Annotated in this window: 102 protein-coding genes, 1 tRNA gene and 1 pseudogene (2 of these 104 only partly in view); 55 read left to right on the top strand and 49 right to left on the bottom strand. The window is 63.0% G+C overall.

Annotation, left to right across the window (positions count from 1 at the left end; translation table 11 throughout):
- The 3 genes in view from HU752_RS02560 to HU752_RS02550 are tightly spaced (each overlapping or abutting the next) and all read right to left on the bottom strand, a layout consistent with a single transcriptional unit that may run on beyond the window.
- A protein-coding gene (locus HU752_RS02560; protein ID WP_186683796.1) for an FMN-dependent NADH-azoreductase crosses the window boundary here: on the bottom strand, window positions 1–268 show its beginning. 335 nt of this gene lie to the left of the window's left edge; only the first 268 of its 603 coding nucleotides appear in the window; its start codon is at window positions 266–268; its stop codon lies off the left edge, out of view.
- Window positions 265–711: a GNAT family N-acetyltransferase gene (locus tag HU752_RS02555; RefSeq protein ID WP_186683797.1), complete on the bottom strand. Its 447-nt coding sequence runs from the start codon at window positions 709–711 to the stop codon at window positions 265–267. The genes HU752_RS02560 and HU752_RS02555 overlap by 4 nt, the downstream gene beginning before the upstream one ends.
- Window positions 701–1,177: a carboxymuconolactone decarboxylase family protein gene (locus tag HU752_RS02550; RefSeq protein ID WP_186683798.1), complete on the bottom strand. Its 477-nt coding sequence runs from the start codon at window positions 1,175–1,177 to the stop codon at window positions 701–703. Before HU752_RS02550 ends, HU752_RS02555 begins: the two co-directional genes overlap by 11 nt.
- Window positions 1,178–1,333: 156 nt before the next feature.
- On the opposite strand from HU752_RS02550, the gene pdxR reads away from it, so the two are divergent.
- The 6 genes from pdxR (at window position 1,334) to HU752_RS02520 (ending at window position 8,946) form a co-directional block, all read left to right on the top strand.
- A complete protein-coding gene (gene pdxR, locus HU752_RS02545) occupies window positions 1,334–2,740 on the top strand; it encodes a MocR-like pyridoxine biosynthesis transcription factor PdxR (RefSeq protein ID WP_186683799.1) in 1,407 nt (468 codons plus the stop codon).
- Window positions 2,741–2,831: 91 nt separating this feature from the next.
- Window positions 2,832–2,907, top strand: a tRNA-Thr gene (locus tag HU752_RS02540).
- Window positions 2,908–3,070: 163 nt separating this feature from the next.
- Entirely contained in the window at window positions 3,071–4,390 is a 1,320-nt protein-coding gene (locus HU752_RS02535; protein WP_186683800.1) for a tyrosine-type recombinase/integrase, read from the top strand.
- A 1,339-nt stretch (window positions 4,391–5,729) separates the two neighbouring features.
- Window positions 5,730–7,055 carry a class I SAM-dependent methyltransferase gene (locus HU752_RS02530; RefSeq protein ID WP_186683801.1) on the top strand — a complete coding sequence of 442 codons (1,326 nt, stop codon included), beginning with the start codon at window positions 5,730–5,732 and terminating at the stop codon, window positions 7,053–7,055.
- Window positions 7,056–7,119: 64 nt separating this feature from the next.
- Entirely contained in the window at window positions 7,120–8,262 is a 1,143-nt protein-coding gene (locus HU752_RS02525) for a DUF262 domain-containing protein (protein WP_186683802.1), read from the top strand.
- 3 nt (window positions 8,263–8,265) lie between these two features.
- Complete coding sequence (locus HU752_RS02520; RefSeq protein WP_186683803.1) at window positions 8,266–8,946, top strand: MAE_28990/MAE_18760 family HEPN-like nuclease; 681 nt, start codon at window positions 8,266–8,268, stop codon at window positions 8,944–8,946.
- A 149-nt stretch (window positions 8,947–9,095) separates the two neighbouring features.
- On the opposite strand, the pseudogene HU752_RS02515 reads toward HU752_RS02520, so the two are convergent.
- Window positions 9,096–9,329: pseudogene (locus HU752_RS02515) on the bottom strand (type II toxin-antitoxin system RelE family toxin).
- Window positions 9,330–9,575, bottom strand: coding sequence for a type II toxin-antitoxin system RelB/DinJ family antitoxin (locus HU752_RS02510; protein WP_186683804.1), 246 nt, complete (start codon window positions 9,573–9,575; stop codon window positions 9,330–9,332).
- Between the two features lie 454 nt (window positions 9,576–10,029).
- Between HU752_RS02510 and HU752_RS02505 the strand changes: the two genes are divergently transcribed.
- Together HU752_RS02505 and HU752_RS02500 are read left to right on the top strand one after the other, a co-directional pair.
- Window positions 10,030–10,302, top strand: a complete 273-nt coding sequence (locus tag HU752_RS02505; protein WP_186683805.1) for a hypothetical protein — start codon at window positions 10,030–10,032, stop codon at window positions 10,300–10,302.
- A gap of 149 nt (window positions 10,303–10,451) precedes the next feature.
- The gene (locus HU752_RS02500; protein ID WP_186683806.1) at window positions 10,452–11,960 is read left to right on the top strand and encodes a beta propeller repeat protein; all 1,509 of its coding nucleotides are present in this window, start codon (window positions 10,452–10,454) and stop codon (window positions 11,958–11,960) included.
- Window positions 11,961–12,032: 72 nt separating this feature from the next.
- On the opposite strand, the gene HU752_RS02495 is transcribed toward HU752_RS02500, so the two are convergent.
- The 4 genes from HU752_RS02495 to HU752_RS02480 form a co-directional block, all read right to left on the bottom strand.
- On the bottom strand, window positions 12,033–13,151 hold the full coding sequence (locus HU752_RS02495) for an ATP-binding protein (RefSeq protein WP_186683807.1): 1,119 nt from the start codon (window positions 13,149–13,151) through the stop codon (window positions 12,033–12,035).
- Between the two features lie 118 nt (window positions 13,152–13,269).
- Window positions 13,270–14,202, bottom strand: a complete 933-nt coding sequence (locus tag HU752_RS02490; protein ID WP_186683808.1) for an alpha/beta hydrolase — start codon at window positions 14,200–14,202, stop codon at window positions 13,270–13,272.
- A gap of 141 nt (window positions 14,203–14,343) precedes the next feature.
- The gene (locus HU752_RS02485) at window positions 14,344–15,630 is read right to left on the bottom strand and encodes an OprD family porin (protein ID WP_186683809.1); all 1,287 of its coding nucleotides are present in this window, start codon (window positions 15,628–15,630) and stop codon (window positions 14,344–14,346) included.
- A gap of 289 nt (window positions 15,631–15,919) precedes the next feature.
- A complete protein-coding gene (locus HU752_RS02480; RefSeq protein ID WP_186683810.1) occupies window positions 15,920–16,612 on the bottom strand; it encodes a DsbA family protein in 693 nt (230 codons plus the stop codon).
- A 250-nt stretch (window positions 16,613–16,862) separates the two neighbouring features.
- Here HU752_RS02480 and HU752_RS02475 point away from each other — a divergent pair, with 250 nt between their 5' ends.
- Complete coding sequence (locus HU752_RS02475) at window positions 16,863–18,953, top strand: TonB-dependent receptor (protein ID WP_186683811.1); 2,091 nt, start codon at window positions 16,863–16,865, stop codon at window positions 18,951–18,953.
- A gap of 62 nt (window positions 18,954–19,015) precedes the next feature.
- Here HU752_RS02475 and HU752_RS02470 read toward each other — a convergent pair whose 3' ends face one another.
- From HU752_RS02470 to HU752_RS02460, 3 genes are all read right to left on the bottom strand, one after another.
- Window positions 19,016–19,216, bottom strand: a complete 201-nt coding sequence (locus HU752_RS02470) for a hypothetical protein (protein ID WP_186683812.1) — start codon at window positions 19,214–19,216, stop codon at window positions 19,016–19,018.
- Window positions 19,217–19,461: 245 nt separating this feature from the next.
- Complete coding sequence (aguA, locus tag HU752_RS02465) at window positions 19,462–20,568, bottom strand: agmatine deiminase (RefSeq protein WP_186683813.1); 1,107 nt, start codon at window positions 20,566–20,568, stop codon at window positions 19,462–19,464.
- Between the two features lie 146 nt (window positions 20,569–20,714).
- The gene (locus HU752_RS02460; protein ID WP_186683814.1) at window positions 20,715–23,627 is read right to left on the bottom strand and encodes an aminotransferase; all 2,913 of its coding nucleotides are present in this window, start codon (window positions 23,625–23,627) and stop codon (window positions 20,715–20,717) included.
- Between the two features lie 186 nt (window positions 23,628–23,813).
- On the opposite strand from HU752_RS02460, the gene rfbB reads away from it, so the two are divergent.
- The 7 genes from rfbB (at window position 23,814) to HU752_RS02425 (ending at window position 30,947) form a co-directional block, all read left to right on the top strand.
- Window positions 23,814–24,896 carry a dTDP-glucose 4,6-dehydratase gene (gene rfbB / locus HU752_RS02455; protein WP_186683815.1) on the top strand — a complete coding sequence of 361 codons (1,083 nt, stop codon included), beginning with the start codon at window positions 23,814–23,816 and terminating at the stop codon, window positions 24,894–24,896.
- Complete coding sequence (gene rfbA, locus HU752_RS02450; protein ID WP_186683816.1) at window positions 24,893–25,768, top strand: glucose-1-phosphate thymidylyltransferase RfbA; 876 nt, start codon at window positions 24,893–24,895, stop codon at window positions 25,766–25,768. The genes rfbB and rfbA overlap by 4 nt, the downstream gene beginning before the upstream one ends.
- On the top strand, window positions 25,765–26,310 hold the full coding sequence (gene rfbC, locus HU752_RS02445) for a dTDP-4-dehydrorhamnose 3,5-epimerase (RefSeq protein ID WP_186683817.1): 546 nt from the start codon (window positions 25,765–25,767) through the stop codon (window positions 26,308–26,310). Before rfbA ends, rfbC begins: the two co-directional genes overlap by 4 nt.
- Window positions 26,307–27,191 (top strand): dTDP-4-dehydrorhamnose reductase, encoded by an 885-nt coding sequence (rfbD, locus tag HU752_RS02440; RefSeq protein WP_186683818.1) that lies wholly within the window; start codon window positions 26,307–26,309, stop codon window positions 27,189–27,191. The genes rfbC and rfbD overlap by 4 nt, the downstream gene beginning before the upstream one ends.
- 72 nt (window positions 27,192–27,263) lie before the next feature.
- Window positions 27,264–29,078 (top strand): sensor histidine kinase, encoded by a 1,815-nt coding sequence (locus tag HU752_RS02435; RefSeq protein ID WP_186683819.1) that lies wholly within the window; start codon window positions 27,264–27,266, stop codon window positions 29,076–29,078.
- Window positions 29,075–30,469, top strand: coding sequence for a sigma-54-dependent transcriptional regulator (locus HU752_RS02430; RefSeq protein ID WP_186683820.1), 1,395 nt, complete (start codon window positions 29,075–29,077; stop codon window positions 30,467–30,469). Before HU752_RS02435 ends, HU752_RS02430 begins: the two co-directional genes overlap by 4 nt.
- Window positions 30,470–30,491: 22 nt before the next feature.
- Window positions 30,492–30,947, top strand: coding sequence for a YiiD C-terminal domain-containing protein (locus HU752_RS02425; protein WP_186683821.1), 456 nt, complete (start codon window positions 30,492–30,494; stop codon window positions 30,945–30,947).
- Window positions 30,948–31,109: 162 nt separating this feature from the next.
- On the opposite strand, the gene cysQ is transcribed toward HU752_RS02425, so the two are convergent.
- Both cysQ and nudE read right to left on the bottom strand, forming a co-directional pair.
- The gene (gene cysQ / locus HU752_RS02420) at window positions 31,110–31,952 is read right to left on the bottom strand and encodes a 3'(2'),5'-bisphosphate nucleotidase CysQ (RefSeq protein WP_186683822.1); all 843 of its coding nucleotides are present in this window, start codon (window positions 31,950–31,952) and stop codon (window positions 31,110–31,112) included.
- A complete protein-coding gene (nudE, locus tag HU752_RS02415) occupies window positions 31,949–32,515 on the bottom strand; it encodes an ADP compounds hydrolase NudE (protein WP_186683823.1) in 567 nt (188 codons plus the stop codon). The genes cysQ and nudE overlap by 4 nt, the downstream gene beginning before the upstream one ends.
- Window positions 32,516–32,603: 88 nt before the next feature.
- Between nudE and yrfG the strand changes: the two genes are divergently transcribed.
- The 16 genes from yrfG (at window position 32,604) to HU752_RS02335 (ending at window position 49,021) form a co-directional block, all read left to right on the top strand.
- Entirely contained in the window at window positions 32,604–33,266 is a 663-nt protein-coding gene (yrfG, locus tag HU752_RS02410) for a GMP/IMP nucleotidase (RefSeq protein ID WP_186683824.1), read from the top strand.
- Window positions 33,267–33,268: 2 nt separating this feature from the next.
- Window positions 33,269–34,156: a LysR family transcriptional regulator gene (locus tag HU752_RS02405; RefSeq protein WP_186683825.1), complete on the top strand. Its 888-nt coding sequence runs from the start codon at window positions 33,269–33,271 to the stop codon at window positions 34,154–34,156.
- 94 nt (window positions 34,157–34,250) lie between these two features.
- Window positions 34,251–35,090, top strand: coding sequence for a formate dehydrogenase accessory sulfurtransferase FdhD (gene fdhD, locus HU752_RS02400; RefSeq protein WP_186683826.1), 840 nt, complete (start codon window positions 34,251–34,253; stop codon window positions 35,088–35,090).
- The gene (locus HU752_RS02395; RefSeq protein ID WP_186683827.1) at window positions 35,087–37,435 is read left to right on the top strand and encodes an FdhF/YdeP family oxidoreductase; all 2,349 of its coding nucleotides are present in this window, start codon (window positions 35,087–35,089) and stop codon (window positions 37,433–37,435) included. The genes fdhD and HU752_RS02395 overlap by 4 nt, the downstream gene beginning before the upstream one ends.
- Window positions 37,436–37,795: 360 nt before the next feature.
- Window positions 37,796–38,242 (top strand): glycine zipper domain-containing protein, encoded by a 447-nt coding sequence (locus tag HU752_RS02390; protein WP_186683828.1) that lies wholly within the window; start codon window positions 37,796–37,798, stop codon window positions 38,240–38,242.
- Between the two features lie 229 nt (window positions 38,243–38,471).
- Complete coding sequence (locus HU752_RS02385) at window positions 38,472–39,374, top strand: hypothetical protein (protein ID WP_186683829.1); 903 nt, start codon at window positions 38,472–38,474, stop codon at window positions 39,372–39,374.
- A 464-nt stretch (window positions 39,375–39,838) separates the two neighbouring features.
- Window positions 39,839–40,945 (top strand): methyl-accepting chemotaxis protein, encoded by a 1,107-nt coding sequence (locus tag HU752_RS02380; protein WP_437182325.1) that lies wholly within the window; start codon window positions 39,839–39,841, stop codon window positions 40,943–40,945.
- 35 nt (window positions 40,946–40,980) lie between these two features.
- Window positions 40,981–41,346, top strand: coding sequence for a response regulator (locus tag HU752_RS02375; RefSeq protein WP_186683831.1), 366 nt, complete (start codon window positions 40,981–40,983; stop codon window positions 41,344–41,346).
- A 6-nt stretch (window positions 41,347–41,352) separates the two neighbouring features.
- Complete coding sequence (locus HU752_RS02370) at window positions 41,353–41,670, top strand: STAS domain-containing protein (RefSeq protein WP_186683832.1); 318 nt, start codon at window positions 41,353–41,355, stop codon at window positions 41,668–41,670.
- A gap of 4 nt (window positions 41,671–41,674) precedes the next feature.
- Window positions 41,675–43,705 (top strand): chemotaxis protein CheA, encoded by a 2,031-nt coding sequence (locus tag HU752_RS02365; protein ID WP_186683833.1) that lies wholly within the window; start codon window positions 41,675–41,677, stop codon window positions 43,703–43,705.
- Window positions 43,706–43,707: 2 nt separating this feature from the next.
- Complete coding sequence (locus HU752_RS02360) at window positions 43,708–45,345, top strand: methyl-accepting chemotaxis protein (RefSeq protein WP_186683834.1); 1,638 nt, start codon at window positions 43,708–43,710, stop codon at window positions 45,343–45,345.
- 10 nt (window positions 45,346–45,355) lie between these two features.
- Window positions 45,356–45,883, top strand: a complete 528-nt coding sequence (locus HU752_RS02355) for a chemotaxis protein CheW (RefSeq protein WP_186683835.1) — start codon at window positions 45,356–45,358, stop codon at window positions 45,881–45,883.
- A 1-nt stretch (window position 45,884) separates the two neighbouring features.
- Window positions 45,885–46,697: a CheR family methyltransferase gene (locus HU752_RS02350; protein ID WP_186683836.1), complete on the top strand. Its 813-nt coding sequence runs from the start codon at window positions 45,885–45,887 to the stop codon at window positions 46,695–46,697.
- Complete coding sequence (locus HU752_RS02345) at window positions 46,694–47,185, top strand: chemotaxis protein CheD (RefSeq protein ID WP_186683837.1); 492 nt, start codon at window positions 46,694–46,696, stop codon at window positions 47,183–47,185. Before HU752_RS02350 ends, HU752_RS02345 begins: the two co-directional genes overlap by 4 nt.
- Window positions 47,182–48,234 carry a protein-glutamate methylesterase/protein-glutamine glutaminase gene (locus HU752_RS02340; RefSeq protein WP_186683838.1) on the top strand — a complete coding sequence of 351 codons (1,053 nt, stop codon included), beginning with the start codon at window positions 47,182–47,184 and terminating at the stop codon, window positions 48,232–48,234. Before HU752_RS02345 ends, HU752_RS02340 begins: the two co-directional genes overlap by 4 nt.
- Before the next feature lie 130 nt (window positions 48,235–48,364).
- Window positions 48,365–49,021 carry a response regulator transcription factor gene (locus HU752_RS02335; protein WP_186683839.1) on the top strand — a complete coding sequence of 219 codons (657 nt, stop codon included), beginning with the start codon at window positions 48,365–48,367 and terminating at the stop codon, window positions 49,019–49,021.
- Here the strand turns inward: HU752_RS02335 and HU752_RS02330 are convergent.
- Window positions 49,006–49,434 carry an acyl-CoA thioesterase gene (locus tag HU752_RS02330; protein ID WP_186683840.1) on the bottom strand — a complete coding sequence of 143 codons (429 nt, stop codon included), beginning with the start codon at window positions 49,432–49,434 and terminating at the stop codon, window positions 49,006–49,008. The genes HU752_RS02335 and HU752_RS02330 overlap by 16 nt on opposite strands.
- A gap of 11 nt (window positions 49,435–49,445) precedes the next feature.
- Complete coding sequence (gene bipL / locus HU752_RS02325) at window positions 49,446–50,384, bottom strand: phospholipase BipL (RefSeq protein WP_186683841.1); 939 nt, start codon at window positions 50,382–50,384, stop codon at window positions 49,446–49,448.
- A 111-nt stretch (window positions 50,385–50,495) separates the two neighbouring features.
- Here bipL and HU752_RS02320 point away from each other — a divergent pair, with 111 nt between their 5' ends.
- Window positions 50,496–51,074 (top strand): DUF6436 domain-containing protein, encoded by a 579-nt coding sequence (locus tag HU752_RS02320; RefSeq protein WP_437182324.1) that lies wholly within the window; start codon window positions 50,496–50,498, stop codon window positions 51,072–51,074.
- Between the two features lie 118 nt (window positions 51,075–51,192).
- Window positions 51,193–53,559 (top strand): penicillin acylase family protein, encoded by a 2,367-nt coding sequence (locus HU752_RS02315; protein ID WP_186683843.1) that lies wholly within the window; start codon window positions 51,193–51,195, stop codon window positions 53,557–53,559.
- A gap of 117 nt (window positions 53,560–53,676) precedes the next feature.
- On the opposite strand, the gene HU752_RS02310 is transcribed toward HU752_RS02315, so the two are convergent.
- Complete coding sequence (locus HU752_RS02310) at window positions 53,677–54,588, bottom strand: AraC family transcriptional regulator (protein WP_186683844.1); 912 nt, start codon at window positions 54,586–54,588, stop codon at window positions 53,677–53,679.
- A 114-nt stretch (window positions 54,589–54,702) separates the two neighbouring features.
- Here HU752_RS02310 and HU752_RS02305 point away from each other — a divergent pair, with 114 nt between their 5' ends.
- Window positions 54,703–55,044 (top strand): carboxymuconolactone decarboxylase family protein, encoded by a 342-nt coding sequence (locus HU752_RS02305; protein ID WP_017904402.1) that lies wholly within the window; start codon window positions 54,703–54,705, stop codon window positions 55,042–55,044.
- A gap of 194 nt (window positions 55,045–55,238) precedes the next feature.
- Here the strand turns inward: HU752_RS02305 and HU752_RS02300 are convergent, their stop codons facing one another.
- A complete protein-coding gene (locus HU752_RS02300) occupies window positions 55,239–56,204 on the bottom strand; it encodes a GlxA family transcriptional regulator (RefSeq protein ID WP_186683845.1) in 966 nt (321 codons plus the stop codon).
- Between the two features lie 224 nt (window positions 56,205–56,428).
- Between HU752_RS02300 and HU752_RS02295 the strand changes: the two genes are divergently transcribed.
- Complete coding sequence (locus tag HU752_RS02295; protein ID WP_186683846.1) at window positions 56,429–57,070, top strand: HD domain-containing protein; 642 nt, start codon at window positions 56,429–56,431, stop codon at window positions 57,068–57,070.
- Window positions 57,071–57,348: 278 nt separating this feature from the next.
- Here HU752_RS02295 and HU752_RS02290 read toward each other — a convergent pair whose 3' ends face one another.
- The 8 genes from HU752_RS02290 to HU752_RS02255 all read right to left on the bottom strand — a co-directional run bounded on the left by HU752_RS02290 (window position 57,349) and on the right by HU752_RS02255 (window position 66,562).
- Window positions 57,349–58,242 carry an ABC transporter permease subunit gene (locus tag HU752_RS02290; protein WP_186683847.1) on the bottom strand — a complete coding sequence of 298 codons (894 nt, stop codon included), beginning with the start codon at window positions 58,240–58,242 and terminating at the stop codon, window positions 57,349–57,351.
- Window positions 58,239–59,159 (bottom strand): ABC transporter permease subunit, encoded by a 921-nt coding sequence (locus HU752_RS02285; protein ID WP_186683848.1) that lies wholly within the window; start codon window positions 59,157–59,159, stop codon window positions 58,239–58,241. Before HU752_RS02285 ends, HU752_RS02290 begins: the two co-directional genes overlap by 4 nt.
- Window positions 59,156–60,298 (bottom strand): ABC transporter ATP-binding protein, encoded by a 1,143-nt coding sequence (locus tag HU752_RS02280; protein WP_186683849.1) that lies wholly within the window; start codon window positions 60,296–60,298, stop codon window positions 59,156–59,158. Before HU752_RS02280 ends, HU752_RS02285 begins: the two co-directional genes overlap by 4 nt.
- A 78-nt stretch (window positions 60,299–60,376) precedes the next feature.
- Window positions 60,377–61,471: a polyamine ABC transporter substrate-binding protein gene (locus tag HU752_RS02275; protein ID WP_186683850.1), complete on the bottom strand. Its 1,095-nt coding sequence runs from the start codon at window positions 61,469–61,471 to the stop codon at window positions 60,377–60,379.
- 198 nt (window positions 61,472–61,669) lie between these two features.
- Window positions 61,670–62,779: a polyamine ABC transporter substrate-binding protein gene (locus HU752_RS02270; RefSeq protein ID WP_186683851.1), complete on the bottom strand. Its 1,110-nt coding sequence runs from the start codon at window positions 62,777–62,779 to the stop codon at window positions 61,670–61,672.
- A gap of 173 nt (window positions 62,780–62,952) precedes the next feature.
- A complete protein-coding gene (locus HU752_RS02265) occupies window positions 62,953–64,317 on the bottom strand; it encodes an aspartate aminotransferase family protein (protein WP_186683852.1) in 1,365 nt (454 codons plus the stop codon).
- Window positions 64,318–64,373: 56 nt separating this feature from the next.
- The gene (locus tag HU752_RS02260) at window positions 64,374–65,732 is read right to left on the bottom strand and encodes a glutamine synthetase family protein (protein WP_017902080.1); all 1,359 of its coding nucleotides are present in this window, start codon (window positions 65,730–65,732) and stop codon (window positions 64,374–64,376) included.
- Between the two features lie 41 nt (window positions 65,733–65,773).
- Complete coding sequence (locus HU752_RS02255) at window positions 65,774–66,562, bottom strand: gamma-glutamyl-gamma-aminobutyrate hydrolase family protein (RefSeq protein WP_186683853.1); 789 nt, start codon at window positions 66,560–66,562, stop codon at window positions 65,774–65,776.
- A gap of 278 nt (window positions 66,563–66,840) precedes the next feature.
- Here HU752_RS02255 and HU752_RS02250 point away from each other — a divergent pair, with 278 nt between their 5' ends.
- Together HU752_RS02250 and HU752_RS02245 are read left to right on the top strand one after the other, a co-directional pair.
- Window positions 66,841–68,217 carry a glutamine synthetase family protein gene (locus HU752_RS02250; RefSeq protein ID WP_020481031.1) on the top strand — a complete coding sequence of 459 codons (1,377 nt, stop codon included), beginning with the start codon at window positions 66,841–66,843 and terminating at the stop codon, window positions 68,215–68,217.
- A 176-nt stretch (window positions 68,218–68,393) separates the two neighbouring features.
- Window positions 68,394–69,032, top strand: a complete 639-nt coding sequence (locus tag HU752_RS02245; RefSeq protein ID WP_186683854.1) for a TetR/AcrR family transcriptional regulator — start codon at window positions 68,394–68,396, stop codon at window positions 69,030–69,032.
- 139 nt (window positions 69,033–69,171) lie between these two features.
- On the opposite strand, the gene tauD is transcribed toward HU752_RS02245, so the two are convergent.
- Genes tauD through tauA form a run of 4 tightly spaced genes read right to left on the bottom strand, consistent with a single transcriptional unit; the run spans window position 69,172 to window position 72,700 of the window.
- A complete protein-coding gene (gene tauD / locus HU752_RS02240) occupies window positions 69,172–70,005 on the bottom strand; it encodes a taurine dioxygenase (RefSeq protein ID WP_186683855.1) in 834 nt (277 codons plus the stop codon).
- 48 nt (window positions 70,006–70,053) lie between these two features.
- On the bottom strand, window positions 70,054–70,884 hold the full coding sequence (gene tauC / locus HU752_RS02235; RefSeq protein WP_186683856.1) for a taurine ABC transporter permease TauC: 831 nt from the start codon (window positions 70,882–70,884) through the stop codon (window positions 70,054–70,056).
- Window positions 70,881–71,675 carry a taurine ABC transporter ATP-binding subunit gene (tauB, locus tag HU752_RS02230; RefSeq protein ID WP_186683857.1) on the bottom strand — a complete coding sequence of 265 codons (795 nt, stop codon included), beginning with the start codon at window positions 71,673–71,675 and terminating at the stop codon, window positions 70,881–70,883. The genes tauC and tauB overlap by 4 nt, the downstream gene beginning before the upstream one ends.
- Before the next feature lie 47 nt (window positions 71,676–71,722).
- A complete protein-coding gene (tauA, locus tag HU752_RS02225) occupies window positions 71,723–72,700 on the bottom strand; it encodes a taurine ABC transporter substrate-binding protein (protein WP_186683863.1) in 978 nt (325 codons plus the stop codon).
- Window positions 72,701–73,386: 686 nt separating this feature from the next.
- On the opposite strand from tauA, the gene HU752_RS02220 reads away from it, so the two are divergent.
- The 8 genes from HU752_RS02220 to HU752_RS02185 all read left to right on the top strand — a co-directional run bounded on the left by HU752_RS02220 (window position 73,387) and on the right by HU752_RS02185 (window position 80,774).
- Window positions 73,387–74,733: an OprD family porin gene (locus HU752_RS02220; RefSeq protein ID WP_186683865.1), complete on the top strand. Its 1,347-nt coding sequence runs from the start codon at window positions 73,387–73,389 to the stop codon at window positions 74,731–74,733.
- A 323-nt stretch (window positions 74,734–75,056) separates the two neighbouring features.
- A complete protein-coding gene (locus tag HU752_RS02215) occupies window positions 75,057–75,695 on the top strand; it encodes a peroxiredoxin (RefSeq protein WP_017901481.1) in 639 nt (212 codons plus the stop codon).
- 391 nt (window positions 75,696–76,086) lie between these two features.
- Entirely contained in the window at window positions 76,087–76,680 is a 594-nt protein-coding gene (gene ssuE, locus HU752_RS02210; protein WP_186683867.1) for an NADPH-dependent FMN reductase, read from the top strand.
- A 93-nt stretch (window positions 76,681–76,773) separates the two neighbouring features.
- On the top strand, window positions 76,774–77,739 hold the full coding sequence (locus HU752_RS02205; protein WP_186683869.1) for a sulfonate ABC transporter substrate-binding protein: 966 nt from the start codon (window positions 76,774–76,776) through the stop codon (window positions 77,737–77,739).
- Between the two features lie 29 nt (window positions 77,740–77,768).
- A complete protein-coding gene (ssuD, locus tag HU752_RS02200) occupies window positions 77,769–78,917 on the top strand; it encodes an FMNH2-dependent alkanesulfonate monooxygenase (protein ID WP_186683871.1) in 1,149 nt (382 codons plus the stop codon).
- 9 nt (window positions 78,918–78,926) lie between these two features.
- Complete coding sequence (gene ssuC / locus HU752_RS02195; protein WP_186683873.1) at window positions 78,927–79,715, top strand: aliphatic sulfonate ABC transporter permease SsuC; 789 nt, start codon at window positions 78,927–78,929, stop codon at window positions 79,713–79,715.
- Window positions 79,712–80,518, top strand: a complete 807-nt coding sequence (gene ssuB, locus HU752_RS02190) for an aliphatic sulfonates ABC transporter ATP-binding protein (RefSeq protein ID WP_186683875.1) — start codon at window positions 79,712–79,714, stop codon at window positions 80,516–80,518. Before ssuC ends, ssuB begins: the two co-directional genes overlap by 4 nt.
- Window positions 80,519–80,558: 40 nt before the next feature.
- On the top strand, window positions 80,559–80,774 hold the full coding sequence (locus HU752_RS02185) for a TOBE domain-containing protein (protein ID WP_186683877.1): 216 nt from the start codon (window positions 80,559–80,561) through the stop codon (window positions 80,772–80,774).
- Between the two features lie 65 nt (window positions 80,775–80,839).
- Here HU752_RS02185 and HU752_RS02180 read toward each other — a convergent pair whose 3' ends face one another.
- Window positions 80,840–81,529 carry an NYN domain-containing protein gene (locus HU752_RS02180; RefSeq protein ID WP_186683881.1) on the bottom strand — a complete coding sequence of 230 codons (690 nt, stop codon included), beginning with the start codon at window positions 81,527–81,529 and terminating at the stop codon, window positions 80,840–80,842.
- A 499-nt stretch (window positions 81,530–82,028) separates the two neighbouring features.
- On the opposite strand from HU752_RS02180, the gene HU752_RS02175 reads away from it, so the two are divergent.
- A complete protein-coding gene (locus HU752_RS02175) occupies window positions 82,029–82,313 on the top strand; it encodes a DUF6124 family protein (protein ID WP_186683879.1) in 285 nt (94 codons plus the stop codon).
- A 683-nt stretch (window positions 82,314–82,996) separates the two neighbouring features.
- Here HU752_RS02175 and ycaC (HU752_RS02170) read toward each other — a convergent pair.
- From ycaC (HU752_RS02170) to HU752_RS02110, 13 genes are all read right to left on the bottom strand, one after another.
- Window positions 82,997–83,623, bottom strand: coding sequence for an isochorismate family cysteine hydrolase YcaC (gene ycaC, locus HU752_RS02170; protein WP_186689363.1), 627 nt, complete (start codon window positions 83,621–83,623; stop codon window positions 82,997–82,999).
- A gap of 161 nt (window positions 83,624–83,784) precedes the next feature.
- Entirely contained in the window at window positions 83,785–84,414 is a 630-nt protein-coding gene (locus tag HU752_RS02165) for a class I SAM-dependent methyltransferase (protein ID WP_017904586.1), read from the bottom strand.
- A gap of 203 nt (window positions 84,415–84,617) precedes the next feature.
- Window positions 84,618–85,262: a methionine ABC transporter permease gene (locus HU752_RS02160; protein WP_186689174.1), complete on the bottom strand. Its 645-nt coding sequence runs from the start codon at window positions 85,260–85,262 to the stop codon at window positions 84,618–84,620.
- On the bottom strand, window positions 85,252–86,373 hold the full coding sequence (locus HU752_RS02155) for a methionine ABC transporter ATP-binding protein (protein ID WP_186689179.1): 1,122 nt from the start codon (window positions 86,371–86,373) through the stop codon (window positions 85,252–85,254). Before HU752_RS02155 ends, HU752_RS02160 begins: the two co-directional genes overlap by 11 nt.
- A 1-nt stretch (window position 86,374) precedes the next feature.
- Window positions 86,375–87,184 carry a MetQ/NlpA family ABC transporter substrate-binding protein gene (locus HU752_RS02150; protein ID WP_186689182.1) on the bottom strand — a complete coding sequence of 270 codons (810 nt, stop codon included), beginning with the start codon at window positions 87,182–87,184 and terminating at the stop codon, window positions 86,375–86,377.
- A gap of 342 nt (window positions 87,185–87,526) precedes the next feature.
- Window positions 87,527–88,888, bottom strand: a complete 1,362-nt coding sequence (locus HU752_RS02145; protein ID WP_186689184.1) for an LLM class flavin-dependent oxidoreductase — start codon at window positions 88,886–88,888, stop codon at window positions 87,527–87,529.
- The gene (locus HU752_RS02140) at window positions 88,888–90,084 is read right to left on the bottom strand and encodes an SfnB family sulfur acquisition oxidoreductase (RefSeq protein ID WP_186689186.1); all 1,197 of its coding nucleotides are present in this window, start codon (window positions 90,082–90,084) and stop codon (window positions 88,888–88,890) included. The genes HU752_RS02145 and HU752_RS02140 overlap by 1 nt, the downstream gene beginning before the upstream one ends.
- 20 nt (window positions 90,085–90,104) lie before the next feature.
- Entirely contained in the window at window positions 90,105–91,346 is a 1,242-nt protein-coding gene (locus HU752_RS02135; protein WP_186689189.1) for an SfnB family sulfur acquisition oxidoreductase, read from the bottom strand.
- 210 nt (window positions 91,347–91,556) lie between these two features.
- Complete coding sequence (locus HU752_RS02130) at window positions 91,557–92,312, bottom strand: hypothetical protein (protein ID WP_186689191.1); 756 nt, start codon at window positions 92,310–92,312, stop codon at window positions 91,557–91,559.
- A gap of 429 nt (window positions 92,313–92,741) precedes the next feature.
- Complete coding sequence (tcyN, locus tag HU752_RS02125; protein WP_186689193.1) at window positions 92,742–93,491, bottom strand: L-cystine ABC transporter ATP-binding protein TcyN; 750 nt, start codon at window positions 93,489–93,491, stop codon at window positions 92,742–92,744.
- 3 nt (window positions 93,492–93,494) lie between these two features.
- Entirely contained in the window at window positions 93,495–94,160 is a 666-nt protein-coding gene (gene tcyL / locus HU752_RS02120) for a cystine ABC transporter permease (RefSeq protein WP_186689195.1), read from the bottom strand.
- Entirely contained in the window at window positions 94,160–94,954 is a 795-nt protein-coding gene (tcyJ, locus tag HU752_RS02115; RefSeq protein WP_186689198.1) for a cystine ABC transporter substrate-binding protein, read from the bottom strand. Before tcyJ ends, tcyL begins: the two co-directional genes overlap by 1 nt.
- 334 nt (window positions 94,955–95,288) lie before the next feature.
- On the bottom strand, window positions 95,289–96,284 hold the full coding sequence (locus HU752_RS02110) for a D-cysteine desulfhydrase (RefSeq protein WP_186689201.1): 996 nt from the start codon (window positions 96,282–96,284) through the stop codon (window positions 95,289–95,291).
- Window positions 96,285–96,474: 190 nt separating this feature from the next.
- Here HU752_RS02110 and epsC point away from each other — a divergent pair, with 190 nt between their 5' ends.
- The 3 genes from epsC (at window position 96,475) to betT (ending at window position 101,057) form a co-directional block, all read left to right on the top strand.
- Window positions 96,475–97,404, top strand: coding sequence for a serine O-acetyltransferase EpsC (gene epsC, locus HU752_RS02105; protein WP_186689204.1), 930 nt, complete (start codon window positions 96,475–96,477; stop codon window positions 97,402–97,404).
- Between the two features lie 231 nt (window positions 97,405–97,635).
- Entirely contained in the window at window positions 97,636–98,262 is a 627-nt protein-coding gene (gene ycaC, locus HU752_RS02100) for an isochorismate family cysteine hydrolase YcaC (protein WP_217838499.1), read from the top strand.
- Between the two features lie 833 nt (window positions 98,263–99,095).
- A complete protein-coding gene (betT, locus tag HU752_RS02095; RefSeq protein WP_186684320.1) occupies window positions 99,096–101,057 on the top strand; it encodes a choline transporter BetT in 1,962 nt (653 codons plus the stop codon).
- Between the two features lie 240 nt (window positions 101,058–101,297).
- Here betT and HU752_RS02090 read toward each other — a convergent pair whose 3' ends face one another.
- Window positions 101,298–102,038 (bottom strand): SDR family oxidoreductase, encoded by a 741-nt coding sequence (locus HU752_RS02090; RefSeq protein ID WP_186684135.1) that lies wholly within the window; start codon window positions 102,036–102,038, stop codon window positions 101,298–101,300.
- Window positions 102,039–102,162: 124 nt separating this feature from the next.
- Here HU752_RS02090 and HU752_RS02085 point away from each other — a divergent pair, with 124 nt between their 5' ends.
- Window positions 102,163–103,053, top strand: a complete 891-nt coding sequence (locus HU752_RS02085; RefSeq protein ID WP_186684137.1) for a LysR family transcriptional regulator — start codon at window positions 102,163–102,165, stop codon at window positions 103,051–103,053.
- Between the two features lie 9 nt (window positions 103,054–103,062).
- On the opposite strand, the gene HU752_RS02080 is transcribed toward HU752_RS02085, so the two are convergent.
- Window positions 103,063–104,106, bottom strand: coding sequence for a LacI family DNA-binding transcriptional regulator (locus HU752_RS02080; RefSeq protein ID WP_186684139.1), 1,044 nt, complete (start codon window positions 104,104–104,106; stop codon window positions 103,063–103,065).
- Window positions 104,107–104,316: 210 nt separating this feature from the next.
- On the opposite strand from HU752_RS02080, the gene HU752_RS02075 reads away from it, so the two are divergent.
- The 3 genes from HU752_RS02075 to mgrA all read left to right on the top strand — a co-directional run bounded on the left by HU752_RS02075 (window position 104,317) and on the right by mgrA (window position 109,433).
- Complete coding sequence (locus tag HU752_RS02075; protein WP_186684142.1) at window positions 104,317–106,566, top strand: TonB-dependent receptor; 2,250 nt, start codon at window positions 104,317–104,319, stop codon at window positions 106,564–106,566.
- A gap of 44 nt (window positions 106,567–106,610) precedes the next feature.
- On the top strand, window positions 106,611–107,948 hold the full coding sequence (locus tag HU752_RS02070; RefSeq protein ID WP_186684144.1) for an LLM class flavin-dependent oxidoreductase: 1,338 nt from the start codon (window positions 106,611–106,613) through the stop codon (window positions 107,946–107,948).
- 447 nt (window positions 107,949–108,395) lie between these two features.
- Window positions 108,396–109,433, top strand: coding sequence for an L-glyceraldehyde 3-phosphate reductase (mgrA, locus tag HU752_RS02065; RefSeq protein WP_186684146.1), 1,038 nt, complete (start codon window positions 108,396–108,398; stop codon window positions 109,431–109,433).
- A 197-nt stretch (window positions 109,434–109,630) separates the two neighbouring features.
- Here mgrA and HU752_RS02060 read toward each other — a convergent pair whose 3' ends face one another.
- The 3 genes from HU752_RS02060 to HU752_RS02050 are packed head-to-tail and all read right to left on the bottom strand — an operon-like array spanning window position 109,631 to window position 114,848.
- Complete coding sequence (locus HU752_RS02060) at window positions 109,631–112,684, bottom strand: efflux RND transporter permease subunit (protein ID WP_186684148.1); 3,054 nt, start codon at window positions 112,682–112,684, stop codon at window positions 109,631–109,633.
- A complete protein-coding gene (locus HU752_RS02055) occupies window positions 112,681–113,751 on the bottom strand; it encodes an efflux RND transporter periplasmic adaptor subunit (protein WP_186684150.1) in 1,071 nt (356 codons plus the stop codon). The genes HU752_RS02060 and HU752_RS02055 overlap by 4 nt, the downstream gene beginning before the upstream one ends.
- Window positions 113,748–114,848, bottom strand: coding sequence for an efflux RND transporter periplasmic adaptor subunit (locus HU752_RS02050; RefSeq protein ID WP_186684152.1), 1,101 nt, complete (start codon window positions 114,846–114,848; stop codon window positions 113,748–113,750). The genes HU752_RS02055 and HU752_RS02050 overlap by 4 nt, the downstream gene beginning before the upstream one ends.
- 286 nt (window positions 114,849–115,134) lie before the next feature.
- On the opposite strand from HU752_RS02050, the gene HU752_RS02045 reads away from it, so the two are divergent.
- Window positions 115,135–115,343, top strand: partial view of an AAA family ATPase gene (locus HU752_RS02045; RefSeq protein ID WP_186684154.1) — the 5' portion only. The gene runs 952 nt beyond the window's last position; 209 of the gene's 1,161 nt are visible here — the first part of the coding sequence; the start codon lies at window positions 115,135–115,137; its stop codon lies beyond the right edge, outside the window.

The following is a 115,343-nucleotide window of genomic DNA, read 5'->3' as shown; positions in this document are numbered from 1 at the left end:
TGTGTAGCGGCGTACACAGCACCAACAGATCGCTGTTCTCCAGCTCGACGATCTGCTGCTCGGAGACCTCGACAGCCGCAGCCTGGCGATCCAGCGTGGTGACGGCCGTCGCGTAGGCACCGCTCACCAGCGGCAGTGGCTCGCTCCCCAACTGCCGCTCGACCAGCGCCGAGACACCCGGCAGACCCTGCAACACATCGGCGGCCAACTGATAGCCACGAGCCGCCTTGCCGTGGGGACTGAAATTCAGCAACAACACTCGACTCATACGGCGGGCTCCAGGTCCTGAAAGAAGTGCATCCCCTTGGCCAGCATCCCCTGCCGGAAGTAGAAACGCTGCGCCAACGGCATGTGCAGGCCAGTATCGAGCACCAGGTAACGATAGCCCAGCGCCCGAGTGTGCCGTCGTACCGCCTCCAGCAGCCCGGCTCCCAGCTCACGCCGCTGCTGCGCGGCGCTCACCACCAGATCATCGACATAGACGAAGCGCCCATAGAGAAAATTCTCCGTCACCCGGAAGCCGGCCAGCCCGATCACCCATCCCCGCTCACGCAGCGCCAGCAGGCGATAACCTTGCTCGCCCTGGCGGAACACCTGTTCGGCGAAGGACTGCTCGTCGCCCAGGTGCGGGCGCAACTCGCGCATCACGGCAAAGCACTCGCGGCAATCGGCTTCGCTTTCGATCAGTTGATACTCCAGATCACTGTCCACGGGCGACCTCCTCATGCTCACGAACACCGGGCGGCACCAGGCGAAAGCCGACGCCGACACGGTTCAGGGCATTCATCAGACCGATCGCCAAGGTCAGGTCAGCCAGTTCCTTCTCGCCGAACACCGCCGCAACGGCCTGGTAGTCCGCATCCGGAATCGCGGTCTGGTGCACCAGGGTCACCCTCTCGGCCCAGGCCAGGGCAGCACGTTCACGCGTCTCGAACAACGACTCGGCCTCGCGCCACACCGGCACCAGTTGTACCTTGTCGGCGCTGACGCCCAGCTTGAGCAGATCCCGCGAGTGCTGGTTGATGCAGTAGGCGCAGCCATTGATCTGCGAAACCCGCAGGTACACCAGGTCGATCAGCTGGGGTGACAGCCCGCAGCCCTGTACATAACTTTTCACGCCGCCCAGCGCCTTGTAGCCCTGGGGTGCGGCGGCAAAATAATCGAGACGTTGTGTCATGGTCGGTTTTCCTGTGGGTCGATGAAGATCTGACCTCCAGTCTGCTGACCACTGCCCTGCACCGACAGGGCCAAGATCGGACAAGCCATTTGGGACATGTCCCACCGCTGCGATGGGTTTAGACTGGACCGCCCTGCCCATTCCCGGAAAAAGCCCATGCCCCCAGCCAGTGCCGCTGTCGCCGAACCGGGTGTACCGAAGTACCTGGTGGTCTATCGACGCATTCGCGGGGCGATCGCCGACGGCCAGTTGCGGCCCGGCGACCGGGTACCCTCGGTACGCGCCCTCGCCGCCGAACTCAACCTGGCACGAGGCACCGTCGAGGCCGCCTATGCGCTGCTGGTCAGCGAAGGCTACCTGACGGCCCGTGGCCAGGCTGGCACCATCATCGCCCTGGACCTGCCCAGCGCTCCGGGCAAGCCGGCTGCCAACAGCACGTCGACCGAACAGGAGCAACCGCTGCCACTGCAACTGGGCATGCCGGCCCTGGACGCCTTCCCGCGCAAGCTCTGGGCCCGCCTGATCACCCAACGCGCCCGCCAGACCGACAGCGCCAGCCTCGGCTTCAGCGACCCGCGTGGCTACGCGCCCCTGCGCGCAGCCATCGCCCAGTACCTGGGCCTGTACCGAGGCGTGCAATGCACGCCGGACCAGGTGTTCATCTGCAGCGGCTACAACGCCGTACTCGAACGGGTTTGCGAGAGCCTGGAAATGGCCGGCCAGGACTGCTGGTTCGAAGATCCCGGCTACCTGCATGCGCGGCAGATCCTGCTCAATCGTGGCGTGAAACTGATCCCGGTGGCGGTCGACAGCGACGGCCTGCAGGTGCAGCAAGGCATCCGCCAAGCACCGGCGGCACGGCTGGCGATCGTCAGCCCGGCCCACCAGAGCCCGCTGGGCGTCGCCTTGAGCCCGGCGCGCCGCCAGGCCCTGCTCGACTGGGCACGAGAGCACTCCAGCTGGGTACTGGAAGACGACTACGACAGCGAATTCCGCTACCGCGGCCGGCCCCTGCCCGCCCTGAAGAGCCAGGACCAGCACGACCGCGTGCTGTATGCCGGCACCTTCAGCAAGATGCTGTTCCCCGGCCTGCGCCTGGCCTACCTGGTGGTGCCACGAGCCCAGGTCGAACGCTTCGAACAGCTCGCCCGGCTGCTGCGCAACCGCTGCCCGGAACTGCTGCAGGCGACAGTCAGCGACTTCCTCAACCAAGGCCATTTCACCCGTCACCTGAAGAAAATGCGCCAGCTGTACAGCGTGCGCCGGGCGCTGCTGGTCAAGGCGCTGGAAGACGTGTGCGGCGGCAGGCTCAAGGTCGATCCGCAGGCGGGCGGGATCAACCTGCTGGTGCGGCTACTGGTCGATGTGCCGGATACCCAGGTCGCCCGGCGCGCACGGGCGGCGGGGCTGGCCATCGAGGCCCTGTCGCACTGGCAACTGACGGCCGGCAAGGAAGGCGGCCTGCTGATGGGCTTTACCAACGTGGCCTCGGCCGAACAAGCGCGCGAAGTGGCTGCCAGACTGCTGGCGGTGATCCTGGAAGCGCGCCCAGACGGCGGATAGCCGGCGATCCACCACCATTGGGCCCGCAAAAATAGTCAAATATCAGGGGTTTACAGAACCCCGCCAATCGCTATAATCGTCGCCCTGACATGCCGGTATAGCTCAGATGGTAGAGCAACTGACTTGTAATCAGTAGGTCCCGGGTTCGATTCCTGGTGCCGGCACCATTCAAGGTTCCATAGAAAGCTTTCAAAATCTCTGGAACCCCCGAAAAACCCGCCTTCTGGCGGGTTTTTTCGTTTTGGCGTTCCGTCGGATTCCGAGGGTATCCAGCGCTAATAAGGGTAGTTTTAAGGATAGAGGTCCGTTTCGATATCGGAGACTACCCTTATGGCCCGCACCACCGCCCCGCTTACCGACACCGCCTGTCGCACGGCAAAGCCCAGAGAGCGCGAGTACAAGCTCTTCGACGGCGACGGTCTCTACCTGCTTGTGCAACCCAACGGCCGCAAAGGCTGGCGGCTCAGGTACGTGAAACCCGATGGCCGCGAAGGCCTGACGGCCCTCGGCAGCTATCCGGTGGTCGGGCTGGGTGACGCACGCCGCAAGCGCTTCACGATCAGGCAGCAGCTTGCCAACGGCATAGACCCCATCCAATCCAAGCAACAAGCCAAGACCCAGGCCGTGATCAACGGCCGCACCTTCGAAAGCGTTGCGCTCGACTGGCATGCGAGCATGGTGCCCAAGTGGGCGCCCGGCCACGCCAAGACTGTGCTCAGCCGATTGAAGACCTACGTGTTCCCTTTAATCGGTGCCAGAGCAATCGTTGAGCTGGACACCCACGACCTCATGCAGCCACTGGAAGCCGTGACGAAGCGCGGCACCATCGACGTGGCGCTCAGGATCAAGAACTACCTGCAAAGCATCATGCGCGAGGCCAAACGGCTGCGACTGATTACCGCGAACCCGGCTCACGATCTCGATGGCTCGATCAAGACACCACGGGTAACTCACAGACCCGCACTACCCCTATCGCGGCTGCCAGAGCTACTGGCATGTATCGAGGACTACAGAGGTCGCCCGCTCACGCGCCTCACGGTGATGCTGTCGTTGCATGTATTCGTACGTTCCAGCGAACTGCGCTTCGCCCGTTGGAACGAGTTCGACCTCAAGCGCGGAATCTGGGAAATCCCCGACACCCGCCCGGCACTCGACGGCGTACCGTTTTCCACAAGGGGTACGAAAATGGCTGGAGACATTCACGTTGTACCCTTATCGCCGCAAGCAGTGGGCTTGCTTGAGCAGATCCACGCGATCACCGGCAAATTCGACCTGGTGTTCGCGGGGGATGCCAAACCTTGGAAGCCGATGTCCGAGAACACAGTGAATGCCGCGCTCAGGACGATGGGCTACGACACCAAGGTGGATATCTGCGGCCACGGGTTCCGAGCCATGGCGTGCAGTGCGCTGGTCGAGTCCGGGCTGTGGTCAGAGATAGCGATCGAGCGCCAGATGAGCCACAAGGAACGCAACAACGTGCGCGCCGCCTATACCCACAAGGCCGAGTTCCTCGAAGAGCGCCGGATGATCATGACCTGGTGGAGCAGGTTTCTGAAGGCGAACCGCGAGGATCATGTGACACCGCATGAGTTTGCCAAGCAAACGGGCGAGAACGTCACGCGCCTTCGCAGTGCCAAGAGGACCGAGTAGCCCGCCGCACCACCACCTCAAACTCGCTGTGAAGTTACCCACAGCACCGTATGAAGCTCCTCCGCGCGGGTCCATTGAAACGAGGCGGCAAAGCCGCCCCGTTTCAATGGACCTAACCTTATTAAAATCGACTGGCACAGTAATCGTCTGTGGAAAACCACTGATGTCCACCGGGGGATAGTTTTATCCACAGGTGCTAACCACCTGAAATCGCTTTGCTTGACGAATATTGTCCACAGGCGTAGACCAGTAGGTGCAAGCGCTGCCGATGCAGCCGAATGTGGCCAGAAACCTGAAAGGTCACGCCGCAACCGCGGTGGTTCAACCCCCAAGTACGATTCGCGTCCGGCAGCTCGTACGGTCACTACCCATGTGATGGATGCCAACTCAATATCGTTGCCCCTGCGGCAGCCACCCTACCCTCCTGCCCAGCAGCAACCTATCCGCTTGGCCATTTCGTAGGCGCCAACCTGCGCCCGTCTCTTTCTCTGGAAAGAGACGGGCGCTCCTACCACTGCTGCAGCCCACGTCGCACATGGCTTTGCGGCAATTCCCCTCGTGAGAATTGGCGTGACAAACACTGATATCACCAGCAACAGCGCTGCAGATGATGGTGCCGCAGACCAGGGAATGGACTGCACCTGACTGACAGTCAGGCATGCCCCGGTCATCGCATCGCTGCGTTCACCCGGCTCAGGATCTTCAGGCGCTGGTCTCGTCAGCCAGTGCTGCCTCCACCCGCCCACCGGTAACGGTGTTCAGGAGGCCAGATCATGAAATGCCCTTGCTCCCGGTCGTAAGGAGCCGCCAGTCCCGCGTAGTGGACAACCCTCACAGGTCGCAGGGGCCTTGATCCCTGATAACACTCAGCATTCTTGGCGGGATGACGTGGGGACGATCCAAAATGATATTCGGGAGTGTTTTGATCAGCGGATTGATCGAGAGGAAAACGGCACATCGACAATTGAGCTCTGCAAGGCACCGGCGTTTGCGCAACGGAGAAGCCCTACGAACGGAGCGGTATCAATGATTACTGGTGACGGCAGAAATCTGACCTCATGACCTAGAGTGAAAAATCTCACCTTGTTCTTGAAAATTTCTTGGCCCCCATCACATTCTCCCGGCCCTGCGGCTTCTCTGGTAGCCCAAAGACTAGGCAGGCTGTGAGCGTCGATCCTCCTGCTGAAAAAAACGTTATCAGATCAGTGCTCGCCCAACGTGGAAATCTGGTACTGCGTGGCGTAAAATTCAACCTTGCGGCCCCCCAGACAACGGCTCATTACTGCTACGAACTCTGGTCTTTACCTTTCTTTGCACATGACATGAAGAGTCGTACCCAATGAAGTCTCATTCGACCTCTTTCGACAATATAGCGATTTCTAATCCAAAGCTTTACAAAGCCCCTAAGGCATCGCAAGAGTCTAGAGTTTTTCCTTACTACGCCGGCTACTCCAGCGAGTTCTCTAGCAATATATTGTCTACATTGAAGCCGACTCGAAACGCTTTGGTATTTGACCCATGGAATGGTAGTGGAACAACTACAACTTCTGCGTATTCGCAGGGTTTCGACTGCATTGGCTTTGACTTAAACCCTGCAATGGTTCTAGTCGCCAAGGCACGCCTACTATCTCCACTAGAGCGCCCCAGCCTGATTTCAATTGCTAAATCATTAATTGATCAGTCGCAACTTAGCATAGGGGCGCTCACGATAAGCGATGGCGAGCCTCTACTAAAATGGTTTAACACCGGAAGTACTGTTGCTCTCCGAAACTTAGAAACCAGAATTAACAATCTGTTAATATCGAACGGAACATATATCCAGCTAAACAACAATAAGGCCATGGATCAAGTCTCGTCGCTAGCCGCTTTTTTTTACGTAGCACTGTTCCGTACCACGCGAAAGCTGCTTCTAGACTTTATACCTTCAAACCCAACCTGGGTAAAGCAACCTAAAACAAAGTTGAACCGCAAGCGCCCATCTCAAAGCACTATTTATACGGTATTTTTAGACGAAATCAGAAGCTTGAGTTTGCTCTATGGACTTAACGACTTTAAGTCTCGCGAGGCTGATTCAACTGTATGCTTAAAAATTGGGAACGCAGAAAACATTGCACTCAATAATGAGTCAGTCGATGCAATTATATCGTCCCCGCCATACTGCACTCGAATAGATTACGCAGTATCTACCGCCATAGAACTTGCGGTTATCCGATGCGAACAGTCCGATTTTGACACACTCCGCAGAGGACTTACTGGAACATCTACAGTGCAACGTATTGCACCAACCCTTGAGAGCAAATGGGGCTCTACTTGCGCTCTATTCTTAGAAAGACTGTATAACCACCAGTCGCACGCCTCGAAAGGTTACTACTTCAAAAATCATTTGCAATATTTTTCCTCATTATCTCGATCAATCGAAGAAATTTCTAGAATCTTGAAGCATGGAAGTCCCTGTTTTTTAGTGGTGCAAGACTCTCACTATAAAGAAGTCCATAACGATGTACCCACGATAGTTACCGAAATGGCAAGCCATTCAGGACTAACCATTGTGCGAAGAGATGATTTTAAGGCTTCAAGATCAATGGTTGATGTAAACCTTAAGTCCAAGAAATATCTCAACACCAGGAACACTACTGAGAGTGTTCTATGCTTTCAAAAAAACTAGAAATATACCGTTATTTTTTTTACAAGCAGATTAACCATCGAATATCGTGACAGGGAGTAAGTAGATGAACGATTCAAATACTGCGGACGTCGATATTGTCGAAATGGAACCAGAGGGAGAAGGACTTTCTGGCTTCGAGAAAAAGTACAAGGCGCAAATGCGCCAAATTGTTACACAGAAGCTTGATATCCCGATATCCACACTTCCTGCAATGCTTGATGATAACATTAAAATTAATCCTGAGTTTCAACGTCGTGATCGCTGGGATGAAGAAAGACAATCACGTTTAATCGAATCTCTTTTGATGAACGTCCCTGTCCCACCAGTATTTTTAGGCGAGGATGATTACGGTTTTTATGTTGTCTTAGATGGCAGACAACGCCTCACCGCAATCCAGAACTTTCTAAATAACACTTTAGCCTTGAAGGGGCTAGTAGTCTGGGACGACTTGAATGGACTTAGATTCAATGACCTTGTCAAAAGAGGTCTGGATAAGCACCTAACTAGACGCTTCCTTTCAGCAATTGCTCTACTTAAAGAATCTTCCCCGGCCATTAAATATGATGTCTTTGATCGTCTCAACACAGGCGGCGTCAAAGCTAATGAAATGGAAGTTCGCAATGCTGTCTTCCGAGGGCCTTTTACGGATGCATTGCATAAACTGTCACGCCACCCAGATTTTTGTAAAGCATGGGAAATACCTGTAGACCCGATTGAGGCTCAATCCAATCCGATCTACCAGAAGATGATCGACCTTTCCATTGTTTTGCGCTTCTTCGCTCTTTCTGATCCAGAAAAGATTGATACCACTTTCAAAGACTTTCTCGGAGAGTTCATGGAGGAGCGTAACAAGCTATATATTGCAGATCCAAAACTTGAAAAAATGGATGCAGAACGCTTTGAGCGCGCAGTAGTAAATAGCCTTGCTGTATTTGGTACGAATTCTTTCAGAAACCCTTCAAAGATGATGAAGGGTCCACCGTCACTCCCAATTGCTGAAGCAATTATGATCGGCTTGTCAGAGTACGACCCGGCGTTAATAACAGAAGAAATTGCAGCACAAATAAAGGCTGATTTCACGACGCTTTGTAGCGACCCAGATTTCCTCAAGTCTGTATCAAGCGGCACCAATGGAAAAGGCGCCATTAAAACCAGGATAAACAAAGCGAGGGATATGTTTAGCTCGCACCTCAAAAAGAAACCTTGAGCTATGGACAACAATTTTATAGCCACGGATGACTTTTTAAGCTCTCTTGAAACGATTGAAGAAGTAGCACTATCGCTATCAACTCCAGCAGCGCTAAAACCTAACCAACTCGCCTGCACAAATGCAATAAGCTGCTCGGTTATAGTACTACTTAGCGGGTACTTTGAAAGCTACCTCAAGAATATAGTAAAAGACTATATAGAAGCCATCAACAACTTAAACAAACCTATAAGCCAAATTCCGGTCACTATGCGACTTAAGCATTACTCTGGCGGTGCGGACGCCTTAGTAAACGCTAGCAAAAAAGACAAAAAACTTAAATCAACAAATATATCAGAAGACCTAGCCAGACGACTAGGATCTTTAGATCAACCAAAATACTATCTCGCCTGGGAGTCATTTGCCAATACAAAATCGAATCCTGGTACAGAAACTGTTACAACACTACTGTCTGGTCTTGAAATCGAAAAGGCTTGGAATTCGATTGATGACCTAAACAAGTCTCATGGGCGATTAGACCTATTTCTTACGTCTTTCATAGAGATGCGTAATGTGTGCGCCCATACAGGTCGTCATCACACACCCCCTTCTGGAGCTGATCTAATAGACTATGTTGAAAAATTTAAAAGCCTGGCTGAATGCATCGACATGGTGATAGGTTTACGACTAGCAAATTTTGCATAGCTCTTTTCTAGGCAGTGAAAGGGTAGATATTGAGATAGAGTTGAATTATGCACCAGGAAAACCCTATGCTTATCAAGTAATTATATATAGATTCGATTCCTGGTGCCGCCACCTTTCGGCTATCGTCAATCGATCAGCCGCCTTATTGATCAGCCTGCTCGCTTATCCAAAGCAACCACGAGCACCACGACCTCTTGGTCAATAATTTGATAAACCAGACGATACCCGCTGCTACGCAGCTTGATCCTGTAGCAATCAGCCAAGCTGTGCAGTCAATTCGCCTCAACACGGGGATTGAGCAAGATTTCAGCAAGTTTCTTCTTGAACTACTGGCGAACTGTGTCACCCAGCTTGTGCCATTCCTTCAGAGCCAGCGCATCAATTCAAGGCAACAGGTCATTCATCGAAACCTTCACTCGCTGAGGTGCAGCCAGTAGCTCGCGCACGGTTGCAAGTAGAGTCTCGTCTTCTTCAGTCATCAAGACCGGCTTGAAAGGTAGCTGCCCACGCTCGACTACATACTGCAAAACCTGGCGCATCAGCTCGGAAGGCGTGACTCCCAGCTTCTCAAGCTCGCGATAGGCTCGCGTTTTGAGATCGTCATCGATACGGACATTGATGGATGCCATGGTGCTGACCTCGGCGTAATGACAGTAATCTTTACACTTACCCAAAACATCAACCTGAGCAAGCGTGCTGGAAGATCTACTGACGAAGCATCGCCTGCTTGTCCGGCTCCAACCCCTGCCCTGCCAGCGCTGAATTCTTTGGTTGCAAAAACGGCACTTTGCCTTCGTTTCGCACCATCTAACGCCCGCCTATAGTCCCTGGGTCGTCGCAAAATCGGCGACTCGATCTTAGCCGGTCGAAACAGAAAGTAGCCGCACAGGCGCCGCTAACCAATGCTGGCGTTTTTTGCTGTCTGGAGTTTTCATGTCCATGGCGGCTGTGCGCGGGACACCCTATGGGTGTGCCGGGTTTTCTACTTCTGTCCCGGTTCGGCTAACCCGCGTATAGCTGCCACCCTAACTTGTTTAGCCGCAGGTAGTGGTAGCTCCTATGGAAACTACAGGAGTTACTTCGATGCCCAAGTTCAAGCCGCTCCAAAGCAACCTCTGCCAAACCCCCGTCTTCTACTACGACGCCGACGCCCCGCTGACCGACCTGCACGAATGCGCCACCCAGCGCTGCAACGCCGCTCGCGACCTCATGTACAGCATCACCTGCCTCGGCTTCAGCCAGATCGATGACAAGGACCTGCGGCACTTCTCCACCGCCGCCTGGCTGCTGCTCCAGGATGGCTGCGATGTACTGGCCGCCATCGGCTGGAAGATGGAACGCGCCGCTTCGCACTAGAACAGCCACCTCCCGCCCGATGCCCACTGGCGGGAGGACTTTCCACCTGACCCACTTCACAGATCCAACCTTTCACCCGCGCCAGCAATTTACTCCCGCATCCGAAAATGAGAAAAGCTACCCAGCCTTTCCCTGGATACGGACCTCCCATGCCTCGCCTGAAGCTGCTCATCAAACTGCCGGTCATACTGATCGTCGCCATCGCACTGTGGTACATGTGGGTCATTCTCAGCGCCAAGCTCGAATGGGGCGGCAGCAGCCCGGATCAACAGACCCTGGGCGCGGTGCAGGACATCCGGCAACGGGCGATGACCCAGTTCTGCACCGGCGTCGTCGTGACCCCGCAAGGCACCTGGCTGGTCGGTCGCGTGGAGACCGAGGCCAAGGATCTGCAACCTGCCGCCAACGTGGTGGACCTGGACGCCGTGCTTTACGGCAAACCGGCGCAGACCGAGGATAAGGACGCGGAAGAATCCGGCACCTTCTCCAGTTTCCTCTCCCCGCGCCAGAAGGAAACCACCTTCATCTCGCGCTTGAATGCCGAGGGCCGTTTCGAGTTGGTGGCCCATATCACCGATCCCGCCTGCCTGGTGGCGAGCCCGGATGGCAGCCGGGTCTTCCTGCTGAGCGGCCTTGACCGCCCCGAAACCGATACGCCACCCGACGATGGCAAGCCGCAGGTGCTGTTTGCCGGAACACAAAGCGCGGTCTTTCGTACCGACGACCAGGGCAAGCACTGGAGCTGGTTGCCCAAGGGCTTTTTCTCCGAGGCCGATCACATTGCCTGGAACATCAAGCCGTACTTCCATGGCCAGAACGAGATCTGGGCCTGGAGTTCGCCGAGTCAAGAATCGATGGGTTATGGCGACATACCTGACGGCATCTCTACCGGGGTGTTCTACTCGGCCGACGGCGGTGCGACCAACACCGAGATCTTTGCCTCCCAGCCGCTGCTGGTGACCCAGGAATATGCCCAGGGCAAGCGCCCGGACGTTGCCGAGTGGTACAAGGATGCCAGCGACACCGGTGACCTGCAGACCCATGTCACGCAGTTGGACGCACAGCACGCGGTCATCTGGGTCTCGCAACGTTTCTGGGGGCGCAATCCGGGCGAAGGGGACCGCAACCTGTCGGTCAGCCTGACCACCCGCGCGCAGCTCAAGCGGGAGGCCGGCCAGTGGCGTGTGGAGTCCGTGCAACATGATGACGGGCTGTTCATCGATGCTCTGGTGGACAACGGCAATGGACGAGTCATCGGCCTGATCGACCAGGGTGAGCAGGGGCAGAACAGGATCGGCGAACTGGACACCGCCAAGCTGAGCTGGAGTGTGGTCGGCGAACTGCCCAGTGTGTTCGGGCCACTGGGCTCCGATAGCCAACTGCGCGAGGGACATTTCTGGATGGGGCAGAACAGTCTGCTGATCAATACCTCCAGCAACCACCACCCGCCGCGCTGGCTGTACTGGTGGTCGAAAGCCACGATTTCCGCAGACGGGGTGTTCTATTCCACGGACTGGGGACGCTCCTGGACGCGGCTGGCGATCGACGGCTACCTGGGCATTCTCGGCTTCCAGGAAGCACAGGACCGGGTGTTCTGGGCCAAGGGCAACTGGTACAACAGCCGTGATCTGGGGGTTTACTCGTACGGGCTACGCTGAAGATTGAACAAAGGGGCACCCATGGATCATATCGTAGGCTGCCCCTGGGTTAATGATCTGCCGGCTCCTCGATCAATCCGCTTCCAGTCCGCTATAAAGCCCACGCAGAAAACTCTCCAAAGCCTGCTCCTCGACAGCCCATCGGCCATGCCCAAGGTTGGCGACCAGACCCCGTTTGCGCAGGCGCTCCAACCCAGCCTGAACTTGTTGGGTGCTAGGCACTTGGCCGCTCGGTAACTCATCGGCCAAGGAGCGTCGGTATTCATCGGCATACAGCGATGATCCGGCGACAATCCCCCTGAGCAACAATTGATCCAGAGGTGGTAGCTCTTGCAGCAAAGTGGTGAATTGCCCTTCATCCACCATCCCTGCCCAAACAATCTTGTCGGCTTCCTTGACGGATATGAGTTGAGTCAAGCTGATCGTGAACAAGGTACGCAGGTAGTGGGGTGTCATGCCTCGGGCTACGTACAGGCGATAAGCTTGCTCCACTTCCCACTGCAAACCCGTCGTTTCCCGATAGAGCCGACCGAAATGCTCCGAGAACTCCCGCCCCAGATCAGGGAAACTCAATTGCGAACCAAACTGATAGAACGGTGCCTTGCTGCGCCGGAACATGCTCGTCAGACCATCCTGGGATGAGCCGGTAAACACTGCAAAAACGCTCCCCTGGCTAGTCGTAAGCAGGGACCGAAGCATGGCGGTGAAGTTCTCGAACGCCGGGCGCGTGGCCAAATGCTGCACCTCATCGACGATCAGCAACGCCTTACCCTTGCCCGCCATCCTGAAGCGCTCGAACAACTCATGAATCGAGGGAATCCCGGCCTCGTTCAGTTCGGCTTCGGCAGAAGCGGAGTCCATCCCCAAGCCGACCTTCACGCCCTTGAGGGAGCGCTTCGGCCTGGCCCACCAGGTTTCAATCCGGGTCAGCAGGCTGGTCTCATGCAGCGCCTTGGCGAGGGCGGCACAGATCACGCGTTCAGGGTCTTCCTTGTTGGACCACAGATCCGCATAGGCGACCACAAAGCCCTGCGACTCCGCCATCGGCGCAAGATCTCTCAGCAGGAACTGTGTCTTACCCTTGCGACGTGGCGCAAACAGGGTCGTGGCCTGCTGAAGCTGGTTCTCGAAACCCATCAATATCTGCTGGGCAAGAGCCGCGCGCGGAAAGTAAAGGCGATCAGGCGTCATGAATATGTCAATTTATGCAAAAAAACATAATTATGATTATTGGCATATTTATACATATTGCAAGGCCGCAAATATTACCGTTTCTGCCCAGAGGGGATTCCCACAAGCAGACCCTGCCTTAACGATCAACCGTGCTTTTCCCTGCGAGATCACTGACTGCCGTCGAAGGAAAACCGGCAAAGGCCTGGCGCAACGCCTTGGCGTATTCGCGGCTGCCGAGAATCATGCTGTTGATATGGTTGCCGCCCTTGATCAGCAGCAGGTGCTTGGGCTGCGCGGCAGCTTCATATAGCGTCTTGCTGAAGCGCGACGGAACGTAGGGGTCGTCGGTACCGTGGACGATCAGTACGGGAATGCCGATCTGGCTGATCTTGTCGATGGAGTCGAATTTCTCCGAGAGGATCCAGCGCACCGGCAACGAGGTTGGAATCGCGGCCCGGGCCGCGTCGCCCAGGTCGGTGAAGGTCGACTCGATGATCAGCCCGGCAGCCTTGGGCGACTGCTTGTCGGCGGCCAGGCGACCGGCCAGGTCCACCGCCACCGCACCGCCCAGGGAATGACCATAGATGTAGCGTTTGCGGGCATCCGGCTGCAGTTGCACCAGGCGCTTCCAGGCATTGCCGGCGTCCTGGTAGACGCTGCGCTCGGACGGTAGCCCACCGGGGCTGTCGCCGAAGCCGCGATAGTCGATGGCCAGCACCGAGAACCCCAGTTCACGCAGTTGGGTGATCCGCCCAACCTGTGCCGTCAGGTTCCAGCGGGTACCGTGCAGGTAGAGAATGGTGGGCGCATCGGCGCGGCTCGATGGCCACCACCAGGCATGCAGGTAGTCACTGCCGGCCAGGCCGTCGCTGACCGGGATCTGCATTTCCCGCACCCCGCCCGGCAGGCCGTTGAACCAGCCCGCGGTGCCCGGCTGGATATTGAACAGCAGTTCGCGCTCCTTGTAGGCCAGCCGGGAACAACCGTAGGGCAGGCCAACAGCAAGGAACAGCGCCAGCAATCCCAGGGACAGCCAGCGGCGACGGGCGATAAAGGTTCTGACGGTCATGGCGCCCGGCTCTCAATCCTGGGGAAGCATCCACTCACAAGCCCCACAGATTACCCGCAACCGGCACAAACAAAAACGCCCCGAACCAGTCGGGGCGTTTGTTCAACCTGGGATCAGGTCGCTACAACATTGTCGCGTCGATCAGAACACGTTGATCGGGTAGTCGACGAATACACGGACTTCGTTGCCGCCGACGTTGTACTCGCTGGACTTCTGCGACACGCGCAGGATCGAGCTGCGTACTTTCACGCTCAGGTCCTTGGCCGGGCCGCTCTGGACCACGTACTTGACCTGGTTGAAGATCTCGCGCTCGTTGCCACCGGTGCTGGTGGAGGTGGTGATGTTGTCACCACGGACGTAGGCGAAGTTGTAGCTCAGGCCCGGTACACCGAAGGTGCTGAAGTCCAGGCCATAGCCCAGCTGCCAGGAGCGCTCGTCCGCGGCGTTGAAGTCGGACCAGTAGGAGTTGGCCAGGTAGATGGAGTTGCCGCCATCACCCACGCGCCCCTGGCCACGCTGGTAGCCACCGTACGGGTAGCCCAGGAGGCTGTCGCCGGTGCTGCGCTGGTGCGCGACGGTGAAGGAGTGGGCACCCAGGGCGTAGGTGGCCGCCAGGCTCCAGATCTTGTTGTCACGGCCGTCGGCGTCGTGATCAGCCGCGTAGTCCTTGTCCAGCTTGGTGCGGTAGCCGTTGAAGTCCAGGGTCAGGGACTGGTCCTGGGCAATCGGGAACACGTAGTTCAGGTTCACGTACTGCTTCTTCAGCACGTCTTCGACGTCGGAGGCGTAGAGGGCCGCCTTGAAGTTGTCGGTGAACTGGTAGCTGCCGCCCAGCACGTTGATGCTCTTCAGACCACCGCTGTCACGGCCTTCATCGCTCTTGCGCGACTCTTCAGTGAAGTGACCGGCGTCCAGTTGCAGGCCCTTGATCTCCTTGGAGGTGATCAGGGTACCGGTGTAGCTTTCCGGCAGCAGGCGGCCGTTGTCGTAGCTCAGTACCGGCAGGACCGGCATCTGGTCGCCGTAGGTCAGTACAGTGTTGGACAGACGGAACTTCACCGCGGCACCGGCCTTGGCGATATCACGGGCCGGGTCGCCGTTGTTGTCCCTGGCGAAGAAGTCGATGCCCTGGGCACCGGTCGTGCCCTTGCCACCGTCCAGACGCACGCCGTACAGGCCGAATGCGTCGACGCCGACACCGACGGTGCCCTGGGTGAAGCCGGACTTGAAGGTACCGATGGCAGCCTGGCCCCACTCGGCCTTGTCCTTGTTGCCGTCCTTGTAGTCACGGTTGATGTAGGCGTTGCGCAGCAGCACGTTCAAGTGGCTGTCTTCGACGAAACCCTTGGCGTCCGATTGATCGCTTGCCATGGCCTGGGTAGCGCTGAGAATGCTCAGTGCGAGCAGACCGATCCGTTTGTTCAACATGTTGTTTTCCTTATAGCTTGATGAAACGCCCTGCAGCTCCCGAGCTGAACCTGTGTGTTGGTATTTTCACGCAGAAAAAAAAAGGCCCGCCTGCAGGTGAATGCAGCGGGCCTCTTATTATTTTGGGTATATGGCTTATAGCCACAGGCGTGCCGCGAATCCTATCCGCGACACGACTAAAGTGTCAATTTCGTGAATCCTCGGCAATTAGACAAGAATTTTTGGCCAACCTCGAAAAAAGGCATATCAGCCAGCGGCACGGCGGTTTTGCATGAGCGACCAGGGTGTTTCAACTCGCGCAACCGTCCAGCCCGCAAGACGGTGCCGTCCCGCCCTGCACGGATAATCCGGCCGACTCGCGCAGAGACTGGGCGAACGCTTCCGGCTTGCCCAGGTAGGGACCGATATCGACCAGGCTGAAGCGCCCCTCGCGCTCCAGCACCAGGGTCGGGAATCCCTGCCCGCCAACGCGCGACAGCAGTACCCGGCTGTTCTTGAAGTGCTCGACCGCCACCGCGCCGGTGTTGCGCTCGAACGCCGCCTGGAAAGCCTGAGGTTCCAGACCCAGCTCGCTCGCCAGTTCCAGCAGCACATCGACATCGGCGATGCGCCGCCCCTCCAGGTAGTGCGCAGTCTGCAACCTGCCGAGCAGTTCAAGCCCGCGTCCGGCCAGTTCCTCGGCTGCCAGCACCGCACTCGTCGGCGGGGCGGAATCGAAGACTGCCGAGCTGTCACGCAGCAGTCCCTCGAAGTAGGCCTGGCCGAACGGCTGGCCGGTGTACTCGGCAATGCGCCGGTCATGGGGCATGACGTAGTCACGCAGGTTCGGACTGACGAACTGCCGGCTGTTGCCGGCCATCATGCCACCGCCGTGCAAGGTCACGGGCAGCAGCTGGCTGGCCGCCTGCACCAGTGGCTTGGCGCCGTAGCACCAACCACAAAGAGGGTCGTAAATATAGTGAAGCGTCACGGGAGCGGTCATGGCGATTTCCAGGAAAGTGATCAACAGGCAATAGCGATAGGTTAGCGCCGGGCAACTGTTCGAAAAACGCCGATATGACTGCTGGTTTGTTGCAGGAACCGGTCATATGCCAGTCACGTAACAGATCAGACATATTTAGATACATACCAGGCATGCGCGTTATTGGTAATTGTTATCAATTAACAATAATACTCGATAACATTCACGCACATTTCCCAACCCCTCACACCCTCACGGATACATCCCCGTCATGCCTGCCCCCTACCGCCTGGCGCCCGCTACGTTCGGGCTTTGCGTTCTGCTGTCCGCCGGATTCACCCAAGCCACGACCACCCTGCCGGAGTTGACGATCAACGCCGAGGCCGACCCGGACGATCCGCGTGTCAAGGATGTCAGCACCGCGACCCGCACCACCACGCCGGTGCGCTACGTACCCCAGGCCATCGACTCGCTGAAGACCGCAAACGTACTCGACTACGGAACCAACGACCTGGGCAAGGCACTGAGCGGCATTCCCAACGTCAGCAGCGGCGCGGACACCCGTTTCGACAGCCTGCGAATCCGCGGTTTCGATGCCAGCAACGACTTCTACCTGGACGGTGTCCGCGACGACAGCCAGTACATTCGCGACCTGCACAATATCGAACGCATCGAGGTACTCAAGGGCCCCGCCGCAGTCCTCTACGGTCGTGGCAGCCAGGGCGGGATCGTCAATCGGGTCAGCAAGCTGCCGCAATTCGGGCGCCGCTCCACGGTCGAGGTGCAGGGCGGCAGCGATGACCTGCGCAGCCTCTACACCGACCTCAGCGTCGATCCCACGCAGGACCTCAGCCTGCGCCTGAATCTGGGCAACCAGGACCACAACAGCTTCCGCGACGGCGTCAGCGGCAACCGCCAATTGTTCGCACCGTCGATGAGCTGGCAACTGACGCCGGACCTGAACTGGCTGGTGCAGTACGAATACAGCCGCTACAACCGTACGCCGGATCGCGGTATCCCGGGGATCAACGGTCGCCCGGCCGATGTCGGTCGCGATACCAGCTACGGCGACCCACGCGACTACATCGACGACAAGGCGCAGTCGCTGCGCTCGAAGCTCACCTATGCACTGAACGACAACTGGCAACTGCGCCACACCCTCGGGATGTTCAAGCTCGACAGCGACTTCGACAACACCTACCTGACCGGCTACAACGCCACGACCCGCCAGGTCGCGCGCCAGCGCTGGCAACAGGACCTCAACACCCGCAACCTCTTCAGCAACCTGGAAGCCGAGGGCAGCGTCGACACCTTCGGCTTCGAGCATCGCCTGCTGACCGGCCTGGAGTTGGGCAGCCAGCGCCGAGATCCGAAGCTCTACACCTCGCTCGCCGCCAACCGTGGTGGCCAGGCAGTGCCCGCACTTGACCTGTTCAAACCAAACCACAATCTCAGCCACACCGGCGCCATGATGGTATCCAGCGACAACCACACCGAAGTGGAAAGCCGTGCGCTCTACGTGCAGGACCAACTGCGCCTGAACGATCAATGGCAACTGCTCGCCGGACTGCGCCATGACCGTTTCGAGGTCGAGACCACCAACAACCTGACCCACATCAAGGACGGCCGCGACAGTCACAGCACCAGCCCACGCCTGGGCGTGGTCTGGACGCCGCTGCAGGATCATTCGTTCTACGCATCCTGGAGCAAGAGCTTCTCGCCCGTGGGCGGCGGCCTGATCGGTATCACCCCGAATGCCGCCGGCAACGGCAACGACCTGAGCCCCGAATTGACCCGGCAAAAGGAAGTCGGCGTAAAAAGCGACTGGCTCGGCGAGAACCTGAGCACCACCCTGGCCGTGTATGAGCTGGAACTCTACAACCGCCGTACCAGCGACCCGCAGAACCCGGGGTTCACCCTGCTCAGCGGCCTGCAGCGCTCACGCGGCGTCGAATTGACCGGCACCGGCCGGATCACCGGCAACTGGTACCTGCGCGGCGGCATCGGTCTGCAGGACGCCACCATCGTCAAGGACAACAACGGCTTCGAGGGCAAGCGCGTCGGTAACGTCGCCAAGCGCAACGGCAGCCTGTTCCTGACCTGGAAACCGGAAATGGGCTGGTATGCCGAAACCGGCCTGACGCTGGTCGGCGACCGCTACGCCGACAACGCCAACACCGTGGTCCTGCCGGGCTACGGCACCTGGGATGCACTGGCCGGGTTCCGCACCCGCGACTGGGACCTGCGTGCCGCGTTGAGCAACATCAGCGACCGCACCTACTACACCTCGGCCACCAGTGCCTTCCAGATCCAGCCCGGCGCCCCGCGCAACCTGGTCGTCACCGGTACCTACAGTTTCTGACGCGCATAAAAAACGCCGCTGTCCGGATCGCTCCGGGCAGCGGCGTTTTCGTTTAAATCCATTTAACCCTGCAAAACCCCCAACAAGGCTTCCAGTTCAGCTTCGCTGAACAGGCCCGCGGGGTAGCGGTCGGTAATCATCCGACGAGGATCCTGAGCACGGGTTGCACGCGTTCCATTGCTTTTCAACCACTGAGCCAGAATTTGAAGCGATTCGCTCGTCACCGACAGGGGATGCGAAACTCGCTCGCTGGCTACGTTCATCTCGGCGCTCTCCTGGTTCATGAGCGGCTAAGTTACTCAAGGTTTATGACAAAACGTCGCAGTCCGAAGACGCTTCGTCTGTATCCCAGGCAGATACAAGAGCTATGCCAAAATGCCATTTCTGTGCACCAGCGCACATAAAAAAAACCGCGCCCCATAAGGGCTGCGGGTTTCATGAAGAAAAATTTAAGATGATGCAAAAGTGCCATCATTTGTACGGGTGACACCAGATGTTACAGCCTCACTCACCCACGGTGCGGCGCAGGCTGCTGTTGGGTAAGGCAATGGATATTCCCGCCCCCCAGTAACAATTCCCGCCCCGGTACCATCACCACCTCATGCTGCGGGAACAGCTTCTGCAGGATTTCCCGGGCAATGGCGTCCTTCGGATCATCGAAGCTTGGCGCAATGATCCCGCCGTTGACGATCAGGAAATTCACGTAGGAACCGGCCAGGCGCACCGACGGGTTGCGCTCCTGGCTCCCAGCCACGGCATCGACGCCAGCGCATTCTTCCTCGGTGGCGTACAGCGGGCCCGGAATCGGCATCTTGTGCACCACGAAGGCGCGGCCCTTGGCATCACGGGCGTTTTCCAGGACGTTCATCGCAGCCTGGCAACGCGGGTAGTTCGGGTCCTGCGGGTCGTCGGTCCAGGCCAGCAACACCTCGCCCGGGCGCACGTAGCAGCAGAAGTTATCCACATGGCCGTCGGTTTCGTCGTTGAACAGGCCATCCGGCAGCCAGATCACCTTTTCCACCGCCAGGTGCTCGCCGAGGACCTTCTCGATCTCCTCGCGGCCCAGGTGAGGGTTGCGGTTGCGATTGAGCAGGCACTCCTCGGTGGTGATCACCGTGCCCTCGCCATCGACATGGATCGAACCGCCTTCGAGCACGAAGCCTTCCGTACGGTACTCCTGGCAGCGCTCGATCTCGAGGATCTTGCCACCCACCTGTTCGTCACGGTTCCACGGGAAATACAGGCCGCCGTCAAAACCACCCCAGGCGTTGAAGCCCCAGTGCACACCACGAACCTCGCCCTGGTCATTGATGACGAAGGTGGGGCCACTGTCGCGGACCCAGGCGTCGTCGCTGGACATTTCCACCACGCGGATGTTCGGCACGTCCAGACGCGCCCGGGCGTTTTCGTACTGGCTGGCGGAGACCGCGACCGTCACCGGCTGAAAGCGGGCAATGGCCTTGGCCACTGCGGCATGCGCTGCCTGCGCCGGCTTGCCGCCCAGGCGCCAGTTGTCCGGGCGCTCGGGCCAGATCATCCAGACCTGGGTCTGGGGCGCCCATTCGGCAGGCATGTGGAAGCCATCGGCGCGAGGGGTGCTGTGCAGGATACTCATGGGGATCAGGACTCCAGTGAACCGTCGAGGGTGTTCAACGTAGGTAATGTCGACTTTATAGCCGATAAAAATCGGCTTTTAAAGCTAATAAATTATTACTCGTTCTCGTCGAGGCATAATTTACCGATAACAATCGGCTTTATATTTCAAAGCCCCTCGTCCAGTACCTTCGACAGCATGTCAACGAAGAAGTCCACGCTACGCCGCGTGGTGCACATCGGCGGCTTGATCTTGAGGATGTTCAGGTGATCGCCGGTCGGCTGCATGAAGATCCCCAACTCGCGCAAGCGGTCGCACAACAGCGCGGTTTCCTCGGTTGCCGGCTCCAGGGTCTCGCGATTGCGGATCAACTCCGCCCCCAGGTAGAAACCGGAACCGTGCACAGCCCCCATCAGGGGATGGCGGTCAATCAGGGCCTCCAGGCGCTCCTTGAAATAACTGCCGACGACCTGGGCATTCTCCCAGAGCTTTTCCTCGGCCATCACGTCCAGCACGGCCATGCCGATCCGGCAACTGACCGGGCTGCCACCCGATGACGAGAAGAAGTAGCCTTCGGCCTCCAGTGCCTCGGCGATCTCCCGCCGGGTGATCACCGCCCCCAGCGGCTGACCATTGCCCATGCCCTTGGCCATGGTGATGATGTCCGGCACCACGCCCTGCTCCTCGAAGCCCCAGAAGAACTTGCCCATGCGCCCGTAGCCGACCTGCACCTCATCGGCGATGCACACCCCGCCCTGCGCCCGCACCAGGGCATAGACCTGCTGCAGGTAGCGCGGCGGCAACGCGATCCCGCCCGCATTGCCATAGACCGGTTCACAGATGAACCCCGCCAGTTGGCGGTTCTGCCCAGCCAGCTTGGCCAGCTGTTGCTCGACACTGCGCAGGTAGTCCGGCGTGCTGTCGCTGCCGCGGAACGCTCCACGATAGGTATTCGGAGCGGTCACCGGATGAACCCAATCCGGGCGGCTTTCCAGGGCCTGGGGATTGTCGGCGATGGAAGTGGACACCGCGTCGGCGGCCACCGACCAGCCGTGATAGGCCTCCAGCACGCTGAGCATGTCGCGCCCGCCGCTGTAGGCCCAGGCCAGGCGGATCGCCAGGTCGTTGGCCTCGGTCCCGCTGTTGACCAGGAACACCCGGTCCATGGAGTCCGGCGCCAGGGCCAGCAGCCGCTCGGAGAACTCGGTCACCGCGGCGTAGTGGAAACGCGAGTTGGTATTGACCAGCGACCACTGCCGCGCCGCCTCGGCGGCCATCCGTGGATGGCCGTGGCCGAGCACCGCGACGTTGTTCAGCATGTCCAGGTAGGAACGCCCCTGCATGTCGATCAGGTGGTTGCGCCAGCCACGCTCGATACGCGGCGGGTCGACGTAGTAGTGCTTCTGCGTACGCGCGAAGCTGGCATCGCGCCGAGCCAGCAGCTCGGCCGCGCCCAACTCCGGTTCGGCATCGCAGGCCAACCCCAGCAGCGCTGCCGGTGACGGGCAGAGCGCCTGCCAGGCCGCCGCGCGCGAGGGCGTACAGAATAACGGCGCGTCCAGATCGGCATGCCGGCACAGCTGGACCCGCAACGCCCCCCCCACCTCACCCAGCACCTGCCCCTTGACCACTGCGGCCCCTGGCTTGAGGGACGCGCAGACACCCCACAGGCGCAGGCTCAGCGGCTTGCCCACCAACTGCAACGCACCGTCGTCCAGGATGTGCAGCGTGCCGGCAAACGGAGCCTCCACCGTCGTACCCGCCGGAACCTGCAAATCGACGTGCAGCGGGCAGGTATCCGGCTCCTGCGCGCTGTCCGGGCGCGTGCGTGACAGACGGTACTGTCCATAGCGACTGGCCGCCAGGCCATGCAAGGCTGCGGCCTCGGCCAGCAGGCGCTGGTCGATGCCGGCCTGCTCCCAGTTGCCGGCCTCGAAATGCGGGCTGAGCACACCCAGGTCGATCAGGGCGAACTCGCGCCCGACCAGCCCTGGCAGCAGCGGTGCAAAACCTTCGCTGGCGACCGGCTCCAGGGACTGGTCGAGTGCGGTGAGGATGGCTGCCTCCATCAACTCGAACGGCACCGAGGTCGCCACCTCGAAGATTTCCCACTCATGGGCCAGGTTGTCGCGGCTGTAGCGATTGTCCGGATCGATGCTGACCTGCTGCTCGCCACTGAGCACCAGCACGGCGGCCCGGGCGACGACCAGCGGCCACAGGGCCAGCAGTTCCTCACGTTGCAGCGGGTTGACCGCATGGTAGGCCTGGATCGCCGGCAGGATCGCGAAAGGATCGTCCTCGGCATGGTGCAGCAGTGCCGCGCAGGTGACCGACAGGTCGGCGATGCGCCAGGTACGGCTCAGGTCACCGAAGTCGATCACCCCCTGCAATTGCCAGTGGCGCTGCGCATCGCGGCGCCAGACCACGTTGTCATCGGTGATATCCAGGTGAATGGCCTGCACCGGCAGCCGGTCGACCAGCGGTTGCAGGCGCCGCGCCGCCTGGGCCGCAGCCTCGCGGATGACCGCCTGTTGCTGCGGATCGCGGATCACCGGCAGCAGGTGCTCGATCAACGCAGCGGCGTGCCGTGGGTCCCACTGCAGGGTGCGCTCCAGGCCAGGGTGCTGGAAATCCGCCAGCGCCCGGTCCATCTCGCCACACAGGTGACCGAGAGCGGCCACCAGTTCACGGCCGAGGTGCTTGAGATGGGTCAGCGACTGGCCCTCGATGTACTCCAGCAGGCGCACATGCAGCGACTGGCCGGCCAGCTCGACGGACAGCAGGTCCTGGCCATTGTTCGCCGTGATCACCCGCGGTACCCGCAAGCCATCGCGGCCGGCCAGATGCGCAAGGCCCGCGTGCTGGGCCTGCAGCTCGAGGCTGGCGTAGTCGCCATGGCAGATTTTCAGGACGAAGCGTCCCTCGTCGCAGTCGACCCTGTAATTGAGGTCTTGCTGGCTGCCCAGCGCCTGCAGGGTTCCAGAGAGTCCGTAGTGTTCCTCGAGCAGTTGCAACGCTTGTGGCACCGAGACATTCGGGCCCGGCAGGCTGGCACGGCGGATCAACGTGGCGAGCAACATGTAACGACTCCCTGGAGTTTTTATCGGGTGTCTATATCGCCATCGGCGCCGTCAATACGCAAGTGCGAAGTAAAGTAGGAAGAATCGGCACCGATACAGGAGCGATCGCACTTGCACCCCTGTCTGCCTAGCCACAAGCTATGCTGCATCAATTGAATGTCCGTCCTAAGGAAAAGGCACACCGACATGCGTATTCTAGTCACCGGCGGCGCCGGCTTTATCGGCTCCGCCCTGATTCGGCACCTGATCCGCAACACTGAACATGAAGTGCTCAACCTCGACAAGCTGACCTATGCCGGTAACCTCGAGTCGCTGACCAGTATCGCGACCGATACCCGCTACGAGTTCGTCCAGGCCGATATCGTCGACCAGGCCACCGTCAGCGCCGTGCTGGCCCGTTTCCAGCCCCATGCGATCATGCACCTGGCCGCCGAGTCCCACGTCGACCGCTCCATCGACGGTCCATCGGATTTCATCCAGACCAATATCGTCGGCACCTACAGCCTGCTGGAAGCCGCCCGTGGCTACTGGTCGAAACTTGCCGAACCGGAAAAGAGCGCCTTCCGCTTCCACCATATTTCCACCGACGAAGTGTACGGCGACCTGCATGGTGTCGACGACCTGTTCACCGAGACCACTCCATATGCCCCCAGCTCGCCCTATTCGGCGAGCAAGGCGGCATCCGACCACCTGGTCCGCGCCTGGCACCGCACCTACGGCCTGCCGGTGCTGCTGACCAACTGCTCGAACAACTACGGCCCGTTCCATTTTCCGGAAAAACTGATCCCGCTGGTGATTCTCAATGCACTGGCCGGCAAGCCGCTGCCGGTCTATGGCGATGGCCAGCAGGTTCGCGACTGGCTGTTCGTCGAGGACCACGCCCGCGCCTTGTTCAAGGTGGTGACCGACGGCGTGGTCGGTGAGACCTACAATATCGGCGGGCATAACGAGCAGAAGAACATCGACGTGGTGCGTGGCATCTGCACGCTGCTGGAAGAACTGGCACCCTCGCGTCCGGCCGGCGTGGCCCGATTCGCCGACCTGATCACCTTCGTCAAGGACCGCCCGGGCCACGACCTGCGCTATGCCATCGATGCTGGCAAGATCGAGCGCGAACTGGGTTGGACTCCTGAGGAAACCTTCGAAAGCGGTCTGCGCAAGACCGTGCAGTGGTACCTGGAAAATCTGGAATGGTGCCGCCGGGTACAGGACGGCAGCTACCAGGGCGAGCGCCTGGGCTCCCTCGACCACAAGGAACTGTTGGCATGATGAAAGGTATCGTACTGGCCGGTGGCTCCGGCACCCGCCTGCACCCGATTACCCTCGGCGTGTCCAAGCAACTGCTGCCGATCTACGACAAGCCGATGATCTACTACCCGATCTCGGTGCTGATGCTGGCTGGTATCCGCGAGATCCTGATCATTTCCACCCCACAGGACCTGCCGCAATACCGCAACCTGCTGGGCGACGGCAGCCAGTTCGGGGTGCATTTCAGCTATGCCGAGCAACCGTCCCCGGATGGGCTGGCCCAGGCGTTCCTGATCGGCGAGGAGTTCATCGGCAATGATCCGGTGTGTCTGATCCTCGGTGACAACATCTTCCATGGACAGTCCTTCAGCACCCAGTTGCAGCGAGCTGCCCATCAGACCACGGGTGCAACGGTTTTCGGCTACTGGGTCAAGGACCCGGAGCGTTTCGGCGTCATCGACTTCGATGACGAGGGCCGTGCCCTGTCCATCGAAGAAAAACCGGCCAAGCCCAAATCCAGCTATGCGGTCACGGGCCTGTATTTCTACGACAACGACGTCATCGCGATCGCCAAGGCGGTCAAGCCATCGCCACGCGGCGAACTGGAAATCACCGACGTCAACAACGCCTATCTCAAGCGCGGCGATCTGCGGGTCGAGCGTTTTGGCCGGGGCTTCGCCTGGCTCGACACCGGCACCCACGACAGTCTGCTCGAAGCGTCGCAGTACGTGCAGACCATCGAGCACCGCCAGGGCCTGAAAGTCGCCTGCCTCGAGGAAATCGCCTACCAGCATGGCTGGATCGACCGCGAGCACCTGCTCGAACGAGCCAAGTATTTTGGCAAGACCGGCTATGGCCAATACCTGTTCACCCTCGCCGGAGAGAAACGATGAAGGCCACTCCAACACGCCTGCCAGGCGTAGTGATCCTTGAACCCAAGGTGTTTGGCGACGAGCGCGGCTACTTCTACGAAAGCTTCAATGCGCGGGCCTTTCAGGAAGCCACGGGATTGGACCTGAACTTCGTGCAGGACAACCACTCACGCTCGCAGAAAGGCGTCCTGCGCGGCCTGCATTACCAGATGGAAAACACCCAGGGCAAGCTGGTGCGGGTGATCGCCGGGGAAGTCCTCGACGTGGCTGTCGACATTCGTCGCAGCTCGGCACATTTTGGCCAGTGGGTGGGCGTGCGCCTGTCCGGTGAAAACCATCGTCAACTGTGGGTACCCGAGGGCTTCGCCCACGGTTTCGTAGTGCTCAGCGACTACGCCGAGTTCCTCTACAAGACCACCGACTACTACACCCCCAGCGCCGAACGTACCATTCGCTGGGACGACCCGACCCTGGCCATCGACTGGGAATTCGACGGAGTGCCACAGCTCTCGGCCAAGGATCAGAACGGCAAATCCCTGCACGAGGCCGATCTGTTCGAATGAGCACATCTCCCCTGAAAATTCTTATCAATGGCCAGAATGGCCAGGTTTCCCGCGAGTTGCACAAACGCCTGGGCGACCTCGGCCAACTGATCGTACTGGGGCGCGACCAGCTCGACCTGGCGCATCCCGAGCAGATCCGCCAGCAGGTTCGCGCCCATCGTCCGGACCTGATCATCAACGCCGCGGCCCACACCGCCGTCGACCAGGCGGAATCCGAACCGGACCTGGCCTTCGCGATCAACGCCACGGCACCCGGCGTGCTCGCCCAGGAAGCCGCCGACCTCGGCATCCCGCTGATCCACTACTCCACCGACTATGTGTTCGACGGCAGCAAGGCCACCCCCTACACCGAAGACGATGAAACCAACCCACTGAGTGTCTATGGCCGCAGCAAGCTGACCGGCGAGCGGGCCATTGCCGCCGCTCACGACCAGCACCTGATCCTGCGCACCAGTTGGGTCTACTCCAGTCACGGGCGCAACTTCCTGCTGACCATGCAACGGCTGCTGCAGGAGAAACCGGAACTGCGCATCGTCGCCGACCAGGTCGGCGCACCGACCTGGGCCGGGACCATCGCCAACAGCACCCGCGCCCTGATCGAGCGCTGGCAAGCCGGCCAGGCCGGTGCCTGGGGTACCTACCACCTGACCGCCAGCGGCGAAACCTCCTGGTTCGGCTTCGCCCAGGCAATTGGCGAACAACTGCTGGCCCTGAACAAGCCCTGTGCGATCCTCGAGGCGATCCCGTCGAGCGCCTACCCGACGCCCGCCACCCGTCCGCTGAACTCGCGCCTGGACTGCAGCCGCCTGCTGCACGAATGGCGGGTCAGCCAGCCGGACTGGCACACGGCATTGCGCGAGTGCCTCGCCGAACAGGGCTGAGGCCGGCGAAACGTCGTTTATTGATTGCGCGCCCTCCCCCATAATGCGTCGGACTAAACCGGCGCATTCTCGATGATCACAACTCCACCCATTCCCCGCAGACCCCGCTGGCGCAGCCTGGCCCTGCTGTTCCTCTGCCTGGCGCCGCTGCTGTGGCCACTGGAGCATCTCGCCGAGCGCTACTACCGTAGCGAACTGGTGAGCCAGAACCGCCAGACCCTCGACCTCTACGTCGCCAACCTGCTGGGTACCCTGCACCGCTACGAGGTCCTGCCGCAGATCCTCGGTGACCTGCCGGCCCTGCGCGCCGCCCTCGCCGAGCCGGGGCAAGGACTGCGCCAGGAAAGCGCCAACAGCCTGCTGCGTGATATCTGCAACCAGACCGGCGCCGAAGTCATGTACCTGATGGACACCAGCGGCAAGACGCTCGCCGCTTCCAACTGGGACAAGCACGACAGCTTCGTCGGGCGCAATTTCGCCTTCCGCCCGTATTTCAGCGAGGCCATGGCCGGCCGCCTCGGACGCTTCTTCGGCCTCGGCACCACCTCGGGCAAGCGCGGTTACTTCTTCGCCGCCGCAGTACGCGATGGCGACAAGGTGATCGGCGTACTGGTGGTCAAGGTCGACCTGGACCACACCGAAAGCCTCTGGGGCAAGACCCCGGAACAACTGGTGGTGACCGACCACAACGGCGTGGTGATCCTGACCTCGCGCGCGGAATGGCGCTTTCGGGCAACCCGTACCCTGGACGGCAACGAGCGCGACGCGATCACCGCGATCCAGCCGTACCCGACACGCAACCCACAGCCGCTCAACCTCAATCCCAATGCCTGGCTGACCCAGACCCAGCAGATCGGCGAGACCGGCTGGAGCGTCAGCATCCTCGCCCCGCGAACCCTGATCGACCGGCCCGTACGGACCGTGGTCGCGGTCGGCGGCGCCACCCTGCTGGTGCTGATGCTGCTGCTCGGGCTGATGATGCAACGCCGGCGCCACTACCTGGAGCGGATCGCCTTCGAGGCCAAGGCCCGACGCGAGCTGGAAATGCGCGTCGCCGAGCGTACCAGCGACCTGGAGGGCCTCAACCGCCGGCTCAAGCAGGAAGTGCTGGAGCGCGAGCACGCCCAGCAGGAGCTGGTGCGCGCCCAGGACGACCTGGTCCAGGCCGGCAAGCTGTCGGCCTTGGGTACCATGTCGGCGAGCATCAGCCACGAACTCAACCAGCCGCTGGCGGCGATCCGCAGCTACGCGGAGAACGCCGAAGTGCTGCTCGACCACCAGCGCACCGACGACGCGCGCGGCAACCTCAAGCTGATCAGCGAACTGACCGGGCGCATGGCCTCGATCATCGCCCACCTGCGCGCTTTCGCCCGCCGCGACCGGCATGCCCCGGAAAGCGTGGCCCTGCAACCGGCGCTCGACGATGCGCTGGCCCTGCTGGCCAAGCGCCGGCGGGCCATGGAAGTCGAGCTGATCCGCGACCTGCCGGCCGCCGCCCTGTGGGTCGAAGCCGGCGAGACACGCCTGCGCCAGGTGCTCGGCAACCTGCTGGCGAACGCTCTCGATGCGCTGACCGAGAAGGGCCCTCCACGCAAGATCTGGCTCAGTGCCCAGGAATCCTCGGAAGGCGTCACCCTGACGATTCGCGATAACGGGCCGGGGTTCTGCCTGGAAGCGCTGGGCCGCGCCGGCGAGCCGTTCTACACCACCAAGACGCGCACCCAGGGCCTGGGCCTGGGCCTGGCGATCTGTGACTCCCTGATGCGTGCCTTCGGCGGCGAACTGCTGTTCGCCAACCATCGCGAAGGTGGCGCCCTGATCACCCTGCGGATGCGCGCCGGCGCGCCCGGGGTCAGCCTGCAACCGGCCGAGGACTCGAGTGTATGAACATCGACCATCAGATCCAGGTGGTACTGATCGACGATGATCCCCACCTGCGCCAGGCCCTGAGCCAGACCCTCGACCTCGCCGGCCTGAAGATCCTGCCGCTGGCCGAGGCCAGTGGCCTCTCCGGGCGCATCGAGCGCGACTGGCCCGGGGTGGTGGTCAGCGATATCCGCATGCCCGGCATGGACGGCATCGAGCTGCTCAACGAACTGCATGCCCAGGATCCGGAACTGCCGGTGCTGCTGATCACCGGCCATGGCGACGTGCCGCTGGCGGTCCAGGCGATGCGCGCCGGTGCCTATGACTTCCTGGAAAAACCCTTTGCCAGCGACGCCCTGCTCGACAGCGTGCGCCGCGCCCTGGCCTGGCGCCGCCTGGTGCTGGACAACCGCAGCCTGCGCCTGGCCCTGAGCGATCGCCAGCAACTGGCGACCCGGCTGCTCGGCCAGTCGCCGCAGATGCAGCGCCTGCGTGAACAGATCGGCGCCCTCGCGGCGACCAGGGCCGACGTGCTGATCCTCGGCGAAACCGGCGCCGGCAAGGAAGTCGTCGCCCGTGCCCTGCACGACCTGTCGAGCCGACGCAACGGCCCCTTCGTGGCGATCAACGCCGGTGCCCTGGCCGAGTCGGTGGTCGAAAGCGAACTGTTCGGCCATGAACCGGGCGCCTTCACCGGCGCGCAGAAACGCCGGATCGGTAAGTTCGAATTCGCCAACGGCGGCACGCTGTTCCTCGATGAAATCGAAAGCATGAGCCTGGATGTCCAGGTCAAGCTGCTGCGCCTGTTGCAGGAGCGCGTGGTCGAGCGCCTGGGCGGCAACCAGCAGATCCCGCTGGATATCCGCGTCATCGCCGCGACCAAGGAAGACCTGCGCCAGTCCGCCGACCAGGGGCGCTTCCGCGCCGACCTGTACTACCGGCTCAATGTCGCTCCGCTGCGCATCCCGCCGCTGCGCGAGCGAGGGGAAGATGCGCTGATCCTGTTCCAGCACTTCGCCGATGAAGCCAGCAGCCGCCACGGCCTGCCGCCCCACAGCCTGCAGCCGGCGCAACGCGCGCTGCTGCTGCGCCACGGCTGGCCGGGCAACGTGCGTGAACTGCAGAACGCCGCCGAACGCTTCGCCCTCGGTCTGGAACTTGCGCTGGACAACAACACCCCGGAAAACCTCGACGTGCAGATCGCCGGCGGCAGCAGCCAGGGCGGCCTGAGCGATCAGGTCGAGCAGTTCGAAAAATCGCTGATCGCCGCTGAACTGGCGCGCTCCCACAGCTCCCTGCGCAGCCTGGCCGAAGCCCTTGGCATTCCGCGCAAGACCCTGCACGACAAGCTGCGCAAGCACGGACTGAGCTTCGACAGCGGCAGTCAGAGCAGCAGCGAGGAGCTCGAATGAATACCACCACAGAGGTCACTGCATGAACCGCGACAGCCGCTACCTGGAATCCATCCTGCACCACGACATCCCCCTGACGCGCGAGATGGGCCTGAAGGTCAGTGGCTGGGAAGCCGGGCAACTGCGCCTGAGTCTGCCGCTGGAGCCCAACGTCAATCACAAGAGCACCATGTTCGGCGGCAGCCTTTACTGCGGCGCGGTCCTGGCCGGCTGGGGCTGGCTGCACCTGAGCCTGCACGAGGCGGGCATCGAGGATGGGCACATCGTCATCCAGGAAGGCCAGATCAGCTATCCGCTACCGGTCACCGGCGACGCCGAGGCCCGCTGCGCGGCACCGGAGGAGAAGGTCTGGAAGAAGTTCCTGGCCACCTACCAGCGTTATGGCCGGGCGCGGCTGACCCTGGACACCCAAGTGCTGAATGTCGGCAGCGAGGACGAGGCCGTGCGTTTCAGCGGCCAGTACGTGCTGCACCGCTGAAATCCCCTACGCGGGAACACCACCATCCTGTGGGAGCCGGCTTGCTGGCGATCGCGATTGTGCAGGCGCCATAGTCAGTGGGAGATGGCCGCCTTTGGCGGATCGCCAGCAAGCTGGCGCCCACAGTCGGTACTCCCCTGGATCAGAAGCACAACCATGTGCTCAGGCCCGTGGCAGCTTCGGCAGTTGGGCGCGCCAGGGCGCCTGCTCAGGCAACGCCAGGAAAAACGGATTGAGCAGCGATTCACGCGCCGGGTAGCTGAAACGCTCGCCGCCCAATTCCAGCACTTCGCCGCCAGCACCCTCCAGCACCCCTTGGGCCGCCGCCGTGTCCCACTGGGAAGTCGGAGCCAGGCGCGGGTAGAAATCCGCCGCCCCCTCGGCCAGCAGGCAGAACTTCAGCGAACTGCCGATATTCGCCAACTCCAGCTCACCCAGGCTGGCACTCAGGCCGGACAGCAGCTGTTCCTGCTCAGGGCTGGAATGTCGACGGCTGGCGACCACGGTGAACGAACCATCGGCCGGCGGCTGCGTACGCACCCGAATCGGCTCGGGCGCCAGGCCGCTGTCCGCACGCCAGGCACCCAGGCCACGGCCACCGAAATAGCAGCGGCCACTGGTCGGCATCGACACCACGCCAAATACCACCTGGCCCTGCTCGACCAGGGCAATGTTCACGGTGAACTCCTCACTGCCGGAAATGAATTCCTTGGTCCCGTCCAGCGGGTCCACCAGCCACCAACGCTGCCAGCTGGCGCGAACGTCACGGGGAATGTCGGCGTCCTCTTCGGACAACACCGGAATATCCGGCGCCAGCGCGGTCAGGCCTGCCACGATCAGATGATGGGCAGCCAGGTCCGCTGCCGTCACCGGCGAGGCATCGGCCTTGTCCATCACTTCGACATCAGCCCGCCAGAACGGCAGGATCACCGTACCGGCCTGGCGCGCCAGCTCGATCACCGGGGCCAGGAGCGGATGCGGCAGGTTCACGAACGAATCACTCATGGTTGAAACACTCCACGCTGGGTCAACAGGTCACGGGCCAGGTACAGCGCCGCCAGCGCACGCCCCTCGGTGAACTGCGGGTTCTGCGCCAGGCTGGCCAGCTCACGCAGGTTCACCCGGTCGACTCGCATCGGCTCCGGCTCGTCACCTTCAAGACGTTCTTCATACAGGTCGCTGGCCAGGACCACCTGGATCTTCTGACTCATGTAGCCCGGCGACAACGACAATTCGGTCAGGTGCTCCAGCTGCCGGGCACCAAAACCGGCCTCTTCCTTCAACTCCCGCTCGGCCGCCGCCAACACGTCCTCGCCCGGCTCGATCAGGCCCTTGGGCAACGACAGCTCGTACTCGTCGGTACCGCCGCAATACTCCTCGACCAGTACGGCATGCTCGGCGTCGAGCATCGCCACGATCATCACCGCCCCATGGCCCGTTCCCTTGCCCACCAGCCGCTCATAGGTGCGCTCGACACCGTTGGAGAAACGCAACTGAAGCTGTTCGACACGGAACAGCCGGCTGCTGGCGACGATTTCACGGGCAAGTACAGTGGGTTTCTGGCGCATGGCGGCTCCTGGGCATTAACGGGTTACTATACCGTGGCTTTTCCGATTGTCTGTGTCGGATATCCTTTTATCGGTCGAGAAGTTTTCCATGCCCTCATTACCCTGGCGCGACATCGATACCGTTCTGCTGGACATGGACGGCACCCTGCTCGACCTGCATTACGACAACCATTTCTGGATGGAGCACCTGCCCCGGCGCTACGCCGAGCTGCACGGGGTCAGCCTGGGCCTGGCCGAGGCGGAGCTGGGCGCCCTGTTCCGGGACAACGCCGGCCAGTTGCAATGGTACTGCCTGGACTTCTGGAGCCAGGAGCTCAAGCTACCGGTGCGCGAGCTGAAGCTGGAAACCGCACACCTGATCGCCCTGCGCCCGGATGCCGACACCTTCCTGGCAGCGATCCGCCAGGCGGGCAAGCGGGTGATCCTGATCACCAATGCCCACCGCGATTCGCTGTCGCTGAAGCTGGAGCGGATCGAACTGGCGCCCTACTTCGAACGCCTGATCAGTTCCCACGACTATGGTTTTGCCAAGGAAGCCCCGCAGTTCTGGGACGCCCTGCAGGCCGATATCGGTTTCGACCCGGCCCGCAGCCTGTTCATCGACGACACCCTGCCGATCCTGCGCAGTGCCGGGCGCTTCGGTGTCGCGCACCTGCTGGCGGTACGCGAGCCGGATAGCCGCAAGGGACCGAAGGACACCGAGGAATTCGCCGCGGTCGACGGCTACCGGGAATTGCTCGAGGGCCTGTAGCGATGGACATCAAGCAACTGAAGTTCCTGATTGCCCTGGACGAGACACGCCACTTCGGCCAGGCCGCGGCGCGCTGCCACATCACCCAGCCGACGCTGTCCATGCGCCTGCGCAGCCTGGAAGAAGAGCTCGACCTGCAACTGGTCAACCGCGGCCAGCGCTTCGAGGGCTTCACCGCTCCCGGCGAACGCGTACTGGCCTGGGCCCGTACCGTACTGGCGGCCTACGACGGCCTGCAGGCCGAGGCCGCCGCCTGTCGTGGCAACCTGATCGGCACCCTGCGCCTGGGCGTGGTGCCGCTGTCGAATTTCGATCCGCTGCACCTGATGCAGCGCCTGCATGCCGAACACCCGGACCTGCGCTTCGAGCTGTCCTCGCTCAGTTCCGAGCAGATCCTCGAACAGTTGGCGAGCAACCGCCTCGACCTCGGGGTGTCCTACCTCGACCGCCTGGACACCGAGCGCTTCGACGCCCTGCCCCTGAGCGAAACCGCCATGGGCCTGCTCTATGACCAGCGCTTCTTCCAGTTCGGCGAGCAGCCGCTGAGCTGGGAAGCGCTGATCGAACTGCCACTGGGCATGCTCACCAGCGGCATGCACTTTCGCCAGTCCATCGACCACAACTTCCACAGCCGCGGCCTGAGCCCACAACCGCTGCTGCAGACCGATGCCGTTCATCAATTGTTGCAAGCCGTGAATGGAGGTCTGTGCTGCGCGATCATGCCGCTCAACAGCGGCCTCGAAACCCTGACCGACCACCTGTGCCTGCAACCGATAGAAAATGCACGAACCCTGGCCAACCTGGGCCTGATCATGCGCCGTGGGGCCCCGCGCTCGGCCCTGGCCGAAGCCTGCTTCATGCTCTATCAGAAATCGCCAGCCGGACTTTGATCGACGTCATCTATCGGTGGATCAGTACTAGCGATTAGACGTGACCTTTTGCCGCGCCTAGTCTTAGCACTGTACAGACCGCCGGTAATCCCCCATGCACGCCAAGCCCGCCGGCTGCGCGATTCCTGCCACCTCGGCAGCCGCGCCGGCCGCCAGCCAGAGCTACCAGTACAGCGACCTCGCTCAGCACGAAGCCGCTGGGACCTCACTCGCCGAAGAAGTCGCGCTGGCCATCGCCTACAACGGCATCAGCCAGGCGGTGATGCTGGTCACGCCCACCGACCTGGAAGACTTCATCGTCGGTTTCAGCCTCGGCAGCGGCATCATCCATGACGCCACCGAACTCTACGACCTGAAACTGACCAGCAACGGTTCGGCGCATTACGCCGAAGTGGAGATTTCCAGTCGCGCGTTCTGGAGCCTCAAGCAGCAGCGCCGACAGTTGGCCGGCACCAGCGGCTGTGGCCTGTGCGGCGTCGAGGCACTGGAGCAGGCCCTGCCGGAGCTGAACGTACTGCCCGGTGCGCCGCTGCCGCCAGCCGCCTGGCTCGACGACCTGCGCCAACGCATCAGTGCCTTCCAGCCCCTGGGCCAACACTGTGGTGCCGTGCATGCCGCGGTGTTCATGAACGACCAGGGTGAACTGTTGCTGGGTCGCGAAGACATTGGCCGACACAACGCCCTCGACAAACTGATCGGCGCGCTGATCCGGCAACGGATCCCGACCGCTGGTGGCGTGGCCATCGTCACCAGCCGCTGCAGCCTCGAACTGATCCAGAAAGTCCTGCGGGCCGGCATCCAGACCCTGGTCAGCCTGTCGTCCCCCACCGGCCTGGCGCTGCAATGGGCGCGCCGGCACAACCTCAATCTCATCCACCTGCCGCAAAAAAGTGCGCCGCGGGTCTATAGCCCTGCGATGGAGAATCCTGCGTGAGCAATCATAATCAAGCCGACCAGACCCCTACCCCCCGCTACAAGCCCTATAGGGGTCCGGCCGGCGGCTGGGGTGCACTGATCAGCGTGGCACAGGCTTGGTTGACCAGCGACAACGCGCTGAAGAACATCCGCATGATGCTCAAGACCAACCAGAATGGCGGCTTCGACTGCCCCGGCTGCGCCTGGGGCGACTCGCCGGAAAGCGGCATGGTCAAGTTCTGCGAGAACGGTGCCAAGGCCGTCAACTGGGAAGCCACCAAGCGCCGGGTGGATGCCGCATTCTTCGCCAAACACAGCGTCAGCTCGCTGCTCGAGCAGTCCGACTACTGGCTCGAGTACCAGGGCCGCCTGACCGAGCCGATGAGCTACGATCCGACCACCGACCGCTACCGGCCCATCAGCTGGGACGCGGCCTACGCCCTGATCGCCAAGCACCTGCTGAACCTCGACAGCCCCGACCAGGCCGAGTTCTACACCTCGGGCCGGGCCAGCAACGAAGCGGCGTACCTGTATCAGCTGTTCGTCCGGGCCTTCGGCACCAACAACTTCCCCGACTGCTCGAACATGTGCCACGAGGCCAGCGGCGTGGCCCTGGCGCAGAGTGTGGGGGTCGGCAAGGGCACCGTGACCTTCGACGACTTCGAACATGCCGACGCGATTTTCGTCTGGGGCCAGAACCCCGGCACCAACCACCCGCGGATGCTCGAACCGCTGCGCGAAGCGGTCAAGCGCGGCGGCCAGGTGGTCTGCATCAACCCGCTCAAGGAGCGTGGCCTTGAGCGTTTTCAGCATCCGCAGCACCCGCTGGAAATGCTCACCAACGGCGACAAGCCGACCAACACCGCCTACTTCCGCCCTGCGCTGGGCGGCGACATGGCCATGCTGCGCGGCATGGCCAAGTTCCTGCTGCAATGGGAACGCGAGGCCCAGGCCGCGAACGAACCGTCGGTGTTCGACCATGACTTCCTCAACGAACACACCGCCAACGTACTCGACTACCTGGCCGCCATCGACGACACCCCGTGGGACCAGATCGTCTCGCAGTCGGGCCTGACCCTGGCCGAAATCGAGCAGGCGGCGCGGATGTACGCCAAGGGCAAGAACGTCATCATGTGCTGGGCCATGGGCATCACCCAGCACCGCCACTCGGTGGCGACCATCCAGGAAATCGCCAACCTGATGCTGCTGCGTGGCAACATCGGCCGGCCGGGTGCCGGCCTGTGCCCGGTGCGCGGCCACAGCAACGTGCAGGGCGACCGCACCATGGGCATCAACGAGCGGCCACCGGTGGCCCTGCTCGATGCGCTGGAGCGCCGCTTCCAGTTCAAGGTACCGCGCAGCAACGGCCACAACGTGGTCGAGGCCATCCACGCCATGCTCGAAGGCCGCGCCAAGGTGTTCATCGGTCTGGGCGGCAACTTCGCCCAGGCCACCCCGGACAGCCTGCGGACCTTCGAGGCACTGCGCAACTGCGACCTGACCGTGCAGATCAGCACCAAGCTCAATCGCAGCCACCTGACCCACGGCAAGGAGGCCCTGATCCTGCCATGCCTGGGCCGCACCGATATCGACCTGCAGGCCGAAGGCTCGCAGGCCGTGACCGTGGAAGACTCGTTCAGCATGGTCCACGCCTCCAACGGCCAACTGCGACCGCTGTCCAGGCAGATGCGCTCGGAACCGGCGATCATCGCCGGCATCGCCGCCGCTACCCTCGGCACGCACCCGGTGGACTGGAACTGGCTGGTGGGCGACTACGGGCGTATCCGTGACCTGATCGCCGACACCATTCCCGGCTTCAAGGACTTCAACCAGCGCCTCGCACACCCGGGCGGTTTCTACCTGGGCAATACGGCCGGCGCACGACGCTGGAATACGCCGTCAGGCCGGGCGAACTTCCGCTCCAACAGCCTGCCGAGCGACCTGATCCACGAGCTGACCCATGCCACCGGGAAAAAGCCGGACCTGATCCTGCAGTCGATGCGCTCCCACGACCAGTACAACACCACCATCTACGGTCTCGATGACCGTTACCGTGGGGTCAAGGGCCAGCGCGAGGTCCTGTTCGTCAACGAAGCGGAGATCATCCGCCTGGGCTTCAAGCCGGGGCAGAAGGTCGACATCGTGTCCCTCTGGGAAGACGGCCGTGAACGTCGGGTCAAGGGTTTCACCCTGCTGGCCTTCGACATCCCCGCCGGCCAGGCCGCCGCCTACTACCCGGAAGTGAACCCGCTGGTGCCGCTGGAAAGCGTCGGCGACGGCAGCCACACCCCGACGTCCAAGTTCATCGCGGTCTGCCTGGAAACAGCCAGTGAGAGCGGCCTGATTCTCGCCCAGGCCAGCTGATCGTAACGTTCGCGAGTGGGCGACGGTTTCCTGCACCTCGCCCACCGGAACCACTCATGCGCGCTCGGTCAGCCGAATGCACACGGGCTCTCGGGACAACCGACAGCAGTTTCACAGGATGGGAAACGTTAGAGCGAAGGGAGGTCCTGGAAGCGCCGACAGGCTCTTCCAGAGCACGCGCGAAAGCGCTAAATGATGGGGTTCAAGTAGCTTCAGACCCTCTAAAACCAACTAAGTTCCCCATAAAAATCAGTAAGTTATATTTTTGTATACAAGTCGTGCTATTCGTCGGATTTCCGTTGTAAGCCCTCTGTCACAAGCCTCAGGATCGCGCCGTCATCCCTAGGAGGCTCCTCTCACATGAAGTTCTCGTCGATTCTCTTGTTGTCCCTGAGCCTGGCCAGTGGCCTGGCTTGCGCCGGTGGTACCACCGAGGCCGGTATCGGCGGCGCATTGGGTGGTGTGCTCGGTTCGGCGGTCGGCCAGTCGCTGGGCGGCAACACCGGTTCGACCATCGGTGCGGCCCTCGGCGGCGCAGGCGGCAGTGCGGTCGGCGCGGACAAACGCAGCCGTGGCGAAGCGGCGATCGGCGGTGCCCTGGGCGCGGCCGGCGGCAACGTGATCGGCCGCAGCATGGGCGGCACCACCGGCAGCCTGATCGGTGCTGCAGCCGGCGGCGGCGCAGGTGGCGCGCTGGGCAACTACATGGGCAACTCCAGCGACCGCGAGGATCGCCACTACCGCGAAGGCCATCGTGGCCGCGGTCACGCCTACGGTCATCGCAAGCATCGTCACTGGCGCGACTGAGCCACCTCAGCGGGGAATGCCGCAACGGCATTCCCCTGGCCCCTCCCACCGGCCAATGCAGAAAACCCGCAGTAAAACCTCCCAACCATGCAGATTGCATGGGACTCAGATCCCACTCATTGCTCAAGCCCTTGATTTTGTTGCCTGTTCGATAGAAGAGGACTTGGCACATCCGCTGCTATCTCTCCAGTGAAGGCTGTAGGTCTCTCACTCATGGAGCACAACAACAATGATCGGGAACGCTGAAATTCATCCTGCCGCATTGCATGACTCATCGAATCACTCGGGAGTCTCCTGGGCGGCGATCTTCGCCGGAGCGGCCGCGGCCGCCGCACTGTCCCTGCTGTTGCTCATGCTCGGTTCCGGGCTGGGTTTTTCCGCCATCTCACCCTGGTCGGGCGAAGGCATCAGCGCCAAGGGCCTGGGTATCTGGGCGATCATCTGGCTGGCCCTGACACAGATCCTTGCCTCGGGCATGGGGGGTTATCTCGCCGGCCGCCTGCGGGTGAAGTGGGCCAACGTGCATGGCGATGAAGTCTATTTCCGGGATACCGCCCACGGGTTCCTTGCCTGGGCCGTCGCCACCCTGTTGATGGCCGCGCTGGCGGCCGGCTCCCTCAGTGGAATCGTCGGCGGTGGGGTCAAGGCCGGGGCTAGCGTGGCCTCCGGTGCCACGAGCACACTCGGCGGTACTGCCAGCCAGGAAAACCGCTCCGACTACTTCATCGACCTGCTGTTTCGCGACGATCGTCCGGCAGCGGTGAGTGAGGACGCGGCCCATGCCACGGCGACACGGATCCTTGTCCACAACCTGGCCAACGGCCAACTGAGTGTCGAGGATCGCACCTATCTCGCCCAACTGGTGGCCCAGCGCACCAACCTCAGCCGGGTCCAGGCCGAACAGCGTGTGGACCAGGTCTACGCCCAGGCCCGCCAGGCCATCGACACCGCCAGGCAGGTAGCCGACCAGGCCGCCAAGGCCGCCGCGTGGTCGACCCTGTGGATGTTCATCGCGCTGCTGATCGGTGCGTTCTTCGCCAGCCTCGCCGCGACCTTCGGTGGCCGCCAGCGTGATGGCGTGGTCTACCTCCAAAGCCCCGATTACCCGACTCGCACCGCGCCCCTGCACTGATCCGAGGAGAATGAAAATGCGCTCACTTCTACTGTTCTTTCTGGGTGTACCGATCCCTGTGATCATCCTCATTGCACTGTTCGTGCATTGATCCTGGCACACGGCCTCCATCCCGGGGGCCGTTGTGCGTCTAGGCTCTACGCCTAAGCCAGCTGAAAACCTGCCGGGGACATGGCCGGCACGCCACCCCGGCGACCCGTGACTGCAACGCTTGTAACATTCTATTACATCCGAGCGCAGCAAAATGCCTTAGGGCTATTTCCTAGACAGCACAGGCTAGAGCCTTTGCACCGTGACCTCAGGGGCCTGCGCCAGCGCGGGAGAAGAGCCTCGATACCTGACCGAACGGTCATTTAAAGCGATCCATTTGCGCGGGAGAAACCACGGCTCCCGCCCAACTGGATTAAGGGTTATCCCGATACTGATATCAATATGCTACCGATATGATCCGCCCGACTTGAGCCATGCAATGGAAGCAGCGGATGTGGATGTATCTTGGAGTCTGGTTGGGAATCGCACTGAGCGCCAGCGGGCTCTTCCTGGCTCAACCCCTGCTCAATGGCGCCGGCCTGGCGCTGGTCGCCATCGCCGCCATCGCCCTGCAGATTGTCAAAACGTCGAACAATCCTCCCGTCACGACCCTTACGCCACAGCCTGATACCGTCACCGCACCTGCCGGGCTGCAGACCCTGCTGCCGGTGATCGCCCCGGCCTGGAACGATGGCATCGGCCAGAGCCGCCAACTGCTGCAAGCGAACATCAGCGAACTGTTCGAGCGCTTCGCCAGCATCGCCGCCCGCCTCGAGGGCGGCCTGCACAACTCCGAAGGTATCCTCGGCAACGGCGGCGTCGGCGAAAGCCTGCGCGACGCCAATGAACGGCTGCACGAAGTGACCCAGTCCTTCGAAGCCAGTAGCCAGCGCCAGCATGAACTGCTCGATACCATCAGCCACCTGGGCGACTACGCCAGCCAGTTGCAACAGATGGCCAAGCGCGTCCAGGAAATCGCCAACCAGACCAACCTGCTGGCCCTCAATGCCGCGATCGAGGCGGCCCGCGCCGGCGACTATGGCCGTGGCTTCTCGGTGGTCGCCGACGAGGTGCGCAAGCTCTCCACCCTGTCCGCCGAAACCGGCCAGGGCATGGACACCAAGGTCGGCGAGATCAACCACGCGATCCAGACCAGCATCACCGCCGCCGCCGAACTGGGCCACAGCGAACAGGCCAACCTCGACTTCCTCAACAACGCGGTGACCCAGGTCATGACGCGCCTGGGCGACAACCTGGACGAACTGACCTCGGCGTCGCGCCTGCTGCAACAGGATGCCCGCGAAACCCAGGCCGACATCCAGGCGATCATGGTCAACCTGCAGTTCCAGGACCGCGCCGACCAGATGCTCGACCATGTCCAGGTCGACCTCGCCCACCTGCTCGACGCCATCGAGCAGCAGGATCCCAGCCTCGACGCCCCGTCCGCCTGGCTCGAACGCCAGCGCCAGCGTTTCACCACCGACGAGGAGCGACAGGGTCGCTCCCAGGTGGCAGCCAGCGACGACGTGACCTTCTTCTAGTTTCCCCCGTTTTTCCCTTTGCAAGAGTGATGAACATGGCCAAGACCATCCTGATCGTCGACGACTCCCTGTCCATGCGCCAACTGGTGAAGATGAGCCTGACCGGTGCCGGCCACCAGGTCATCGAGGCCTGCGACGGCCGTGATGCCCTGAACAAGCTGACCGGGCAGAAGATCAACCTGATCATCAGCGACGTGAACATGCCCAACCTCGACGGCATCGGCCTGGTGAAGGAGGTCAAGGCGCGCAACGAATACCGCTTCACGCCGATCATCATGCTCACCACCGAAAGCGAGCAGTCGAAGAAGGCCGAAGGCCAGGCCGCCGGCGCCAAGGCCTGGATCGTCAAGCCGTTCCAACCGCAGCAACTGCTGGCGGCCGTCGAAAAACTGCTGGGATAACCCGCCATGTTCTCGCTGACTCCCGCTGCCAATGGCCTGCCCGCGCAACTGCGCCTGCAGGGCGACCTGACCCTCTACGAAGTCAGCATGGCGCGCGAGCAACTGCTCGGCCTGCTGCCATTGCCCCCGGGGCCCTGGCAACTGGACCTGGCAGGCCTGAACGAACTGGACAGCGCCGGCGCGCAATTGCTGCTGGCGATCCAGCGGGCGCTGTCGTCCATCGACCACCCGGCCACCGTCAGCCAGGTCTCGGAGCCCGTTCGGGAGCTGTTGACGCTGCTGAACCTGGAATCGCTGTACCCCGCCATCCCGACCGAGGCTTGACTGCATGCTCAGTGGCGAACAATGGAACCAATTGCTGCTGGGCTTTCTCAGCGAAGGACGTGACCTGCTCAAGGATGCCGAGGACAGCCTGCTGCGCCTGGAAACCCGCCCCGGCGACCAGGACGCGGTCAACAGCCTGTTCCGCGCCGTACACACGCTCAAGGGCTCGGCCGGGATCTTCTCGCTGACACCGCTGGTCAACCTCACCCATCACCTGGAAAGCCTGCTGATGTCGGTGCGCGACGGCCAGCGCGAGCTGACCCCGGCGCTGACCTCGCTGATGCTCAACTGCATGGACGAGCTGAACGCGATGATCGAACGCGTCGACCCCGACAGCGGCCTGCTCGACGTCGACGAGGCGCGACAGGCCCCGCTGCTGGCGGCGCTGTTCGAGGCCCAGGGCAGCACGCCGGACGAGCCTGGGCAGGACCTGGCGCAGGACACGGCGGCTACGCCAGCAGACCAGATCACCTGGCAGGTCTCGATCCGCTTCTCCGAGGAGCTGTTTCGCAACGGTTTCGACCCGGCGGCCTTCCTGCGCTATCTCAGGAAGCTCGGCGAGATCCGCGCGCTGCAGACCCGCAGCGACGCGCTACCGGCCCTCGATCGGCTGGACCCGGAAACCTGCCACCTGGGGTTCGATTTCCAGTTGCTCACGGCCGCCAGCCAGGTCGAAATCGAAGACGTCTTCGAATTCATCCAGGACTTCTGCGAGCTGCAACTGACCCCCCAGTCGCCACCCGTCACCGCACCGAGCGAAGCCTCCACCGTGCCGAGGCCAAGTGTGGAACCGAGCGCGCCGAAAGCCGCCGCCAGCCGTGACCGCCGCAGCCTCGACACAACGATGGTCAAGGTCGCCGCGCACAAGCTCGACGAGTTGATCAACCTGGTCGGCGAGCTGGTGATCAGCACCGCCAGTGCCCAGATGCAGGTCCGGCGCAGCAGCGACAGCGGTTGCATGGAAGCCACCCAGGCGGTGCACCAGCACGTCGAGCAGATCCGCGAAGCGGCATTGAAACTGCGCATGGTGGAGGTTGGCGAGACCTTCAACCGTTTCCACCGGGTGGTCCGTGACGTCAGCCAGGAACTGGGCAAGAACATCCAGCTGAGCCTGCTCGGTGGCGAAACCGAGCTGGACAAGTCGGTGATCGACAAGATCGCCGACCCCCTGACCCACCTGGTACGCAACGCCATCGACCACGGCATCGAGTCGGCGGCCGAACGCCTGGCCGTCGGCAAGCCGGCCGAGGGCAACCTGCGTCTCAACGCCTACCACGACTCCGGCATGATCGTGCTCGAAGTCAGTGACGACGGGCGCGGCCTGAACACCGAGCGGATTCTTGCCAAGGCAATCGACAAGGGCCTGGTCGACCCGGACGCCCAGCTCAGCGCCCAGGACATCCACCTGCTGATCTTCGAGGCCGGGTTCTCCACCGCCGAGCAGGTCTCCAACCTCTCCGGCCGCGGAGTCGGCATGGACGTGGTCCGCAGCGCCATCGACCAGTTGCGCGGGGTGATCGAGATCGACTCGGTCGCAGGCACGGGCTGCACCTTCCGTATCCGCCTGCCGCTGACCCTGGCGATCATCGACGGCTTCCAGGTCGGTGTCGGCCAGGACAACTTCGTCATTCCGCTGGACATGGTCACCGAGTGCATGGAAGCCGGCCCCGAATGGCTGCAACAGGGCCAGGGCTACCTCAGCCTGCGCGGCAAGCCCCTGCCGTGCATCGCCCTCGACCGGCACTTCGGCCTACCGCCCAGCAGCGCCCGGCGGCGCAACATCGTCGTGGTCAGCCAGGGCCGCCAGCAGGCCGGGTTGATCGTCGACCAGCTACTCGGCGAACTGCAGACCGTGATCAAGCCCCTCGGCCAGATGTTCCAGCACCTGCGCGGCATCAGCGGCTCGACCATCCTGGGCTCCGGCCAGGTCGCGCTGATCCTCGACATCGCCAGCCTCCTGCGCCATTTGCAGGCCCCGGTCGACACCGTGGCTGCCTCGATTCCCACCCCCTTGCCCAGCCTTTCAGGAGAGTGACCATGCAGTTCGTTCGCAACATGAAGATAGGCATACGGCTGACCGCAGGCTTTCTGCTGTTGCTGGTATTGACCGCCGTCATCGGCGTGATCGGCATCCGCAACCTGTCCCAGGTCGACGACCTGTCGGACCGCATGTACGACCGTGACCTTACCGGCCTGAGCCAGGTGCAGGAGGCCAATATCCAGCTGATCGTCGCCGGCCGCGCCATGCGCCACAGCCTGCTGGCGACCAGCGCGGCGGGGCGTGAACAGGCCGCCAAGCAGGCTCGCGAGGCCCTGGAGCAGACCCGCAAGCTGATGGCCGAAGCGCGCAAGTCCTTCATCACCAAGGAAGGCCTGGCACAGATCGACCAGATCGAGGCGCCGCTCAAGGAATACGAAAGCGTCGTCCTGCAGATCCTCGGCACCCACCAGCAATCCGGCCAGCTGCAGGAAACCAGCGACGTCACCGAGCTGCTGCCCAAGGCCGTCAGCAGCAGCGACGTGGTCGATCAGCTGATGGGCGTGGTCACTCAGGGCAAGCGCGAGCGGGCCGCCCAGGCCAACCAGCAGATCAGCGACATCGCCGCCGACTCGCGGACCCAGATGATCATCCTGATCGTCGTCGCGAGCCTGCTCGGCATGCTGATCGGCGTCCTGGTCACCCGTAGCATCACCCGCCCGCTCAACGGTGCCGTGGAGGCGGCCAATCGCATGGCCGCCGGCGACCTCAGCCAGGACCTGCAGGTGACCCGCCAGGACGAGACCGGCCAGTTGCTGGCCGCCATGCAGAACATGACCGTGCGCCTGCGCAACATCCTCGGCGACGTGCGCAGCGCCGCCGACTCACTGTCCTCGGCCTCGGAGCAGGTCAGCTCGACCTCGCAGTCCCTCAGCCAGGCCGCCAACGAGCAGGCCGCCAGCGTCGAGCAGACCAGCGCCTCGGTCGAGCAGATGTCCGCCTCCATCGCGCAGAACACCGAGAGCGCCAAGATCACCGACGGCATCGCCGGCAAGGCCGCCAACGACGCCCAGCAGGGCGGCGGTGCGGTCGGTGACACGGTACTGGCGATGAAACAGATCGCCGACAAGATCAGCATCATCGACGACATCGCCTATCAGACCAACCTGCTCGCGCTCAACGCCGCCATCGAGGCGGCCCGGGCCGGCGAGCATGGCAAGGGCTTCGCGGTGGTGGCCGCCGAAGTGCGCAAGCTGGCCGAACGCAGCCAGGTGGCGGCCCAGGAAATCGGCCAGGTCGCCTCCAGCAGCGTCCACCTGGCCGAACAGGCCGGGCGCCTGCTCAACGAAATCGTGCCGAACATCCAGAAGACCTCCGACCTGGTCCAGGAAATCACCGCCGCGTCCCAGGAGCAGAGTGGCGCCGCCGGGCAGATCAACATCGCCATGGGCCAGATGAACCAGATCACCCAGCAGAACGCCTCCGCCTCCGAAGAACTGGCGGCCACCGCCGAGGAAATGAACGCCCAGGCCGGGCAATTGCAGGAGCTGATCGGCTTCTTCCGTTTCGAGCAAGAGTCCGCCAGCGCCCCGCGACCACAGCCGCGCGGCCACGACGGCTACTCGTTCAACGGCCCACGCGATGGCTTCAAGAGCCGCGCAACGATCGACGAAGGCCAATTCGTGAGCTTCAACTGAGGGCCGGATCATGACAGCAAGCCTGAGCCGTGACCTCGTCCCCCTGCCCGATGCCCCACCGGCGTCGAGCATCCAGCACCTGTCGTTCCGGGTGCGCCAGGCCGCCTATGCGGTACCCATCGACCTGGTGCGCGAGATCATCGAATACGGCGACATCACCGCCGTACCGATGATGCCGGCGTTCATCCACGGGGTGATCAACCTGCGCGGCAACGTCGTGCCGGTGCTGGACCTGGCGGCGCGCTTCGGCTTCGAAGCGACGGCCGCCGGCAAGCGCACCTGCATCGTCATCATCGAACTGGACCTGGCAGACTTCAGCCAGCGCATCGGCCTGGTGGTCGACGCGGTGGACGCCGTGCTCGACATCGACCCGCAGCAGGTGGTCGCCGCGCCGACCTTCGGCGCCGGCATCCGCACCGACTTCATCGCCGGCATGGCCCGTGGCGAGCTGGGCTTCACGATCATCCTGAACATTGCGCAAGTGTTGTCCCTGGAAGACATCCGCCAGCTCAGCCTGGCCGCGGCCCAGGGTCTCTGAGATGTCCAGCCAGCTCAAGCTGCCGACCCTCGGCGACAGCGAGTTCCGGCGCCTGCAGACGTTGATGGCCGAGGCCTCGGGGATCATCCTGGCGCCGAACAAGCGCCCCCTGGTGGCCGGGCGGCTGATGAAGCGCCTGCGCCACTACCGCCTCGACAACTACGCCAGCTACCTGCAACTGCTCGACCAGCCGGCCTACCTCAAGGAGCGGCGGCTGGTGGTGGACCTGCTGACCACCAATGAAACCTATTTCTTCCGCGAGCACCCGCACTTCGATTTCCTCGGCAGCTGGCTCAGCGGCCGCAAGGGCCCGCTGAAGTGCTGGAGCGCCGCCTGCTCGTCCGGTGAAGAGCCCTACAGCCTGGCGATGGTGATCCAGGAACACCTGCGCAGCGGCGACTGGTCGATCCTGGCCAGCGACCTCAGCCTGAGCATGCTGGAGAAGGCCGCCGAAGGCATCTACGACATGGCCCAGGCCAAGTACTTCCCCCAGGGCTGGCTGCAACGCCACTGCCTGAGCGGGGTCGGCGACATGCGCGGGCGTTTCCGGGTCCAGGCGGCCCTGCGCGAGCGGGTCAGCCTGCGCGAGATCAACATCGTCCAGCCGCTGCCCGAAGGGCTCGGTACGTTCGACGTGATCTTCCTGCGCAACGTGCTGATCTATTTCAACAACGAGGAAAAGCAGCGCATCGTCCAGCGCCTGGTCAGCCAGTTGCAGCCAGGTGGCCTGCTGTTCATCGGTCATGCGGAAAGCATCCACGGCTTCGACCTGCCGCTGCGCCTGCTCAACCCCTCGGTCTACGAACGCCTATGAATCCGCCGCTCTTCCTGCGCCCCGGCGACTACTTCTTCGGTCAACACCAGGGCATGGTCACCACCCTGCTCGGCAGTTGCGTGTCGATCATCCTCTGGCATCCGCGCTGGCGCCTGCTGGCGGTCTCGCATTACCTCCTGCCCAGCGACCCGAGCGCCCGCAACGGCCTCGACACCCGCTACGGCGAAGGCGTGTTCCAGCGGATCCAGGCCGACATGCAACGCCACGGTACCCACCCCGGCGAGTACCGCAAGGGCATCTTCGGCGGCGGCAGCCTGGTGCGCTTCGAAGGCCCGCGCGGGCGCAGGATCGGCCACAGCAACAGCACCTTCGCCCGCGAGCAGTTCAACCGGCGCAACTGGGCCGTCGATCACTGCGACCTCGATGGCCAGCACTACCGGCGCCTGCACATCGACGGCAGCAGCGGCGTGATCGACTGCCAGCGCAACAGCGTGCAGCCCCCGCTGCCGGGGGGGCGCCCACGATGATCCGGGTGTTTATCGTCGACGACTCGGCCCTGGTACGCCAGGTCCTGACCCAGTGCCTGGACAGCCATCCGAACATCAAGGTGATCGGCCAGGCCGCCGACCCGCTCTATGCCATCGACAAGATGCGCCGCGACTGGCCGGATGTGCTGATCCTGGACGTGGAAATGCCACGCATGGACGGCCTGACCTTCCTGCGCCAGATCATGGCCGAGCGGCCGACCCCGACGCTGATCTGCTCGACCCTGACCGAGCAGGGTTCGGCGGTGAGTGTCGAGGCCCTGGCAGCTGGCGCCGTCGGGGTCTTCACCAAGGCCCGCCTGGGGCTGCGCCAGAGCCTGGAACAGCTATCCGGCGAACTGATCCGCAAGGTCGAGGAGAGCGCCCGGGCGCGGCCCATGGCCCTTCGCCACAGCCCGCCTGCCGCAGAATCGGCAACCATGGTGCCTCCTGCGACGGTGCTCAGGACCACGGACCGGGTGGTCGCCCTGGGTTGCTCCACGGGCGGGACCCAGGCACTGGAATTCATTCTCAGGCAATTGCCACGTGACTGCCCGGGGATTGTCATCGTTCAACACATGCCGGAGAAGTTCACCGCCGATTTTGCCCGGCGTCTGGACAAGCTGTGCCAGATCGAAGTCCGCGAGGCCAGGCACCTGGATCGCGTCCACAGTGGCCTGGCACTGCTCGCTCCCGGAGGTTTGCACATGCAGCTCAAACGCAGTGGCGCGCACTATCAGGTCGAGGTACTCGACGGCCCACCGGTCAATCGGCACAAACCTTCGGTGGATGTCCTGTTCCGTTCGGTGGCACGCCAGGCCGGCGCCAACACGCTGGGCGTCATCATGACCGGCATGGGCGACGACGGCGCGCGTGGCCTGTTGGCCATGCGTGACAGCGGCGCCACCACGATCGCCCAGGACGAAGCCAGCTGCGTGGTGTTCGGCATGCCCAAGGAAGCCATTCGGCTGGGGGCGGCACAGGCAGTCGAGCCCCTGGCGAAACTGCCGAAACTGATCCAGCTCTTCGGTGACAGCAACCGCCACGGCTGACCCGGGCCTGCGGCAGCTGTGGACTCCCCTCTGTATCGAGGTAGACCCCGGGTTGCAATCCGGACACGAAAAACCGCAGCAGGCCCACTGGCCTGCTGTGCCCTTTCCCTTGCGCCATGGGCTAGAGCTTATGCTTTGTCGAATACTGCTTGCCGACGATTACCCGCTGTTTCGTGCAGGCATGCGGGCTTTGCTGGAAAAACAACAAGAATACGAAGTCGTCGGTGAAGCAGGCGATGGCCAGGCCGCCATCGAACTAGCCTCCCGGCTCAAGCCGGATATCGTGCTGCTGGACATGTCGATGGAGCGCATGAACAGTGTCGCCGCGCTCAAGGAGCTGGCCCTGCGCGCCCCGCGCAGCAAGGTGCTGATGCTGTCGATGCACACCGACACGCATTTCGTGATGAAGTGCCTGCAACTGGGCGCCCACGGCTTCCTGCTGAAAACCGCGACGGTGCTGGAACTGGAGCTGGCGCTCAAGGCCCTGCGCCACGGTGGCCAGTACCTGTCTTCGGCGGTGGTGCCACTGGTGGTCAACCAGGCGGTCAGGCAAAGCCAAGAACCGCCGGCCAGAAGCAGTCAGGTCGCGCTGACCGCACGCCAGCTGGAAATCCTCCGGCTGATCGCCCGGGGCGAGACCACCCGCTCCATCGCCGTCGGTCTCAACCTGAGCGTCAAGACCGTGGAAGCCCACCGCTCGCAGATCATGCACCGGCTGCGCATTCACGATATCGCCGGGCTGGTGCTGTTCGCGGTGCGCGAAGGGATCATTCAGATCAACGATTGAAGGGCGCTGCGCAGGCCCTCGGGAATCGACACCGGCTGGTTGCTCGCACGCTCGACGAACACGTGGACGAAGCGCCCGGCGGCACAGGCATCCTCTTCGCCGGCCTTGAACACCGCCAGCTCGTACTGCACCGAACTGTTGCCCAGCTTGCCGACCCGCAGGCCGATCTCCAGGCGCTCGGGGAAGGCCACCGAGGCGAAGTAGTCGCAGGCGGAGCTGACCACGAAACCGACCACCTCGCCATCGTGGATGTCCAGGCCACCCTGCTCGATCAGGAAGGTGTTCACCGCCGTGTCGAAAAAGCTGTAGTAGGTGACGTTGTTCACGTGACCGTAGACGTCATTGTCGTGCCAGCGGGTGATGATCGGCTGGAAATGGCGGTAATCGCCACGTTGTGGCAAACGGTCGGTCATGGAAGCCTCGCTCAGAAGTGGGCGCCGAGAAAGCTGAAATAGCGTTCGCGGTATTCGGGAAGTTCATTGGCCAGGTGATGCCGGGCCTGCGCCAGCATGAACACTTCAGGCTGGTCGAATTTGCGGCGCAGCACCGCCAGGTTGTGTTGCCAGTCGACGGTCATGTCGCCGTCCCCCTGGACGATCAACGGCCGGCGCGGGCTTGCCTGGGCGCCCTCGATACCTGGAATCCAGCGGGCCAGGGCACCGACCCAGGCGGTCGGCAGGCGCTGTGGCTGCAACGGGTCGGCCTGCAGGAACGGCATGAACGCCGGGTCATGGGTGTTCTCGCTGAAGCGTCGGGCAATGCCTTTGACGAACGGCCTGAGCAGGTAGTAGCTGAGCTTCGACCAACCCCAGGCCCGTGGCCGCACCAGCGGCGACAGCAGCACCACCTGGCCCTGGGCCGGACTGTCCAGGCCATGCTTGAGCAGGTGGTCGACCACGATGGCGCCGCCGGTGCTCTGGCCGAACAGGTGCCAGGGCTGCGGCAGGTCCAGGGAGCGGGCTTCGTCGAACAGGCCCTGCAAGGCCCGCTGGTACTCGGCGAAGTCCTCGATGCTGGCCCGTTCGCCACTGGACAGGCCGTGTCCCGGCAGGTCGCAGGAAATCACCGCGAAACCGCGGTCCAGGGCCCAGTCGATAACGTTGCGGTACAGCCCCATGTGGTCGTAGAAACCGTGGAACAGGAACAGGGTCGCCACCGGGTTCTGGGGCAACCAGAGCTGGCTGACCAGGTCGAAGGTGCCACTGCGCAAGCTGCCGAGGCGACTGGTGAACGGCGTCGTGCGCGCCGGCAGGTCCAGCCCGTAGAAACGCTGGTAGGCCTGCGCCGCCGCTGACAACGGCTGCGCATCGGCCAGCGGGCGCAGGCTGGCGCGCAGGGCATCGGGGTCGAAGGTGGCGGGCATGAACGGCCTCCAGGCAAAAGTGCGGCAACGCCGAGGCGTTTTACTGATCTGCGATATTCTTCTGTCAGGGCAGGCATGGCAAGCTACGCGACCTTCGAGGACCCAATCGCCATGCTCCAGACGCGTCACAAGACATTCATCGCCAGCCTGCTGGCCGTGCTTTGCGCGGTGGGCCTGTGGCTGGCCTACGACTGGTTCCAGGGCCGCTATATCCGTGCCTTCAGCGACCAGACCGCACTGTTCGCCGGCGACCGGCTCAGCCTGCCGCCCACACTCGCCGGGCCGGGCCGGATCCGCCTGGTGCACTTCTGGGACCCGGCCTGCCCATGCAACGTCGGCAACCAGCAGCACCTGGGCGAACTGGTCGAACATTTCGCGCCCCTGGGCGTGGACTTCTACGCGGTACAGAAACCCGGCAGCCACGGCCAGTTGCCAGCCAACCTGCAAGCCATCCGGCCGCTGGCGGGGCTCCCGGGTGCCGAACACCTGACGGTCAGCCCGGCGGTAGCGATCTGGGACCGCAACGGCCAGCTGGCCTATTTCGGCCCCTACAGCCAGGGCGCCACCTGCAACTCCGGCAACAGCTTCATCGAGCCGATCCTGCAGGCCCTCAGCGAAGGCCGCCCGGTGCACGCCACCCACAACATGGCCGTGGGCTGCTATTGCCCCTGGCAGGAACCCGGGCAATGACCAAGGCAAACCGGACTTTTCAGGGTAATCGGCGATTTGCGCGATGCATCCGCCGGCCCGGGTGTGCTACATGTTAGCGGCTCAGAACCGGTAGTCCGCCCTGCACAAGGAACCCCGCATGAAACGCAGCCTGACCGTTCTCGCTGTCCTGATCGCCGCCGTGGCCGCCGGAGGGACCTGGTACGTCCAGGGCAAGCTGCCGACACGCCAGGGCCAGGTCACGCTGGGCAACCTGCAGGGACCGGTCACCGTGCGCTACGACGAGCGTGGCGTGCCGCACATCCGCGCCGAATCCGAGACCGACCTGTACCGCGCCCTGGGCTACGTGCATGCCCAGGACCGACTGTTCCAGATGGAAATCGTCCGGCGCCTGGCCCGGGGCGAGCTGTCCGAGGTCCTCGGGCCCAAGACCCTGGACACCGACAAGCTGTTCCGTAGCCTGCGCATCCGCGAGCACGCCGACCAGTACGTGGCCCGGCTGGATCGCCAGTCCGCCGCCTGGAAGGCCCTGCAGGCCTACCTGGACGGGATCAACCAGTACCAGGCCAGCCACGCCAGGCCGGTCGAGTTCGACGTGCTGGGTATCCAGCCGCGGCCGTTCACCGCCGAAGACACCATCAGCATTGCCGGCTACATGGCCTACAGCTTCGCCGCCGCATTCCGCACCGAGCCGCTGCTGACCTACGTCCGCGACCAGTTGGGCGCCGACTACCTCAAGGTGTTCGACCTGGAGTGGCGCCCGCAGGGCATGCTCGGTTCGCCGACGCCGCTGGCCGAAGCCGACTGGAAGGGGCTGGGCGCCCTCGCCCGGGTCAGCGAGCAGGCCCTGCGCGACGCCGGCGTGCCACAGTTCGAGGGCAGCAACGCCTGGGCGGTGTCCGGCAGCCGGACCAAGAGCGGCAAGCCCTTGCTGGCCGGCGATCCACACATCGCCTTCTCGACCCCGTCGGTGTGGTACGAGGCGCAACTGTCGGCACCGAACTTCGAGCTCTATGGCTACCACCAGGCACTGGTGCCATTCGCCTTTCTCGGCAACAACCAGGCCTTCGGCTGGAGCCTGACCATGTTCCAGAACGACGACCTGGACCTGATCGCGGAGAAGACCAATCCGGACAACCCCAACCAGGTCTGGTACCACGGCCAGTGGGTCGAGATGACCCGCAGCGAACAGCAGATCGCGGTCAAGGGCCAGGCGCCGGTCACCTTCACCCTGCTGCGCTCGCCCCATGGCCCGATCGTCAACGACGTGCTCGGCGCCCATGCCGGAACCAGGCCGATCGCCATGTGGTGGGCCTTTCTCGAAACCCCGGACCCGATCCTGCAAGGCTTCTACGATCTCAACCGCGCCGACACCCTGGACAAAGCCCGCGACGCGGCCACGCAGATCCAGGCCCCTGGCCTGAACCTGATGTGGGCCAATGCCAAGGGCGATATCGGCTGGTGGGCCGCCGCGCTACTGCCCAAGCGGCCGGATGGGGTCAACCCGGCCTTCATCCTCGACGGCAGCACCGGCGAGGCGGACAAGGACGGCTACTACCCGTTCAGTGCCAACCCGCAGGAGGAAAACCCGCCGCGTGGCTATATCGTCTCGGCCAACACCCAGCCGGCCTCCCCCACCGGCATGGTCATCCCCGGCTACTACAACCTGGCCGATCGCGGCCAGCAATTGAACCGGCAGTTGGCCGACAACAGCGTGCGCTGGAGCGTGGAAAACAGCCAGAAACTGCAACTGGGCACCACCACCGACTATGGCCCGCGGCTGCTCAAGCCGCTGCTGCCCGCCCTGCGCGCAGCGGCGAAGGACCCGGCCGAACTCAAGCTGGTGGAACAGTTGGCGACGTGGAAGGGTGACTACCCGATGAGCTCCACCAGCGCCACGCTGTTCAACCAGTTCCTCTACGAACTGGCGCGTGCCGCGATGCACGACAAGCTGGGCGACGATTACTTCAACACCCTGATCACCACCCGCGTGGTGGACGCCGCGTTGCCCCGCCTGGCGGCCGATGAGACATCCCCATGGTGGAACGGCAATCGCAACGAGGTGGTCAAACGCGCCTGGCAGGCGACCCTGGCCCACCTCAGGAGCACCTACGGCGACAACAGCGGTGGCTGGGTCTGGGGCAAGGCCCACACACTGACCCACGGCCACCCGCTGGGCCGGCAGAAGCCGCTGGACAAGCTGTTCAACGTCGGACCGTTCGATGCCCCGGGCACCCACGAAGTGCCGAACAACCTCTCGGCGAAAATCGGCCCGGCCCCCTGGCCCGTGACCTATGGCCCCTCGACCCGGCGCCTGATCGACTTCGCCGACCCGGACCACAGCCTGACCATCAACCCGGTGGGCCAGAGCGGGGTACTGTTCGACAAGCACTACAGCGACCAGGCCGAGACCTATGTCGAGGGCGGCTACGAGCAAGTGCACATGAACGAGGTCGAGGTGTCGGCCAATACCCGCAGCGTGTTGAAGCTGGTACCGGGCAAGTAGTCAGACCGCGGCGCACCGTTCGTGGATGAATCCGGCTCCCACAGTGTGCCGTGTCTGTCACAGACCTTTTGTACGGAATGAAACCCGTGGGAGCCGGATTTATCCGCGAAGGGATCACTACCTCCCTCCGGCCTTGCGTACCTGCCCGGGCGCTTGCCCATAGACTTCCTTGAACTTCTTGCTGAACGCCGCCTGCGACTGATACCCGACCTGCTGCGCGATATCGCTCAGGCCCAGGTGCGAGTTGCCCAGCAAGCCATAAGCCAGTTCCATCCGCACCCGGGTCAGCAGTACCCACGGCGACTCCCCCGCGACCTTGACGAAGGCCCGCATGAAGGTCGACCGCGACATGCTCGCCAGCGCCGCCAGGCTGTCGATGCTCCACTCGCGGGCCGGGTCCTCCAGCATGCCCTGCCAGGCCCGGCTCAGGCGCTTGTCGGCCAGCAGGGCCAGGGTGCCGCTGGCCTGCGCCTGCTGTTGCAGGTAGACCCGCAGCACCAGCGTGAACAGCGCCGAGGACAACGCGTCCACCAGGAAGCGTGCCCCGGGCTGGTCACCATCGGCCTCCACCCGCAACAACCCCACCAGCGCCGTCAGTTGGTCATTGGCCGGCAGGTCGCGACTGGACACCACCAGGTACTGCGGGAGCGCGGCGAACAGCATCGACTCGCGCTGGTAATGGAAACGCCCGCAGAGCAGGTCGAGCGCGGGCCCCTCGCGGCCAATACGGTGCAGCGGCAACAGGCCGCCCGTGCTGACCTGCGCGGCCACCGGTGCCACCCGCTGCCCTTCGCTGCGCAGCAGGTGCGTAGCGTCGCCGGGAAACACCAGGATGTCTCCCGCTCCCAGGCGGACCGTGTGGCCATCGGGCAACTCGACCTGGCACTCGCCCGCCAGCACGATGTGGTAGGGCGCGATGCCGGTGTGCTGCTGCCCGTGCGGCAGCGCCCAGTCGCCCTGCAGCTGGCAACGCAGGTCGAGGCTGCCACGCACCCCGGCCAGCCCGATGAGCCTATCGATCGAGTTCATTTGCGCCTATCGGACAAAGGGTTGAGTGGATCGAACAAAAGTGCCTGTACTGAATGGACGACACTGGATTCGTTGCTTGAGCAGTCTACCGTCAGCCTTTCAGGAGTTACCACCATGTTCCTCAATTGGTCCGAGCTGTTGCCCACCATCAAGAATGCCTTCGGCGCACTGGGCAAATCCAACCCCAAGATGGTCCAGGCCTATATGAAACTGGGTGAGGCCGCCGCCGAAAACAATGTGCTGGATGCCAAGACCCGCGAGCTGATTTCCATCGCCGTGGCGATCTCCACCCGCTGCGACGGCTGCATCGGTGCCCACACCGACGCGGCGATCAAGGCCGGGGCAACCCGCGAGGAAGTCGCGGCGGCACTGGCCACAGCCATTTCGCTGAATGCCGGAGCGGCCTATATCTACTCGCTGCATGCGCTGGAGGCGTACGACAGCCTGAAGCCTTGATCGACTCCCTTGGCCGTTCCAGCAGAGCCCGGACAACGTTGTTGTTGCGGGCTCTATCGGGAACTTCATGAGCCGCACAGATTTCAAGGTCCCATTCGCGGGCAAGCCCTGCTCCTACAGTTGTGATTTATGCACGACACAGGTCTTGTAGGAGCGGGCTTGCCCGCGAAAGGGCCCCCAAGCCACCCACTGATTCAGGACAACCCCGCAAAATTCTGCCGAAACTGCTGCGCGCTGACCCCCAGCCGACGCAGGAACACACTGCGCATATGGTGCGCATCGCGAAACCCGCACTCATAGGCAATGGTCTTCAACGGCACGCCGCCACTTTCCAGCAGCACCCGCGCCGCATCCACCCGCGCGCTTTCGACGAACTGCGCCGGGGTCACCCCGCTCTCACGGACGAACACCCGGGAAAAGTTGCGCGCGCTCATGTTCGCCGCCTTCGCCAGCTCGGCAATGCTCAGGTCCACCGTCAGATTTGCCAGCACATACTGTTGCACCTGAGCCACCACCGAGTCGGGTTCGGCATGCGGGGTCAGGTAGGGACTGAACTGCGATTGGCCGCCCGAGCGCTGGGTGAACACCAGCAGTCGCCTGGCCACGCTCAACGCGATCTCGCTGCCCTGCTCGCGGGACAGCAGATACAGCGACAGGTCGATACCCGCCGTCACCCCCGCTGAAGTGAACAGCTCGCCGTCCTGGACATACAGTCGATCGGCCTCGACCCGTGCCGTCGGGCACAGCGCGGCGAGCGCCAGGGCGTCGTTCCAGTGGGTGGTCACCGTGCGCCCCTCGAGCAAGCCGGCCCGCGCGAGCAGGAAGGCACCATTGCAAATCGAGCCGAACAGCCCGGCGCGGGCGGCAGCACCCCGCAGCCAGGCATGGAACGGCGCGCCGAAGTCCTGCCCGGGCAGCTCCGGACCACCGGCACACAGCAGCAGGTCGTAGCGCTCCAGCGCCTCGCTGTAGTGCCGGTGCGCCTGGATCGCCAGGCCGTTGGAACAAGGCAGCCAACCGCGCTCGACACCCACCACCTCCAGGCGGTACCCCGCCTCGGGCGGCAGGAAACGATTGGCCTCGGCGAATACATCCATCGGCCCGGTCACATCCAGGGACTGGACACCGGGAAACACGACGATGGCGACGGTACGGGTCATGGAACAAGCCTCTTTCGGATCAACGCCTGGCTCTTTGCGAAAGTCGCCGAGCCACACCTACGGTACCCAAAGCCTCGGCGCGATACGAGGCACCACCGGCCCCTGGCGCGAAACCCGCCGCGAATGGCCGAAATCGTCACCCTGTGTCGATAGCAGCCAAATCCCCCTGGCGCCAGACTGGACTCATCGGCGCCATCCCGGCGCTCGCCACAGGAGTCACGACCATGAGCACCACCATTGCCGGCATCAGGATCCCCGACAGTGCCCTGGCCCGGGCGGCCACCGAATACATTCGCGACGTGGAAACCGACCTGCTCTATCACCACTCGCGCCGGGTGTTCCTGTTCGGTGCCCTGAGCGGCGAGCGCAAGCAACTGGCCTACAACCCGGAGCTGCTCTACATCGGCGCGATGTTCCACGACCTCGGCCTGATGGAGGGCCAGCGCAGCGACAATGACCGTTTCGAAGTCGACGGCGCCAACGCCGCCAAGGCCTTCATGCAACCCTACGGCCTGTCGGACGACGATATCGAGCAGGTCTGGCTGTCGATTGCCCTGCATACCACGCCGGGCATCCCGCAATACCTGCGTCCGACCGTGGCGCTGGTGACCGCGGGCGTGGAGATGGACGTGCTGGGCATGGACTACGCCGCGTTTCCCGCCGCGCAGCGTGAAGCGGTGGTGCATGCGCATCCACGCGGGGAGAATTTCAAGGAGTGCATCATCTGCGCGTTTGCCGATGGCTTGCGCCATCGTCCGCAGACCACCTTCGGCAACGTCAAGACCGACGTGCTGAAGGACAAGGATGTCAGCTTCAAGCCGATGAATTTCGTCGAGGTGATCCGGCGTTCGCCGTGGGCCGAGTGAAAACCTTGAGGCCTATTCGCGGCGGTCCGACGCCTCGGTAAATCCGGCTCCCACAGTACTGTAGGAGCCGGCTTGCTGGCGATCCGCCGAAGGCGGCCATTCAGCACCCTCTGCGGCGATAACGACATTGCTATCGCCAGCCAGCGGAGCGCCGCCCGGCCGTCTCCCACCCTTTACAGCGCACGCCCGATGGCAGCTTTACGAGCCGGGCTCCCACAGTACTGTGTCAAGCGACACGGACTGTGGGAGCGGGCTTGCCCGCGAAGCTTTCCAGCGGATTACGCGGTCTGCGACGCAGCCGGTGCACGACGCACATCCGGCTGTTTCCAGGAGTCCGCCGCGCTTTCCTCGATGGCCTGCTGGATCGCCTTGCGCCGACGCTCTTCGGCCTGGCGGCTGAAGTACCAGACCAGGAAGGTCACCAGCGACACCGCCAGCAGGATCAGGCTCGCCACCGCGTTGATCTCCGGCTTCACGCCCAGGCGTACCGCCGAGAACACCTCCATCGGCAGGGTGGTCGAACCCGGCCCGGACACGAAGCTGGCCAGCACCAGGTCATCCAGCGACAGCGCGAACGACATCATGCCGCCCGCCGCCAGCGACGGCGCGATCATCGGGATGGTGATCAGGAAGAACACCTTCCACGGCCGCGCGCCCAGGTCCATGGCCGCCTCTTCGATCGACAGGTCCAGCTCGCGCAGGCGTGCCGACACCACCACCGCCACATAGGCCGAGCAGAAGGTCGTGTGGGCGATCCAGATGGTGGCGATGCCACGCTCCTGGGGCCAGCCGACCATCTGCGCCATGGCCACGAACAGCAGCAGCAGCGACAGGCCGGTGATCACTTCCGGCATCACCAGCGGTGCGGTGACCATGCCACCGAACAGGGTACGACCCTTGAAGCGGGTAATGCGGGTCAGCACGAACGCCGCCAGGGTACCCAGCGCCACCGCCGCCAGGGCGGTGTAGCAGGCGATTTCCAGCGAGCGGCCGACCGAGCCCATCAGTTGGGTGTTGTCCAGCAGGCCGACGTACCACTTCACCGACCAGCCGCCCCACACCGTCACCAGCTTGGAAGCGTTGAACGAGTAGATCACCAGGATCAGCATCGGCAGGTAGATGAACAGCAGACCCACCACCAGCATCAGGTTCGAGAAACTGAAGCGCTTCATACCCGGCCCTCCATTTCCTTGGCCTGACTGCGGTTGAACAGGATGATCGGGACGATCAGGATCGCCAGCATCACCACGGCGAGCGCGGACGCCACCGGCCAGTCACGGTTGTTGAAGAACTCTTGCCACAGCACCTTGCCGATCATCAGCGTTTCCGGACCGCCAAGCAGCTCGGGGATCACGAACTCGCCCACCACCGGGATGAACACCAGCATGCAGCCGGCGATGATGCCGTTCTTCGACAGCGGCACGGTGATTTTCCAGAAGCTGTTGAAAGTGCTCGATCCGAGGTCGGATGCGGCCTCCAGCAGGCTGGCATCGTGCTTCACCAGGTTGGCGTAGAGCGGCAGGATCATGAACGGCAGGTAGGAATAGACCACGCCGATGTACACCGCCAGGTTGGTGTTGAGGATCTGCAGCGGCTCGCTGATCAGTCCGGTCCACATCAGGAAGCCGTTGAGCAGCCCGTTGTTGCTGAGGATGCCCATCCAGGCATAGACGCGGATCAGGATCGCGGTCCAGGTCGGCATCATGATCAGCAGCACCAGCACGGTCTGCACTTCCTTGCGGGCCTTGGAGATGGCGTAGGCCATCGGATAGCCGATCAGCAGGCACAGCAACGTGCTGAAGAAGGCCATCTTCAACGAACCGAGGTACGCCGCCAGGTACAGCTCGTCGTCCCCCAGCATCGAGTAATTGCCCAGGTTCAGGACCAGTTGCAGCTTCTGTTCGACGAAGGTGTAGATCTCGGTATACGGCGGAATCGCCACATCCGCTTCCGCGAAGCTGATCTTCAGGACAATGAAGAACGGCAGCATGAAGAACAGGAACAGCCAGATGAAAGGGATCCCGATGACCACGTGGCGGCCAGAGGGGGTTATTCGTTGCAGTTGGCGCTTGAGTTTTCGCATGTTCATGAGCGCAGTACCACGCCGCTGTCGTCTTCCCACCAGACGAACACTTCGTCACCCCAGGTCGGCCGCGCGCCCTGGCGCTCGGCGTTGGCGACGAAGGACTGGACCAGCTTGCCGCTCGGCAGCTCGACGTAGAACACCGAGTGGCCGCCCAGGTAGGCGATATCGTGGACCTTGCCGCGCGACCAGTTGTGCTCGCACTGCGGCTGGGTGGTGGTGACCAGCAGCTTCTCCGGACGGATCGCGTAGGTCACGCGCTTGTCCTGCACCGAGGTGCTGACCCCGTGGCCGACATAGATGCTGCGCTCCAGCTCCGGGCTGGCGATGCGTGCATAACCTTCGGCGTCATCGACCACTTCACCGTCGAACAGGTTGACGTTGCCGATGAACTCGCAGACCAGGCGGCTGGTCGGGGTCTCGTAGACGTCGATCGGGCTGCCGATCTGGGCGATCCAGCCCAGGTGCATGATGGCGATCCGCTCGGCCATGGTCATGGCCTCTTCCTGGTCGTGGGTCACCATGACGCAGGTCACGCCGACGCGCTCGATGATCTCGACAAGCTCAAGCTGCATCTGCGAGCGCAGCTTCTTGTCCAGAGCACCCATGGGCTCGTCGAGCAGCAACAGTTTCGGCCGCTTGGCCAGGGAGCGGGCCAGGGCCACACGCTGGCGCTGGCCACCGGACAGCTGGTGCGGCTTGCGCTTGGCGTACTGGCTCATCTGCACCAGCTTGAGCATTTCGGCCACGCGGGCATCGATCTCGGCCTTCGGGATCTTGTCCTGCTGCAGGCCGAAGGCGATGTTCTGCGCCACGGTCATGTGCGGGAACAGCGCGTAGGACTGGAACATCATGTTGATCGGCCGCTCGTAGGGCGGCATGTCGGTGATGTCCACGCCATCGAGGTAGATCCGGCCTTCGGTCGGCCGTTCAAAACCTGCGAGCATGCGCAGCAAGGTGGATTTACCCGAACCCGAGCCGCCGAGCAGGGCGAAGATCTCGCCCTTCTTGATTTCCAGGGACACATCGTCCACGGCGATCGTCTCGTCGAACTTCTTCGTGACCCGGTCGATCTTGACCAACACCTGCTTGGGTGATTGGTCGCCCTCGAGGGCTTTCTTATAGGCGCCGGAGGCAACAGCCATTTGCAAAACTCCCAACAAAATTTAACCGCGAGGCCAAGACGGCCTGGCATTGAATGGTTTGACCCGAGTCCTTGCGGACTATTTGCCCGACTTGATCCTGGTCCAGCTACGGGTCATCACACGTTGGATTTTCGGGGGTAGTTCCGAGTTGACGTACAGCTTGTCCACAACAGCTTGCGGTGGGTAAACCGCTTCGTCGGTGCGCACGGACTGATCCATCAGTTCGCCAGCCTTTGGGTTCGGGTTGGCATAGCCGACATAATCGCTGACCTGGGCGATCGCTTCAGGTTGCAGCAGATAATTGATGAACGCATGGGCCTCCTTCACGTTGCTGGCGTCCTTGGGGATTGCCAGCATGTCGAACCAGAGGTTGCCGCCCTCCTTGGGAATCACGTAGGCGATATCCACGCCCTTCTTCGCTTCTTCAGCGCGTTTCTTCGCCTGGAACACATCGCCGGAGAAACCGGCCGCCACGCAGATCTCGCCGTTGGCCAGATCGCTGATGTACTTGGAGGAGTTGAAGTAGGTCACGTAAGGACGGACCTTGAGCAGTTTCTCTTCGGCTGCCTTGTAGTCCTTCTCGTTGGTGCTGTTGGGGCTCAGGCCCATGTAGTTCAGCACGGCCGGCAGCATTTCATCGGCGGAGTCGAGGAAGGCCACGCCACAGCTGGAGAGCTTCTTGATGTTTTCCGGCTCGAACAGCATCGCCCAGGAGTCGATCTTGTCGACACCCAGCACGGCCTTGACCTTCTCGACGTTGTAGCCGATGCCGTTGGTGCCCCACAGGTATGGCACCGCGTACTGGTTGCCCGGATCGTTCTTCTCCAGACGCTTCATCAGCGCCGGATCGAGGTTGCCGTAGTTGGGCAGCAGCGACTTGTCGAGCTTCTGGAAGGCGCCGGCCTTGATCTGCTTGCCGAGGAAGTGGTTGGACGGAACCACCACGTCATACCCGGTATGTCCGGCCAGCAACTTGCCTTCCAGGGTTTCATTGGAATCGAAGACGTCATATACCGGTTTGATACCGGTGGACTTCTCGAAATCGGCCAGGGTTTTCTCGCCGATATAATCGGACCAGTTATAAATATGCACAGTCGGCGCAGCGTACGCACTGACAGTCAGCGTCAGGCCTGCGCCAACCAGCAAAGTCTTGCAAAACAAAGAAATAGACACTCGGAGGTCCTCTCAATAGTTGGGCCTGAGTTGCCCGGGCCATATGGCGATATACCGCCCGATGACAAAACCGGCGCGCAACTTACCCTCGATAAGCCGATCCAGCAAAAGTTTTCTTTGATTGATATTAGTCCTGCTGGAACCGGTACCCGGAAGAGCCCGGTTCCAGCAGGTGGAGCGGTGTTGCATCAGGCGGGATTATTTACCCGACTTGATCTTGGTCCAGCTACGGGTCAGCTCACGCTGGGTAGCGGCAGGCAGGTCGGCAATCGCGTAGAGCTTGGCCTGCACGTCTGCTGGCGGGTAGATGCCCGGGTCGCTGGTGATGCTCTTGTCGACCAGCGGCGTGGCCTTCTCGTTGCCGTTCGGGAAACGCACGCTGTCGGTGATCGCCGCCATGACTTCCGGCTTGAGCAGGTAGTTCATGAACTTGTAGGCACCGTCGACGTTTTCCGCGTCCTTCGGAATGGCGACCATGTCATAGAAGCTGCCAGCCCCTTCCTTCGGAATGGCGTAGCTGACTTTCACCTTGTCACCGGCCTCGGCGGCACGGGACTTGGCCTGCTGGATGTCACCCGAGTAGCCGACGGCTACGCAGATGTTGCCGTTGGCCAGATCCGAGATGTACTTGGACGAGTGGAAGTAGGTGATCGAAGGACGGATCTTCAGGAACAGATCCTCGGCCTTCTTGATGTCATCCTTCTTCTGGCTGTCGGTTGGCAGGCCCAGGTAGTGCAGCGCGACCGGGATCATCTCGGTCGGCGAGTCGAGGAAGCTCACGCCGCAGCTCTTGAGCTTGGCGATGTTCTCCGGCTTGAGCAGGGTGTCCCACGAGTCGATCTTGTCCACGCCCAGCGCGGCCTTGACCTTCTCCGGGTTGTAGCCGATGCCGATCGAGCCCCACATGTACGGGAAGGCGTGCTGGTTGCCCGGGTCGCTGACCGAAACGGCCTTGAGCAGCGACTTGTTCAGGTTGTCGTAGTTGGACAGCTTGGACTTGTCCAGCTCCTGATAGACGCCAGCCTTGATCTGCTTGGCCAGGAAGTTGTTGGACGGCACCACGATGTCGTAGCCGGACTTGCCGGCCAGCAGCTTGGCTTCCAGGGTTTCGTTGCTGTCGAATACGTCGTAGACGACCTTGATCCCGGACTCCTTCTCGAAGTTCGCGATGGTGTCCGGCGCGATGTAGTCGGACCAGTTGTAAACGTGCAGCACTTTATCGTCCGCGTGAGCGGCACCGGCCATCGCTCCGGCCATGGACAGGGCCAGGAGAGTCTTGCCAGCGTTCTTCAAACCTAATGCCTTCATGCGTCATGCTCCAAATTTTTCTTTTTAACCAGCTGTTCGGCGGCCGATTCCCGGGCGACTCGGAACAGTGGGGTAGTCTGGCAAGATCCAAGGCCGGCTTTCAAGAAAAGACGGCCTTTCTGATCACTCCGAGCGAAAGCGACTACGACTCGCCTCCGCTCAGAGCCTAGCATCTAGCCCTGCAACGCACTCAGGGTCAGGTCCAGGCATTGACGCGCCTTGGTCACCAGCTCGTCGATCTCCGCCTTGCTGATCACCAGTGGCGGGGCAATGATCATGGTGTCGCCGACGGCACGCATGATCAGCCCGTTGTCGAAGCAGAACTGCCGGCAGATCATGCCGACGCCCTTGCCTTCATAACGCGCACGGGTGGCCTTGTCCTTGACCAGCTCGATGGCCCCCAGCAGACCCACACCACGAACCTCACCCACCAGCGGGTGATCGTTCAGTTCCCGCAGACGCTTCTGCAAATAAGGTGCCGTTTCGGCGTTGGCCCGCTCGATGATCTTTTCATCGCGCAGGATGCGGATGTTTTCCAGCGCCACCGCCGCCGCCACCGGATGCCCGGAGTAGGTGAAACCGTGGTTGAAATCGCCGCCTTCATTGAGCACCGCGACCACGTCGTCGCGCACGATCAGGCCACCCATCGGGATGTAGCCGGAGGTCAGGCCCTTGGCGATGGTCATCATGTGCGGCTTGAGGCCATAGAAATCGCTGCCGAACCACTCGCCGGTACGGCCAAAACCGCAGATCACCTCGTCGGCGACGAACAGGATGTCGTACTTGGCCAGGATCTCCTTGATCCGCGGCCAGTAGCTTTCAGGCGGCACGATCACGCCACCGGCGCCCTGGATCGGCTCGGCGATGAATGCACCGACGTTGTCCACGCCCAGTTCGAGGATCTTCTCTTCCAGCTGGTTGGCCGCCCAGACACCGAACTCTTCCGGGCTCATGTCGCCGCCTTCACCGAACCAGTAAGGCTGCGGGATATGGACGATACCCGGGATCGGCAGGTCGCCCTGCTCGTGCATGTAGGTCATGCCGCCGAGGCTGGCGCCGGCCACGGTGGAGCCGTGGTAGCCGTTCTTGCGGCTGATGATGGTTTTCTTCTGCGGCTGGCCCTTGATCGCCCAGTAGTGGCGGACCATGCGCAGCATGGTGTCGTTGCCTTCGGAGCCGGAGCCGGTGAAGAACACGTGGTTCATGCCCTCGGGCGCAATCTCGGAGATCACCTTGGCCAGCTCCAGCGCCGGCGGGTGGGCGGTCTGGAAGAACAGGTTGTAGTAGGGCAGTTCGCGCATCTGCCGGCTGGCGGCGTCAGCCAGCTCGTCGCGTCCATACCCGACCGCCACACACCACAGGCCGGCCATGCCGTCGAGGATCTTGTTGCCCTCGCTGTCCCAGAGGTAGACGCCCTTGGCGTTGGTGATGATGCGCGGGCCCTTTTCCTTCAATTGCTTGAAGTCGCTGAAGGGAGCCAGGTGATGATCACTGCTGAGGGTTTGCCACTCACGGGTTTGCGGGTTGTTGCTGGTCATACGGATCTCCTAGATTCCAGTGAGGGCGCGGCCAGTTGCCCGCCGCGCCCGATGCATCAGACGGCGAAGAGCAGGAATTCCCGCTCCCACGAACTGATGACACGCTTGAAGTTTTCATGCTCGGCCCGCTTTACCGCGACGTAGCCAGTGATGAATTTCTTGCCCAGGTACTTCTCGATGGTCTTGCTGTTTTCCATGCGCTCCAGGGCGTCCTCGATGGTCAGCGGCAGGCGCAGGTTGCGCCGCTCGTAACCACGGCCAACCACCGGCGCGCTCGGCGTCATGCCCTCGACCATGCCGATGTAGCCGCACAGCAGGCTGGCGGCGATCGCCAGGTAGGGGTTGGCATCGGCGCCCGGCAGGCGGTTTTCCACCCGGCGGTTCTGCGGGCCGGCATCCGGCACGCGCAGGCCGACGGTGCGGTTCTCTTCGCCCCACTCCACGTTCACCGGTGCCGAGGTGTCCGGCAGGAAGCGGCGGAACGAGTTGACGTTCGGTGCGAACAGCGGCAGCAGCTCGGGAATCAGCCGCTGCAGGCCACCGATGTGGTTGAGGAACAGCTCGCTCTTGGTGCCGTCCTCATTGGAGAAGATGTTCTTGCCGGTCTGGATGTCGATGATGCTCTGGTGCAGGTGCATGGCACTGCCCGGCTCGCCGGTCATCGGCTTGGCCATGAAGGTGGCCGCCACGTCGTGCTTGAGCGCCGCCTCGCGCATGGTGCGCTTGAACACCAGGATCTGGTCGGCCAGGGACAGGGCATCGCCGTGACGGAAGTTGATTTCCATCTGCGCCGTGCCGTCCTCGTGGATCAGCGTGTCGAGGTCCAGCTCCTGCAGTTCGCACCAGTCATAGACGTCCTCGAACAGCGGGTCGAATTCGTTGGCCGCCTCGATGGAGAACGACTGGCGACCGATCTCGGGGCGCCCCGAGCGGCCCACCGGCGGTTGCAGCGGATAGTCCGGGTCGTCGCTGCGCTTGGTCAGGTAGAACTCCATCTCCGGTGCGACGATCGGCTGCCAGCCGCGGTCGGCATAGAGTTTCAGGACTTTCTTGAGCACGTTGCGCGGCGATAGCTCGATCGGGTTGCCCTGCTTGTCGTAGGTATCGTGGATCACCTGCGCGGTCGGCTCGATGGCCCAGGGCACCAGGTACACCGCATTGCCGTCGGGGCGGCAGATCATGTCGATATCCGCCGGGTCCAGCAGTTCGTAATAGATGTCGTCCTCGACGTAGTCGCCGGTCACGGTCTGCAACAGGACACTCTCGGGCAGACGCATGCCCTTTTCGGCGATGAACTTGTTGGTCGGCGAGATCTTGCCCCGGGTGATGCCGGTCAGGTCGCCAATCATGCATTCGACTTCTGTGATCTTGTGGTCTTTCAACCAATCGGTGAGCTGGTCGAGGTTGTTACTCATAAATGCCTCTGGGCTGGGTTTCCTGAGCTACATAATAGGAGTCAGGCGCTCGTTAAAGCATCAGTGTCGCGTTGTTTTGCCCGATTTCGGCAGGCGTCGCCGAAAGCCTGGAAAATGGCCAGGTAGACGGGGTTGCTTTCTACCTGCCATTCCGGATGCCATTGCACGCCTAAGGCAAAGGCGTTAGCAAAAGCCTTGCCGCCCACCACCGAGACCGCCTCGATCAGGCCGTCCGGGGCCCGCGCCTCGACCCGCAGGCCCGGGGCCAGGCGATCGACGCCCTGGCCGTGAATCGAGTTGACCGCGAACTCCGCCGGCAGGCCCAGGCTTGCCAGGACACCACCAGGCTCCACGAGCATCGGATGCGCCGGGCCGTACTGGACTTCCAGCGGCTGGCTCTCGTCCTCACGATGATCGATAAAGGTTCCCACTTCATGAACCTTCTGGTGCAGGCTGCCGCCAAACGCCACGTTCATCTCCTGAAATCCCCGGCAGATGCCGAGTACCGGTACGCCGGCGGCCACGGCGGCACGGATCAGCGGCAGCGTGGTGCGGTCGCGTGCAGAATCATGAGCAGTGCCTGGCGCGCTGGCCGGGCCACCGTACAAATGCGGTTCGACGTTGGAAGGAGAGCCGGTGAAGAGAAGGCCATCGAGGCTGTCCAGAATATCGGACGGCTCAAGCAGTTCTGCCAGCGAAGGAATGATCAGCGGCACGCCCTGGGCAGCGGTGGCGACTGCGCGGACATACTTGTCACCACTGATGTGATAACCATGCAAACCGACCTGTTTAGAGCAGGCGGTGACGCCGATCAACGGCAGGCGAGACATGAAGCACCCCGGTATTATTGCTGTTATGGGTTTTAATCGAGCTTAGCCTTGTTCATTTTTTTACACAACACCCCCGTAAAAAATACAACACGGCCCGCTCAAGCCTGCGGTGCCCAAGCGGTTCTCGGGGAAAAAACCGCCCCAAAATGCCCCAAAAAAGCCACTCGAGCGCTTTTTCAGGGCAAAAATTGCCTCGCTTGACTTCGGCATGCCGTTCGGGTTGACTGAAACCAGAAAAGATCAATGATTGATATTTTTAACAACAAAGGTGTTGCATCATGTCGGTACCCCCGCGTGCCGTTCAGCTTAACGAAGCGAACGTGTTCCTTAAGGAACATCCTGAGGTTCTGTACGTTGACCTTCTGATTGCGGATATGAATGGTGTGGTGCGAGGCAAGCGCATCGAACGCACCAGCCTCCACAAGGTTTACGAGAAAGGCATCAACCTGCCGGCCTCACTTTTTGCCCTGGATATCAACGGCTCTACGGTGGAAAGCACCGGCCTGGGATTGGACATCGGCGACGCCGACCGGATCTGTTATCCCATCCCCGGCACCCTGAGCAACGAACCCTGGCAAAAACGCCCCACCGCGCAACTGTTGATGACCATGCACGAACTGGAAGGCGAGCCATTCTTCGCCGACCCCCGTGAAGTGCTCCGCCAAGTTGTAAGCAAGTTTGACGACCTCGGTCTGACCATCTGCGCCGCCTTCGAACTCGAGTTCTACCTGATCGACCAGGAGAACGTGAATGGCCGCCCACAACCGCCCCGCTCCCCGATCTCCGGCAAACGCCCGCACTCGACCCAGGTCTACCTGATCGACGATCTCGACGAATACGTCGACTGCCTCCAGGACATCCTCGAAGGTGCCAAGGAGCAAGGGATTCCCGCCGACGCCATCGTCAAGGAGAGCGCCCCGGCACAGTTCGAAGTCAACCTGCACCACGTGGCCGACCCGATCAAGGCCTGCGACTACGCGGTCCTGCTCAAGCGCCTGATCAAGAACATCGCCTACGACCATGAGATGGACACCACCTTCATGGCCAAGCCCTACCCGGGCCAGGCGGGCAACGGCCTGCATGTCCACATCTCGGTACTCGACAAAGACGGCAAGAATATCTTTGCCAGCGAGGATCCCGAGCAGAACGCCGCGCTGCGTCACGCGATCGGCGGTGTGCTCGAGACCCTGCCCGCGCAGATGGCCTTCCTCTGCCCCAACGTCAACTCCTACCGCCGTTTCGGTGCGCAGTTCTACGTACCGAACTCGCCGAGCTGGGGCCTGGACAACCGCACCGTGGCCCTGCGCGTACCGACCGGCTCGCCGGATGCCGTACGCCTGGAGCACCGCGTGGCCGGCGCCGATGCCAACCCGTACCTGCTGATGGCTTCGGTCCTGGCTGGCGTGCACCACGGCCTGACCAACAAGGTCGAGCCACCGGCACCGACCGAGGGCAACAGCTACGAGCAGAACGAGCAGAGCCTGCCGAACAACCTGCGCGATGCCCTGCGCGAGCTGGACGACAGCGAGATCATGGCCAGGTACATCGATCCGAAGTACATCGATATCTTCGTCGCCTGCAAGGAGAGTGAGTTGGAGGAGTTCGAACACTCCATCTCGGACCTTGAGTACAACTGGTACCTGCATACCGTGTAAGCGGTTGCGGTAATAGAAGGAAGAACGCCGCCGGCCCTGGGCCCGCGGCGTTTTTTTTGGCAGGAACATCGAGGCGCCTTCTTCGCGGTGGCTGACACCCCGACAAGCCCGCTCGCCACAAGACACCGCCGAACCGTCCTCGCGTACAATCTCCGCAGCCCCTGTCGGAGAACACCATGCCCCGCCCCTCCACCGCCCGCAAACCCCGTGCACGCAGCCAAGCGCGGATCGACTCGATCCTCGATGCCGCACGCACCCTGCTGGCCGCCGAGGGCGTGGCCAACCTGTCGATCTACAGCGTGGCCGAACGCGCACAGATCCCGCCGTCGTCGGTGTATCACTTCTTCGCCAGCGTCCCGGCCCTGCTCGAAGCGCTCACCGCCGATGTCCACGCGGCGTTCCGCGCCTGCCTGCAGGCACCGATCGACCACGCCAGCCTCGGCAGCTGGCGCGACCTGTCACGCCTGGTGGAACAGCGCATGCTGGTGATCTACAGCGAAGACGCCGCAGCGCGGCAGTTGATTCTCGCCCAGCACGGCCTGACCGAAGTGACCCAGGCCGACCGCCAGCACGACATCGAGCTGGGCGACCTGATGCACAAGCTGTTCATCCGCCACTTCGAACTGCCGACGCTGCCGACGGAGGTCGATGTGTTCGCGCTGGCGATGGAGCTGGGTGACCGGGTCTACGCGCGGTCGATGCAGTTGCACGACCAGATCACGCCGCGCATGGCCGAGGAAGGCATGCGGGTGTTCGACGCCTACCTGGGCCTGTACCTGCCGCCGTACCTGCCCAAGCGCGATACCCCGCTCTGAACGATTTGTGGGAGCCGGATTTATCCGCGAACCAGGCGACGCGGTTGTGCAGGACTAGCGCGTCATCGTTCTTCGCGGCGGTCCGACGCATCGGTAAATCCTGCTCCCACGGCAATGCAGCCTGCCCACCCGAGAAGTGCTAGAACGGCGCGTCGCCGAGGATGGTCGCCCGGTGCATCACCCGCCGGTTCGGCCGATAGTCATCCACCGCGTAATGCTGGGTCACGCGGTTGTCCCAGAAGGCCACGTCGTTCTCCTGCCAGCGCCAGCGAATGGTGAACTCGGGGCGCGTCGCGTGGGCGAACAGCAGCTTGAGAATCGCCTCGCTCTCCGCTTCCTCCAGCTCATTGATCCGGGTGGTGAAACCCTCGTTGACGAACAGCGCCTTGCGCCCGCTCACCGGGTGCGTGCGAATCACCGGATGAGACAGCGGCGGGTTGCTCCTGCGGGTTTCCTCCCAGCGCGCCAGGTCTTCGGGCGTGCTGCCGAAACGCTCGACAGGAAACGACTTGATGAAGTTGTGCGTCGCCGTCAGCCCATCCAGCAATTGCTGCAACGGTGCCGACAGCGCCTCGAACGCCGCGATCCCGCTGGCCCACAGGGTGTCGCCGCCAAAGGCTGGCAACTGCTTGGCCGCCAGCACGGCGCCAAGCGCCGGGGTCGGCAGGAAGGTCACGTCGGTGTGCCAGATCGCGTTGTCGCGCACGTCGGTGACGGCCGTATCGAGGACCAGCACCTGCGGCTGTTCCGGTACGTTCGGGTAGATCGGGTGGATATGCAGGTCGCCAAAATTCGCCGCGAACGCCGCCTGCTGCTGCGGGTTCAACGGCTGGTTGCGGAAGAACAGCACCTGATGCTTGAGCAGCGCCTGCTCGATGGCGTCGCGCTGCTCGATGTTCAGCGGTTCGCCCAGGGCAATGCCGTCGATCTGCGCGCCCAGGGCCGCGCTCAGGGGAGTAATGGTCAGGCTCATGGTCGGTTCTCTTCAAATACGTGCCGAGCGCTCGGCTGGATCAGTCTGTCAGTGAGCCTGGCCGTGCCACGGCACCAGCTTGCGTTGCAGGGCGCGCAGGCCCATTTCCATGGCGAAGGCGATCAGGGCGATGACCAGGATCCCCAGCACCACCACGTCGGTCACCAGGAACTGCGCTGCCGACTGGACCATGAAACCCAGGCCGCTGGTGGCCGCGATCAGTTCGGCAGCGACCAGCGTCGACCAGCCGACACCCAGCCCGATGCGCACACCGGTGAGGATGTCGGGCAAGGCGCTGGGCAGGATCACATGGCGAATCAACTGTGCCCGGGTCGCGCCCAGCGACAATGCCACGCGCAGCTTGGCCGGGTCGACGGTGCGCACGCCGGTGGCGGTCGCAATGGCGATCGGGGCGAAGATCGCCAGGTAGATCAACAGCACTTTCGACAGCTCGCCGATACCGCACCAGATCACGATCAAAGGCAGGTAGGCCAGCGGCGGAATCGGCCGGTAGAACTCGATCAGCGGGTCGAGAATGCCCCGCGCAATCCGGTTGTGGCCGATGGCGATGCCGACCGGGATGGCGGTCAGCACCGCGATGCCCAGCGCCAGGCCGATCCGCCCGAGACTGGCGGCGAGGTGCTGCCACAGGGTCGCGTCCATGTAGCCCCTGGTCGCCAGCAGCCAGCCTTTTTCCAGGACTGCCGAGGGCGGTGGCAGGAACAGCGGTTCGATCACGCCGAACGCGGTGACAGCCCACCACAACGCGATCAGACCCAGCAGGGTCAGGACGCTGATCCAGCGGGTGCCCAGGCTGCGGCGCACAGCCGGCGCGCTCGATGGGGTGGCGGTGGCCGCCGGCAATTCATAGCTGCTCATACGAACTCCTGCCGCGAGGCGGCACTGCGCTGGGAGAACACACGGGCCAGCACGTGCTCGCGGGTTTCGATGAAACGGGGATCGGACTTGATCGAGCGGGCCGACTCACCGGCGCTGTAGCGCTGGCCGAAATCCAGCTTCAGGTGTTCCACCACCCGCCCCGGGTTGGGCGCCAGCAGAATCAGGTCGGTGGCAAGGAATACCGCTTCTTCAATGTCGTGGGTAATCAGGAACACCGGCTTGGCGGTGCGCTTCCAGACCTGCAGCAACAGCTCCTGCATCTGTTCGCGGGTGAAGGCATCGAGGGCACCGAACGGCTCATCCATCAATAGCACCCGAGGGTCCGCCGCCAGCGCACGGGCCAGGCCGACGCGCTGCTTCTGGCCACCGGACAGTTGCCAGATACGTCGCGAATCGAAGTTCGCCAGGTCGACCAGCGCGAGCATTTCCCGTGCCCGGGCCTCGCGCCGCTCGCGCGGCACACCGGCCAGTTCCAGGCCGAAGCCGACGTTGGCCAGCACATCCTGCCAGGGCAACAGGGCATCGTCCTGGAACACCACGCCACGCTCGGCACCCGGTCCCTTGACCGGCACGCCGTCGAGGGTGATGCGCCCGGCACTGGGTTCGACGAACCCGGCGATCAGGTTCAGCAGCGATGTCTTGCCGCTGCCCGACGGCCCGAGGGCCACCAGCAATTGCTGGGGCCCCAGGCTGAGGGAAATATCCGATAACACCGGCTCGGCCGCACCGGGATACTGTGCGCTGATGCGCTCCAGTTGTAACAAGGCCATGGCGATGGGCTCCTCAGTCCGGGGCCTGGGCAAGCAGGCTCGCGGGATCAGTTGGTGATGAACTTGGCGCTGACGTAAGGGGCATAGTCCGGCAGGACTGCCTCGACCTTGCCCTGCTCCTTCAGGAACGCCGCGGTATCGGTGATCGCCTGGGCGGTTGGCTTGCCGAGGACGGTGACCTGGTCAGCCGCCAGCGGGTAGACGTTGCCCTGCAGCAGCAGTGGAATGTCGCTCGCCTTGGCGCCGGAAAGCTTGACCAGCTTGTCGACGTTGCCTTTGTCGGCCAGCCAGGCCTGTGGGTCTTTTCGGTATTGCGCGTAGGCATCAAGCGTCACTTTGGCGAACGCCTTGACGATCTCCGGGTGCTTCTCGGCAAAGTCCTTGCGTACGATCCAGGCATCGAAGGTCGGCGCACCGAATTTCGCCAGTTCGCCGGAGGTGATCAGCACCTTGCCGTTTTCCTTGGCCACGCCCAGGGCCGGATCCCAGACGTAGGTGGCGTCGATATCGCCGCGCTTCCAGGCGGAAATGATCGCCGGTGGCGCCAGGTTGAGCACCTGCACCTTCGCCGGGTCGATGTTCCAGTGTTTCAGCGCGGCCAGCAGGCTGTAGTGGCCGGTGGAAACGAACGGCACGGCAACTTTCTTGCCGACCAGGTCCTGCGGTGAATTGATCCCGGAGCCGTCGCGGGCAACCAGGGCTTCGGCGGCGCCGATCTGGGTGGCGATCAGGAAGGTTTCCACCGGCACCTTGCGGGTGATGGCCGCTGTCAGCGGGCTGGAACCGAGGTAACCGATCTGCACGTCGCCCGAGGCGATGGCCGAGATGACGTCCGCGCCATTGTCGAACTTGCGCCAGTCGATCTTGGCCTGGCTGACCTTTTCATAGGTGCCGTCGGCCTGGGCGACCTTGGCCGGATCGACGGTGGTCTGGTAGGCCACGGTGAGATCGGCGGCCTGCGCGAACAGGCTGGCCCCGGCCAGGGACAGTGCCGCCAGCAGGCGGAGGGGGGAATTCGGTTTCATCGCAGAAGCTCCTCAACGGGTGACCGGGACTCGGCATGTCGAGAAGACTAAATGATCTAAGAATCTTAAAATAAATAACTTATTAGAATTAGCTTATGAGGGGAAAGTGAACCGCCATGTCCCCGAAAACCGGGGCTGCTGTCTTGGAACTGAAACAATCGAGCTGGCGGCCTGGTGCGTCATGATCTACGGTTGTGGGTCCGTCCGGGCAGTCACGCTCTGGACCGAACGTCGGAATATGACAGCCGCGTGGCAATCTTGCTGCGGACAAATGCTGTAATAAATTGACGGGAGTGGCAGCGTTTAGCCATGATTGCGTCGCCTTTTTGATCGCTGATGACGTACGGAGACGCTTCCGTTGGTCGGCAGTTCTAAAAAAGAGGCGAAAAATACTTTTCAGGAATGAGCCCAGCGGTCGATAGAGAACCCTGGCGGTAGCGCTTGTTAGCGCACGATATTCCTGGATCGTCTAAAAAAGGACGAAATGATTCTTTTTGGGTTTATGACAAAGTCATTACTCTGCATGGACCAAACAACAGTGGTTAGACCAAAGTCGTAGACACGGTTTGTCATGATTGACTTACCAGTCACGATCCGGCGCTAATCGCGCAATCTGTGGCGCCAGAGGGGCGTAGATCCCGAGCCAACCAGAAATACAAAAATTAGAAATGAGAGGAGCAAGACCAATGAAGAAGTCCACTCTGGCCCTGGCTGTGGCCGTGGGGGTCCTGGCGCAGCAGGCGAGCGCCGCAGGTTTCATCGAAGACAGCAAGGCCACTCTGGGTCTGCGCAACTTCTACATCAATACCGATAACCGTGATGGCACCGGCCAAAACAAGTCTGAAGAATGGGGCCAAGGCTTCGACTTGCGCTTCATCTCGGGTTATACCCAAGGCACCGTTCAGTTCGGTGTAGACGCTATCGCTCTGTATGGTGTTCGCTTGGACTCCGGTCGCGGCACCAATGGCGCAACCACTACCTCCTACGGTAGCTCGATGTTCCCGACCGAATCCACCAGCGGCTCGAACAGCCGTGCCGTCCCTGATTTCGCAAGCCTGGGGCTGACCGGTAAGGTCAAGGTTTCCCAGACCGAACTGAAGATCGGCACCCTGCAGCCGAACAACCCGGTCATCAAGACCAACGACGGTCGCCTGCTGCCACAAACCTTCACCGGTGGCGAGCTGAAATCCAACGAGATCAAAGATCTGACTCTGACCGGTGGCCTGATCAACGCAGCCAAAGGCCGTAACTCCACCAACGACGAAGGTCTGTCGATTGCCGGCGCCAACAACCCGACCTCGACTGGCCGTCGCAGCAACAAGTTCTACTATGGTGGTGCGGACTACAAGATCACCAAGGATCTGACCGCTTCGTACTACTACGGCGAACTGAAGGACTTCTACTCGCAGAACTTCCTGGGCCTGGTACACAACTGGGCCATCGGTCCTGGCGTGCTGAAGAGCGACCTGCGCTACTACCGCAGCCGTGACAACGGTTCCAACGGCGACACCGCAGCCTACTACACCTCCGGCTGGTATTCGGATCACCCTACCAACGCCACCAAGGTCAAGGGCAAGGTCGACAACGACCTGTACAGCTACCTGGCCTTGTACTCGGTTGAAGGTCACACCTTCGGTGCAGGCTACCAGTACACCAAGGGCGACAGTGACTTCCCTTGGCTGAACCAGGGTGACGGTTCGTCCAACAGCACCATCACCGACGTGCAGATCCAGAAGTTCGCCCGTGCCGGCGAGCGCACCTGGCAGGCTCGCTACGCCTATGACTTCGCCAAGCTCGGCGTACCTGGCCTGACCGCAGGCGTTACCTACCTGCACGGTGACAATATCAACACCACCACTGGCGACCATAGCGAGTGGGAACGCGACATCAGCCTGGCCTACGTCGTACCGGAAGGCACCTTCAAGAACCTGGGCTTCGCCTGGAAAAACGCGATGTGGCGTACCGACCTGCCGAACACCCGTTCGCAGGACGAAAACCGCCTGATCGTCAGCTACTCGATCCCGCTGCTGTAAGAAGCGCGTGACCGTCTAGTAAAAAGATCCACACTCGGCCCGGCGCAATGCCGGGCCGAGTGCTTCACGTCTTGCATACAGCACTACCTTCAGCTTCAGCCTCCCGCCAAACCTCGACATCACGGCGTTCGGCACTCCACTGAGTTACATCCCCTTAGCCCTCTCACAAGCTGTGGACAAGAGTGCGCCTGGCCGCTTGCGGCGTCCAATGAAGAACTTTTTAATATTCACTTATCTTCTAAATAAATCGATATTTATTCTTTTTATTTTATCCACACTCAAGGCAGAGTAACTCCCACGAACCTTCACCCAAGGAGCAGCACATGAGCCTCAGACTGGGCGACATCGCCCCCGACTTCGAACAGGATTCCAGCGCCGGCAAGATTCGTTTCCATGAGTGGCTCGGCGACAGCTGGGGCGTGCTGTTTTCCCACCCGGCGGACTTCACCCCGGTGTGCACCACGGAGCTGGGCTTCACCGCCAAGCTCAAGGACGAATTCGCCCAGCGCGGCGTCAAGGCCATCGCCCTGTCCGTGGACCCGGTGGACTCGCACCACAAGTGGATCGAGGACATCAACGAAACCCAGCACACCGTCGTCAACTTTCCGATCCTGGCCGATGCCGATCGCAAGGTGTCCGACCTGTACGACCTGATCCACCCCAATGCCAGCGATACCCTTACCGTGCGCTCTCTGTTCGTGATCGACCCGAACAAGAAGATCCGGCTGACCATCACCTACCCGGCGAGCACCGGCCGCAACTTCCACGAGATCCTGCGGGTGATCGACTCGCTGCAGCTGACCGACAACCACAAGGTCGCCACCCCGGCCAACTGGCAGGACGGTGACGAAGTGGTGATCGTGCCATCGCTCAAGGACGAGGAAGAGATCAAGCGGCGCTTCCCCAAGGGCTACCGCGCGGTGAAACCGTACCTGCGCCTGACCCCGCAACCCAATCGTTGAGGCCCTTCCGGCGGGCAGCCAGCACCTCCCCTTGTAGGAGCGTGGCTTGCCCGCGATCGAGTGCGAAGCACTCGCAAGCCCTGAGAACGCGCTTCGCCAGAAACACCGTGTGAGGTGATTTTACGACTGCTTCGCAGCCGATCGCGGGCAAGCCACGCTCCTACAGGGATCGCCAGTTTTCAGTTTCCAGGCATTCACAAAGCAGGGGGTTTTAAGGCCGTTTCGACGGCCTATTTTTTTGCCTGGAACAAAGTCGACCTTATATTCAATTTAAGAATAAACAAATGAATAAATAAGATTTATGGATATATAAAATGACTGGTAAGGTCTGTCCAACCCAAGCGAGATCGCAACCCGCGAATCGCCGCCTTATGTTTGAGGAAAGACCTTCATGCTGGTCGTGACACTCGGAGGAAGCCCCAGCCAGCGATCGCGCTCCGGGGTGCTGCTGGACCACGCCAAACGCTGGCTCAACCAGCACGGCGTCGAAGTGGCGAGCTACCAGGTCCGTGATTTCAATGCCGAAGACCTGCTGCATGCACGCTTCGGCAGCCCGCAGGTGGTCGACCTGCTGCAGCACATCGAGCAGGCCGACGGCCTGGTGATTGCCACGCCGGTTTACAAGGCCTCGTTTTCCGGCGCCCTGAAGACCCTGTTGGACCTGCTGCCCGAGCGCGCCCTGAGCCACAAGGTGGTACTACCGATGGCCACCGGCGGCAGCATCGCCCACATGCTCGCCGTGGACTACGCGCTCAAGCCGGTGCTCGCCGCGCTCAAGGCCCAGGAGATGCTCCACGGCATCTTCGCCGAGGACAGCCAGATCGCCTACGGCGAAGGCAGTGCCCAGGCGCAGCTGGCCCCGGCGCTGGAACAGCGGCTGGCTGAAGCCCTGGAACAGTTCCACAGCGCCCTGGCGCGGCGGCCCAAGCCCCTGGACCCGACCCTGCTGAATGATCGTCTGCTGAGTGCTCGCTGGAGCATCTAGCCCGTTTCACCCGCTATCGATGTACTGGCCTTACTCGCCCGCCAACGGGCAAGCAGGTGCAGCCAAAACCCCAACTGCAAAAAGGAGAGCGCCATGCGCACTGTCATTTTGCGTCGTGGTCTGGTCGCTCTGTTTGCAGCGGCGGTCACCTTCGGCGCCATCACCCAAGCCCAGGCCGAATCCCTGCGGATCGGTTACCAGAAATACGGCACTCTGGTCCTGCTCAAGGCCAAGGGCAGCCTGGAAAAACGCCTCGCCGCCCAGGGCGTGCAGGTGCAATGGACCGAATTCCCCGGTGGCCCGCAACTGCTCGAAGGGCTGAACGTCGGCTCGATCGATTTCGGCGTGACCGGCGAGACCCCGCCCGTGTTCGCCCAGGCCGCCGGCGCCAACCTGCTCTACGTCGCCTCCGAACCGCCTGCACCGACCAGCGAGGCGATCCTGGTGCCCAAGGACTCGACGATCCAATCGGTGAAGGAACTCAAGGGCAAGAAGGTCGCCCTCAACAAGGGCTCCAACGTGCACTATCTGCTGGTCCGCGCCCTGGAGGACGCCGGCCTCAAGTACAGCGACATCCAGACCGTCTACCTGCCGCCCGCCGACGCCCGCGCCGCCTTCGAGCGTGGCAGCGTCGATGCCTGGGTGATCTGGGACCCCTACCAGGCCGCCGCCGAGCAGCAGCTCAAGGCGCGCACCCTGCGTGACGGCAAGGGCCTGGTGGACAACAACCAGTTCTACCTGGCCACCCGTCCCTATGCGGAAAAACATCCCGAGGTGATCAAGGCCCTGGTCGAGGAAGTCCGCGCCGTCGGCGACTGGTCCAAGGCCAACCCCGAGGAAGTCACCGCCCAGGTCGCCCCGCTGCTCGGCCTGCCCGCCGACATCACCCTGACCTCGGTGAAACGCCAGGGCTACGGTGCGCAGTTCCTCACCCCCGAGGTGGTCGCCGCGCAGCAGAAAATCGCCGACAGCTTCTACCAGCTCAAGCTGATTCCCAAGCCGCTGAGCATCAAGGACGTGATCTGGACACCACCAGCCGCCGTCGCCACCGCCCCCTGAACCGTACGCCTTCCTTAGGAGACAACTCCATGAGCCTCAACATCTTCTGGTTCCTGCCTACCCACGGCGACGGCCATTACCTTGGCACCGCCGAAGGCGCTCGCGCCGTCGACCACGGTTATCTGCAGCAGGTGGCACAGGCCGCCGATCGCCTCGGTTTCGGCGGCGTGCTGATCCCCACCGGACGTTCCTGCGAAGACTCCTGGCTGGTGGCCGCCTCACTGATCCCGGTGACCCAGCGCCTGAAATTCCTCGTCGCCCTGCGCCCCGGGATCATTTCCCCGACCGTGGCGGCGCGCCAGGCCGCGACCCTCGACCGGCTGTCCGGCGGGCGGGCGCTGTTCAACCTGGTGACCGGTGGCGATCCGGATGAACTGGCTGGCGACGGCCTGTTCCTCGACCATGAAGAGCGCTACCAGGCCTCGGTGGAATTCACCCGCATCTGGCGCCGGGTGCTGGAAGGCGAAACCGTCGACTACGACGGCCAGCACATCAGCGTGAAGGGCGCCAAGCTGCTCTACCCACCGCTGCAGCAACCGCGTCCGCCGCTGTACTTCGGCGGCTCGTCGGAAGCCGCGCAGGACCTCGCCGCCGAACAGGTCGACATGGTCCTGACCTGGGGCGAGCCGCCGGCCGCCGTCGCCGAGAAGATCGAGCAGGTGCGGGCCAAGGCCGCCAAGCAGGGCCGCACCGTACGCTTCGGAATCCGCCTGCATGTGATCGTCCGTGAAACCAATGCCGAGGCCTGGAAGGCGGCGGAAAAGCTCATCTCGCACCTGGACGACGACACCATCGCCCGCGCCCAGAAATCCCTGGCGCGCTTCGACTCGGTCGGCCAGCAACGCATGGCCGCGCTGCACGGCGGCAACCGCGACAAGCTGGAAGTCAGCCCCAACCTGTGGGCCGGCGTCGGTCTGGTGCGCGGGGGTGCCGGCACCGCCCTGGTGGGCGATGGCCCGACCGTTGCCGCACGGGTCAAGGAATACGCGGACCTGGGCATCGACACCTTCATCTTCTCCGGCTACCCACATCTGGAAGAGTCCTACCGGGTCGCCGAGCTGCTGTTCCCGCACCTGGAAATCGAACGGCCGCAGCGGCCGCAAAGCGCCGGTTATGTCAGCCCCTTCGGTGAGATGGTCGCCAACGACATCCTGCCCAAGGCCGTGTCCCAGAGCTGAGGCCACGCCATGACGACCCTTACCCGCATCACCCACCGGCTCGCGCCCTGGGCGCTACCGATCCTGCTGTTGGCGGTGTGGCAGCTGTCGGTCTCGGCCGGCTGGCTGTCAACCCGGATCCTGCCGGCGCCGAGCGCCGTGGTCGAGGCCGGCGTCGCCCTGGTACAGAGCGGCGACATCTGGACCCACCTGGCCATCAGCGGTTGGCGCGCCGGCCTCGGCTTCCTCATCGGCGGCAGCATCGGCCTGGCCCTGGGCTTCATCACCGGCCTGTCGAAATGGGGCGAGCGCCTGCTCGACAGCTCGGTGCAGATGATCCGCAACGTGCCGCACCTGGCGCTGATCCCGCTGGTCATCCTGTGGTTCGGCATCGACGAGTCGGCGAAGATTTTCCTGGTCGCCCTCGGCACCCTGTTTCCGATCTACCTCAACACCTACCACGGCATCCGCAACGTCGACCCGGCGCTGGTGGAAATGTCGCGCAGCTACGGCCTGTCCGGCTTCAGCCTGTTCCGCCAGGTGATCCTGCCGGGCGCGCTGCCGTCGATCCTGGTCGGCGTGCGCTTCGCCCTCGGCTTCATGTGGCTGACCCTGATCGTGGCCGAAACCATCTCGGCCAGCTCCGGCATCGGCTACCTGGCGATGAACGCCCGGGAGTTCCTGCAGACCGACGTGGTGGTCCTGGCCATCGTTCTCTACGCGGTGCTCGGCAAGCTCGCCGACCTCGCGGCCCGGGGCCTGGAACGGGTCTGGCTGCGCTGGCACCCGGCCTATCAGAGCAAAGGCGGTGCAGCATGACAGCCCAACAACCCCCACGCCTGCTGCAAGGCATTCCGCTGGCAGCGCGCAAACTGCAGAAAACCTTCGGCGAGCGCCAGGTGCTGCGCGAGATCGACCTGCACATTCCGGCCGGGCAATTCGTCGCCGTGGTCGGTCGCAGCGGCTGTGGCAAGAGCACCCTGCTGCGCCTGCTGGCCGGCCTTGACCAGCCCACCGGTGGTGACCTGCTGGCCGGCTCCGCGCCGCTGAGCGAAGCCCGCGAAGACACCCGGCTGATGTTCCAGGAAGCGCGCCTGCTGCCCTGGAAAAAAGTCATCGACAACGTCGGCCTTGGCCTCAAGGGCAACTGGCGCCCGCAGGCCCTGCAGGCGCTGGAAGCGGTCGGCCTGGCCGATCGTGCCAACGAATGGCCGGCGGGTCTGTCCGGCGGCCAGAAACAGCGCGTGGCCCTGGCCCGTGCGCTGATCCACCGACCTCGACTGCTGCTGCTCGACGAACCGCTGGGAGCGCTGGATGCCCTGACCCGGATCGAGATGCAGCAACTGATCGAGCGCCTTTGGCAGCAGCATGGTTTCACCGTGTTGCTGGTGACCCACGACGTCAGCGAAGCCGTGGCCATCGCCGATCGGGTGATCCTGATCGAAGACGGCCAGATCGGCCTCGACCTGCACGTCGAGCTGCCGCGCCCACGGGTGCGGGGTTCCCATCGCCTGGCGGCGCTGGAGACCGAAGTGCTGAACCGGGTGCTGTCGCTGCCTGGCGTGCCACCCGAGCCGGAACCCGTTTCACCCTTGCCCACGCAACTGCGCTGGGCGCTGTAACCAAGCCTTGCCTACTCAATCCAAGACAGGAATCAACGCCATGACCATCAAAGCCATCAACGTGCGCAACCAGTTCAAGGGCACCATCAAGGAAATCGTCACCGGCGACGTGCTGTCGGAAATCGACGTGCAGACCGCATCCGGCATCGTCACCTCGGTGATCACCACCCGTTCGGTCAAGGAACTGGAACTGGAGATCGGCAGCGAAGTGATCGCCTTCGTGAAATCCACCGAGGTGTCGATCGCCAAGCTGTAAGCGGTGACACCCAGCGACCCCGGACGGCCTGGGCCCTCCGGGGTTTTCTTTTTTGGGTGAAAGATCTACCAGTAGTCAGGCTTCATGGCTGGTTTCTTCCGGGTAGGCACCCGGGCAGGCAGTTGGCATGCAGCCAGCTCCTCTGTTGTCACGGTATGGCGCATCCAGTTCGAATGATTCTTCAATGAGCCAGGTGCATTACGCTTGATATCTTCGCGATGCGGCAGGATTACGCCAATCCGTAACGCCGGGTAATCCTCACGCAGCGCCCTGAGTGCCGGGGTCATATCCGTATCGGCGGACACCAACACTATCTGCTCCACTCGCTCGTCGGCCGATAACGAGGCCTGCTTGGCTGCAAGCCGGTACATGCTGATCGCAATATGAACATCCGTTTCCTTTTCCTCGATTTTCCAGATGGGAACCTGATCGAACCTTGAAGGACGAGTCTTCTTATCGACGAATCGAGGTGCAAGCCCGGATTCGAGCTGATGGCGACCGTGGTGTACCTGAACACCCTTTTCTATCAGTGCACGTAGATAAGTATCCTGCGCCTCCTTGGATACCCGGCCACGGGTGGCGAGGTCAGGCTTGACCCCCGAGGTGAAAAAATCGACAGACGTCAGCTCATTATCCGATCGCTCAGTTCGCAGGATATGGGCGAGTAGTTTTGGCAGGTCCAGCCACTTGTACGCAGACCCTGCCAATAGACCGTAAAACAGGTTGTATCCGTCAACAAAGCAGGCTGTACGCACAGATATCAGTCCCTTGAAACGAAAAAACCGGCACAAGGCCGGTTTTTTCACCCCAACGGCCAGCGAACTGAATCGCTGCGTACGGGGCTGAGTAGTTTTTTCAGAATGCCACAGATGACGTTGAAGTCAACTCACTACGACCGTTGGATACATTCTTGTTGCAGGCGCTAAGACCCACCAGCAAGACGATTCCCTTTCCCTCGCCTGAAGTTTCCTAGAAAATCCTTTCGGCTTGCGCCTGTCGATCTGCGGGACCTAGGCTGACACCTGTCACTGAAAAACAGTGACCGGGTTTGGTCACCCGTCCAATGTCAGGCGCACCAGCGCCACCCCTGCTCCAGGCATGTCTTTGTGCCTGTCGCTTCATGGTGGGCTGTGCGCGGGGCGCCTTCGGGTGCGCCGGGTGCCTGACATCCCGGTTGACCAACCTGCGTACCGCCCGCCACCTCTCGTTTGGTCACGACGGTGACGGGTTCTCGACCATGTCAGGAGCATCGCCATGTTCAAAGTCACACCCAACCCGCCAAAAAGCGATCCAGCACTCCAAGCCGCTACCGAGCGAGCCTTCGCTCACTATGAGCAGCCAGCAGACCCCATCAGCAAAACACCCTACCTTGAAGACACCTTGAACAACCTCGACTCGATCCTGCGTTCGGCGGCCGCCACCGCTTATGAGTCCGCCGAGCAGCTGAGTGGCATGCCGCACCACTTGGCGATGGCTTCGGTACATCTGATCGAGTTGGCGCAAAGCCAAGTGGATGGGTTGCTGGGCCAGCAGCACTGAAACACAGGGTAAACAGCCCCCATCGCTGATCGTGCCCACGCTCTGCGTGGGCATGCCGCCGGTGACGCTCTGCGTCCCCTGGGCGGGCGCAGAGCGCCCTGGGAGGCGTTCCCACGGGGACCGTGGGAACGATCGGATAGTCCCCATGGCTGATCGTGCCCACGCTCTGCGTGGGTATGCAGCCGGTGATGCTCTGCGTCACCAGGACGGGTGCAGAGCGCCCTGGGAGGCGTTCCCACAGGGACCGTGGGAACGATCGGATAGCCCCCATCGCTGATCGTGCCCACGTTCTGCGTGGGCATGTAGCCGTTGACGCTCTGCGTCACCAGGACGGGTGCAGAGCGCCCTGGGAGGCGTTCCCACGGGGACCGTGGGAACGATCGGATAGCCCCCCATGGCAGATCGTGCCCACGCTCGGCGTGGACATGCAGCCGGTGACGCTCTGCGTCCCCTGGGCGGGCGCAGAGCGCCCTGGGAGGCGTTCCCACGGGGACCGTGGGAACGATCGGATAGTCCCCATGGCTGATCGTGCCCACGCTCTGCGTGGGCATGCAGCCGGTGACGCTCCGCGTCACCAGAGCGCCCTGGGAGGCATTCCCACGCCGAGCGTGGGAACGATCGGAGTCTGGCCGCCACAAAGCAAAAGGCCCGCTCAAAGGCGGGCCTGGTGGTTCAGGGGAAACTCAGCGGGCTGTCAGTGCCGCGTAGCTGTTCATCAGGTTGCGATAGTTCGGGATCCGCTGCGACAGCAGGTTGCCCAAGCCTTCGATGTCGTTGCGCCAGTCGCGGTGCAGCTCACAGGCCACCGAGAACCAGTTCATCATCTGCGCACCAGCCTGGGTCATGCGGTTCCACGCCGCCTGCTGCACGGTGGTGTTGAAGGTACCGGAAGCATCGGTCACCACGAACACATCAAAACCTTCAGCCAGCGCCGACAGGGTCGGGAACGCCACGCAAACATCGGTCACCACGCCGGCGATGATCAGTTGCTTGCGGCCGGTGGCCTTGATCGCCTTGACGAAGTCCTCGTTGTCCCAGGCGTTGATCTGGCCGGGACGGGCGATGTACGGCGCGTCCGGGAACATCTCTTTCAGCTCTGGAACCAGCGGACCGTTCGGGCCTTGCTCGAAGCTGGTGGTCAGCACGGTCGGCAGGTCGAAGAACTTGGCGAGGTCAGCCAACGCCAACACGTTGTTCTTGAACTCGTTCGGCGAGAAGTCCTGCACCAGGGAAATCAGGCCGGTCTGGTGGTCGACCAGCAGGACTACGGCGTCGTCTTTGTTCAGGCGGTTGTAGGTTGGCTTGCTCATGGTGGAATCCTTTTTCGTTTAAGTGGTGGGAAGCTGTGTCGTTCAACTTGTGACCAGATTAATGAGCCACCGAAAAAGGAAAAAGCGGCTCAAATCGGTTTGACTGTCACTCAGGAATGGACAATTCAATGTTCAACCCCTCGCAAGCTCCAGAGGGCGCGCTATATCTTGCGCCAGACGCTGGCAAGCCAGGGCTGCTGCTCACGCGGCAGCCCGGCCGGGCGATAGTAGTGTTCCAGTTCGACGAAGCCTGCCGCCGTCAGCAACGCCTGCCAGGCCTCCAGGTCGTGATACGAGCCATAACGCTCACCATTCCAACCCTCCTGGTTTTCCCCGCGCGGGTTGGAGCTGAACAGCACGCCGCCCGGCTTGAGCGTGGCATGCAGTTGCCCCAGAACGCGCGGCAGTTCCTGCAGGGGCACATGGAACAGCACGGCATTGGCAAAGATGCCGTCGAAACGTTGCGCTGGCAGGTCCAGCTCGAGGAAGTTCTGCTGCAGCACCTCGCAACCGCTGTCCTCACGGGCCATTTGCGCAAAACGCTCGGTACCGTCGAGGCCGACGGCAGTGTGGCCCAGGCGGGTGAAGGTCTTGAGATCCCGACCGGGGCCGCAGCCGAAATCGAGGATGGTGAACGGCGCCGCCCCCCGGATATGGCGCAACAGGGCGTCGATGTTCTGGCTAACGTCGTGGTCGCGGGTACCTTCGCGGAAGCCTTCGGCGGTACGGTTGTAGTGGCCGAGGGTAGTGGAGGCGATCTGGTTGAGGTCGTCGGGGCCGAGGGTTTTCATCGGAGGTCTGCGCGTTGGGGTGGGTGAACTGAATATATCACCCTGCGGATTGCTGCTGTGTCCGAGAGGGACCCTTCGCGGCGGTTCGGCGTCCCGACAAGCCCTGCGCCTACAGAGGGACGTCGTACACGAGTCCCGTGTTTGACGAAGCCCTGTAGGAGCGTGGCTTGCCCGCGAAAGCGATCTTCCAGGCGCCAGATATCTCAGCGCTTGTTGAGCACCCGCGCCAACCGATCCCCACCGAACTGGATCGCCGCCACCAGGATCACCAGCAGCACGATCACCGTCAGCATCACCTGGCTGTCGAAGCGCTGGTAGCCATAGCGATAGGCGATGTCGCCCAACCCACCCGCGCCGATCGCACCGGCCATTGCCGAGGAGTTGATCATGGTCACCAGGGTGATGGTGAAACCGCCGACGATCCCCGGCAACGCCTCGGGCAGCAGCACGTGCCAGACGATATGCCAGCGCCGACAGCCCATGGCCTGCGCCGCCTCGATCAGGCCATGGTCGACCTCGCGCAGGCTGACCTCGGCGATCCGCGCGAAGAACGGCGTGGCCGCGATGGTCAGTGGTACCACGGCCGCCCACACGCCATAGGTGGTGCCGACGATCAGCCGGGTAAACGGGATCAGCGCCACCATCAGGATCAGGAACGGAATCGAGCGGAACAGGTTGACGAACGCCCCCAGCACCCGGTTCACCGCCGGTGCCTCGTAGATGCCGCCCTTGTGGCTGGTGACCAGGATCACCGCCAGCGGAATGCCCAGCAACAGCGCGATCAGCGACGACACGCCGACCATCAGGAAGGTGTCGATCACCCCCTGCCACAACCGATCAAGCCACATGACCGAGTACCTCCACCTGTTGCGCCCAACGGGCAGCGCGCTGGCGCAGCGCCTCGGCATCCAGCGGCGACCCGCTCACCGACAGCAGCAGTTGCCCCAGGGCATGCCCCTGGATCCGTTCGACGCCGCCCTGCAACAGCCGCACCCGCCCACCGAGGGCACTGAACAGTGCGGCCAGGTCCGGCTCGTCACTGGCACTGCCGGTGAACTGCAAACGCAGCACCACGGCCGCCTCCGCCGATTCCGGCTGCGCCCGCAAGCGGCCCTGCAGCTCCTCCGGCAGCGCGTGCTGCAGCGGCGCGAGCAAGGTCCGGCTGACCTCATGCTGCGGGTCACCGAATACCTGCCACACCGGCCCCTGCTCGACCACCTTGCCGCGCTCGAGCACCACCACGCGATCACAGATCTCGCGGATCACCGACATCTCGTGGGTGATCAGCACCACGGTCAGCCCCAACCGCTGGTTGATCTCGCGCAGCAGGCCAAGAATCGACTGGGTGGTCTCCGGGTCGAGCGCCGACGTCGCCTCGTCGCACAGCAGGATCGCCGGGTCATGCACCAGCGCCCGGGCAATCCCCACCCGCTGTTTCTGCCCACCCGACAACTGCGCCGGATAGGCCTTGTGCTTGTCCCGCAGGCCGACCAGCTCCAGCAGCTCGCGCACCTTCTGCTCACGCGCGAGCCTGGGTACCCCGGCCACCTTCAACGGCAGCTCGACGTTCTGCCAGACGGTCTTGGCCGACATCAGGTTGAAGTGCTGGAAGATCATGCCGACCCGCCGCCGCAGCTCCACCAGGCGGTCTTCGTCGAACTCGCCGATGTCCACCTGGTCGATCAGTACCCGCCCCGAGCTGGGTTGCTCCAGGCGGTTGATGGTGCGGATCAGCGATGACTTGCCGGCGCCGCTGCGGCCGATGATGCCGAACACCTCGCCGCGCTGGATCACCAGGTCGATGCCTTGCAGGGCGTGCACCGGGCCGTGGTGGCCGTCGTAGGTCTTGCCCACGCCGATGAAGCGCACGTGGGCACGGTTGAGCTCGGGATGCAGCTCGGTCTGTTCGGCCGCGCGTGGCACCTGGGCCTGCGGGCGCTGGAGGCTGGCGACACTCATGTCAGCCTTCCCAGCCGGCCTGGTACAGCTTGCCATGGGCTTTATCCAGGGCAGCGCGCACGGCGGGCGAATGTTGGTAGATATCGACGAACTTGATCAGCCGCGGGTCGTTCTTCTCTTTCGGCTGGATGACGAACTGGATCACGTACTCCTTGTGGTCGAGGCCGTCGAACAGCAGCGCGGAGCCGGCGTCGAAGCTCTTCGCCAGGCGAATGTAGGCCGGGTAGCCCTGCACCAGGTCGGCGTCGTCGTAGGCCCGTACCAGTTGCACGGCCTCGACCTGGAGAATCTTGATCTTCTTCGGGTTGGCGACGATGTCGTCCTCGGTGGCCTTGTAGCCGACGCCGGGCTTGAGGGTGATCAGGCCGGCCTTGGCCAGCAGCTGCAGGCCACGACCGCTGTTGATCGGGTCGTTGGCGATGGCCACGGTCGCGCCCTCGGGCAGCTCGGCGAAGCTCTTGTACTGCTTCGAGTAGAGGCCGACGTTGTTGATGATCCCCGGGGCAAAGGGCACCAGGTCGAAACCGGCGGCGGCCTTGGCGTTTTCCAGGAACGGGATGTGCTGGAAGTAGTTCACGTCGATATCGCCGGCAGCAAGGCTGACGTTGGGTGCGATCCAGTCGGTGAACTCCACCAGCTCGACCTTCAGGCCCTGTTTGCCGGCCTCTTCCACGGCGGCTTCCAGCGGGATGGCGAAGGCGGCGGTGGTACCGACCTTGAGTGGGGCGTCGGCGGCGTGGGCGGCGACGCTGAACAGGCCGAGGGCGAGGGCCAGTGCCTTGACTGGCTGAGTGAAGCGTATTGTTTTCATGATGGGGTTCCAATCAGTCATAAAGAATCGGGTCGTTCACTTCGGGCGTGTGATGCGTGGCTTGCCTGCTGGTGGCGCATAAATTTTCTGTGGGAGCAGACTTGTTCCATTGGGCAAACCTGTTGTGCTGGGCAAACCTCCTGTGGCGAGCGGGCTTGTCGGGACGCCGCACCGCCGCGCTGGGGCGCGAAGCGGCCCTGAAACAGCCAACCCCAGTGCATCAGGCAGATCGGTGGTGCAGGGGCTGGGGCTGCCTTGCAGCCCAGCGCGGCGGTGCGGCGTCCCGACAAGCCCGCTCGCCACAAAAAGCCCGCTCACCACAAAAGGCTCGCTCGTCACCTTTCAGGCGGTTGGCTGACGATAGGTCGATCCCGCATGCTCCGGCGGCAGATGCGCGCCCTCACCGAACAGCTTTTCGCGCAACGTCCCCTGCTCATAGGCGGTCTTGTACGAGCCGCGCCGCTGCAGTTCGGGAATCACCAGGTCGATGAAGTCCTCGTAGCTTTCCGGGGTGACGATGCGGGTCAGGTTGAAGCCGTCCAGGCCGGTCTCGGCAATCCACGATTCCAGCTCGTCGGCGACCTGGCTCGGCGAACCGACCACGGTGATATAGCGCCCGCCCAGGGCGTGCTGCTCCAGCAGCTTGCGCCGGGTCCAGTCGTTGTTCTGCAGGTTGCGGGTCGCCGACTGGATCGCGTTGCTCTTCACGTACTGGATCGGTTCGTCCAGTTCGTACTCGGAAAAATCGATCCCGGTGGACGCCGAGAAGTGCGCCACCCCGGCTTCGGCACTGGCATAGCCCAGGTACTCGGCATGCTTGGCCCAGGCCGCCGCTTCGGTCTCGCCGACGATCACGTTGATACCCATGAACACCTTGATCGCCTGGCCGTCGCGCCCTGCCGCCTCGGCACTGGCGCGGACCTTGTCCACCTGCGCCCGGGTCGCCGCCTTGTTCTGCCCGCTGATGAACACGCACTCGGCATGTCGGCCGGCGAACAACAGGCCGCGCTCGGAACTGCCGGCCTGGAACAGCACCGGTGTGCGCTGCGGCGACGGCTCGCAGAGGTGATAACCCTCCACCTGGTAGAACTCGCCCTTGTGTCGCACCTTGTGCACCTTGCCCGGCTCGGCATAGACCCGCCGTACCGGATCGTTGACCACCGCGTCGTTCTCCCAGCTGCCTTCCAGCAGCTTGTAGAGCACTTCCAGGTACTCGTCGGCCTGATCGTAGCGGCGGTCGTGCTCGGCCTGGGCCTCCAGGCCCATCGCCTTGGCGGCGCTGTCGAGGTAGCCGGTGACGATGTTCCAGCCGACCCGGCCGCGACTCAGGTGGTCGAGCGTCGACAACCGACGGGCGAACAGGTATGGCGTCTCGTAGGTCAGGTTGGCGGTCAGGCCGAAGCCGAGGTTTTTCGTCACCGCAGCCATGGCCGAGACCAGCAGCAACGGGTCGTTGACCGGCAGCTGGATCGACTCGCGCAGCGGCACGTCCACCGACTGCTGGTAGACGTCGTAGACCCCGACGATATCGGCGATGAACAGACCGTCGAACAGCCCGCGCTCGAGCAACTGCGCCAGTTCGGTCCAGTACTCGATGGTCTTGTAGCGGGCCGAATTGTCCCGTGGGTGGGTCCACAGGCCATGGTTGATATGCCCGATGCAGTTCATGTTGAAGGCATTGAGCAGGATCTTTTTCTTGCTCATCAGATAGTCCCCCGCAGTGGCGGGTTTTCATCATTGAGGTAGTAGTTGCCCACCGCGTGATACTTCCAGCGCACCGGGTCGTGCAGCGTGTGCACCCGGGCATTGCGCCAGTGCCGGTCGAGGCCGTGTTCGGCCAGGGTCGCCTGGCTGCCGGCCAGTTCGAACAGGGTGCTGCCGGCGGCCAGGGAGATTTCCGTGCTGATCGCCCGGACCTCGGCGACAGCGATCGACGCCGCCGCCACGCTGTCGGCATTGGTGTCGGCCTGGGCCCGGTCGAGAAACTCGCCAGCGCGCTCCAGTAGCGCTTCGGTTGCACTCAGGCGGATGCTCAGGTGACCGATGCTCTTGAGTGTCAGCGGGTCGTCGACCGCCTTTTCGATACCCGAATCGATCCACGGCCGGGTGCGGGTACGGACGAAATGCAGGGCATCCTCGTAGGCCGCCCGGGCGATGCCGGTGTCGATGGCCGCATGGAGGATCTGCGCCAGCGGCCCGACCGGTGTCGGGCGTTCGAAGGCGCTCTGGAACGGGATCACGTCCTCGGCGGCAACGAACACATCCTCGAACACCACCGAGCCACTGCCGGTGGTGCGCTGGCCGAAACCGGTCCAGTCGTCGATCACCGTCAGCCCGGCGCTGTCGCGCGGGACGAAGGCCAGTTGCTGCACGCCCTGCTCGTCCACCACCGAGGTGGGAATGCGCTGGGCATAGAGCGAACCGGTCGAATAGAACTTGCGCCCATTGATGCGATAGCCCTCGCCGTCACGGCGCAGGTGGGTGACCCGGTCGTGGGCGGTTTTCGTGCCCAGTTCGGCCAGCGCATTGCCGAAACGGCGACCGGCCAGGACCTCGGCATACAGCCGGCGTTTCTGCGCCTCGTTGCCATTCACCCGCAGCACTTCGAGGGCGTAGAAATGGTTCTGTGGAATCTGCCCGAGGGAGGCGTCGGCCTCGGCGATCAGTTGCGTGACCTTGGCCAGGGTGACGTTCGACACCCCGGCACCCCCGTACTCTTTTGGCACGCTGATGCCCCACAGGCCGGAGCGGGAAAACACTTCCAGCTCGGGCAGCGGCAGGCGCCGTTCACGGTCGCGCAGTTGGCTGTCGCGCTTGAAATCCTCGGCCAGGTCGCTGGCGACGATCAGGGCTTGCTCGTCGCTGGAGATGACCGCGACGCGTGGGGAAAACTGTGACATGGGTGTCTCCAGAGGTCTGGTCAGATCCAGGAATGGCGGGCGGGCAAGGTGCCGTTGAGGCGATAGGCGCCAACGGCGTGATACTTCCAGCGCACCGGGTCATGCAGGGTATGCACGCGTGCGTTGCGCCAGTGCCGGTCGAGGTTGAACTCGGCGAGGGTGGCGCGGCTGCCGGCCAGTTCGAACAGCTTCTCGCTGGCCAGCAGGGAGATTTCGGTGGTGAGCACCTTGGCTTCGGCCACGACGATCGAGGCCCGCGCGGCGGCAGCGGCGTCCACCGGCCCGGCACTGATCTGGTCCAGTACCTGCCCGGCCTTGCGCAGCAGCGCCTCGGCGGCATGCAGTTCGATCTTCAGCTTGCCGATATCGGCGATGACATACAGGTCATCACTGGCCCTTTCGACCTTGGCGTCGACCCACGGCCGCGACCGCTCGCGGACGAAGGCGATGCTGTCATCGATGGCGGCACGGGCGATCCCGGCATCGATGGCGGCCTGGATCAGTTGCGAGACAGCGCCCTGAATGTTCGGCGTGGCACCCTGGCGCCAGTTCTCGACGACGTTTTCCGCCTCGACCCGCACATCGTTCAGCAGCACGGTGCCGCTGGCGGTGGTGCGCTGGCCGAAGCCGGACCAGTCATCGACCACCCGCAGGCCCGGCGTGCCACGGCGCACGAAGGCCATGACCTGGCGCCCCTCATCGTCCAGCGCCTTGACCGCCACCCAATGGGCGAACAGGGCACCGGTGGAGTAGAACTTCTGCCCGCTGATGACGAAGCCGTCACCGTCGGCGCTGATCCGGGTCTTGATCTCCAGGGTGTTGCGGGTACCACGCTCAGGCCCGGCATTACCGATGCGCCAGCCATCGAGCACGCTCTGGAACAGCTGCTTCTTCTGCCGCTCGGTGGCAGTGCCGAGCAGCGCCTGGAGGATGCCGAACTGGTTCTGCGGGATCTGCCCCAGGGCCGGGTCGGCGGCGGAAATGATCGCGAACACCTCGGCCACGGTCACGAAGGACACCTGGGGGCCGCCGAATTCACGGGGGATGGTGATGCTGCCCAGGCCACTGCGGGTGAACTGCTCGATCTCGGCCCAGGGCAGCTTGCGTTGCTGGTCACGCCGGGCGGCCTGCAGACGGGCCACCTCGGCCAGCTCGCGGGCGGCCTGCAGGGCTTCGGCATCGTTGCGCAGCACCCGTGCCGGCAGCAGCAGCGGCGCAATGTCCTGGTCGCTGTGGACCTGTGCCTCGTTCAAGTTAGACATCAGCGCCACTCCGTGGCGTGCGCAATGCCCCGGCGATCTGCACAAGGGTGATTGTGTTCCTGACCATACCTACCTCATCTCTCTCATGGAGGCATCGCGAAGGCGATACCGACGAAATCAAACGGGTCCGGTGGTCCGGTTCATATACCCTAAACGCGCATAAAAATTAAATAAACTAACCTTTAGGAATATGCATAGAAGGTCCGTCTCTCACTCCCGGTGGCGTTGGGCGGCGCGGGAAAATTGTGGTGTGGCGGGCCTGATCAGGTGCCTGGCAGGCCCCACGCGCAAGCGCCGTGGAGGCGCCCAGCGGGAGTTGTTGCCGACCCGATCGATCACGCAATAGGTGATGTCCAGCCCACGGTCCTCGCCGGCCTCGAGGATGACCGCGGCCGGCACGAACACCGTGACCGGCTGGCCGACATCCGCTGGCGCCAGCTTGGGCAGGTCGAAGCGCACATCGCCCCAGAGCAGGGTGATTTCATCCTCGGCGGCCATGTTCGGGTAAGGCTCCAGGGTCAGCGGTACCCCGCGCTTCATCTGGTTCGAGTTGACCCCGTAGCGCTGGATCGGCAGGGGAATGACCAGCGGTGCCAGGCCCTGGTTTTCCTCGCCGATCGGCAGGCCGCCCGGACAGCCGAGCTTGACGTTCAGCTTGAGTTGCGGGGAGGCCTGCGCCGCGCTGCCGATGCGCATGAGCCGGTAGTGAATGCGTGCCACGCCGTCCAGGACGAAGCTCTGCGGCACCCGCAGGCTGACCGGCAGGCCCTGTTCACCCGCCTGGACCTGCCGGGACGTCACATAACAACCGTCCCAGAACAGCTCGAGCAGATCGCCTTCGTCCATGCCGGGATAGGCCGGAATGCAGACCGACAGGTGCTCGGCGGCCAGCCGGCCGATACCCCTTCGGTGCGCCTGGGGCACCTCGGGCAGCGCGAGTCGGGAGTGCTCGAGAGAATCGTTCATGAAATCGTCCTTTTTATAAGTTGCCGATAAGTTCAACTTCAAAGAAGCGGCCGGGTCCGTCTGGAAAACCGGGCCAGTGCTTCTTTCGCCGCATCCTTACAGCTGAAATGTTGTGGCATGAGAATAAATCGGAGACACCGGCACATGGGTGCAATCCGAATAACGCCATACGAATGAGCGGTCAGCTAAGGGTTTTGCCTGGCAGGTGTCAAGGCCTTGAAGCGCGACGATTTCGATCGCTTCAGGATTCGGACAAGTCCTACTTCACCCAGCGGTGGTCAAGGGTTTCGCCACGATGACGCGGGGTAAGGGAGACTGAATGAAAGCGTTGCCAGGTCATAGATTTTAATTACCTGCAACTATTCAATTCATTATTGGTTGAATAGCGTACTCATTCCCTGAGTACGTTATTTTAACTAAAGAGCTTTCCTACGCATCACCCAGAAACTTACTGAGGAATTGCCGGGTCCGTTCTTCTTTCGGATTGGCAAACAACGCCTTGGCTTCACCCTGTTCGACAATCACGCCCTTGTCGAAAAAGATCACCCGGTTGGCCACGTCACGGGCGAAACTCATCTCGTGGGTGACGATCACCATGGTGCGTTTCTCTTCCGCCAGGCCGCGAATGGTCGCCAGCACTTCGCCCACCAGCTCCGGATCGAGGGCCGAGGTCGGTTCATCGAAGAGGATCACCTGCGGCTCCATCGCCAGTGCCCGGGCGATTGCCACCCGCTGTTGCTGGCCACCGGACAGGCGCCGTGGATAGGACTCTTCCTTGCCCGCCAGGCCGACCTTGGCCAGCAGCTTGCGGCCCAGGGCCTGGGCCTGGTCGCGCGGGGTCTTCTTGACCACGATCGGGCCTTCGATGACGTTCTCCAACGCGGTGCGATGGGGAAACAGGTTGAAGTTCTGGAACACGAAACCCACCTGCTGGCGCAGCTTGCGGATCAGCGTCTGCTGCTGGCTCAGCGGCCGGCTGCCGTCGATCTCGATATCCCCGACCTGGATCCGCCCGCTGGACGGTTCCTCGAGGAAGTTCAGGCAACGCAGGAAGGTGGTCTTGCCGGAACCGCTGGGGCCGATGATTGCCACCACTTCGCCGGCCTCGACCTTGAGGTCGATACCCTTGAGCACACTCTGGCCATTGAATTGCTTGGTCAGTTTTTCAACCACGATCATGCTTCAGGACTCCAGGTCATGCCGGTTGACCCGGTCTTCCAGGCGATTCTGAAAATACGCCAGGATGCTTGCCAATACCCAGTAGATCAGGGCCGCAGACAGATACATGGTGAAAATTTCAAATGTCCGTGCCGACACCAGTTGCGCCTGACGGAACAGCTCGGGCACCTGGATCGTCGCCGCCAGCGCCGTGTCCTTGACCAGTGAAATGAAACTGTTGCCCAAGGGTGGCAAGGCGGTACGCATCGCCTGTGGCAGGATGGCCCGACGCAGGGTTTGCGCACGGGTCATGCCGATACTGGCTGCAGCTTCCCACTGACCTCGCTCGATGGAAGCGATGGCAGCACGCAGGATTTCACAGGCGTAGGCGGCCATGTTCAGCGAAAAGCCGATCATGGCCGCCGGGATCGGATCCAGCTCGATGCCCACTTGTGGCAAACCGTAGTAGATCAAAAACAGCTGCACCAGTAGCGGCGTGCCGCGAAAGAACGACACGTAGACCCGGGCGATCCCGCTGACCAGCTTGAAGCGCGACAGACGCATCAAGGCCAGGCCGAAGCCCATCAGAAAGCCGAAAAACATCCCGCCGAGGCTGAGAATCACCGTGTAGTACGCGCCCTTGAGCAGAAAGGGCGCGGAGTCCAGCGCGAGTTGCAAACCTGCTTCCATTATTGAGTGACGTCAGCGTTGAAGTATTTTTCGGACAGCTTCTTCAAGGTGCCGTCAGCGCGCAGCTTGTCGAGGGCCTTGTTCACGGCGTCGAGCAGTTCAGGCTCGCCCTTGCGCAGGGCAATACCGGCTTCCTGGCGGGAAAAGGCATCGCCGGCAGCGGCGGTGTCCGGGGCTTTCTTGGCGTATTCCAGGGCGGCCAGGCGGTCGATCAGGATCGCGTCGATACGGCCGATGCGCAGGTCCTGGAACTTGGTCGGGTCATCGTTGTAGGTCTTGATAATGGCTTTTGGCTGGTTGTCCTTGAGCCATTGTTCGTAGTTGGTGCCCAGGCCCACACCGACTTTCTTGCCGGCCAGGTCGTCGGCGGTCTTGATCGCGTCGACGTTCTTTTTCAGGACCAGTGCCTGGATGCCGGAGACGGTGTAAGGCTTGGAGAAATCGTACTTCTTCTTGCGCTCTTCGGAGATGGTGACCTGGTTGACCACCGCGTCCAGACGCTTGGACTCCAGGGCCGCGAGGATGCCATCCCACGGGGTGGCCTGCAGCTTGACCTTGACGCCCAGCTCCTTGGCCAGCGCCTCGGACAACTCGACTTCGAAACCGCTGAGCTTGCCGCTTTCATCGACAAAGCTGAACGGCGGATAGGTGCCTTCCAGGCCGATCTTGATCTCGCCAGCTTTCTTGATCAGGTTCAGTTGTTCACCGGCCACGGCCTGGCCCAGCAGACCGGCGCCGAGCACCAGACCCAGGCTGCCAACCAGCAGACGCTTGCGAAATGCGGAAATATTCATGAAGAGCCCCGTGTGTTTTTTATGGGAAAAGGAAGGCAAACCTGACACTTTGATTACCACCGGCCATCCTGCCTCAAAGCAGTATTGGCGTCTCGTGGCAAATTCGCCTGGGGCGAAACTATAAACCGATCCTTTTATAATTTTAAATAATATAAAAGAATCCATTTAGAACCTTTTTCAGGCCAATCAGGGAGTTCAGCGGCGTCTGGTTCGCGGATAAATCAGGCTCCCACAAGCGCTCGCGCCGTGCATGAACCCTGCGAACGACGCTGACACTGTGGGAGCCGGATTTATCCGCGAACCAGGCGACACCGCCCCCCCTGCCTGGAACCGGTCAGGCAAACGACGCGTCATAGGCAAACAGCGCCGGCGCCCCGCCGGTATGCAGGAAGATGATCGGCCCCTCGTCGAAGCGCTGCAAGCCAATGCCATCGAGCAACCCGGCCATCGCCTTGCCGGTGTACACCGGGTCGAGCAGGAGGCCTTCCTGGCTCGCCAGCAGCTTGACCGCCGCCAGGGTCCCGGCATTCGGCTCACCGTAGCGCGGGGCGAAATACTCGTCCCACAGCTGCACCTTGAAGCTCTCCGGCAGCGGCACGCCCAGCAGCTCGGCCGTGCGTTCGGCCAACACCTGTACCTTCGGCCGCTGCGCCTCGTCGCTACGCGAAACCGTCACGCCGATCACCGGCAACTGCGGCAGTGTTTCGCTCAGGCCCAGGGCCAGGCCACTGTGGGTCCCGGCACTGCCGGATGCCAGCACCACCGCGGCGAACTCCAGGCCGGTCGCCTCGATCTGCGCCGCCAGCTCCAGGCCTGCACGCACGTAGCCCAGCGCGCCGAGAGCATTGGAACCGCCGATCGGCACCAGATAGGGCTTCTTGCCGTTGCTGCGCAGGCGCTCGGCCAGGGCCTGCAACTGCTCGTCGGCGTTGTCCAGGTTGTCCACCAGCTCGACCCGTGCATCGAACAGGTCCAGCAGCAGGCGGTTGCCGTTGCCGAGGTAGTTGCCATCCTCGGTGCCGATCGGATTCTCCAGCAGGGCCACGCAGCCCAGGCCCAGGCGGGCGGCCAGCGCGGCGGTCTGGCGAACATGGTTGGACTGGATCGCCCCGGCGGTGACCAGCGTGTCGGCTCCCGTCGCCAGCGCATCGGCGGCCAGGTACTCGAGCTTGCGCAGCTTGTTGCCACCCAGCGCCAGGGGCGTCAGGTCGTCACGCTTGATGTAGATATCACGGCCCACCCACGCCGAAAGACGTTCCAGTTTCTGCAGGGGCGTGGCCTGCTCGAGCAGGGGCAGGCGGTCGAAGCGAGCGAGCTGTTGTTTGATCATGAGTCCGAACTGACGGTAGGAAATGTTCCGACTATAGGCAGGCACTTTTCCCCAGGCAACCGCCGAATTCTTATTTCAAAACGTTCTTAGCAAAGCACTATTCGTTCTTAAACGCCGCTCAGGTCGCTGCCGTAAAGTGAAAGCCATTCAGGTGGCCCGATTGTCCGGCCGCCAGGTCGGAGATTTGATCGTGAGCGAGCGTTCCAGCCATTGGCAACTACAGACCATCGTCAGCCAGCTACGCAGTGCCCGGGATGAGTGGCGCAGCCGCAACGGGCGGGTCAGTGATGAACAGGGTGGGCGCGAACTGCCGTCGCGCCAGGCCATGGCCGAGATTCTCGAAGCCCTCTGCGGGGCGTTGTTCCCGATGCGCCTGGGGCCAGTGGACCTGCGCGAGGAAAGCGAGGATTTCTACGTCGGCCACACCCTGGATGCCGCGCTCAATTCGTTGCTGGCCCAGGCCCGTCTGGAACTGCGCTACGCCGCCCGGCATGACGGGCAGGCCGATGCCGAGGTGCAGGCCAAGGCCCTGCGGCTGATCCAGGACTTCGCCCTGGCCCTGCCGGGGTTGCGCCGGCTGCTCGACACCGATGTCCTGGCGGCCTACCAGGGCGACCCGGCGGCGCGCAGCGTCGACGAAGTGCTGCTGTGCTATCCGGGTATTCTCGCGGTGATCCACCATCGCCTGGCGCATCACCTGTACCGCGCCGGGTTGCCCCTGCTGGCACGGATCAGTGCGGAAATTGCCCACTCGGCCACCGGTATCGACATCCATCCGGGTGCACAGATCGGCCCGAGCTTCTTCATCGACCACGGTACCGGCGTGGTGATCGGTGAAACGGCGATCATTGGCGAACGGGTGCGCATCTACCAGGCGGTGACCCTTGGCGCCAAGCGCTTCCCGGCGGACGAGGACGGCCAGTTGCAGAAGGGCCACCCGCGGCACCCGATCGTCGAGGACGACGTGGTGATCTATGCCGGCGCGACCATCCTGGGGCGCATCACCATTGGCAAGGGCGCCACCATCGGCGGCAACGTCTGGCTGACCCGCAGCGTGCCGGCCGGTTGCAACCTGACCCAGGCGAACCTGCAGCAGCATGAGAACGAGATACAGCGCTGAGCGAGTGGCTGACGCAGTCACTGTGGGAGCTGGCTTGCCAGCGAAGGCGTCCTCAAGGCCGTCACAAGCTTCGCGGGAAGCCCGCTCCCACAAGGTTCACCGCTGAACTGTCCATCCTGAGGAGACAGTCAAACCGATTTGAGCCGCTTTTTCCTTTTTCGGCGGCTCATTAATCTGGTCACACATTGAACGACACAGCTTTCCACCACTTAAACGAAAAAGGATTCCACCATGAGCAAGCCAACCTACAACCGCCTGAACAAAGACGACGCCGTAGTCCTGCTGGTCGACCACCAGACCGGCCTGATTTCCCTGGTGCAGGACTTCTCGCCGAACGAGTTCAAGAACAACGTGTTGGCGTTGGCTGACCTCGCCAAGTTCTTCGACCTGCCGACCGTGCTGACCACCAGCTTTGAACAGGGCCCGAACGGCCCGCTGGTTCCAGAGCTGAAAGAGATGTTCCCGGACGCGCCGTACATCGCCCGCCCCGGCCAGATCAACGCCTGGGACAACGAAGACTTCGTCAAGGCGATCAAGGCCACCGGCCGCAAGCAACTTATCATCGCCGGTGTGGTGACTGACGTTTGCGTAGCCTTCCCGACCCTGTCGGCGCTGGCTGAAGGTTTTGATGTGTTCGTGGTGACCGATGCTTCCGGTACCTTCAACGAAACGGTGCAACAGGCGGCGTGGAACCGCATGACCCAGGCTGGTGCGCAGATGATGAACTGGTTCTCGGTGGCCTGTGAGCTGCACCGCGACTGGCGCAACGACATCGAAGGCCTGGGCAACCTGCTGTCGCAGCGGATCCCGAACTATCGCAACCTGATGAACAGCTACGCGGCGCTGACAGCCCGCTGAGTTTCCCCTGAACCACCAGGCCCGCCTTTGAGCGGGCCTTTTGCTTTGCGGCGGCCAGACTCCGACGTTCCCACGCTCGGCGTGGGAACGCCTCCCAGGAGGCTCTGCACCCGCCCTGGTGACGCAGAGCGTCACCGGCTGCATGCCCACGCAGAGCGTGGGCACGATCAGCGATGGGGGCTATCCGATCGTTCCCACGGTCCCCGTGGGAACGCCTCCCAGGGCGCTCTGCGCCCGCCCAGGGGACGCGGAGCGTCACCGACTTCATACCCACGCAGAGCGTGGGCACGATCAGCGATGGGGGGCTATCCGATCGTTCCCACGGTCTCCGTGGGAATGCCTCCCAGGGCGCTCTGCGCCCGTCCTGGTAACGCAGAGCATCACCGGCGGCATGCCCACGCAGAGCGTGGGCACGATCAGCGATGGTGGGCTATCCGATCGTTCCCACGGTCTCCGTGGGAACGCCTCCCAGGGCGCTCTGCGCCCGCCCAGGGGACGCAGAGCGTCACCGGCTACATGCCCACGCAGAGCGTGGGCACGATCAGTGATCAAACTCCAGCCCCCACAAAATGAAGCCGCTCACCCCATCGATCACTGCCTACAACCTTTGCTGAAAGGCACTGTCAGAACAATACCGTCCAGCCCTGCGATTGGTCTCAGACCCCCCATTCATGTTTAACTTGAATGTTCGTTCAAGTTAAAACCGCAGTTCGCTGCCCGCTCACAACAGGAGGCCTGCCTTTGCTGAGTCCGAAATATCCAGCCACGCTCCACCCCTTCGAGGTACCCGCCATATGAGTACCTCCACGACCGCACCCAGCGGCCTGATCCGCATGAACCCGCCCGTTTTCTACTTCGCCGCGACCTTCATTCTGCTGTTCGGCCTGGTGGTCATCAGCCAGCCCGAAGCCGCCGGCCGGTGGCTATTGGCCGCACAGAACTGGGCGGCCAACACGGTCGGCTGGTATTACCTGCTGGCGATGACCCTGTACCTGGTCTTCGTGGTGGTCACCGCCTTGTCCGGCTACGGCAAGATCAAGCTCGGTGCCGACCACGACGAACCCGAGTTCAGCTACCTGTCCTGGGCCGGCATGCTGTTCGCCGCCGGTATCAGCATCACCCTGTTCTTCTTCTGCGTCTCCGAACCGCTCACGCACATGCTCCAGCCGCCCCAGGGCGAAGCGGGCACGCCAGCCGCCGCGCGCCAGGCGATGCAGATCCTGTTTCTGCACTGGGGCCTGCACGGCTGGGGCGTATTCGCCTTCGTCGGCATGGCCCTGGCCTACTTCGCCTACCGGCACAACCTGCCGCTGGCGCTGCGTTCGGCGCTGTACCCGCTGATCGGCAAGCGCATCAACGGGCCCATCGGCTACACGGTGGATGGCTTCGGCATCATCGCCACGGTGTTCGGTCTGGGCGCCGACATGGGCTTCGGCGTGCTGCACCTCAACTCGGGGCTGGACTACCTGTTCGGCGTGTCCCACACCCAGTGGATCCAGGTCGGCCTGATCGTGCTGATGATGGGCGCAGCCATCGCCGTCGCGGTGGCTGGCGTCGACAAGGGCGTGCGGGTGATGTCCGACATCAACATGCTGCTGGCCTGCGCCCTGCTGCTGTTCGTGCTGTTCGCCGGCCCCACTCAGCACCTGCTCAACACCCTGATCCAGAACCTCGGCGACTACCTCGGGGCACTGCCGACCAAGAGTTTCGACCTCTACGCCTACGACAAGCCCAGCGACTGGCTCGGCGGCTGGACCGTGTTCTACTGGGCCTGGTGGATTGCCTGGGCGCCCTTCGTGGGCCTGTTCATCGCGCGGATTTCCCGCGGCCGGACCATCCGTGAATTCGTCTTCGGCGTACTGCTGATCCCGCTGGGTTTCACCCTGGCGTGGATGTCGATCTTCGGCAACAGCGCCATCGAGCAGGTGCTCAACCACGGCATGACGGCGCTCGGCCAATCGGCCATCGACGATCCGTCGCGCACCCTGTACCTGCTGCTGGAGACCTACCCGTGGAGCCGCACGGTGATTGCGGTCACGGTGCTCATCAGCTTCGTGTTCTTCGTCACTTCGGCCGACTCCGGCACCGTGGTGCTGTCGACGCTGTCCGCCCGCGGCGGCAATGCCGACGAGGACGGGCCGAAATGGCTGCGGGTGTTCTGGGGCGCGATGACCGCGCTGATCACCAGCGCCTTGCTCTTCTCCGGCAGCATCGACGCACTGAAGTCGGCGGTGGTGCTGACCTCGCTGCCGTTCTCGCTGATCCTGCTGGCGATGATGTGGGGGCTGCACAAGGCGTTCTACCTGGAATCGCAGAAGCGTATCGCCCAACTGCACTCGCTGGCACCGGTGTCCCAGGCCCGTCGCGGCCGGGGCGGCTGGCGCCAGCGCCTGAGCCAGGCGGTGCACTTCCCGTCGCGGGACGAGGTGTACCGCTTCCTCGACCAGACCGTACGGCCGGCGATCGAGGAAGTCACCGCGGTGTTCGTCGAGAAGGGCCTGAACGTGCTCGCCCAGCCCGACCCGGCCAACGACAGCGTCAGCCTGGAGATCGGTCATGGCGACCTGCACCCGTTCGTCTACCAGGTGCAGATGCGCGGCTACTTCACGCCATCCTTCGCACTGGGCGGCCTGGGCTCGCGGGACCTGCGCAACCGCCGCTACTACCGTGCCGAGGTGCACCTGAGCGAAGGCAGCCAGGACTATGACCTGATGGGCTACAGCAAGGAGCAGATCATCAACGACATCCTCGACCAGTACGAACGGCACATGCAGTTCCTGCACCTGGTGCGCTGATCACAGACCTGTGGGAGCCGGCGGTCTTTGATCCGCCGCCGATGAGCGGCAGAACAGGCTCCCAGAACCGCAGAACCGTGGGAGCCGGCGGTCCGGCGCCCCGGTTTATCCGCGAACCGCCGAAGGCGGCCAGTATCCGACCGCTCATCGCAGGGGGAATTAAAGACAGTTGGCTCCCACGGTTGTGGCGTCCGCCTTCCGTCCTGGGGACAATCCAGAAATCGGTGCCTGCCGCCGGAATCAGACCAGCCCACCATTGGCCCGCAACACCTGGCCATTGACCCACCCCACCGCCGGGCTCACCAGGAAGGACACGATCTCGGCAATGTCCTCCGGCTGGCCCAGTCGCTCCAGCGGTGGCATGCGGGCGAAGGTCTGGATCTGCTCCTCGCTCTTGCCCTGCAGGAACAGTTCGGTCGCCACCGGCCCCGGCGCCACGGCATTGACCGTGATCCGCCGGCCGCGCAGCTCCTTGGCGAACACATGGGTGAACGATTCCACCGCCGCCTTGCTGGCGATGTACACCGCGTAACCCGGCATGTTCAGCCCGACGGTGCTGCTGGAGAAGTTGACGATGCGCCCGTCGTCATTCATCCGTTTCGCGGCCTCGCGCAGGGTGTTGAAGGTGCCACGGGTGTTGATGGCGAATGTCTGTTCGTACAGCTCGTCACTGTGCTCGGCCAGCGGCAACACCTTGAGGATGCCGGCGTTGTTGACCAGCACATCGACCTTGCCCAGTTGCAGCTCGATCTCGTCGAACATCCGTGCGACATCGGCGGCGTTGGCCACGTCAGCCTTGATCGCTATGGCCTGGTGGCCGGCCTGGCGCAATTCCACCACCAGCGCCGATGCCTCGCTGGCACTGCTCGCATAGTTGATCGCCACCGCAAAGCCCTGTGCGGCCAGCTGACGGGCGATCACGGCGCCGATGCCACGCGAGGCACCGGTGACGATGGCGACTTTTCGGGATGCTTGGGTCATGTCGAGACTCCTGGAATGTGCGTTGAAGTGAAGTCACTTTCACAGGTTTATCCAGGCCGATAAATGCGCGATAGTTGACCTGACTATTCAATAATCACCAACAATCGAGCACGACGGAGCACGCATGGACCAGGTCAAGGCGATGAGAGTGTTCGTGCGGATCTACGAACGCAGCAGCTTCACTCTGGCCGCCGAGGACCTGGACCTGCCCCGGGCGACCCTGACCCACACTCTCAACCAGTTCGAGGCCTGGCTCGGCACCCGGCTATTGGAACGCAGCACCCGGCGCGTGCGCCCGACCCTCGACGGCGAGGCCTACTACCCGCGCTGCGTGCAGTTGCTGGCGGAACTGGAAGAAGCCGAACTGGCCTTTCGCACGGTGGCGCCCAAGGGCCGCCTGCGGGTCGACCTGCAAGGCACCCTGGCGCGCTATTTCGTGGTTCCGGCGCTGCCGGCCTTTCTGGAGCGCTACCCGGATATCGATGTGTCCATCAGCGAAGCCAGCCACTTCATCGACCTGATCGCCGAAGGCGTCGACTGCGTGCTGCGCTCGGGCAATCTCGGCGACTCGTCGCTGATCGGCAAGCGCGTCGCCAACCTGCGCCAGGTGACCTGCGCCAGCCCGGCCTACCTGCGCCGACATGGCGAACCGCGCAACCTCGCCGACCTCGAACGACACCAGGGGGTGAACTACGTCTCCCGGGCCACCGGCAAGCTGTTTTCATTCGAGTTCATGGAGAATGGGGTGTCGCGGGAAGTCCCGCTGGCCGGTCGGGTCTCGGTGTTCGGTGCGGAAATCTACGCGGCCTCGGCGGTGGCCGGGCTCGGCCTGATCCAGGTGCCGCACTACCGGGTGGCGGAGCAGATCGACCAGGGCCTGCTGCGCGAAGTCCTGCCGGACCATCCGCCGCCGCCGATGCCGGTGTCGGTGCTCTACCCGCAGAACCGGCACATGTCGCCACGGGTGCGGGTGTTCGTCGACTGGATCAGCGAGCTGTTCGCCCACGCCACCTGACCTCCAGGATCAGGCACTCTCACGTTCGATCAGTTGGCAGGTCAGCAGGTTCAGGCGCTGCACGTCGTCCACCGGCAACACACCCAGGCTCTCCAGCACCCGCGTCGCCGCCAGCACGCCGATCTCCAGCGCCGGCGGCTTGATGGTACTCAGGCTCGGCAGGAGCATTTCGGCGAACGGGTAATCGCCGAAGCCCAGCACCGCGCAGTCCTCGGGAATCTTCAGCCCGGCACGCTGCCCGGCCAGCAGGCCACCGGCCGCCAGGTTGTCATTGGCGAAGATGATCGCGTCGGGCCGGGTGGCCTCGCTCATCAGCGCCTGCATCGCCTGCTTGCCCGCCTCGAACGGCGCCAGGCCGGCCTGCGGGACGAACACCCAGGGTTCCAGCCCCAGCTCGCGAACCGTCGCCGCATAACCGTCGCGGCGCTCCAGTGCGCTGAAGTCGCCCGTGGCGCTGTTCTGCACGAAGGCGATCCGCCGATAGCCCTTGCCATGCAGGTAGCGAGCGGCACTGACGCCGACCTCATGGTGGGAAAAACCGATCTGCAACGGCCCGCGCTGCGGCTGGTAGTCCCAGGTCTCGACCACCGGGATGTCCGCCTCGGCGATCATCTTCTCGGTGCCCGCGCTGTGAAAACGACTGGTCAGCACCAGCGCCGCCGGCGACCAGCCGAGAAACGCGCGCACCGCACTCTCTTCCTGTTCCGCCGAGAAATAGCTCGACGCCAGCAGCAGTTGGTAGCCATGTCGATTGAGCGTATCGCTGAAGCCCTGGATGGTGTTCGCGAAGATCGGCCCGGAGATGTTCGGGATCACCATCGCGACGATCCGCCCACGGGCGGACGCCAGCCCGCCGGCCACCAGGTTCGGTACGTAGCCCAACTCGGCCACCACCTGGGCGATCCGCTCGCGGCGCTCGGGTGAGACCTGCTCGGGGTTGTTGAAGTAGCGCGACACGGTGATCGCCGAGACCCCCGCCTCTTTGGCAACCGTATTCAGGGTGACCCGTCCGGCCCCCCGGCGCTTGCGACCTGGCGCTTTGTCAGCAGTCAAGGATGCGATCCTTCTTGAAAACCAAAAGGAATATAAAAGTAATTTTTCAGTATTGGACGGTCTATGCCGACCTTTCCGATACTGGCGATGTTAGCGCTAACAAAACGCTTTGTCTGCCTGCTACTCGCTCGAGCGAATGCCCCAAGACAAATCAGGCGCTGTCGACGCAGAGCGACGGCGGTTCAGGGTCATTTTTCGAGCGGGCACCACATGCACAACACATTCGGGGAGCAACACACACTGGCGCGAGCGATCCGTGCCGCCACGCCACGGCGTCCACACCTGGCCTGGCTGCTGGCCGGGCTGGCGGCACTGCCGTCGCCGGCCGTCTTCGCCGCCGAGACCGGCACCGACCAGGAACCGACGCTGAAAGCGGTGACAGTCACGGCCACCCGTCGCGAAGAATCGCTGCAGAAGGTCCCGGTGGCGGTCTCGGTGGTCGATGGCGAACAACTGGAGCGTGACAGTCGCAACGGCGTTGCCAGCATCGTCCAGCAAGTGCCGACACTGAACTTCCGCACCGGCGCCTCGAACAAGGACACCTCGCTGTTCGTCCGGGGCGTCGGCACCATTTCCACTTCACCCGGGGTCGAGCCGACCGTGGCGACGGTGATCGACGGCGTGGTCTACAGCCGGCCCGGCCAGGCCACCCTGGACCTGCTCGATCTCGACCGCATCGAAGTGCTGCGCGGCCCGCAGGGCACGCTGTTCGGCAAGAACGCCTCGGCCGGTGTACTGAACATCGTCACCAAGGCACCGACCGCCGAGACCCACGGCTATATCGACCAGTCGTACTTCAGCGGCAACGAAAGCCGGACCCGCTTCGGCATCGGCGGCAGCCTGGTGCCCGACACCCTCAAGGGCTCGCTGACCACCCTGTTCGGCAGCTACGACGGCAACGTCGACAACAAGCACAACGGCCAGGAAGTCAACGGCTACAACCACAAGGGCGTACGCGGCAAGCTGGAGTTCACCCCCAACGAGGACGTGAAGTTCACCCTCGCCGCCGACTACATGCAGTCCCATGACGACGCCCCCAATGGCGTGGTCAGCAAATCCCTGAGCCCGGCGTTCACCAACGCGCTGAGCCCGGTGCGGCCGTCCTCCGACAACCGCGACATCAACACCGATACCCGCAGCTACGTCGACGACATCAACAAGGGGGTCTCCGGGCAACTGGACTGGAGCCTCGGCGACTACACCCTGACCTCGATCACCGCCTGGCGCGGCTGGAGCAACCACCAGTACCAGGATGGCGACCGCCTCGGCAGCGTCACCGCGGCCTTCCCCGGCACCGCCGACCGCGGCGCGCTGGACTTCAACCAGTACTCGCAGGAAATCCGCCTGGCCTCGCCCAAGGGCCAGTTCCTGGAATACGTCGGTGGCCTGTTCTACATGCACGGCAAGGACGAGGAGACCTACCAGCGCACCCTGACCACTACGACCAGCGCCAATCGCGGCGTCGCCGACTACAGCACCACCAGCGACAGCTACGCGGTGTTCGGCGAAAGCACGCTGAATTTCACCCCGACCTTCCGTGGGATCGCCGGCCTGCGCTACACCCACGACGACCTGTCCTACGACCACCGCCGTGTCTCGACCTCCGCGACCACGGTCAGCGGTATCCAGCCGGCCACCAGCAGCCAGGGCTCGGTGGACGAGGACGGCTGGTCCGGACGCCTCGGCGTGCAGTACGACCTCAGCGACAACGTCACCAGCTACCTGACCTACTCGCGTGGCTACAAGGGCCCGGCCTATAACGTGTTCTTCAACATGCAACCGCGCGACACCGACGCGCTGAAGCCGGAAACCTCCAACACCTGGGAAGCCGGGATCAAGGCCACCAGCTGGAACAACCGCCTGACCACCAACCTGGCGGTGTTCCACAGCGACTACGACAACTACCAGGCGAACTTCTACGACACCGTCGCCGGCCAGGTGGTGACCCGCCTGATCAACGCCGGCAGTGTGAGCACCGAAGGCGTGGAGGCCGACTACGCGCTGCAGGCCACCAGCAACCTCAAGCTCTCCGGCGCCCTGGCCTACACCCGGGCACGGATCGACGAGTTCTCCTGCCCACCCGGCGCGGCCGCCAGTTGCAACGTCAACGGCAAGCCACTGCCGTTCAGCCCGGACTGGAAGAGCTACGTGCGCGCCGACTACAGCCTGCCGCTGAACAACGGCCTGGACCTGGAAATCGGCACCGACTTCAGCTGGCAGAGCGAAGTGCAGTACGACATCGCCCAGAACGTCGATACCCGGCAGGGCGCCTACGGCATCTGGAACGCGAGCATCGCCCTGGCCGACTACAACGAAGGCTGGCGCGTGGCGCTGCTGGGGAAAAACCTCGCCGACAAGTCCTACTCGCCGTTGCTGGCCAGTGGCGGCAACTACATCTACCGGGCCGTGCCACGGGATGACGAACGCTATTTCGGCATCCAGGTGCGCAAGGATTTTTGAGCCGTTGCGTGCACAACACTCAATCCATTGCCAAGGAACCTGTCATGACCCAAACCCCGCGCCAGATGAAACTCGGTGCCTTCCTGATGGCTACCGGGCACCACGTCGCAGCGTGGCGTCACCCCGAAGTCCCGGCCAACGCCGGCCTGGATTTCGGCCACTACAAGCAGCTGGCGCGCATCGCCGAGGCGGCGAAGTTCGACGCGCTGTTCGTCGCCGACAGCGTCGCCGCCGCCGAGGGTGACATCGCCAGCCGCATGGCCCGTTCGGATCACTTCGAACCGCTGACCCTGCTCTCGGCCCTCAGCGCGGTGACCGAACGCATCGGCCTGATCGCCACCGCCACCACCAGCTACAACGAGCCGTACCACGTGGCGCGCAAGTTCGCCTCGCTGGACCACCTCTCCAGCGGCCGCGCCGGCTGGAACCTGGTGACCTCGGACGCCGCCGCCGAGGCCCTGAACTTCGGCCGCACCGAGCACATCAGCCATGCCGAACGCTATGCGCGGGCACGCGAGTTCCACCAGGTGGTCACCGGCCTGTGGGACAGCTGGGAGGACGACGCCTTCACCCGCGACAAGGCCAGCGGCCAGTACTACGACCCGGCCAAGCTGCACGTGCTCAATCACCAGGGCGAGCACTTCAAGGTCCGCGGCCCGCTGAACGTCGCCCGCTCGCCCCAGGGCCGGCCGGTGATCGTCCAGGCCGGCTCGTCGCAGACCGGGCTGGAACTGGCCGCACAGACCGCCGAGGTGGTGTTCACCGCACAAACCTCCCTGGCCAGGGCCCAGGCTTTCTACGCCGACCTCAAGGGCCGCCTCGCGCGCTTCGGGCGCCCGGCCGACGCCCTGAAGATCATGCCGGGCGTATTCGTCGTGGTCGGCCGGAGCGAGAGCGAGGCGCGGGAGAAACATGAAGCCTTCCAGGATCTGGTCGAGCCGCAGGTCGGTGTCGCGCTGCTCGGACGCATGCTCGGCAACTTCGACCTGTCCGGTTATCCGCTCGACGGGCCGTTGCCCGAACTGCCGCTGACCGACAGCGGCCAGCAGAGCCGGCAGAAGCTGCTGACCGAGCTGGCCGGCCAGGAGAACCTGACCCTGGCGCAACTGGGTCGGCGTATCGCCGGTGGCCGCGGGCACTACAGCCTGGTCGGTACACCGACCCAGATCGCCGACGAACTGCAGGCCTGGTTCGAACAGGGCGCGGCAGACGGCTTCAACGTACTGGTACCGCACCTGCCGGGCGGGCTGGAGGACTTCGCCACCCACGTGGTGCCGGAACTGCAGCGCCGCGGACTGTACCGGACCGAGTACCAGGGCAGCACGTTACGTGAGCACCTGGGCCTTGAGCGACCGACAAACCGCTTCTCGCAGCCCTTGTAGGGCTGGCCGTGAGGCAGAAAAACCCTTTTGAAGCAAAAATTGATCATTTTTTGATCTTATCAAACCACTAAATCATACTTTTTCGTATTACGTACCACGTGTACTGGCAGTAAATTTTTGATTTCCCTAGAAATTGCTGGACAGAACAGCTGTTTTGCCGAGGGGTAAAAAATGGCCAGGTATGTACTAATTTGTACTGAAGAAAAATGGCTTTCGAGGACGAATTTAAAGTCAAGCGCTAATTTACGAAGCCGTCAGAAACCTGCCTGCCGGAAAATTTGCGCGAGCGACGGCAAGCCGGTACGAAATCCGCGGAACATGAAACGTTTCAGTCGCGGATCGAATCCGGGTCTGGCGTGGTCTGTCTCAGACGTATGCTGATTGACCCGGAACGTAATGAAATGGGCGTTGCCCTGTGAAATTTCCCGCGCAATGAGAGAGGATTCGATGACTTATCAAGCTGCCGAAAACCGCTACGACTCCATCCCCTACCGCCGCGTCGGCCGCAGCGGCCTGGTGCTGCCCGCGCTGTCCCTGGGCCTGTGGCACAACTTCGGCGACAGCACGCCGATCGACACCCAGCGCGCCCTGCTGCGTACCGCCTTCGACCTGGGCATCAACCACTTCGACCTGGCGAACAACTACGGCCCGCCCTACGGCAGCGCCGAGATCAACTTCGGCCGGCTGCTGCGCGAGGACTTCAGGCAGTACCGCGACGAACTGATCATCTCCAGCAAGGCCGGCTGGGACATGTGGCCGGGCCCCTACGGCCAGGGCGGCGGCTCGCGCAAATACGTGCTCGCCAGCCTCGACCAGAGCCTGCAGCGCATGGGCCTGGACTATGTGGACATCTTCTACTCGCACCGCTTCGATCCGGATACACCGTTGGAGGAAACCGCCGGCGCCCTGGCCACCGCAGTGCAGCAGGGCAAGGCGCTGTACGTCGGCATCTCCTCGTACTCCGGGGCGAAGACCCGCGAGATAGCGGCGCTGCTCCAGGACTGGAAGATCCCGCTACTGATCCACCAGCCGGCCTACAACCTGCTCAATCGCTGGGTGGAAAAGGACCTGCTGGATACCACCGAGGAACTCGGCACCGGCGTGATCGCTTTCACCCCGCTGGCCCAGGGCCTGCTGACCGACAAGTACCTCAACGGCATCCCACAGGATGCGCGGATCAACCGCCCGGGTGGCGGCTCGCTGCGTGAGTCGCACCTGTCGGAGACAAACATCAACCATGTCCGGGCCCTGAGCGGGATCGCCAAGCGCCGTGGCCAGAGCGTGGCGCAGTTGGCCCTGGCCTGGACCCTGCGTGACCCGCGGGTGACCTCGGCGCTGATCGGCGCGAGCCGGCCAGAGCAGATCGTCGAAAACGTCGGGGCGCTGAAGAACCTGGCATTCAGCCAGGAGGAACTGGCGGAGATCGACCGTTTCGCCCAGGAAGGCGGGATCAACCTGTGGGAGAAGCCGTCGACGGCCGAGTGATTGCCCCCGCCCCCACAACTCTAGCGGGCACACACAGCCCCGATCGTTCCCACGCTCTGCGTGGGAATGCCTCCCTGGACGCTCGGCGTCCACTCTGGTGACGCGGAGCGTCACGGGCTGCGTTACCACGCGGAGCGTGGGAAAGATCAACCTCTGTACCTGGCACAGCCCTCCCTCGTGGCAGCGCTCTACAGCCCTCAGGCCGCGTCGCGTTTCGGCTCGCGAATCCGGTACCACGCCACATACAGCGCCGGCAGGAACATCAGCGTCAGCACCGTCGCCACCACGATCCCGCCGATCATCGCGTAGGCCATCGGCCCCCAGAACACCTCCCGGGCAATCGGGATCATCCCCAGGCTCGCGGCCGCCGCCGTCAGCAGGATCGGCCGGCGCCGGTGTTCGGTCGCCTCCACCACTGCGTCCCACGGCTCGTAGCCGTTGCTTTCGTACTCGTCGACCTGGGTCACCAGGATCACCGAGTTGCGGATGATGATGCCGATCAGCGCCAGGATTCCGAGGATCGCCACGAAGCCCATCGGCGTTCCCGTCGGCACCAACGCCAATACCACGCCGATCAGCCCCAGCGGCGCGACGCTGGCGACCAGGAACATCTTCTGCACGCTGTGCAGCTGGATCATCAGGAAGGTCGCCATGAGGAACAGCATCAGCGGCACCACGTGGGCGATCGGCCCCTGGGCCTTGCCGCTCTCCTCCACCGTACCGCCGGTGACCACCTTGTAGCCCGGTGGCAGGCCGGCAGCGAACTTGTCGATATCCGGCTTCAGTTGCCGCACCAGGTCGGTCGGCTGGATACCCCCCCGCACGCCGGCCTTGAGGGTGATGGTCGGCAGCCGGTCACGCCGCCAGACCAGCGGCTGCTCCAGCTCGTAGCGCACCGTGGCGAACGCCAGCAACGGGATCGAGGTGCCGTTGGGCGTGACGATCTGCAGGTTCTGCAGGGTTTCCGGCGTACCCCGCTCGCTGTCCACCGCACGGCCGACCACGTTGATCAGGTAGATATCGTCCTTCACCTGGGTCACCGGCGCGCCGCTGACGATGGTGTTCATCAGCTTGGCGACGTCCTCGGACGACAGGCCGAACTGCCGTGCCTTGTCCTGGGCGATGTCGATGCGCAGCACCTTGCCCGGCTCGTTCCAGTCGTAGATGGTCTCGCCGACACTGGGATTCTTGTCGAGGAGGGTCGCCAGTTCGATGGCGTGCTTGCGCACCTGGTCGATGTCCTTGCCACTGACCCGGTACTGCAACGGCCGCCCCACCGGTGGGCCCATTTCCAGGGTCTGGACGAAACTGCCAATGCCGACGAAGTCCTCGCGCAGGCGCTTGTTCAACCGATCCATGAGCGCGGCACGCTGCTCCAGGCTCTTGCTGACGATGATCAACTGCGCGTAGTAGGGGTTCTGCAATTGCTGGTCGAGCGGCAGGTAGAAACGGATCGCGCCCTCGCCGATGTAGGTGCTCCAGCGCAGGATGTCAGGATCGTCCTTGAGGCTGGCTTCCAGCCGGTCCACCGCCTTGCGGGTCTCGTTGATCGAGGCGTTCTGCGGCAGGTTGAGGTCGACTAAAATCTCCGGGCGATCCGAGGACGGGAAGAACTGGTTCTGCACGAAGCGCATGCCGAACACCGACAGCGCGAAGATCAGCACCGTCAGGCCGATGGCCCACCAGCGGTTGCGCAACGACCACAGCAGCCCGGCATTGAAGGCCCGCGCCACACGGCCGTTGCCACTGTCGTGGGCCTTCACCTTCTCGCTGAGGATGTGCACGCCGATCACCGGGGCGAACAGCACGGCGACGATCCACGACACCAGCATCGCCACGGCGATCACCGCGAACAGGGTGAAGGTGTACTCACCGGCCGAGCTGGCATTGAGACCGATGGGCACGAAGCCGGCGACGGTCACCAGGGTCCCGGTGAGCATCGGGAAGGCCGTGGAGGTATAGGCGAACGTCGCCGCCTGCTCCTTGCTGTCGCCCTTTTCCAGGCGGGTGACCATCATCTCCACGGTGATCATCGCATCGTCCACCAGCAGGCCGAGAGCGATGATCAATGCACCGAGGGAAATCCGCTGCATGGTGATGCCGCTGTACTCCATGAACACGAAGACCATCGCCAGTACCAGCGGGATCGAGCAGGCCACCACCAACCCGGCACGCAGGCCGAGGGCGACGAAGCTCACCACCAGGACGATGATCACCGCCTCGAACAGGGCACTGGTGAAGCCGCCGACGGCCTTCTCCACCACCTCGGCCTGATCGGAGACCTTGTGCACGCCAACGCCCACCGGCAGGTCGGCGGTGAGGCTGTCCATGCGCTCATGCAGGGCCTTGCCGAACTCCTGGATGTTGCCGCCCTTCTTCATGGCGATCGCCAGGCCGATGGCGGTCTGGCCGTTGTAGCGGAACAACGGCGTCGGTGGGTCGACGTAACCGCGGCTGATCTCGGCGATATCCGCCAGCCGGTAGAAACGATCGTTGAGCTTGAGGTTGACCGCCTCCAGGTCCTTTTCCGAGGCGTACTGCCCGGACGCGCGCACCGAGATGCGCTCGGGGCCGGCCTCGATCACCCCGGCCGGGGTCACCGCGTTCTGCGATTGCAGGCTCTGCACCACCTGGCGCTGGTCGATGCCCAGGGCCGCCAGCTTGCGGGTGGAGAAGTTCAGGTAGAGCACCTCGTTCTGCTCGCCGATCATCTCGATCTTGCCCAGCCCCGGCACGTCGCGGATCTGCGCGCGGACCTGTTCGACGTAGTCGCGCAGCTGGCGCATGGTCAGGCCGTCGCTGGTGAAGGCGTAGACCGAGCCGAACACGTCGCCGAACTCGTCGTTGAAACCCGGGCCCTGGATGTCCTGGGGGAACTCGCCGCGGATGTCGTCGATCTTCTTGCGCACCTGGTACCAGATCTGCGGGATGTCCTTGCCGCTGGTGGTATCGCGCAGGAATACGAACACCGTCGATTCGCCGGGGCGGGTGTAGCTCTTCACGTAGTCGAGCGAGTCGAGCTCCTCGAGCTTTTTCTCGATGCGATCGGTGACCTGCTCCAGGGTCTCGTCCACCGTGGCGCCCGGCCACTTGGTCTGGATGATCATGGTCTTGATGGTGAAGGACGGGTCTTCCTCGCGCCCGAGGTTGATGTAGGAAAACACCCCCATCAGCAAGGCGACGAACATCAGGTACCAGACGAACGATTGGTGCTTGAGCGCCCACTCGGACAGGTTGAAGCTCCCTTTCATCGTGGGGTTTCCTCGTCGATTCTGACTTTCTGCCCGGGCTTGAGACTGTTCACCCCGGCACTGACCACCTTCTCGCCGGCCTTGACGCCAGCGCCGAGCAGCAGGCTGTCGCCCTCGCGGCTGACGACCGTCACCTCACGCGGCGAGACGGTCGAGCTCTGCGGGTCGATGATCCAGACCTGCGTCTTGCCCTGGTGCTCCCACAGCGCCGACAGCGGCAGTTGGGTACGCGGTTCGATGGCCGAACTCAGGGTCACGCTGATCGAGGTGCCCAGGCGAAACGCCGCCGGGGTTTCAGCCAGGGTCAGCCGGGCCCGCCGCGTGCGGGTGGCGCTGTCGGCCTGGGGCTCGATCTCGCGCAAGCGGGCGGTGGTGTTGATGCTCGGGTCGAGCTGGCTGGCGACGCGGAATTCGACGCCTTCATGCAACTGGTCGGCCAGGGTGGCCGGCAGGTCGATCACCGCTTCCTTGACGTCCGGCCGCGCCAGCGTGACCACCTCCTGGCCGGCGCTGACCACCTGGCCGGCCTCGACCTTCCAGTCGGTGACCACGGCGGCATGGTCGCTGCGCAGTTCGGTGTAGCCCAGCTGGTCCCTGGCCTGGCCGACCGAGGCACGGGCCTGTTCGAGCGAGGCGCCGGTGGTCTTCAGATCGGTCTGGGCCACGTCCAGTTGGGCCTGCGCACCGACGCCACGGTCGAACAGTTCCTGCTGGCGGCGGGCGTTGGCCTGGGCATTGATCCACTGCGCCTCGATGCGCGACAGGTCGCCCTGGGCAGCACGCAACTGGTTCTGCTGGTCGGTCGGATCGAGGCTGGCCAGCAGCGCGCCCTGCTCCACCTCGCTGCCGACGTCGACATGACGCCGGGCGATCCGTCCCGAAACCCGGAAACCCAGGGTGCTCTCATAGCGGGCCTGGATGCTCCCGGCAAAACGGCCGAGGCTCTGCACCGACTCGGGCTTGACCTCGATGAACAGCACCGGCCGCACCGGCTCTGGCGGCGGCTCCTGCTTCGAACAGGCGGCCACCAGCAGGGCTCCCAGCCACAGCAGCGACAGGCGCTTCATGGCGTGCTCCCCCCGGCGACCTGGACCGGTGGCTGGGCGATCTCCACCAGCATGCCCGGATGCAGCAGTTGCCCACCGGCGACCACCACCTTCTCGCCACCCTGCAGCCCTTCGCCGATCATCACATGGCCGGTCAGGTAGCGCGCGACCTTGACCGGGTGCAGGCTGACCTTGCCGGCCTCGTCCACCAGCCAGACGGCCGGCTCGCTGACGTCCTTGGTCAACGCCGACCAGGGCAGTTCGATACTGGCCTTGGCCGGTGCCGTCACGGTGGCGCTGACCACCGAGCCGAGGTCCATGCCGGCCGGCAGCGCCTCCAGCGCCACCTTGACCTGCACCGTACCGCTCTGGGCCGAGACCGCCGGGGTCACTTCACGGACCTTGCCCACGGCCTTGATCGCCGGGTTGTCGAGCAGGGTCACGGTGATCGGCAGGTCTGCGGGCGGCTCCACCAGCAGCGACTCGTAGACATTGAACACGGCATCGCGCTCACCGTCGCGGGCCAGGCTGAAGATCGGCATGGTCGCCTGCACCACCTGGCCGACCTCGGCCTGGCGCGCGGTGATCACCCCCGGCGCCTCGGCGACCAGCGCGGTGTAACCGAGTTGCTCACGGGCATTGGCCAGTTGCGCCTGGGCTGCGGCCAGCGCGCTCTTGGCACTGAGCAGGCCGGCCTGGGCGGAATCGTATTCACTGCGACTGGTGTAGCCCTTGGGCAGCAGCTTCTGCTGGCGGACGAACGCCGCGCTAGTCTGTTGCACCCGCGCCTGCTGGGCACTGACCTCGGCCTGGGCGCTGTCGACGTTGGTCTGCAGGTCCTTGGGATCGAGCCTGGCGAGCACCTGCCGGGCGGTGATCCGGGCGCCGACATCGACATTGCGCTGGATGATCTTGCCGCCGACCCGGAACGACAGGTCGGTCTGTACCCGCGCCTGGACGTCGCCGGTGAGCGTGACGGCCGCACCGAAATCCTTGCGCTGCACCTGCTCGACGAAGACCCGCGGGCGAAGTGGCTCCGGAGGTTTTTCATGACCACAACCGCTTAGGAGCGCCAGCGGCACCAGGGCCACCTCCCACCTAATTCGACGCCCTTTCATACACACTCCTTCGCGTAATGCCGACTCGCAGTGTCATTACGACTGATAGCGTAGAACAGGGTTCCGTCCCTGCACGACTGCCCCATCGTCGTGGCGAGCGGGCTTGCCCGCGTTCGGCCGCGCAGCGGTCGTGAAGCCGGATACTCCGTAATCGCTGGCACACCGCGCAGGGAGCCTTGGGGCCGCTTCGCAGCCCAGCGCGGGCAAGCCCGCTCACCACAAGAGCAGCGATGTATCGATCCGGGTTATCGGGCACACTGTCGACTCAATCGCCAGGACCTACCCCATGCTCAAGACGCTTGCCGTGGCCAACTACCGCTCGATCAACAAGCTGGTGGTGCCCCTCGACCGCCTGAACCTGATCACCGGCCCCAATGGCAGCGGCAAGTCCAACCTGTACCGCGCCCTGCGCCTGCTGGCGGAAACCGCCCAGGGCGGCGTGGTCAACGCACTGGCTCGCGAGGGCGGACTGGACTCGACCTTCTGGGCCGGGCC

It is taken from the genome of Pseudomonas vanderleydeniana (assembly GCF_014268755.2).
Lineage (GTDB): Bacteria > Pseudomonadota > Gammaproteobacteria > Pseudomonadales > Pseudomonadaceae > Aquipseudomonas > Aquipseudomonas vanderleydeniana.
Note: the sequence above shows the minus strand (reverse complement) of the source record. Positions and strands in the feature narration are given on the sequence as shown.

Coding starts and splice junctions, on each gene's coding strand:
- HU752_RS02270 (WP_186683851.1), bottom strand. CDS start 62,779: ATGAAGGCATTAGGTTTGAAGAACGCTGGCAAGACTCTCCTGGCCCTG.
- mgrA (WP_186684146.1), top strand. CDS start 108,396: ATGACTTATCAAGCTGCCGAAAACCGCTACGACTCCATCCCCTACCGC.
- HU752_RS02340 (WP_186683838.1), top strand. CDS start 47,182: ATGATCCGGGTGTTTATCGTCGACGACTCGGCCCTGGTACGCCAGGTC.
- HU752_RS02090 (WP_186684135.1), bottom strand. CDS start 102,038: ATGACCCAAGCATCCCGAAAAGTCGCCATCGTCACCGGTGCCTCGCGT.
- HU752_RS02345 (WP_186683837.1), top strand. CDS start 46,694: ATGAATCCGCCGCTCTTCCTGCGCCCCGGCGACTACTTCTTCGGTCAA.
- HU752_RS02165 (WP_017904586.1), bottom strand. CDS start 84,414: ATGAAAACCCTCGGCCCCGACGACCTCAACCAGATCGCCTCCACTACC.
- HU752_RS02315 (WP_186683843.1), top strand. CDS start 51,193: ATGAAACGCAGCCTGACCGTTCTCGCTGTCCTGATCGCCGCCGTGGCC.
- HU752_RS02140 (WP_186689186.1), bottom strand. CDS start 90,084: ATGTCACAGTTTTCCCCACGCGTCGCGGTCATCTCCAGCGACGAGCAA.
- rfbD (WP_186683818.1), top strand. CDS start 26,307: ATGAGCACATCTCCCCTGAAAATTCTTATCAATGGCCAGAATGGCCAG.
- HU752_RS02070 (WP_186684144.1), top strand. CDS start 106,611: ATGACCCAAACCCCGCGCCAGATGAAACTCGGTGCCTTCCTGATGGCT.
- HU752_RS02145 (WP_186689184.1), bottom strand. CDS start 88,888: ATGAGCAAGAAAAAGATCCTGCTCAATGCCTTCAACATGAACTGCATC.
- HU752_RS02550 (WP_186683798.1), bottom strand. CDS start 1,177: ATGACACAACGTCTCGATTATTTTGCCGCCGCACCCCAGGGCTACAAG.
- ssuC (WP_186683873.1), top strand. CDS start 78,927: ATGACGACCCTTACCCGCATCACCCACCGGCTCGCGCCCTGGGCGCTA.
- HU752_RS02075 (WP_186684142.1), top strand. CDS start 104,317: ATGCACAACACATTCGGGGAGCAACACACACTGGCGCGAGCGATCCGT.
- HU752_RS02460 (WP_186683814.1), bottom strand. CDS start 23,627: ATGTTGCTCGCCACGTTGATCCGCCGTGCCAGCCTGCCGGGCCCGAAT.
- HU752_RS02295 (WP_186683846.1), top strand. CDS start 56,429: ATGAGCACCACCATTGCCGGCATCAGGATCCCCGACAGTGCCCTGGCC.
- HU752_RS02525 (WP_186683802.1), top strand. CDS start 7,120: ATGAACGATTCAAATACTGCGGACGTCGATATTGTCGAAATGGAACCA.
- HU752_RS02215 (WP_017901481.1), top strand. CDS start 75,057: ATGAGCCTCAGACTGGGCGACATCGCCCCCGACTTCGAACAGGATTCC.
- HU752_RS02155 (WP_186689179.1), bottom strand. CDS start 86,373: ATGAGTGTCGCCAGCCTCCAGCGCCCGCAGGCCCAGGTGCCACGCGCG.
- HU752_RS02470 (WP_186683812.1), bottom strand. CDS start 19,216: ATGAACGTAGCCAGCGAGCGAGTTTCGCATCCCCTGTCGGTGACGAGC.
- HU752_RS02530 (WP_186683801.1), top strand. CDS start 5,730: ATGAAGTCTCATTCGACCTCTTTCGACAATATAGCGATTTCTAATCCA.
- HU752_RS02380 (WP_437182325.1), top strand. CDS start 39,839: ATGCAATGGAAGCAGCGGATGTGGATGTATCTTGGAGTCTGGTTGGGA.
- HU752_RS02500 (WP_186683806.1), top strand. CDS start 10,452: ATGCCTCGCCTGAAGCTGCTCATCAAACTGCCGGTCATACTGATCGTC.
- HU752_RS02060 (WP_186684148.1), bottom strand. CDS start 112,684: ATGAAAGGGAGCTTCAACCTGTCCGAGTGGGCGCTCAAGCACCAATCG.
- bipL (WP_186683841.1), bottom strand. CDS start 50,384: ATGCCCGCCACCTTCGACCCCGATGCCCTGCGCGCCAGCCTGCGCCCG.
- betT (WP_186684320.1), top strand. CDS start 99,096: ATGAACCCGCCCGTTTTCTACTTCGCCGCGACCTTCATTCTGCTGTTC.
- HU752_RS02535 (WP_186683800.1), top strand. CDS start 3,071: ATGGCCCGCACCACCGCCCCGCTTACCGACACCGCCTGTCGCACGGCA.
- ssuD (WP_186683871.1), top strand. CDS start 77,769: ATGAGCCTCAACATCTTCTGGTTCCTGCCTACCCACGGCGACGGCCAT.
- HU752_RS02050 (WP_186684152.1), bottom strand. CDS start 114,848: ATGAAAGGGCGTCGAATTAGGTGGGAGGTGGCCCTGGTGCCGCTGGCG.
- HU752_RS02265 (WP_186683852.1), bottom strand. CDS start 64,317: ATGACCAGCAACAACCCGCAAACCCGTGAGTGGCAAACCCTCAGCAGT.
- HU752_RS02480 (WP_186683810.1), bottom strand. CDS start 16,612: ATGACCGCTCCCGTGACGCTTCACTATATTTACGACCCTCTTTGTGGT.
- tauA (WP_186683863.1), bottom strand. CDS start 72,700: ATGAAACCGAATTCCCCCCTCCGCCTGCTGGCGGCACTGTCCCTGGCC.
- pdxR (WP_186683799.1), top strand. CDS start 1,334: ATGCCCCCAGCCAGTGCCGCTGTCGCCGAACCGGGTGTACCGAAGTAC.
- tauC (WP_186683856.1), bottom strand. CDS start 70,884: ATGAGCAGCTATGAATTGCCGGCGGCCACCGCCACCCCATCGAGCGCG.
- HU752_RS02360 (WP_186683834.1), top strand. CDS start 43,708: ATGCAGTTCGTTCGCAACATGAAGATAGGCATACGGCTGACCGCAGGC.
- HU752_RS02150 (WP_186689182.1), bottom strand. CDS start 87,184: ATGAAAACAATACGCTTCACTCAGCCAGTCAAGGCACTGGCCCTCGCC.
- tcyN (WP_186689193.1), bottom strand. CDS start 93,491: ATGATCGTGGTTGAAAAACTGACCAAGCAATTCAATGGCCAGAGTGTG.
- HU752_RS02430 (WP_186683820.1), top strand. CDS start 29,075: ATGAACATCGACCATCAGATCCAGGTGGTACTGATCGACGATGATCCC.
- HU752_RS02350 (WP_186683836.1), top strand. CDS start 45,885: ATGTCCAGCCAGCTCAAGCTGCCGACCCTCGGCGACAGCGAGTTCCGG.
- nudE (WP_186683823.1), bottom strand. CDS start 32,515: ATGCGCCAGAAACCCACTGTACTTGCCCGTGAAATCGTCGCCAGCAGC.
- HU752_RS02280 (WP_186683849.1), bottom strand. CDS start 60,298: ATGGCTGTTGCCTCCGGCGCCTATAAGAAAGCCCTCGAGGGCGACCAA.
- ssuB (WP_186683875.1), top strand. CDS start 79,712: ATGACAGCCCAACAACCCCCACGCCTGCTGCAAGGCATTCCGCTGGCA.
- HU752_RS02435 (WP_186683819.1), top strand. CDS start 27,264: ATGATCACAACTCCACCCATTCCCCGCAGACCCCGCTGGCGCAGCCTG.
- rfbB (WP_186683815.1), top strand. CDS start 23,814: ATGCGTATTCTAGTCACCGGCGGCGCCGGCTTTATCGGCTCCGCCCTG.
- HU752_RS02175 (WP_186683879.1), top strand. CDS start 82,029: ATGTTCAAAGTCACACCCAACCCGCCAAAAAGCGATCCAGCACTCCAA.
- HU752_RS02260 (WP_017902080.1), bottom strand. CDS start 65,732: ATGAGTAACAACCTCGACCAGCTCACCGATTGGTTGAAAGACCACAAG.
- HU752_RS02355 (WP_186683835.1), top strand. CDS start 45,356: ATGACAGCAAGCCTGAGCCGTGACCTCGTCCCCCTGCCCGATGCCCCA.
- HU752_RS02110 (WP_186689201.1), bottom strand. CDS start 96,284: ATGATCAAACAACAGCTCGCTCGCTTCGACCGCCTGCCCCTGCTCGAG.
- HU752_RS02505 (WP_186683805.1), top strand. CDS start 10,030: ATGCCCAAGTTCAAGCCGCTCCAAAGCAACCTCTGCCAAACCCCCGTC.
- tauB (WP_186683857.1), bottom strand. CDS start 71,675: ATGGCCTTGTTACAACTGGAGCGCATCAGCGCACAGTATCCCGGTGCG.
- HU752_RS02385 (WP_186683829.1), top strand. CDS start 38,472: ATGATCGGGAACGCTGAAATTCATCCTGCCGCATTGCATGACTCATCG.
- tcyJ (WP_186689198.1), bottom strand. CDS start 94,954: ATGAATATTTCCGCATTTCGCAAGCGTCTGCTGGTTGGCAGCCTGGGT.
- ycaC (WP_186689363.1), bottom strand. CDS start 83,623: ATGAGCAAGCCAACCTACAACCGCCTGAACAAAGACGACGCCGTAGTC.
- yrfG (WP_186683824.1), top strand. CDS start 32,604: ATGCCCTCATTACCCTGGCGCGACATCGATACCGTTCTGCTGGACATG.
- ycaC (WP_217838499.1), top strand. CDS start 97,636: ATGAGCAAGCCAACCTACAACCGCCTGAACAAAGACGACGCCGTAGTC.
- HU752_RS02250 (WP_020481031.1), top strand. CDS start 66,841: ATGTCGGTACCCCCGCGTGCCGTTCAGCTTAACGAAGCGAACGTGTTC.
- rfbC (WP_186683817.1), top strand. CDS start 25,765: ATGAAGGCCACTCCAACACGCCTGCCAGGCGTAGTGATCCTTGAACCC.
- cysQ (WP_186683822.1), bottom strand. CDS start 31,952: ATGAGTGATTCGTTCGTGAACCTGCCGCATCCGCTCCTGGCCCCGGTG.
- HU752_RS02475 (WP_186683811.1), top strand. CDS start 16,863: ATGCCTGCCCCCTACCGCCTGGCGCCCGCTACGTTCGGGCTTTGCGTT.
- HU752_RS02245 (WP_186683854.1), top strand. CDS start 68,394: ATGCCCCGCCCCTCCACCGCCCGCAAACCCCGTGCACGCAGCCAAGCG.
- HU752_RS02510 (WP_186683804.1), bottom strand. CDS start 9,575: ATGGCATCCATCAATGTCCGTATCGATGACGATCTCAAAACGCGAGCC.
- HU752_RS02405 (WP_186683825.1), top strand. CDS start 33,269: ATGGACATCAAGCAACTGAAGTTCCTGATTGCCCTGGACGAGACACGC.
- ssuE (WP_186683867.1), top strand. CDS start 76,087: ATGCTGGTCGTGACACTCGGAGGAAGCCCCAGCCAGCGATCGCGCTCC.
- HU752_RS02205 (WP_186683869.1), top strand. CDS start 76,774: ATGCGCACTGTCATTTTGCGTCGTGGTCTGGTCGCTCTGTTTGCAGCG.
- HU752_RS02425 (WP_186683821.1), top strand. CDS start 30,492: ATGAACCGCGACAGCCGCTACCTGGAATCCATCCTGCACCACGACATC.
- HU752_RS02300 (WP_186683845.1), bottom strand. CDS start 56,204: ATGACCCGTACCGTCGCCATCGTCGTGTTTCCCGGTGTCCAGTCCCTG.
- HU752_RS02485 (WP_186683809.1), bottom strand. CDS start 15,630: ATGTTGAACAAACGGATCGGTCTGCTCGCACTGAGCATTCTCAGCGCT.
- HU752_RS02310 (WP_186683844.1), bottom strand. CDS start 54,588: ATGAACTCGATCGATAGGCTCATCGGGCTGGCCGGGGTGCGTGGCAGC.
- HU752_RS02135 (WP_186689189.1), bottom strand. CDS start 91,346: ATGTCTAACTTGAACGAGGCACAGGTCCACAGCGACCAGGACATTGCG.
- HU752_RS02375 (WP_186683831.1), top strand. CDS start 40,981: ATGGCCAAGACCATCCTGATCGTCGACGACTCCCTGTCCATGCGCCAA.
- HU752_RS02335 (WP_186683839.1), top strand. CDS start 48,365: ATGCTTTGTCGAATACTGCTTGCCGACGATTACCCGCTGTTTCGTGCA.
- HU752_RS02365 (WP_186683833.1), top strand. CDS start 41,675: ATGCTCAGTGGCGAACAATGGAACCAATTGCTGCTGGGCTTTCTCAGC.
- tauD (WP_186683855.1), bottom strand. CDS start 70,005: ATGAGCCTGACCATTACTCCCCTGAGCGCGGCCCTGGGCGCGCAGATC.
- tcyL (WP_186689195.1), bottom strand. CDS start 94,160: ATGGAAGCAGGTTTGCAACTCGCGCTGGACTCCGCGCCCTTTCTGCTC.
- HU752_RS02520 (WP_186683803.1), top strand. CDS start 8,266: ATGGACAACAATTTTATAGCCACGGATGACTTTTTAAGCTCTCTTGAA.
- aguA (WP_186683813.1), bottom strand. CDS start 20,568: ATGAGTATCCTGCACAGCACCCCTCGCGCCGATGGCTTCCACATGCCT.
- HU752_RS02220 (WP_186683865.1), top strand. CDS start 73,387: ATGAAGAAGTCCACTCTGGCCCTGGCTGTGGCCGTGGGGGTCCTGGCG.
- HU752_RS02160 (WP_186689174.1), bottom strand. CDS start 85,262: ATGTGGCTTGATCGGTTGTGGCAGGGGGTGATCGACACCTTCCTGATG.
- HU752_RS02495 (WP_186683807.1), bottom strand. CDS start 13,151: ATGACGCCTGATCGCCTTTACTTTCCGCGCGCGGCTCTTGCCCAGCAG.
- HU752_RS02185 (WP_186683877.1), top strand. CDS start 80,559: ATGACCATCAAAGCCATCAACGTGCGCAACCAGTTCAAGGGCACCATC.
- HU752_RS02255 (WP_186683853.1), bottom strand. CDS start 66,562: ATGTCTCGCCTGCCGTTGATCGGCGTCACCGCCTGCTCTAAACAGGTC.
- fdhD (WP_186683826.1), top strand. CDS start 34,251: ATGCACGCCAAGCCCGCCGGCTGCGCGATTCCTGCCACCTCGGCAGCC.
- HU752_RS02490 (WP_186683808.1), bottom strand. CDS start 14,202: ATGACCGTCAGAACCTTTATCGCCCGTCGCCGCTGGCTGTCCCTGGGA.
- HU752_RS02130 (WP_186689191.1), bottom strand. CDS start 92,312: ATGAACGATTCTCTCGAGCACTCCCGACTCGCGCTGCCCGAGGTGCCC.
- rfbA (WP_186683816.1), top strand. CDS start 24,893: ATGATGAAAGGTATCGTACTGGCCGGTGGCTCCGGCACCCGCCTGCAC.
- HU752_RS02290 (WP_186683847.1), bottom strand. CDS start 58,242: ATGAAGCGCTTCAGTTTCTCGAACCTGATGCTGGTGGTGGGTCTGCTG.
- HU752_RS02285 (WP_186683848.1), bottom strand. CDS start 59,159: ATGAACATGCGAAAACTCAAGCGCCAACTGCAACGAATAACCCCCTCT.
- HU752_RS02370 (WP_186683832.1), top strand. CDS start 41,353: ATGTTCTCGCTGACTCCCGCTGCCAATGGCCTGCCCGCGCAACTGCGC.
- HU752_RS02390 (WP_186683828.1), top strand. CDS start 37,796: ATGAAGTTCTCGTCGATTCTCTTGTTGTCCCTGAGCCTGGCCAGTGGC.
- HU752_RS02320 (WP_437182324.1), top strand. CDS start 50,496: ATGCTCCAGACGCGTCACAAGACATTCATCGCCAGCCTGCTGGCCGTG.
- HU752_RS02085 (WP_186684137.1), top strand. CDS start 102,163: ATGGACCAGGTCAAGGCGATGAGAGTGTTCGTGCGGATCTACGAACGC.
- HU752_RS02055 (WP_186684150.1), bottom strand. CDS start 113,751: ATGAAGCGCCTGTCGCTGCTGTGGCTGGGAGCCCTGCTGGTGGCCGCC.
- HU752_RS02330 (WP_186683840.1), bottom strand. CDS start 49,434: ATGACCGACCGTTTGCCACAACGTGGCGATTACCGCCATTTCCAGCCG.
- HU752_RS02305 (WP_017904402.1), top strand. CDS start 54,703: ATGTTCCTCAATTGGTCCGAGCTGTTGCCCACCATCAAGAATGCCTTC.